An 85,872-nucleotide genomic window follows, 5' to 3' on the forward strand; every position below is an offset into this window, starting at 1 on the left:
CCCTGCAAGCGGGCCTGAACCCGCTGATCCTGGAAGCCTCCGGCGAGGCGGCCGGTTCGTGGCCGCGCTACTACGACAGCCTCACCGCGTTCTCGCCCGCCCGCTTCAGCGCCATGCCCGGCCTGGACTTCGACGGAGATCCCGACCGCTATCCGCATCGCGACGAGGTGGCCGACTATCTGCGCCGCTATGCAGCGACGCTGGACGCCGAGATCCGCACCGGCACCCGGGTCCAGAGCGTCGAGGTGGCCGATGGAGGCGACTTCTTGGTGCGCACCGATGGGGGCGAGGTGTTCACCGCTGCGGCGGTGGTGGCAGCGTCCGGTTCCTTCGCCCGCCCAATCCGCCTGGACCTGCCTGGCGCCGACACCTTCACCGGACAGGTGCTGCACGCGGCCGACTACCGCAACCCGAAGGATCTGGCCGGGCAGCGTGTGGTCGTGGTCGGCGGCGGCAACTCCGCCGTGCAGATCGCCTACGAACTCGCCGAGGCGGGGACGCGGGTGAGTATCGCCTCGCGCGCCCCGCTGGCCTTCCTGCCGCAGCGACGGGACGGCCGGGACGTGCACCACTGGCTGGTCTCCAGCGGCTTCGACGACCTGCCGCCCGCCTGGCTGATCCACCACGTGCGAGCCCGGCTGGTCATGGACGTCGGCGAGTACGCCACCGCAGTGGAGACGGGCCGCCTGGAGCGTCGGCCGATGTTCGCCGCTCTGGAAGGCGAGCACGTCGTATGGGACGACGGGGCCCGGGAGAAGGTCGACGTGGTGCTGCTGGCCACCGGCTACCTGCCCGATCTGGGCTATCTGGAGCCGCTCGGCGTCCTGGACGAACACGGTTTGCCCCTGCATCAGGCGGGACTGTCCCTGGTCCGGCCGGGTCTGGCATATCTGGGGCTGGAGTTCCAGCGCTCGTTCGCCTCCAACACCCTGCGTGGGATCGCGGCCGATGCGGCGCACATCATGGGCCCGCTGGCCGCGCACGCCCGTCGGGCCCCGACCCGGGTCGGTCTCTGATGTCGGGATTCGGCGTGGCTGCTGATTCGACATCCAGCTAATTTGACATCCCTCTAAGCAGAGATGCATCATAAGTACTACTTAGATGAGCTTCTAATTAATGTGTGCCGGGACTCCCAGCGCCCGGTATGTCACGCTATTCGCCCGCCTTCACACCGTTCGGATCTTGGGGAGAGCCCTGTCATGAGCAGTAGTTGCTGCGGCACCACCGCGTTGGAACTTGAGCAGATCGTGCACGGCCCCGAAGCCACCGCGCCGCCGGTCGTCGTGATCGGTGCGGGCCCGGCCGGTCTGGCAGCCGCCGCCCACCTGGCCGAGCGTGGCCAGCCCTTCGTGGTGCTGGAGGCGGGCGAGCGGGTGGCCGCATCCGTCGCCCGGTGGGGGCACGTGCGGGTGTTCAGCCCGTGGAAGTACAACATCGACGCCGCCGCCCGCCGTCTCCTGACAGCCGATGGCTGGACCGCACCCGACGGCGAATGGCTGCCCACGGGTGCCGAACTCATCGACGACTACCTCGCCCCGCTGGCCAAGCTGTTCGGCGAGCGGGTACGGCTCGGCGCGAAGGTGACCGCGATCAGCCGCCTCACCTACGATCGGGTTCGCACCAACGGCCGCCAGGACGTGCCGTTCCTCATCCGCCTGGAGAACGGCGAGGAACTCCAGGCCCGCGCGATCATCGACGCCTCTGGCACCTATGAGACACCGAACGTGCTCGGCGCCAGTGGCCTGCCCGCCCACGGCGAAGCCGAGGCGGTCGCGGCCGGGCTGGTCGACCACGCCCTGCCCGACGTGCTCGGCACCGACCGTGCCCGCTACGAGGGCAAGCACGTTCTGGTCGTGGGCGCCGGCCACTCGGCCGCCACCACCCTGCTCGCCCTCGCTCAGCTCTCGGCGGCCACCCGCATCACCTGGGCCATCCGCGCCGGTGGCGCGAGCCGTACCTATGGAGGTGGCGACGCCGATGCCCTCCCGGCCCGAGGCGCGCTCGGCACGCGGCTACGCGCGCACGTCGACTCCGGCCGCATCCACCTCGTCACCGCCTTCTTCGCCCACACCCTCCAGTGTGACGGCGAGCAGGTGAAGGTGGTCAGCCGCGACGCCTCCGGACACGAGCAGGCCGTCACCGCCGATCGGGTCGTCGCGGCGACCGGCTACCGCCCCGACCACACTATCGCCGGCGAACTCAGACTCGACCTCGACCCGATCCTCGGCTCCACCCGCGCCCTGGCGCCGCTCATCGACCCCAACGCCCACTCGTGTGGCACCGTTCCCGCCCACGGCGTCGATGAACTCGCCCACCCCGAGCCCGGCTTCTACGCCGTCGGCGTCAAGTCCTACGGCCGCGCCCCGACCTTCCTCATGGCCACCGGGTACGAGCAGGTCCGCTCGGTGGTCGCCGCGCTCGCGGGCGACTGGGAAGCAGCCCGTGACCTGCGGCTGGACCTGCCCGAGACCGGAGTGTGCTCCTCCAATCTGGCCGAGGCCCAGGAACAGCGGGTCGGCCTGACCACCGGCATCAGCGGTGGGTTGCTCGCCGCCCCGCTCCCGCTCGCCACCGTGCTGGCCGAGGGCGGCGGCTGCTGCGGCTGACCACCACCACCGAAGCAGGACGCACCGCCGGAAAGAGGAAAAGGAGCGTTCATGTCGGACGGGCACCCCACCGCAGCCCAGCGCGAGCCCTTGTGGCTCATCTGCGATCACGACCGGCTCACCGCCTCCGAGCTCGCCAGACACCTGGTGCCCGCCCGCCCGGCCAGCCCCCGCTACGGCCTGGCGATTGCCCGCCAGGCAGTGAAGACCCAGCGACACATCACCGACACCGGCGGGGGCTGGACGACCACAGGTTCGGGCCGAGACCTGATCGGCTGTAGCGGCGGGCCCGCGTGAGCTCGGCCGCCGAGCCGCAAGCCGAGGCCGCCGCCCTCGACAGCGCGGGCGGCGGCCGACCGCGATCGGGGCGCGGGCGGTGGATCGTCGCAGCGCTGGCCATCACCCAGACCATCGGCTACGGCGTGCTCTACTACGCCTTCTCCGTCTTCCTGGGGTCCCGGTAGCAATGAAGAAATTTCCAACGAAGTAGCACCTGACCTGCACTAACGACCGCATTTGACGGGCTGGTGATCACTGCCGCTACGTTCGTTCCGGTTTTGTCCGGTACGGCAGGTAGAGGTGGTGCGTTGTCCGAGAAGATGTTCTCCGAGGAGCAGCTGGAGCAGCTGCGCTCGTACCCGGAGATCACCGGCGATGAGCTGATCCGGTATTTCACACCGACGGCAGCTGATCTGGCGTTCGTGAGCCCTGGGGGGCGGGGGCCTGTTGATCGGCTGGGCATGCTGGTCCAGCTGTGCAGTCTGCCCTGGTTGGGGTTCGTGCCTGATGATGTGAGCGCGGCGCCGCCGGCGGCAGTGGCGCGGGTGGCCGAGCGGCTCGGAGTGACGCCGACGGCGCTGCGGTTGTACGGCAAGCGCGATCAGACCCGTTCGGATCATCTGGGCCTGGTCGCCAAGTACCTGGAGTGGCAGACCGCTCCAGCGGGCAGCCAGGCGATGAAGGAGCTGGAGCAGTTCCTGCTGGACCGGGCGATGGAGCACGACTCGCCGACGCTGCTGTTCAACCTGGCGCGCGAGTATCTGGTGGCGGCCAAGGTGATCCGGCCCGGCGTGCTCGTCTTGGCCAAGATGGTCGGCACGGCCCGAAAGGGCGCCTCCGATCTGACCTCGCAGTTGGTCGGGCACCTGCTGACGAAGGAACTCCGCGCCGATCTGGAGCGGATGCTGGCCGTGGATGCGGGGCTGGGGATGACCCGGCTGGAGTGGCTGGTCAGCCCGGCCCGGGACGCGTCGGCGACCTCGGTGAAGACCGCGATCGACAAGCTGACCTGGCTGCGCGCGATCGACGCCCACCAGATGGATGTGTCGGTGCTGCCGAACGAGCGGCGCCGGTTCCTGGCCCAGGTCGCACGTCGCTCGACCAATCAGGGGCTGGAGCGGCGCAAGGAGCGCAAGTTCCCGATCTTGCTGGCGTTCGTCGCCCAAGCCGCGGTCGACCAGCTCGATGAGGTGGTGGCCCTGTTCGACCAGGCTGTGAGCGCGCGGGAGTCGCGCGCCAAGTCCAAGACCGACGAGGCGCTGGTCGAGCGAGCCAAGAAGGGCGAGGCCCGGCAACTGGTGATGGACGTGATCCTGCCGGTGCTGGCCGACCCGGCAATCCCGGACGATGAGGTGGGCGGGATGCTGCGCGAGCGGATCGGCATGCAGCGGCTGCGGGAGATCACCTCAGATGCGTGGAATCCGCTGCCCCGGGACCATGGTCGGCTGTCAGAGCTGGAGTCCTCCTACACCTACCTGCGCCAGTTCACCCCGAACGTGCTGGCCGCGATCGACTTCCAGGGCGGGCCGGGCACGGCCGAGCTGATGGATGCGGTGGCGGTGTTGAAGGAGATGAACCGGCTCGGCGGCCGGAAGGTCCCGACCGGGGCGCCGACGTCGTTCGTGCCCGCGAAGTACGCCGACTATCTGACCAAGGCCCGCAAGTCTGGGGAGGACACCGCCTACCGCCATTTCTGGGAACTGTGCGTGATCTTGTGCCTGCGGGATGGACTGCGCAGCGGGGATGTCTTCGTGCCGGGCTCGCGTCGCTATGCCGATCCGGCCACCTACCTGTACACCCCCGAGCAGTGGGCGCCCCGGCGCGGCGAGTACTGCCGCCTGGTGGGCAAGCCGCCGCACGCGGCCCAGGCGCTGGAGCAGGGCAAGGAGGAACTGCACGCGGCCCTGCAGGAGTTGGAGACGACTTTGGCCGCCGCCGCTCCCGACGACACCGGCATGGTCCGGCTGGATGAGGACGAGCATCTGGTGGTGCCGCCGCTGTCGGCCGAGGATGTACCGGCCGAGGCCAAAGCGCTGAAGGACGAGCTGGCCGGGATGCTGCCGTTCGCGCCGATCGCCTCGCTGCTGATCGAGCTGGACGCGCGCACGCATTTCCTGGACTGCTTCACCCACGCCGGCGGGCGCAAGCTGTCCACGTCCGTGGAGACCAAGCGCAACATCTTGGCCGTGCTCATCGCGATGTCCACGAACCTGGGCCTGGCCCGGATGTCGGAGGCGTGCGGGGTGTCCTACGACGTGCTGGCCTGGACGATGGAGTGGTACGTACGGGAGGAGACGCTGCGCGAGGCCAACACGGTCATCGTCGACCACCACTACGGCCTGGAGCTGGCCAAGGTGTTCGGCGGCGGCACCATGAGCTCCTCCGACGGGCAGCGCTTCCCCGTCCGCGGCAAGACCCTGACCGGCCGGAACATGGTCATCCATGGCGGCCAGGTGCTGTCCACCTACACCCACGTCTCCGACCAGTGGTCGACCTACGGCACAAAGATCATCGTTCCGACCGCGCGGGAGGCGCACTACGTCCTGGACGACTTCCTCGGCAACGCCACCGACCTTCCGATCACCGAGCACGCAACGGATACGCACGGCGCCACGCTGATCAACTTTGCGCTGTTCGACCTGGTCGGTAAGGCCCTGACCCCGAGGATGCGGGACCTGAGCCGGGTCACCCTGGTACGCGACGACACCCGACCGAGATCGCCAAGCGCTACCCGCACGCCGGGCCGCTGCTGGGCGCCCGCTGGAATGAGGACCTCATCGCCGGCTGCTGGCCGGACCTGCTGCGGATGGCCGGGTCGCTGAAGTACGGCCAGGCCACCGCCTCGCTGATCGTCGGCAAGTGGTCGGCCGCCTCCCGGCAGAACACCCTGGCCGCCGCGCTGAAGGAGTGGGGCATGCTGCGCAGGACCGTCCACCTGGCCAAATACCTGTCGGACCCGGCCTTCAGGCGGAAGATCTCCCGGCAGTTGAACAAGGGAGAGAGCCTGCACGCGCTGCGCCGTGACCTGCACTACGCCCAGCAGGGCACCATCACCCGCCCGCATCTGGAGCAGCAGACTGAGCAGGCGTGGTGCCTGACCCTGCTGACCAACGCGGTGGTCGCCTGGACGACAGAATATTATTCTAGAGCGGTGCTGGAGCTGCGCTCCCAGGGCCGGGACGTGCCGGACGAGATCTTGTCGCACATCTCGCCCGGCCACAGCGACAACATCAACTTCTTCGGCGTCATCAACGTCGACGTCGAGGCGGAACTGGCCAAGCTCGACACCAGCGGCTGGCGGCCGCTGCGGCCCGCGCAACTGCGTGAGCTGGGGCTGACGCCCTGACCGGCGTTGTGCCCGTCAGGAAGCTGCCGTGAATGGTTGACCTGGGGGTGGTCGGTGCCGGGCGCGGACCACCCCTCTTGGTGTTCACGGCCTGTTCTTGGTGAGCGCGACGATGACTTGGAGCATGCCGTAGGCGGCCGCCATGGTCTCGGCGTCGAAGGCGACGGTGCGCCCGCTCCGGGTGACGCCGGGCATGAGCGCGGCCTGAACGTGTCGCGGGCGAGGTGTCTTCGCCGACCTGGCCGGGCTGCGCTGCGGAGGTTGGCCATGACGTTTAGACGAGAAGCGGGCCATTAGCCTTGAGCCCGCACCAAAACCTCGCCGGCTTCTGTTAGGTAATACAGCACGGATCGCCCGGCCCGGCGCCGCTGTATCAAGTGGGCTCCGAGGAGCACGTGCAGGTGGCGGCCAACCGACCCCAGGCCCTGCCCGGTCAGCGCCACGAGCTGGGTGGTGCTCTTCGGCGTGCTGAGGAGGACGAGGACTCCGGCGCGTGCGGTGCCGAGCAGCTTACCCAGCGACTCGGGCACTGGCGCGCGATCCGGTTCGGCCAGCACGCCTGAGCACGGGTAGATCACGGCATACCGATGGGGTTCGTCCCAGGCGACCCAGGCATGACCGGGCGTGACCGGGACGAACAGCAATTGGGCGCTGGAGATCTCCCGCGGCGGGTAGTCGTTGGCGTTGATCTGCAGGCGGCCGTCACCCAGCCAGCGCATCTCGGGGCGCAGGCCCCGCAGCGCCGCCGCCCAGCCGCCCTGGCTGAGCTGGGTCGTGCGGGAGACGATGTCGGCCTCGATGACGCGGCGGCGGCGCGGCCAGTCGGGCAGCACGGTGTGGGTCCACACCCATTCCAGCAGGTCGGCGATGCGTTCGGGGAGATCGTCGCGGTTGAGCTCGGCGGGAAGCCGGCCGCGCAGGGACACCGCCAGGTCCTCGCGGGCGGTTTCCGGTGGTGTGCGGCGAATGCCGTCCAGCTCCTCGGCGAATGTGCGCTCCTCCTGCGTGGGTGCGGGCACGCAGAAGTCGGCGATCCACGTGTGCCCCAGCGCGGCTCGTACGAGTAGGGCGGTGACGGGGTCGAGCCGCTTTCGGTATGCGGGCAGGTAGGCGGTGAGCCAGGAATCCTCAGCCGGATGCGCGGCCGTCCTTGACGCCAGCGCGAACAGGCTCGCGGTCGCCTCGGCCAACGGTGACACGCCGAACCTGCTGCTCGCCAGCGTGTCGGCGTTGAGTTGCCACAATCCCATTGTTTCGCCTCCCTGCGAAACTGTAACGCCCGGCAGGACGGCGGCGTGAAGATCTCGGCATGCGAACCTATGGACAGTTGTTGCGCGCGCCCGAGTACACGCCGCTCTTTCTGGCGACCTCCACGCAGGTGGCGGCCTCGACGGTGAGCGGTCTGGCGCTGGGTGTGCTCGTCTACGGCGCGACGCGGTCGCCGCTGCTGGCCGCGCTGAGCATGTTCGGCCCCTCGCTGGCGCAGGTGGCCGGCGCCACGGCGTTGCTGTCGGCCGCCGACCGGCTGCGGCCCCGAAGCGCACTGACGGGCATCGCCCTGGTCTTCGGCTTGGGCACCGCGGTGCTGGCCGTGCCGGGGCTGCCGGTGTGGGCAGTCTTCGCGGTCGTGATGGGGCTCGGACTGGTGGGCTCGCTGAGCGGCGGGGTGCGGTGGGGGCTGCTGAACGAGATCCTGCCGCAAAGCGGCTACCTGCTGGGTCGCTCGGTAGTGAACATGACGATGAGCTTGCTGCAGATCTGCGGATTCGCGGCCGGCGGTCTGCTGGTGGCCGCGCTATCCCCGCGCGGCACCCTGCTCGTCAGCGCCGCGCTCTACCTCGCTGAGGCGGCCGTCACCCGGTACGGGCTGAGCGATCGGCCGCCGCGAACCGAGGGGCGGCCGTCGGTAGCGGCGACCTGGCGCGTGAACGTGCGGTTGTGGTCGTCGATCCCTCGCCGGTACGTGTACCTGGCGCTGTGGGTGCCCAACGGGCTGATCGTCGGCTGCGAGTCGCTGTTCGTCCCGTTCGCTCCGCAGCAAGCGGGCGTGCTGTTCGCCGTGGCGGCGGCGGGAATGCTGGCGGGGGACGTGCTGGTGGGGCGCTTCGTGCCGGCCGGGTGGCGGGCACGGCTCGGCGCACCGTTGCGCCTGCTACTGGCGGCACCGTACCTGGTGTTCGCGCTGGAGCCCAGGATGCCCGTGGCGGCGGCGGCCGTGGCGCTGGCGTCGGTCGGGTACGCGGCGAGCCTGCTGCTGCAGGAGCGGCTGATGGCGCTGACACCGCAGGAGATGAGCGGTCACGCGCTGGGGCTGCACTCCTCCGGCATGCTCACCATGCAGGGCGTGGGCGCCGCGCTCGCGGGGGCAATCGCGCAGCTCACGTCGACGACAACAGCTATGGCGGTGATGGCCGCGCTGTCCGTGGCGGTCACGCTGGCCCTGGCGAAGGGGCTGCGATCTTAGCAGCGGCGCGGGTGAAGATGGTGTTCACCCAGACCGCTGCCGACAACGAGCTGTTCGCCGAACAGGCCGTCCAGACCGGCCGTGTGCAACACGCACCACACGCTGGTGGCGAGGTCCTTGCCCGCCGGAGTGGAGAATTGTCCTGTCTCGTTGAACTTGAGGCACGGGGTGACGCTGACCTGCGGTGCCTCAGATTGGATGAGACGCGCCGAACCGCTGCCGTCTCGTCGATCATGAGACGGATCCTCGTTTCGCCTCCGGCTCCTGCCGGTCGAACCCGGCCAGGGGCATGCCGTCTCACGCATATGAGGCAATCGACCGAATGCCTCATGATTGACGAGACATGCCTCGGGTCGGATGAGACCGGACAAGAATCCCATGCCGGCCACGGTAGCCGTCCCGGCGGGCTGTGACACAGAACTTGCATTATCTGTCACATAGGCTGCTGCCGGGCTGTGTCCGCCCAGCTCGGCGTTTCCCGACGCGACGGCGACTCGGCTACATTATGTGTCACATCGCCTGCCCGGAGGACGTCCGTGTCCGTCGTGTCCTTCCCCGGCCCGCCTGCCCCGGCCGCCGACCCCTCGCCCGGTACGTCGACGACGGCCGCGGTCGAGCTCTTCCTGGAGTCGGTGCAGGCGGCCACCACCCGCACCGGCTACGCCGAGACCCTCACCCGCCTGACCGCCGTGGCCGGGCCGGACCATCCGGTCGCCGCGCTGACGCCCGAGCAGTACGCCACGGTGATGAACCGCTGGACGGCCGCGGCCGCCGCCACCTGGAACCGGCACCTGTCCGCGCTGGTCTCCTTCACCACCTGGGCCCAGCGCCAGGACCTGCTGGCCACCAACCCCGCCCGGCGGCTGGAGCGGCGCAAACCCGCCCGCCGCGGCGACCGCGCCATCCCGGCCGCCCGGCTCGACAAGCTGTTCAGCGACTCCAAACACGCCCTGCGCGAACGGCTGCTGTGGCGGCTCCTGTACGACACGGCCGCCCGCGCCGAGGAAATTCTCAGCCTCGACGTCGAGGACCTCGACCTGGAGTTCCGCCGCGCCCGGGTCGTCTCCAAGGGCGGCGCCATCGAGTATGTGCACTGGGCCACCCCGACGGCCCGGCTGCTGCCCCGCCTGCTGACCGGCCGCACCGCCGGGCCGGTGTTCCTGGCCGACCGGCGCGCTCCCGCCTCCGGATCTCGCGCGCCCGCGCGCGGTGACATCTGCCCGGCCACCGGGCGGGGGCGGCTGTCCTACCCGCGCGCCGAGTACCTGTTCAAGACCGCCTCCGCCGAATTGGACCCACATCGCCAGGGATGGACGTTGCACCAGCTCCGGCACAGTGCCCTGCAGCATCTCGCGCAGGCCGGACGGACCGCCCCGGAGTTGCAGGCCAAGAGCCGCCACCAGCGCCTGGCCAGCCTCGGCCGCTACGTCCGCCTCGGCGAGGAGACCTCCGCGCGCATCACCGCCGAAGCCGACCCCGCCCAGCGCCGCCGCCCCCGCTGACCCAGCGCCCTGGTGACCGCGCCGCCCTCCGCCACAACTGGGGGCTGGTGTCGCCCACCGCCTGGCCAGTCTCCGGGTCAGGGACCGGCCAAAACCGTGATCAGCTTGCGGGCAGCGGCTCTCGTCAGGCGCCGCAGCGCCTGACCGGTCCTTTCGCCATCCCCGCGCGGCGCGATCTCCGTACCCTGGACCACGGCGTCGAAGGCGGTGTTGAACCGCTCGCGCCCGACCTTGCCCACCAACGTGGTGAGGTACTTCAGCTGCTTGTCGGTGACCGGCCCCGGTTCAGCTTCGGGGCGACGTGCACGTCGTTGGACACCGGCAACACCGGTCGCCGCGCGATCGCCGGCGATTGCCTCGCCCCGGTCGACGACCCTCACCGCCTCCACCCAGCCCGCGCTGGGTTTACCGGTGACAGCCTCCCAGAGGACATCAGCGGTCAGCGCGGACTCGTCGACGCCATCGGTCAGGCCCGGGCCGGTCAGGGCAACCCAGCCAGTACCGGAGCGCACCACCGTGAAGCCAGCTGGCTCGGCATGCTCAGTGACCCAGTTCAGGCCGCACCTGCAGTGGGTGTCGTGGTAGCGGCGCCACTTCGAGCCGAGCGCCTCGTACACGAGTTTGTCGCCGTAGCGCTTGGTGTCGCGCGTAAATCCCGACATCACAGCAGCGTTCCACGAGTTACCGACAGTTTCGCGCCGCTCGACCGATGCTGTGCCTTGCACTGGCGCTGCCTTGCCGTTCCGAGCGCCGAACTCGTGGCCCCCTCTTCCGTGATCGAACTGAGACCTCAGCCGGACAATGCTCCGTAACCGCAGGTCAGGTGCTACTTCGTTGGAAATTTCTTCATTGCTACCGGGACCCCTTCCTCACCCCGATGGCGCGCGACCTGGACGCCTCTCCCACCCAGATCGCCGCCGCCCTCACCACGGCGATCCTCATCGCCGCCGCGCTCGCCCCGGCGGCTGGCCGCTGGCTGGACGCCCGTGGCGGGCGCGGCCTCATGACGGCCGGTTCGATCCTCGCTGTGGTGGCGGTGCTGGCGTGGTCGCGGGTGGAGAGCGTGTGGCAGTTGTACGCGACCTTCGCCGCCATCGGCGTCTCCTGCGCGATGGTGTTGTACGAGGCGGCCTTCGCCGTCATCGTCGCCTGGTACGGCAGCGACCAGAAAAGCCGCGCGGGCGCCCTGCTGGCCCTGACCATCGTGGCCGGGTTCGCCTCGGCCATCTTCATCCCGCTCACCGGCCTGCTCGTCGACGCCTATGGCTGGCGGCAGGCCCTCATCGCCCTGGCCCTGCTCTACGGCCTGTCCGCGATCCCCCTGCATTTGTTCGTCCTACGCCGCCCCGCCGTCGCGCACACACCCGCTGCGGCCGAGAACCGGGCCGAGATCTTCCAGGCCGCCGTGCGCCGACGCCCGTTCTGGTTACTGGTGATCGCCTTCACCGCCAATGGTGGCGCCGTCGCCACCATTGCCGTCGTCCTCGTCACCTACCTCATCCACCTCGGCCACAGCCCAGTTCTGGCCGCCACCTTGGCCGGTCTGCTCGGTGTGCTGTCGGTCACCGGCCGCCTGATCACCACCGGCCTGCAGACCCGGCTGCCCGCCGCCCTCATCGCCGCCGCCATTTTCTCCTTGCAGGGTGTCGCCGCCCTGCTGCTTCCGGTGGTCGGGCGCAGCGCGGCCGGGGCGATCGGCTGCGTGCTGGCCTTCGGCCTCGGCTTCGGCATCGCCTCCATCACCCTGCCCCACCTGCTCGTGGCCCGGTACGGAACCGCCGCCTACGCCACCTTGTCCGGCCGTATCGCCGTCTTCTCCGTCGCCGACAAGGCCCTGGCCCCGCTCGGCGCCGTCGCACTGGCCCAAGTCGTCGGATACCCGCCGGTCATGGCCGCTGTCGCCGCCGTCTGTGCGATTGCCGCTGGAGCGCTGGTCACCTATCACCCGCATATAATTAGATTCACGTCGAACCAAGGAGTCGTGTCATGGCCGCTCCCGCAAGCACTGTCTGCTGCGCGCCGATCGCCCGCGAGCCGATCTCCGAGGCCGACGCGGCGGAGGCAGCGGTGTTGCTGAAGGCGGTCGCCGATCCGGTACGGCTGCGCCTGCTATCGATGATCGGCTCCCACGCTGGCGGCGAAGCGTGCGTCTGCGACCTGACCGGCGCCTTCGACCTCACCGCCCCCACGATCTCCCACCACCTGAAGATCCTTCGTACTGCTGGCCTGATCGACGGAGAACGCCGCGGCACCTGGGTCTACTACCGCATTGTGCCCGAGACCGTGAACAAGCTCGGCGCCCTTTTCACGCCGCTGAGTGATACGGCGCCGATCACGGCCGGCCGGCCGGAGCTGACGCTGACACCGGCTTGAGCACAGCCGCGCACAACGGGCTCGGCGGGCGCTGCGTCTTGATGTCGACGGCGTACAGCAGCACGGTCATCGGGATCAGCAGTTCCCCCTGCCATGCCGATCCCGAAGCCGGCCCGCAGGGTGGTGTGAGCGTCAGGCCAGCTCGTCGATCAGCTTCTCCACCCGGGCGCGGATCTCCCGTACGGCCGCGATGCCCTGGCCCGCGGGGTCGTCGAGCTTCCAGTCCTCATACCGTTTGCCGGGGAAGACAGGGCAGGCGTCGCCGCAGCCCATGGTGATCACGACGTCGGAGGCGCCGACGGCGTCCACGGTGAGGGACGTGGGCTGAGCGCCGGTGAGGTCGATGCCGACCTCGCGCATGGCCGCGACGGCGACGGGGTTGATCCGGTCGGCGGGCGCGGAGCCGGCCGAGCGGACCTCGATCCGGTCCCCGGCCAGGTGGGCCAGCCATCTGGGAGCGTCCGGCGTTGTGCACGCACACGAACAGCACACTGGGTCTATCGGGCATGGGCGGGCTCCTTGAACAGGCGTCGGCCCCACAGGCTGACGTAGACCAGGGCGACCAGGACGGGCACCTCGACGAGCGGGCCCACCACACCGGCCAGGGCCTGGCCGGAGGTGACGCCGAAGACGCCGACCGCGACCGCGATGGCGAGCTCGAAGTTGTTGCCCGCCGCGGTGAAGGCGAGGGTCGCGGTGCGGTCGTAGGGCAGGCCGATCGCCTGCCCGGCCAGAAAGGAGCCGTCCCACATCAGGGCGAAGTAGGCCAGCAGCGGCAGCGCGATCCTGGCCACGTCCCAGGGGCGCTGACCGATGGTGTGGCCCTGGAGGGCGAACAGGATGACAATGGTGAACAGCAGGCCGTACAGGGCGATGGGCCCGATCTTCGGCAGGAACCGCCGCTCGTACCAGTCGCGGCCGCGCCTGCGCTCGCCGAGCTTGCGGGAGGCGTACCCGGCGGCCAAGGGGATGCCGAGGAAGACCAGCGTGTAGCCGGCGATGTCCCAGGCCGAGACCGCCAGGGCCGCCTGGGACAGGCCGAGCCGGCCCGGCAGTACCTCCAGGTAGAACCAGCCCAGGGCGCCGAAAGCGATCACCTGGGAGATCGAGTTGAGGGCGACCAGGACGGCGGCGGCCTCCCGGTCGCCGCAGGCCAGGTCGTTACAGACGAGGACCATGGCGATGCAGCGGGCCAGACCGACGATGATCAGGCCGGTGCGGTACTCGGGCAGGTCCGGCAGCAGCGCCCAGGCCAGGGCGAACATCAGCGCGGGGCCGAGCACCCAGTTGAGCACGAGGGAGGCCAGGAGCAGGCGGCGGTCAGGCGTGGTGCCTGACCCTGCTGACCAACTCAGTGGTCGCCTGGACGACCGAATATTATTCCAGGGCGGTGCTGGAGCTGCGCTCCCAGGGCCGGAACGTGTCGGACGAGATCTTGTCGCACATCTCGCCCGGCCACAGTGACAACATCAACTTCTTCGGCGTCATCAACGTGGACGTCGAAGCCGAACTGGCCAAGCTCGACACCAGCGGCTGGCGGCCGCTGCGGCCCGCGCAACTGCGGGAGCTGGGGTTGACCCCATGAACGGGGAACCCTGAGACAAGACGGCTTAGAACTCCGTCGCTACGGCGAGCCGCCACGCTGTCGATCGTCAGCTACGCATCTGCCGACGCTCAGAGACGCTCGCCGGCTCTTCCTGGCGGGAGAGGAGCCCGGAGATGGTCACCTCTGCCGTCCGGCGCATCACCTCAGTGAAGTCGAGTCGCATGGCGGCCAGGGCCGGGTCGGAGGCATAGGCGGCCCGGCTCGATCATCAGCGATGATGCGTTCGCGAGTCGGGCCGCTCGCTTCAGTGGCTCCGTGACGAGCAACGGCGTGCCGTAGCTCAGCGTTACCAACACCGGATCCCGTACCGAATCTCTCTGCTGGCCTGGAAATTCTGTGCTGGCCCGGGGGCCTAGAAGGTGCGGGTGGTGAACCAGTTGGCCTGCTGCGAGGGATTGTTCAGATTGACCGTCGTGCCGGACAGGTGCCGGTCGGCGCCCAGCCAGCCGGTGTAGCGGCCCTGGGCTCCGTCGGACCAGCCGATGACGAAGGAGATGCCGGTGCCGTCCACCGCGCCTTGCTCGATCGTGCCGACGGTGCCGCCGAAGGAAGCGGACCCGAAGAGCCGTCCGCTCCCGTCCTGCGTGAGGTTAATCGTCACCGTGGGGCCGTTGCTCTGGAAGATCTGCCAGACGCCGCTGGCGTTGAACGCCGGCGCGGCCTGCGCCGTGGCGGAAGCGGCAGCCGCTGCGGCGGCGGGGGCGGCGAGGGTAACGGGGGCCAGGGCGAGAACGCCCGCCCCCACAACGACAGCGAGGGCGGTTGCGGCGAGGTTGGCACGCATGTGGAGCTCCTTTTGGTGAGGGCCTGGTCATCAGGATGCCCAGAACGGAAGATCTGTTCGGACTTCACACTGGCCCAGGGCCAGGCCCGGGCCTATCCCTTAAGTGAGGGGTTGACGCTGGTCGGGGTTGGTCCTGCCGCCTGAACTCCGGGACTTCTGCGAGGCATGTACGCGCACGCGCAGGCCGGATCTCCTTCCTCCGCTGGCCCTGTTCGCGAACATGGAATGGGCCTTCACCGCCGAACGCGCGCCCAGGGTCACATCCACGCCAGGGCTGTCGCCGAAGCAGGCAGGCCGCCAGATAGGTCAGCCGCTCGCCCGCGCAGCAGACAAGATGTCTTGGAGCTGGAGTCCGGGCCGCCGGGGTGACAGTCAGCCGAGGAGTCTGGCGATGAGTTCCTCGCGTGCGGACACACCGAGCTTGCGGTAAATCGATTTGAAGTGGTCATTGACGGTATGGGGCGACATTCTCAAACGCCGGGCGATTTGTTTGGTGGCCTGCCCCTCAAGGATCCGGTTGGTGACCGCGCGTTCCTTGGGGGTCAGGCCGTACCAGAGCGCCATCGCCGGCAGTAGTTCGGTGCCGGTGGCTGGCTGGATCGTCACGGCCACCGCGCTGTTCTCCTCGCCGGTCATCGGCTGTGCGCGCAACAGGACCCAGCCGCGCCGGGTGGGGATGCGGGTGAGCGCCGGCGTGTCCGAGCGGCGCACGGCCTGGGTGAGGCTCCAGATGGTGCTTTCCATCGGCATGTGCGGCGCAGCGAGTGCGGGGACAGGCAAGGTCTCCAGCTCGCCGATCCACTCGCGCGCCGAGGGTGTGGCCGCCACGACCGTCTCATCGGCTCCGACGATGAGCACGCCCGGCGGCTGGTCGAGCCTGCTGGACTCCGGCGGTGCGCCCGTCACGTAGCGTCTCATCGCGGCGACGACGCCCCGGCCGAGCCGCTGGGCGCCGGCCGCCTCAGCCGCTGAGAACGGCCGGGCCCCCTGGGGACGAAGCAGGACCAGCCCGCCCCAGGCTATTCCCGCCTCGACCAGCGCGACACGCAGCTCGCTACCGACACCCTGGCCGGCCATCACCGCGCGCATCGCGGCGTTGCGGCGCGGGCCGGGAGCGTCGGTGTTGAGAACACCCACCCGACCCGGACCCTCGACCAACTGCTCGAAGGCGAAGGGGTGATCGCCATCCAGGTGGTCGCCCAGAGTCAGTCGGCGGGCGGCTGCTGGGCTGTAGCCGTGCTGCCTTGCCAGGAAGCAGCCAGCGCCGGTGACCGGGTCCACCGCGGCGAGCATGTATCCCTCGTGCGGTATCGCACGCCCGATCCACCGCGAGATCACCATACCCAGCTCGGTGGTGGAGCCGACCTCCTCCGCAGCCCCGATCGCCGCAGCGAGGCAGGCGCTCTCTGCTGTGCTCACCCAACCAAGTATCAGCTACGCAACGCAGTCTTGCGGAAACAATCTGCCATCGCTCACTGCCCTGCCTTCGCTTCGCACCCTCGGCGATCTCCGATGAAACAGCGTTCGCCCTGGCCGCCTTGACCGGCGCCGCCGTCTACGCCGCCGGCATGAACACCACCGCCGACGCCCTACGGTCGGTCCGCCCCCGAGGCCGGATCATCCAGATCGGCATCGGCCGCCCCGAGGCGACGATCGACCTGTTCACCGTCCTCACCAAGAAGCCGAGTACCTCGGCTCCAACGTCGGGACTCCCGACGAGCTCACCCATCTCCTCGCCCTGATCAACGACGGACAGGTCGTTCCCACCATCGAGCCCATCGCCTTCACCGACATCGGCGGTGGTCTCGCGCGCCTGGCCGACGGACAAGTCACTGGACGCCTCGTCGCCGTCCTCTGACGACCGAACACGACCTCGGCCCTCCTCTACGCGCCAACCGAGCGCGGTCACGGGCGGTATGGCGCGGGAGCGTGCCAGCGGTGATGAGAGTGAAGTGGTCTCGTACGGCGGCCACGGCCCCGCTGGTGCGGCCCACGTACGTCACCACCCGTCGAGAACGCCGTCGCCCCCGGCGCCCGTGAAGACTTGGCCTTCAGCAACCCCATCGCTCTGCTGTGCAGTTCGTCACGCACATACGACGGACCACTGAGACCGTCAGCACGGGCGATCAGGAACCGCCCCGCCACCTGCTTTACGCGCCGTGGCCGAACTCCTGGCCAGATACTCGGAATCGGCCACCAGCTCGTCGAGCCGCTCACCGAGCGAGGCGTAGAGCGTCGCGGCCGGCTCGTCGGCCCGGTCGCACGCCGCGCGGATCGCCCGCCAGCCCACGCCGTCCGGAAGGTCCGGGGGCAGGGCGAGCCGCGCCGCCCGCTGACGCTCTCTTCCCCGCGCCGCCCGGATGTCGCGGACCTCGGTGAAGTCGTCGCCCGACGCCCACTTCGGCGCGTCGGGTGCGGTGAGACGGGCGTAACGGCGTTGGGCCCTTTCCAGCCCTCGCCTCACGCCTCGTCGCCGGCCGCTGCCGGCCGTACGCCCTCTGCCTCTGCGACAAGGGTGGTGTTGGAGACCAGGGTGCGGGCGGCGTCGGCGAAGTACCGCTCGTCGGCGTCCTGGGTGAGGCCGAGCGTGACGCCCTGGCTGAGGCCGATCAGCAGCGCCCTGAGCGCGGTGGCCAGCCGCCGCGCCTGAGCCGATGTCACGGTGGTCCCGCCGTGTGACCTGCCGGTCAGCAGCGCGATCAGATGCTCCTCCTGCGCCCGGACGGACGCGGCGAGGCGAGCGCCCAGTTCGTGATCGCGCAAGGCCATGTCTTGCAGCATGAACTGCAGCGACAGCCCGGACCGCGCGCCGGGCGCGTCACAGCCGCGCCGGTAGTGGCGGGCCAGGGCGTCGACCGCCTCGAGAAGGCCCAGCTCCGGCGGGGTCGCCTGCTCGATGTCCTCGTATTGCGGCCCCAACCGGTCGGCTACCAGGGCGATCACCAGGCCGTTCTTGCTGCCGAACAACGAGTAGACGGCGCCCGTGGTCACCTCGGCGCGCTCGGCGATCTCCTCAAGCCTGGCCTGGTACCCGTCTCTGGAGACGACTTGGAAGGCCGCTTCCAGCAGGGCCCGGCGGTTGCGCTCCTTGGCCGCGGCTCTCGTCATTCGCATAAAACTATTATTGCCGTAGTTTGGTTACGAAAGCGAATTCGAGGTGAGGGGACATACTCATGACACAGGTCGCGACAAGGCCGTCGGCCTTCCTGCTGGTGGGGGTCATCGCGGACGGCGCGTTCAAGGCGGTGCTCGGAGCCGCCTTCATCGTCGGCGCCGCCTGGATCGGTGAACTGCTCGGCGTGGCCGCCTGGTTGATGGTCGTGGCGGGCGCCGTCCTGGTGATCACCGGCACGATCGAGATGGGGTACGTGCGACGCCGCCCGATGTCGACGTACCTGCGCCTCATGATCGCCTACGACGGCGGCTGGGTGCTCACAGCCCTCGCCGGCGTACTGCTCGCCTGGCGGGGAAACGGCGCCGGGGGCGAGATGTGGATCGGATACCAGTCGATCGCCCCGATCGCGTTCACCGCGCTCCTGCTGACCGGCACTCGCCGCGCCCACGCCGACCTCGAAGACGCCGATCATTTCTGAGACATGATGCGACTTCCGCGTGATAGTCGCGCACCCGTCCCACGCCGCGGTGCGGACGCAGGCATCGTCGCCACCTTCGGCGCCGACCTGGGCAGGCCGGTGAGCCAGACGCCGATCCCGTCCGGCACGAAGGTCGCTGCTCTCCCACCTGAAGTCCCAGAGATCGGGGCCGCTGTTTTGTGCAGCGGGTTTCCGAAACGGTCAGGACCGAAAGCCTTCTGCTCCCTTGGCGCGGTAGGCCTTGTAGAGCCCGTAGCCGAACTCCAGGCCGCCGACCACCATCAGCACCACGCCGATCTTCGACGGGACGAAGATCCCGATCTCGACGTCCAGCCCCCACTGCCACAGGGCGAAGCCGCCGGCGAAGGTCGCAAGCCCGGTCAGGATCGTCTTGCGGGGAGATGTCATTTATGCCTCTTCCTCAGGCTTTCCAAGCTGATGTCCAAAACGCTAGTGAACGGCGACGGCCTGGAGTTCCTGCCCTGCGACGATATCGCCGTACATCTTTCTGCCTACGAAAGCCGTTTGCCTCGCCCGTTGCAGGTGTGCGAGGCTCGTGAGCCGATACACAGAAAGGGCAGATCGTGACGCTCGGCATGGTTCTCGGCGACGCTCGCTCCCGCGCTTCGACGCTGGAGCCGTAGCCCTTCCTGCTCGTTCCTCCTCGAAGCGCGCTTCGTGCCATCCGCACGTTCGACCACGAGGAGTCTGTGGTGCCCGCGATCCACTGGACCGAAGCCCGCACCGACCGATCCGCCCGCTGGCACTCCGAGAGCGCCGCGCCCCCGCCCCGCCGCCTCGTCGTCGCCGACGACCGCACCAGGGCCGACACCGCCTACCGGCTCGCCCGCGAGGGTACGGCGCTGCTGTGGCGCGGCGACTACCACAACGCCAGGCAGTTGCTCCGGGCACTGGGCCGCCGCGCCGACCGCAGCGCGAGCCCGCCCGCGCCCGGCCTGCCCTTCCACACCTACCGCAGCGCCAGAGGCGAACGCGCCCGCCTCCTGGGCAGGCTCGTCGTGCTCCTGGACGAGCAGCACGCCCTCGACCTGCGCCGGGCGCCCGACGTCCGCCCGGCGTGCACCGCCGCGTACGGCCCACCCACCGGCCCCACGGTGATCTCCCTCCAGGAGCTGCTGGGCGTGATCGGAGCGCACCAGTGGCGGCTCAAGGGCGTGGACGTGCCCGCCCTGGGCGCCCGCATCCACCCGCATTACGGGGTCTTCTCCCCGGTCAGAGGCGAGTACGTCGATCTGGTCGCGAAGGCCCCGGTGCCCGGCGGGTCCCGTACCGCGTTCGACCTCGGCACCGGCACCGGCGTGCTCGCCGCCGTCCTGGCCGGAAAGGGGTTCGGGCAGGTCATCGCCACCGACGTCAGCGCCCGCGCGCGGGCCTGCGCCGCCGACAACGTGCGGCGGCTCGGGCTGGCGGGGCGCGTCACCGTCGCCGGGCCCGGCCTGTTCCCCGACGGCCACGCCGACCTCGTGGTCTGCAACCCGCCCTGGCTCCCCGCCCGGCCGATCACGGCGCTCGACCACGGCGTGTACGACCCGGACGGCGCCATGCTCCGCGCCTTCCTGACCGGGCTCGGCGCGCACCTGGAACCGGGCGGAGAGGGCTGGCTCATCCTGTCCGACCTGGCCGAACGCCTCGGGCTGAGAACCCGCGCCGAACTGCTCGCGCTGATCGGGGGCGCGGGACTGGCCGTCCTGGACCGGATCGACACCAGAGCACGCCACCCGCGCGCCGCCGACGCCGCCGATCCCCTGTACGCGGCCCGCGCCGAGGAGGTCACGTCACTCTGGCGGCTGGCACCATGACTGGAAGCGGTCAGTACGTGTTGTGCCCACTGTCCAAGATCGCCTAGTCTGTGACCTCCGCCCGAGCACGAACAGGGGAAGGGGACTCCGTTACCGTGCCGAAGCGTCGCTCCGCCGCGCCCGGCGACTGGTCGGTCGCCTACACGCGGACCGTGGCCGCCAACATCCGCCGCCAGCGCGAGCAGGCCAGACTCACGGTGCAGGGGCTGGCCGACCGGTGCACGGCGCTCGGCTACCCGCTTGAGCGCACCAACCTGTACAAACTCGAATCCGGCGGGCGCGCCTCGATGTCCGTGGCCGAACTGCTCGTTCTCGCCCGCGCCCTCGACACCCCACCCATGCTGCTGCTCGTCCCACTCACCCGCGACGAGCCCCTGGAGATCCTCCCTGGGGTGGTGGCCCCCGCGACGGAGGCGGCCGCCTGGCTGGACGGCACCGCACCCGCCCCCGACGCCGAGGACACCGAGGCGGGCGCGGGCGAGCGCGCCGCCTTACGGCTGCTGCGCGACCACCACGCGGCGGTGAGCGAGTGGACCGCCCGCTCCAGCGCGGCGCGGCAGTCCCACGAACGGGCCCACGACGACCGAGACCCTCACCGGCGGGCCTGGCAGGAGGCCGCCCGCCAGCACACCGACCACGCCGCGCACGCCGCCGACCGGGTGGCGCACCTGCGTGCGGCGCTGCGGCTGCGCGGGCTGCCCACACCCGCCCTGCCTCCCGGCCTGATCCACCTGGACGGCTGACCGCGTCACAGCGAGTCGAGGTCCACCGCGTCCGCCATCGCCTGGTAGCCGGCGTCGTTCGGGTGCAGGTGGCCGCCGTCCTCGCCGGCGTCGTAAGCGGGACGGAGCCGCTCCGGATCCTGCGGGTCGGCCAGTGCACGGTCGAAGTCGGCGACCGCGTCGAACGCTCCTCCTGCCCTGATCCAGTGGTTGACGTCCTGGCGCACCTTCTCGCCGCGCTCGGTGTGGAAGCCGGTGCCGAGGGGCGGAATCGTGCCGCCGACGATCCGCAGACCGTACACGCGCGCGACCTCGACGAGCACCCGCAGGCCGTCGATCAGCTCCTCGGCACCGACCTCGGGATTGGGGACCGTGCAGGGCGGGAAGTCCTGCTCGCTCAGGCCGATGTCGTTGGTTCCGAGCTGCACGATCACCGTACGGGCCCCCGGCTGGGCGGCCACGTCCCGCCGGAAGCGGGAGACGGCCCGCTCCCCGAAGCACACCGAGTCGTTCAGCACTCGGTTGCCGCCGATCCCGGCGTTGAGCACCACCATCGGCCGCCCCGCCGCCCGTAGCCGCGCCGCCAGCAGGTCCGGGTAGCGGTGGTCGGCGTCCGGCGTGGACAGCGCCCCGTCGGTGATCGAGTCGCCCAGCGTGACGACGGCGGGCACCCGGCCGGAGACCTCCACCCCGTTGAGGTAATACCAGGAGTGGCTGGTCTCACGGAAGTCCCTCGCGCTGTGCCGGTCGCCGCATGCCCGGTAGGTGGTCGCACAGGCGATGCTGTGGCAGGTGGCCGGCCCGGTGGGCGCGTCGAAGTAGAGCGTCACCGCCAGCCGGTCCTGCGGCTCGACAGGCAGCTCGACCGGTTCGCTGGTGGCCGTGCCCCCTGCGGGGACCGCGCCGCCGAAGCGGAGGATCCGGACGGTGCCCGGCACGATCGCCGCCCCCTCACCGGCTCGCGCCACCGTCGCCCCCGCCGGGCGGAGCGGGGCGGTGCCGTACAGGTTGGAGAGCCTGACCCGGAGCTGCGCCCCGCCCGCGCCGAGCCGTACCACCTGCCGGAGGGTGTGGTCGTGGAAGCCCTCCTCCGACCAGTTGAGGTTCTCGAAGCCGCTTCTGGGCCGCTGCATCGCCGCCATCCAGGCGCCCGCCCAGCTCAATTCTCCTCCTCGAAGCCGGCGACGGTGCGGGTCTCCGGCACGCAGGCGACCGCGTCGTACGCCTCGGCGACCGGCAGGTCCATGAAGTGGTCGAGCATCCTGATCCGCCGGTACCTGCCCGGATCCGTACCGCGCAGGTCGGCGACGGACAGGGCGGCGCCGACGCCGAAGGCGGTCTCGACGCAGTCGGCGGTGAGCGGCGGCAACACGGTGTCCCTGGCCACGTAGCCGTCCGGGTGCTCGGGCGCCAGGCGTCCCGCGGCGGTACGGCCGCCGACGCTGGTGGCCGCGATGGACACGTACTCCTCGCCCAGCTCCTGAGCGAGCAGGTAGCCCTGGGGGAACAGCCCGAAGTCGCCGTCGTGGTCGATGGCGGTCTTCCTGATGTGCGTGTTGTGGGCGGCCAGCACCACTCGTTCACCGTTCTCCAGCAGCCGCATGACCGTGGCGGCCCCGGCGGCCTCGATGCACGCCGACCCAACCGCGAGCCCTCTGCCGTTGAAGTCGCGGGCGGAGTGGTCGTGGTACCAGGCGTTGCGCAGGTGGTGGAGCACCTCTGCGTGCTCACGCGCCCGCCCCTGCCGATTCTGGTGGCCCGCCATGGTCTCCATGCGGACGACGAGCCTGCTGATGAGCGCGGTCAGCTCGTCCTGCACCTCCGGAGCCAGCCGGGCGTGGTCGGTGATGAGCTTCATGGTGGTGACCTCGCGCCCGCCACCGGCGAGCCGGTGGGCCCGCTCGGCCATGGGCAGCGCGTCCGGGTCGGCCTCGCGCAGGTAGGCGACGACCTCCTCCAGCGATCCGCGCGTGCTTCCGGCCAGGCATCCGGCGAACCGCACCGGGCGCTCGGCGGCCCGGTTGTGCTCGCGCAGCCAGGCCAGGGTGTCGTACATCTCCTGGCAGTCGCCCATCCCGTGGTCGACGCCGCGCGCGGCCGCGTCCTCGACCGTGCCGGCACCGCCCTGGACCCACGCGTCGATGAGCCGTCCCTCGGCGTAGGGCGCCTCCAGGCCGTAGACGGTGAAACCGCAGCGCTCGACGAGAAAGCGCAGCATCCGGTGCCGGAACAGGTAGAACTCGCGGACGTGGTGCGCGGCCTCGCCGACGGCCACGACCCGCGCACCGGCGACGAGGTCGCGCAGCGGTTCGAGGTCGTCCAGCGGCGCCGCCGGGTCCAGTGTCGCCCAGTCGATCGTGTTCATACGTTCCTCCGGTAGGCGAAGACGGCAAGGGGGGCGAAGACCACCAGGAATCCGGCCGACCAGATCAGCGTGGTGACGGCGGAGGCCGCGACGGGGCCGCCGAGCAGCAGTCCCCGGGTGGCCTCGATGGCGTGGGTGACCGGGTTGACGTTGACCCAGACCTGGAGCCAACCGGGCAGGGTCTCGGTGGGGGCCACCATGTTCGTGCCGAACGTCAGCGGGAAGATCCCGAGGAATCCGACGCTCTGGACGACGGAGGTCTCCTTGATCAGCACCCCGACCAGGACGTTGATCCAGCTCATGCAGAACCCGAGCACGACCGCGAGGCCACTGGCCGCCAGCGCGGGCACCAGCCCGGTCTGCACCCGGAAGCCCAGCAGGTAGCCGAGCGCGAACAGCGAGACCAACGCCACGGCGTACCTCACCATGTCCGCGAGGACCGAGCCGACCAGCGGCGCCGAACGCCCGATCGGCAGGCTGCGGAACCGGTCGAAGACCCCCTTCTTCACGTCCACGTTGAGACTGACCCCGGTGGCGAGCAGCCCCGCCATGATCGTGGACATGACCAGGATGCCGGGGAAGATGTACTGCAGGTACACCTGCGTCGAACCGGCGACGGCGCCGCCGAACAGGTAGACGAACATCAGCAGGAAGACGATCGGCAGGAACAGCGCGTCGAACAGGATGCCGGGATTGCGGCGCGTCTTGCGCAGTCCCCGCCCGGCCAGCAGCAGGCTGTGCCTCAGCAGCGCGGTCACCGTACCGGCTCCTTCTCGCCGGTGAGCGCGAAGAACACCTCGTCCATGCTGGGCAGCCGCAGGGACAACTCCGCCACCTCGACCCCGGCCTCCGACAGTGCGCGAACGGTGTCGGCGAACGTGCGGTGGGCCGCCGCCGCGTCCGCGACCGGCACGGTCAGGACGCCTCCGGCGGCCGCTTCCGGCTTCCTGCCGACGGTTCCGGCGGTGATCTCGGCCACTCGGGTCAGGTCCGCCGGGTCCTTGGGGCGCACGGCGATGGTCTGCCCGCCGACGATCTGCTTCAGCTCGGCCGGGGTGCCGTGCGCGATGACCCGGCCGTGGTCGATGACAGTGATCTCGTCGGCGAGCGCGTCGGCCTCCTCCAGATACTGCGTGGTCAGCAGCACGGTGCCGCCGCCGTCGGCGATCGACCGGATCATGGCCCACAGGCTCTCGCGCTTGCCCGGGTCCAGGCCGGTGGTGGGTTCGTCGAGGAAGATGACGCCGGGCTCACCGATCAGGCTCGCCGCCAGGTCCAGCCTGCGGCGCATCCCGCCGGAGTACGTCTTGGCCCGCTGCTCTCCCGCCTCGGTCAGCTCGAAGCGGTCCAGCAGTTCGGCGGCCCGTTCGACGGCTGCCCGCTTGCCGAGGCCGAGCAGGCGGCCGAGGAGGACGAGGTTCTCCGTACCGGTCAGGTCCTCGTCGACGGAGGCGTACTGCCCGGTCAGGCCGATCAGCCTGCGGACCTGCGCCGCCTGCCGCACCACGTCCAGCCCGCCCACCTCGGCGCGGCCCGCGTCCGGGCGCAGCAGCGTGGCGAGGATCCGGATCACGGTCGTCTTCCCGGCCCCGTTGGGGCCGAGCACACCGAGGATGCTGCCCGGCCGGGCCGACAGGTCCACCCCGGCCAGCGCCGTCTTCTTCCCGAACGTCTTGACCAGGCCTTCCGCCTGGAACGCGAAGCTCATGGGGCGAGTGTGGGCGGCGGCGCTCCCAGATCACGCGCAGCGCGCTCCCACGCCCGTCACGGGGGTGTGAGCCGGGCTCTGACCAGGGCGAGGGCGACGCCGCGATCCAGGCGGCTGCCCTGGTCGTAGCCGTCGGGGAAGCCCGCGCCGAGCGCGTCGCGCAGGGCGCCGGTCAGCCGTACGACGTCGGGGTGGCGGGCCCCGGCGCCGCCCCGCAGCGCGTGGGCGGCGCCGAGCACCTTCGCCGCGCCGGACGGGTCACGCCGGAGGCCGAGTTCGGCCACCCCGACCGCGACCAGGCCCACCAGAGGCAGGTCCCGGCAGCTCGCGGCCAGCTCGAACGCCTCCGCCAGTTGCTCGCGCGCCCCGTCGAGGCGGCCCTGCGCCATGGCGAGCCGGGCGGAGGCGAGCAGGAACAGCACGGTGGACGACGGGTCGGGCGTGCTGCCCGGCCGGGCGGCCCGCTCCAGGTGCCGGGCGGCGGCGGCGAGATCGCCGTCGGCGCGGGCCAGATCGGCGAGCAGCACCTCGGCCCGGCCGGCCAGCGGCGCCGCCGGGTTTCCCGCCAGCACGCCGTGGAGCTCGGACCTGGCCCGATCCAGGTCTCCGATCTGGACGCGGAGCAACGCCAGCCAGACCCGGTCGCCGTCGCCGGTGCCGAGCCGGCGGGCCAGGCGCACCGACTCCTCCAGCGCCGCGATGCCCGCCTCGGCCTCGCCCAGCGTGCTCTGCGCGAAGGCCAGATGACTGAGCGAGACGGCCAGCCCCCACCGCTCTCCGGTCTGCCGGAACGCGGCGACCGCCGCCTCCAGGTCGTCGCGCATCGCCTCCATGTCGCCGAGGCTGCCGTCCAGCGCCGAACGCAGGAACCACAGCAGCGCCCGCCACCACGGGTCCGGGCAGGGCTCGCCCGCTTCGATCGCGGCGAGGCCGGCGGCCGCCTCCCCCGTGACGGACGCGACGCCCGCCCGGATCACGGTCGCGATGACGGGATCGGCGTCGCGTGCGAGCTCCCTGAGACGGCCGGCCTCCGCACTCGCCTGTGTCGGGTCGCCGGACAGGATCACGTTGAGCAGGTACGCGGCCGCCACCTCGGGGTCGTCGGTGACGTCCAGGACCAGGCGCAGCCACGCGGCGGCCTCCGCGTGGTCCTCGCCGATCGTCCAGAAGAAACTCAGCGCGCGGCCCAGCCGGGCGGCGGTCGAAGGGTCGCCGATGTCGCGGATGTAATGCAGCGCGGCGAGCAGGTTGTCGCGTTCGGCGCGCAGTGCCTGCAGCCCGGCGAGCTGGCCGGGGCCGCGCAGCTCGGGGGCGGCGCGCTCGGCCAGATCGAGGACGTAGGCGGCGTGCTCGGCCCGGGCCCGCGCCGGCTCGCCGGACTCGGCCAGCCGTTCGAGCGCGTACTCCCTGATCGTCTCCAGCATCCGGTACCTCGGGCCCTCGGTGAACTGGAGCAGCGACTTGTTGGCCAGCTCGTCCACCAGCGGCGCCGCGTCGGCGGCGAACGTGCCGGGGAAGACCGCGAGCCGCTGCGCCGAGCGGCGCTCGTCGTCGGTGAGCAGCTCCCAGCTCCAGGCGACGACCGCGCGCAGGGTGCGGTGGCGGGGCAACGCCGTACGGCTGCCGCCGGTCAGAACCCGGAACCGGTCGTCCAGGCGCGCGGCGAGCTGGCCCGCCGTGAGGAACCGTAGCCGGGCGGCGGCCAGCTCGATCGCCAGGGGCAGACCGTCGAGACGGCGGCAGATCTCGGCCACGGCGTGCTCGTCGTCGGGAGAGAAGTCCGGGCGGACGGCGGCGGCCCGCTCGGCGAACAGGCGCGCGCCCTCGTCCGGCGGCAGCGGCCGGACCGGGAACAGCGCCTCGCCGAGGATGCCGAGCGGTTCGCGGCTGGTCGCCAGGACGCGCAGTTGGGGGCAGCGGCCGAGCAGGTCCTCGGCGAAGCGGGCGGTCGCCTCGACCAGATGCTCGCAGTCGTCCAGCACGATCAGCGTCTCGGCGGCCGGGAGGGCGGCGGCCAGCCTGCCCAGCTGGTCGCGGGGCCGGGCCTGGGCAGGCGCCGCCGTCTCCAATGCGCCCGCCACGGCGTGCACCAGGTCGTCGGGGTCGGTCACCGGCGCCAGTTCCACCAGCCACACCCCGCCGGGTACGGCCAGCTCCCCCGCCGTCTTGGTGGCCAGCCTGCTCTTGCCGACGCCGCCGGGGCCGACCAGTGTGACCAGGCGGTTGTCCCGCAGCCGCGCGGCGATCGCGGCGCGTTCCTCTGCCCGGCCGACGAAGCTGGTCAGCGGCGCGCGCAGATTGCCGCGCGCCCCGGCCGCCTCGCCGCGCAGGACCGCGAGGTGGGTCGCCTGGAGTTCGGGGCCGGGGTCGGCGCCCAGTTCGTCGGCGAGCAGGACCCGGAAGCTCTCGTACGCCTCCAGCGCCTCGGCCTGTCGGCCCTGCCGGTGCAGCGCCTGGACCAGCAGGGCGCGCGGCCGCTCCCGCAGAGGGTGGGCGGCGGTGAGCTCTTTCAGCTCGGCCACCAGCGGGCCGGGCTCCGCACCGCGCAGCAGGTCGGCGCGTACCCGGTCCTCGACGGCGGAAAGGCGCAGCTCGGTGAGCCGTACGGCGTCGGCCACCTCGCCCCGCCACAGCGCCAGCGCCTCCCGCAGCAGTGCGGCCGCCTGGTCGGGCCTGCCCTCCTGCAGGGCGTGCCCGCCTTCGTGGGCCAGCCGTTCGAAGCGGGTCGCGTCCACGGCGTCGGGCGGCACGTCCAGGCAGTAGCCGCCCGGACCCTGCCGCAGGACGCCGCCGGGCAGCGCGCGACGCAGCCGTGAGACCAGCGACTGCAGCGCGTGCGCCCGATCGAGTGGTCCGCCGTGCGGCCACAGCGCCTCGGCCAGGGAGTCGACCGGGACGAAACGCCCCGCGTCGAGCGCGAGCAGGGTCAGCAGCGCCCGCAGGCGAGCACCGCCGATCCGCACGGGCCCACCGTCGGTGACCACCTCCAGCGGTCCGAGGACGCCTACCCGCACGACTCCCCCGTTCCCGACCTTTCGCCTGGTCGTAGCGTATCCAGTGGCGCGGCTATCCTGTCGCCATGGTGATCGCGGAGACGACCGTGCCGTGGGTGCCGGTGGCGCACCGCTTCGAGACGGTGGTGTCGCGGCGGGTGCCGCCGGTCGAGCAGGTCACCACCGCGTTCGTGCTCGCCCGCGACGGCGCCGGGCGCACACTGCTCACCTACGTGGACCGTCCCGGTCGAGGCTGGGACGTGCCCGGCGGCCACCTGGATCCCGGTGAGAGCGCCGCCGAGGCGGCCGTGCGCGAACTGGCGGAGGAGACCGGGTTCGCACTGGCGGCCGGGCAGTTGTCGGTGCTCGGCTTCCACCGGATCACGCTGGAGGCGCCGCCGCCTGCGGGCTACCGGTATCCGGCGCTGGCCCACCTGGTGTTCTTCACCGCGACGGTCGAGGGCGACGGTGCGCCGACGCGGCCGCCCGCCGGGACGGAGAGCACCCGGGCGGGCTGGCTGACTCCGGCCGAGGTGGAGCGGGTCTGCGGCGACCGCATGTGGATCGCGCTCTGGCGGGTCACTGCCTGAGCAGCGCGCCGAGCCGCCGCAGCGAGCGCCGGGCCAGCAGGACGCTGACCGCGTGGGCGAGCGGCCAGCCGGGCAGTGCCCAGCGGGGCACCTCCAGCCGCTCGGCCCAGATCACCCGGCAACCGTCCCCGCGTGGCGTCACTCTGACGGCGCCGAGGCCGCGCACCAGTGTGCCGGTGTGGCGCACCTCGACCACGTGCGGCGGCTCGAACCGGGTGATCGTCATCGGGTCGAGGAAACCGAACGGCCTGAGGCCGGTGTAAGCGGCGATCTTGCCGGGCGCGACCTGCCAGGCGTCGGTCATGAACATCCACTCGCGGTGCCTCGGCCAGTCGGTGATCAGCGCGAAGGCCGCCTCGGGCGGGGCGTCGACGTGCACCTCGGCGGCCACGTACCGGATCACGGTCGAAGTCATGCGGCCAGCGTAGAAGGATCCGGCCTTTGACTCATGACATAACTCACTGTAGTCATGACTTTACTTAGTGCTTACAGTGGTGTTTCGGCTCTCGGCGCCCGGAGGGGAAGGGGAGCGCATGACGGTACGGCCGGGCGCGGAGCTCGTCACACCGTGGCCGTTGCGCAGCAGCCCGTACGTGGATCGGGCCCGCAGCGCCGCCATCGACTGGATGCGATCCTTCGGCCTGATGCGGGACGAGCACTCCGTCCGGGAGTTCACGGACCGACGGCTGGCCGAGGCCGCGGGCTTCTTCTACCCGGACGCCGGCGCCGTCGACAGCGCGGTGGCCGCGCAGCTGATGGGCTGGTGCTTCCTGCCCTTCGACGACCGGCCCGGAGCCTCCCGCCACTCCGGGCTCAGTCCCGACGTGTGCGGACGGCTCGTCGCCGTCGTCCACGGCGAGAGCGCGGGACGGCCGGGCTCCCGAAGCGTCGTCGCCTTCGAGGACCTGTGGCGGCGGATGACCCGGGGCATGTCCGCGTCGCTGCTGGCCAGGCTGCGCCGCCACTGGTCGTCGTACTTCTCCTCGCGGCTCTCCGGGGCCGTCGACCGGCGCCCGCGCCGCACCTTCACCGACCTCGACGCCTACTTCTCGCTGCGGGCCGCCACCACCTGCGCGCTCGGCCAGAACGACCTGGCCGAGCACTGGGGCGGCACCGAGGTGCCGCCCGCGCTGTGGCACCATCCGCTGCCGGCCCGGATGCGCGGGCTCGTCGCCGACCTGGTGGCCCGCCGCGCCGACGGCACCGGCCCGCACGCCTGCGGTCGCGGCGACGCGGCCCAGCGCACGGTCGACCGCCTGGTGGTGCTGGAGGAGACGGCGCTGCCCCGGCTGGCCCGCCGGCTCGACCCCGGCCACCGTACGGCCCTGCGAGGCTACGCCGACATCCTCCACAACCGGATCGTCGGCGACCACGAATGGCGGCGGCTGGTCACGCCCGCCGATCCGTGATCAGCGGAAGTCGGCTGCGTGGTCGGCCACCCACTCGCGGAACGTGCGCGCGGGCCGCCCCGTGACCTCCTCGACGGTGGTCGTGCCCGGGCCGGGGAAGCTCACCATCTGGGCGTACCCGTCCAGGACGAGATCGACGAGCTCTGCGGGCTGCCACGCGAGCATCTCCTGCCGCGCCGTCTCCACCGGGATCTCCTCCCACCGCAGCGGACGCCCGACCACCTCGCCGATGGTGCGGACCTGCTCGACCTGGGTCAGCGGTTCCGGCCCGGTGAGGACGAGGTCACGCCCGCTGAGGCCGTCCCGGGTCAGCGCCCGTGCGGCGACGGCGGCGATGTCACGCTCGTGCAGGAGGGTCATCGCCGCCTCTCCGTACGCGCCGCGCACCACGTCACCGGCCTGGAGCTGCGGCAGCCATCTCCGGATGTTGGTCGCGAAGCCGTGCGGGCGCAGCATCGTCCACTCCACGCCGGAGTCCTTGATCGCCTGTTCCACCTCGGCATGCCAGCGGCCGATCATGTCGGTCTGTTCGGCGATGTCGTCGCGGACCGCCCCCGAGGACAGGAACACCACCCGCCGCGCGTGCTCCGCGATCAACTTCATGATCTTCGGCGCGACCTCGGTGGTGGGCAGCGGCCACAACAGGAACACCGCCTCGACCCCGTGCAGCGCCTCCCGCAGGGACTCCGGCACGCTGAAGTCGCCGCGCACGACCTCGGCCGCACCCGGCAGGGCCGCCCTGGCCGGGTCACGAGTCAACGCGCGGACGCTCACGCCGAGGTCGAGCAGTTCGGTCACCACCTGACCGCCGACATTGCCGGTCGCACCGATTACCAGAATCATCGTTCGTCACTCCTCAGTGATCTGCTCGCCCACGACAGTGCGCAGCAGGCGATATCTCGTGAATCCACCGGACCGCACGCCCGGGAACTCCTGTACGGCGCGCCAGGCAGGTCCGCTCCCCACCATGCCGCGCCCCGATCCGGCCAGGGCGTCGCGGTGGGAGTCCTCGTCGGTCCATTCGGCGTAGTTGAGCACCCGGGCGCCGTCGGTACTCACGTGGAAGTGGCCGGAGATGCCGCCCGGGTGCGGCTCCGGCTCGGCCGCCACCGCGTTCAGGACGGTGTCGATCCAGCGCCGCTGCCGCTGCGCGTCGGGACCGTCGAACTCGACGTCCACCACCACGACGCAGCCGGGGACCGGCCGGTCGGCCCGGCTGAGGCTGCGGTACACGCGGTACTCGGCCGCCACCGAGCCGGTGACGTCGGCGACGAATCCGCTGTCCAGCGGTCCGGCGCACTGGAGGTAGCCGAGCACCGCACTGCCGTCCGTGCCCACCAGGACGGTGAACGAGACGAGTTCCCTCGGCCACGGGAGCCGTTCCAGCCGTGTGAGCATCCGCTCGGCCTCGGCCGCGCCACCGCTTCCCCGGGTGACCAGGACGGTGTCCACGTCCGACCGGGACAGATCTGGCATGTTCCTCATTTCCTCTCTCTTGCCTGGGTCAAGGCCGCATACAGCGCGTTCTCCGACTGGGATCCGGTCAGCGGCGGCAGGCCCCCGACGCGGAACACCGGGACGCCGGTGACGCCGAGTCCGCGCACCCGCTGGAGTTCGGCGCGCAGCACCTCGGGCGGGTACCCGCCCGAGGTGACACCGGCCTCGGCGGCCAGCTCCGCGAGAGTGGCCGGGTCGCCGATGTGCAGCCCGTCGGTGAAGTGCGCGCGGAACAGGCGTTCCACGACCTGCTCCGCCCGGCCCTGCCGCGCGGCCGCCGCGATGAGCCGGTGGGCCTCGAAGGTGCCGGTGGCGATGGCGCTGCCGTAGTCGAGGACCACCCCCTCCAGGGCGGCGCTCTCGGCCAGGTGTGCGGTCGCGGCGACGGCGTCAGGGCCGAAACTCCGTTCCAGTACGGCCAGCAGCGGCCACCCTTCGGTGGAGGCGCCCGGCGCGAGCTCGAAGGGGAGGAAGCTCACCAGCACTTCCGCCCCCTCGCTCCGCGCACGGGCCGCCGCGCGGGCGAATCGGGTGTAGCCCAGGTAGGAGTGGGAGCAGATGACGTCCAGGACGATCTCCACTCGGACGGGTCGCCGTGTCATGGGATCCTCACGCTGCGTTGGTGACGGGCTCGGCGGGGGCGCTGTCGCGCAGCGGGACCTCGCGGATGAACCAGGTGAGTGCGAAGGCGGCCAGGCCGAGGACGGCCGCGCCGACGGCCATGGCGTGGATGCCGCTGGTGACGGCGGTGCGCACGGCCTCCCGTACCGGTGCGGCGGACTGTTCGATCGACGCGGCCGTCAGCCGGGAGGCGAGCTGCGCGCCGGTTTCGGCGCCGAGCCGCTCGATGAGCGTCTCCTGCAGCCGGCCGGTGTACAACGCGCCGAGCGCGGCCACGCCCAGGGAGGCCCCCATCGTGTGCCAGAGGTTGATGGAACCGCTGGCCGCCCCCAGATCGCGCGGTTCGGCGCTGTTCATGGTGATGATCATGGTGCCCTGCATCAGCAGGCCCACGCCGACGCCGCCGATCAGCGTGAGGCCGGAGGCGAGCGCCAGATCGGTGTCGGGCCGCAGGACGAGCAGGGCGAGCATGCCGACGGTGAGAGCGGCGCCGCCGGCGATGGGGTAGATCCGGTAACGGCCCGTCCGGCTGATGATCCGGCCGCTGCCGAGCAGCACCGCGACCATGCCGAGCATCGCGGGCAGGATCAGCATGCCGCTGGCGGTGGGCGAGGCACCCAGCACCAGCTCCATGTACTGCGGCAGGAAAGTGACGGCGACCACCATCCCGGCCCCGCTGAGGAACCGCGCGACCTGTGCGAGGGTGAAGTTGCGGTCGGCGAACAGCCGCAGCGGCACGATCGGCTCGGCGGCCCGCCGCTCCACGTACACGAGTGCGACCAGTGCCACCAGCGCGGTCACCGCAAGGGCGGCGATCGGCGCGGAGATCCAGGCGTGTCTGGTGCCGCCCCAGCTCGCGATCAGGCCCAGCGCCACCAGCGCGACGGTCAGCAGCGCCGCCCCCGCGTAGTCGATGCGGGCCGCGACGCGCCGGGGTTCGGTCCGCAGGGCGAGGCCGATGATCAGCAGGGCGGCCGCTCCGATGGGCAGGTTCACGTAGAAGGCCCAGCGCCAGCTCAGCTGCTCGGCGAACAGGCCGCCGAGCAGCGGTCCTGCGATGAAGGCGACGGGGATCATCGTCCCGAAGATCCCCATGAACCTGCCGCTCTGCCTGGGTGGCATCAACTCGGCGATGAGGGCCATGGCCCCCACCATCAGACCTCCCGCGCCGAGCCCCTGGACCGCGCGGAAGACGATGAGCTGAATCATGTCCTGCGACGCGCCGGACAGGCCGGAGCCCAGCAGGAACACCGCGATCGAGATCATGTAGACGGGCTTGCGCCCATAGAGATCGCCGAGCTTGCCCCAGATGGGGGTCGCCGCCGCCATACAGATCAGATAGGCGGTCGTGACCCAGGAGAAGTGCTCCAGGCCGCCCAGTTCACCCACGATCGTGGGGAGGGCGGGGCCGAGCATCATCCCGTCCAGCGGGGCTGTGACCATGCCGAGCATCACCCCGATCAGCCCGACTCGAAGCGAACGATCCACTGCTTCCTCCATTCGCGTACCTTGTACTCGAAATGGACCATACTCATTCGAGTACGATGTACGCAAGTGGGAGGGTGGCGGGATGTCCGACGAGGAACTCATCAGCATCTGGATGCGACCGGAGCGTACCGAGCGCTCGGGGCCGGGCCGCCGGCCCGGATTCAGCCGGGAGCAGATCACCCGGACGGCCGTCCGGATCGCCGACGCCGACTGCCTGGACGCCGTGACCATGCGCCGCATCGGCGGCGAACTGGGCACCGGTGCGATGTCCCTCTACAGGTACGTCCCACGACGCGACGACCTGTTCGACCTGATGTACGACATGGTGCTCAGTGAGATCGAACTCCCGGAGAAGCCGTCGGGCGACTGGCGCGCCGATCTGTCCCTCGTCGCCCACGGCAGCCGCGCCGTCGGCCTGCGGCACCCCTGGCTGACCGTGCTGGCCAGCCGCCGCCCGACGCTGGGGCCCAACGTCCTGCACGTGAACGAGTTCGCGCTGGGCGCCCTGGAGGGCATGGGCCTCGACATCGATGAGATGGCCGGATTCGTCGGCATGGTCAACGACTACGTGGACGGCGCGACCCGCCGCGAGATCGGCTGGCTGGAGGAGGCCCGCCGCACCGGAATGGACCCCGAGCGGTGGAAACGCGATTACGCCGGGCCGTACGTGCGTCAGATCCTCGATTCCGGCGCCTATCCCCTGTTCGGCAGAACCGTCCGGGAATCCAAAGCCGTCCACCTGCCCGCCGACGAGGCTTTCCAGATCGGGCTGGACCGCGTGCTGGCCGGAATCGGCGCACAAATACCCGATATAAAGCGGGGATAAAAAGGGTGGCTAAGGTGGTTCTCCAGCGTTGATCGCCACCCAGAGAGGACCGCCGTGCACACGACGATCCTGATCACCTCCCCGGACGGGTTCACCGCGCCGGGACTTGAGCTCTTCCAGTTCGCGCCCATCATTCCCGGCGGGGCCGGACTGGTTCACCAAAGCGGTGCTGATCGTGATTCTCAGCGCCGTCGCCGTCATCGCCTTCTCCCGGCCCGCCCTGGTACCCCGTGGAATTCAGGGGGTTCTACGTCTTCGTCCGAGACCAGGTCGCCCGGCCCGCCCTCGGCCGGTGGATGGGATTACTCCTCGCCGTCTTCCTCACCGTACTGGTGTGGAATTTCGCGAGTGGCCTGGAAGATGTGCACTGAGCCGGTATGACCGTTGAATCCTGAATGGTCACCTCCAGTCACGTGACCCTGCCACGCGCGCCCCGGTCAGGGTCCTCGAACAGGTGTTAGATGGACATCGAAGGCTCTGACCGCTGGGGACGGCCTGCGAAGATCGTCGGCCGCTCGCCGGCCTCGTGCGCCCCTCCACCCCCATGTCAGGGAGGATCTCGTGACATCCGGGCACATCATCCTCGACCCAACCGGCACCCGCACCTACTCGCAGTTCGACGAACTGCGCGACCTCGGCTCCGCCGTCCTCGTCGAACTGCCCGCCGGGGTGATCGCCTGGTCGGTCAGCCGAGGCGACGTGGTCAGGAAGCTGCTGACCGATCCCCGGGTCTCCAAGGACGCCCGTGCGTCCTGGCCCGGTTACCAGCCGTACCGGATCGCGTGGCTGACCGTCTGGGTCGACGTCATCAGCATGCTGACCTCGGACGGCCCCGACCACAAACGCCTGCGCGACCTGGTCGGCAGGGCCTTCACCCCGCGCCGCGTCGAGGCGCTGCGGCCCGCCGTCGAGGCGATCGTCACCGACCTGCTCGAAGACCTCGGCACCGAGCCTCCGGACGTCACCGTCGATCTGCGCGAGCGCTTCTCCATCCCGGTGCCCTCCGGCGTCATCTGCGACCTGTTCGGCGTCCCCGACCCGCAGCGTCCCAACATCGTGCGGCTCATGGACTCCGTACTGGACACCAGCCTGACCGACGCACAGGCCGACATCGTCAGGCGGGCGCTGTTCGCCGCGATGAACACGCTCATCGACGGCAAACTCGACACGCCCGGCGACGACATGACGAGCCTGCTGCTGACCGCCCACACCGACACCGGGGCGGCGCTCAGCCGGGACGAACTCGTCAGCACCCTGATCCTCATGATCGGCGCGGGCAGCGAGACGACGGTGTCGCTGATCAACCATGCCGTGGTCGCGCTCCTCACCCACCCGGGCCAGCTCGCCGCCGTCGCCGCCGACCCGGCACGCTGGAGCGACGTCATCGACGAGAGCCTGCGCCAGCATCCGCCCGTCGCCCATCTGCCGCTGCGCTACGCCACCGACGACATCGACCTCGGTGACGTCGTCATTCCCGCCGGGGACCCGATTCTCATCGCGTTCGGCGCACACGGCCGCGACCCTCGCACCAACCCGGACCCCGACGTCTTCGCCATCGACCGGGCCGACCGCGAGCATCTGGCCTTCGGCCACGGAATCCACTACTGCCTGGGCGCCCCCCTGGCCCGGCTGGAGGCGAGCGTCGCCCTGCCCGCCCTGTTCCGCGCGTTCCCCGGCATGCGGCTCGACTGCCCTCCGGAGGATCTCACGCCGCAACCGTCGTTCATCACCAACGACTACCGCAGGCTCCCGGTCACCCTGGGGCCGCGCCCTACGGCCCCGTTCACCTCGGCCGACGCCGATCGAGATGACATGTAGGAGATTTCCTACATATAGTGGGGTGCATGAACATCACGCATGCCACGACCGTCACGGTGCCCGTCACCGACCAGGACCGCGCGAAGGACTTCTACGTCACCGCCCTCGGCTTCGAGGTCGTCGTCGACCGGCAGATGGGGCCGGTGAGGTGGCTCCAGGTCGCCCCGAAGGGCGCCCAGACCGCGTTCACCCTGGCCACCGCCGAGCAGGGCTTCGCCCCCGGTAGCGCGACCGGGATCATCCTGGAGACCGCCGACCTGGACGCCGACTGCGCCGAACTGGTGAAGTCCGGCGCCGCCGTCCAGGGCCCGACCGATCTGCCCTGGGGCCGCCAGGCCACGCTCACCGACCCGGACGGCAACGGCTTCGTCCTCTCCGCCGGATCAGGAGCACGTCATGTCTGAGGTCGCACGCCGCTACGCGCGGCTCGCGGACGGCTTCCTCTCCCGGATCCGGGCCACCCCCGACCACCTGTGGGAGGCCAAGAGTCCCTGCCGGGGCTGGAACGCCCGCGACGTGGTCGCGCACGTCGTCAACGGCCATCGCGGCGTGCTCTCCGCCGTCCACGGGATCCCGCCGGCCGCCGCGCACGGCGTCGGCGTCTCCTCCATGGCCGACGCGCCCGCAGTCGAGCCCGGCGCCGACCTGGCGGCCGCCTTCATCGCCTGCCGCGACGGCATCCTGGAGGTGCTCCGTACCCCCGACCTGGCCGCACGGCGCATGCCCGGCGGACCCCTCGGCCCCGTCCCCGTCGAGCGGGCCATCGACGTCGTCGGGGCCCTCGAACTGCTGGGACACACCTGGGACCTGGCCCGCGCCACCGGCGGCGACGAGCGCCTCGACCCCGAGGCGGTCGCCCGCACCCACCGGGCTCTGCTCCCCTGCCACGCGGAACTCCTGGCCACGGGCGCGTTCGACGCGAGCGTCCCGGCACCCGAGGGCGCCGACGCCCAGACCGCGTTCCTCTGCTTCATCGGACGCGGCTGAAAAGCGGAACCGCTGCGAGGAGCACGGCGCCTCCGGCCACCAGGGCACCGGCCCAGGGCAGGTCGTGCAGGGCGAGGCCGACGGTGAGGGCTTGGCCGCCGAGCTGGGAGCCGCCGGCGATGCCGAGGTTGAAGGCGGAGGCGCCGATCGCCGTGACCAGGGTGGGAGCCTCGGGTGCGGCGGCCAGGGCCCGGTCCTGCAACAGCGGAGTGAGCGCCGCGGCGATCACGCCGAGGGCGAGCACGGTGGCGGCCGCCGCCCACCCGACTCCGCTGGTGCACGTGAACACGGCCAACGTGCCCGCCAGGGCCGTCAGCAGGGTGCGCAGTCCCGCCCACGGGGCGCGGTCGGCCAACTGGCCGCCGAGGACGTTGCCCCCGATCGCACCCACCCCGAACAGGGCGAGCAGGACCGTGACCGAGGCATCGGTGAAGCCGCTGACCTGCCGCAACAGCGGGGCGATGTAGGTGTAGGCGGTGAACAGTCCGGCCTGCGCCAACACGATGACCGCCAGCACCAGGGCCGCCTTGGGCCGGAGCATGCCCCGTACCTCGGCGCCGGGGCGGGCGACCTCCTGCGGTGCGGGCGGCCGTACGAGTGCGGTCCCGGCGCCGAGAACCAGCACGGCGAGGGCCGTGATCGCCCAGAAGGTGGCACGCCAGCCGAACTCGTCGCCGAGCCAGGTCCCCAAAGGCGCGCCGAAGGCGGTGGCCAGGTTCCACCCGGCCGTCACGACGGCGATGGCGCGGCCACGTTGCGTCGCGGGTGTCATCGCCACCGCGATCGTCAAGGCCACCGCGAAGGCCGTGCTGTGGGTGAGCGCGGTCAGCATCCGGGCCGCCATCAGGGCGCCGAAGCTGCCCGCCAGCGCTGCGGCGAGATTTCCGGCGACGAACACGCCCAGCAGGACCAGCAGTGCGCGGCGGCGCGCGAGACGCAGCATCCCGACCGTGACCAGCGGTCCGGCGACGGTGACCACGAGGGCGTACCAGGTCACCAGGGATCCCACGGTCGGCAGCGGGCGCCGCAGATCCTCCGCCAGTTGGGGCAGCAGCCCGACCACGACCCACTCGGCAGTGCCCACGACGAACACACACGCGGTCAGCACCGCCAAGGAGGCCACCCGGCGCGGCGCCGAGAACAGGGGTGACTGGGGCGCCGAGGGCGTTGTGTCGGTGGTCATGGACGAGACGCTAATGTCTCACATCGATGTGAAAGTCAAGGGGCTCCGGAGGGCCTGAGATCTCCGTTCGCGCGTCTTCGGACGGCGGCGCCGGGCTGGTCGGGTGTTCCCTGGTCGGGCCAGGCGACGTCGTCGACCGCCAGGAACGGCTCGTGGGCCACCGCCGCAGGGGTGACCCCGGCGAACTCCATGACGTCCCGATGCAGGTGGGACTGATCGGCGTAGCCGCCGTCGGCCGCGACCCCCGCTGCGGCATGCCCTGCGGTCAGGCGGTGGGCGGCGTGGTCGAAGCGGACCAGCTTCGCGGCGCGCTTGGGCGGCAGGCCGATCTGCGCGTGGAATCGCGACCACAGGCGCTTGCGGCTCCATCCGAGCTCGGCCGCCAGCGACTCCACCCGAACCCGGCCTCGGCCGACCACCATCCGGTGCCAGGCCCAGGCCACCTCCGGCTCGACCGGCGCCCCTGCCTCACACCGGCGGCCCAGCAACGTCTCGATCAACGCGAAGCGATCCTGCCAGGAGACCTCGCCCAACTGCTCGCTGATCCGTGACGCCTGCCTGCCCCACAGGTCGTCCAGCGTCACCACGCAGCCGTCGAGCTCGGCCGGGCCGACGCCCAGGATCGCGCGGGCCACCACAGGTGACAGACGCGCCTGCACACACGCGATGTTCTGGCCCCGCACCCACACCGCGCCGCTGAGCCCGATCCCGGCGACGAGACTGCCCCGGTGACGCCGCCCGGTGGCGTCCTCGACGACGGGCAGGCCGGCCCCCAGGTCCAGAACCAGTGTCACGGCCGGGTGCGGAATCATGCGGTGGCCCTCGGGATCCATGCCCAGGTCGCGGAAGCCGGCCATGGTGACACCCGGCACCCGGCTGCGCCGTACCGAGGACGCGGCGTCCCACGCGACGGCATCGTCACGTTCGCGCACGTTGGACCGCATGCTCCCATGCTAGGGGAGCCGCGCGAAGGGAACATTCGTCCAATCCACCGGCGTACGCCGACGGCGACAGTGGGCTCATGACCATTCCTGACGGCACCTCCGAAATCCTGACCCTGGACGACGGCGACGTCCATGTGTGCCAGGACGGCCCCCCACGATGCCCCCGCACTCGTTCTCATCCACGGGTCCGCCGCCTCGGCCCGCTCGTGGGACGCGCTGGTTCCGATGCTGACCGGATCCCATCGCGTCATCCGGATCGACCTGCTCGGGCACGGCCGATCGGCCAAACCGGACGGCCCCGGCTACGCGACCTCGGACCAGGCACGTCGGGTCGGACAGGCACTCGACCTGCTCGGCGTCAAACAGGCCGTCATCGTCGGCCATTCCAGCGGCGGCGTGGTCGCCACCGCCCTCGCCGAGCGACGACCCGAACTGGTGACCGCGCTCGTCCTCATCAACACCGGACCGAGCCTGGACGCCTTCATCGAGGCGGGGTCGGCCGCCGTCGGCCTCACGCAGTGGCCGCCGGCAGACGAGCAGATCCGCCGGTTCGCGAGCACCGGATTCAGCCGCGCCGGCGCGCGGATCCCGCAACAGCTTCTGGACGAGATGCGCGCCATGACGTACCACACGCTCACCGCGACGATGCAGGCCACAACCGACTACCTGAAGCAGCAGCCGCTCCCGGAGCGGCTGGCGGTGCTCGGCAAGCCGCTGCTGGTGATCTTCGGCGAGGACGACCGGAGGTGGCGCTCCTCGTCCGCCGCCGACTACCGCGTCGTTCCCGGCGCGAGGGTCGAACTGCTGCCCGGACTCGGGCACTCGCCCATCCTGGAGGATCCGCAGCGGACCGCCGCACCCCTGCTGGCCTTCGCCGAGATCCACGCCGCCGCCTCGACAGCACGATGACCACCACCGACCTCGCCGAGCCGATCGAGCGAAAAGATGCCGATGAGGATGCCGGTGCGGTAGCGGGACCCAGCGTGGCACGGCTGTTGCGTCCACATCTGCGGAGTTTCGCGGCCGTGGTGATCCTGCAAGTGATCGGCGCGCTCGCGGGTCTGGCACCGCTGCTGGCGGTCGTCGAGCTGGGCCGTACCCTGCTGTCGCCCGGCCCGATCGACCACGCTCACGTCCGCACCGTGGTGATCGCGGGTGCGGCCGGTCTGCTCGTCCGGCTGCTGTTCACCGCCGCTGCGGCGGGAGCCGGGCATCTTCTCGACAATCGGGTGCAGCTGGCGTTCCGCCGGCAGTTGGCCGCGTCGCTGGAACGCGTCCCGATCGGCTGGCTCTCCCGGCGCCGCACCGGCGAGCTGGCCAAGGTGGTGGGCGAGGACGTGAGCGCCGTGCACCCGTTCATCGCCCACGCCCCCGGCGAGCTCGTCGCCGCGTTCGTGGTGCCGCCGGTGTCGCTGGTCTACCTGTTCACCGTCGACTGGCGGCTCACGCTGATCACGCTGATCCCGGTGGTGCTGGCGATGGCGCTGATCCCGCTGCTGATGCTGCCCGCCAGGACGCGAGAGCAGGAGGCCTACGACGCGGCCATGGGCCGGATCGCCGGTTCCGTGGTCGAGTTCGTGCAAGGCATCTCGGTGGTCAAGGCGTTCGGTGGCGCCGAGCGCGCCCACCGCGCGTTCCTGACGGCCGCCGACGACTTCGTCGGCGTCTTCTCCCGCTGGGTGCGCGGCATGTCCGTGATCGCCGCCGGGATGCAGCTGGTGCTGTCGCCGCCGTTCGTGCTGCTCATCGTGCTGATCGGGGGCACGGCGCTGATCACCTCCGGCGGCCTGGCCTCGGCGGACCTGCTGCCGTTCCTGCTGCTCGGACTGGGACTGACCGCTCCGGTGGCGGCGCTCGGCCACGGTTTCGACGATCTGCAGAGCGCCGGTCGCGCGGTCGGCCGGATCGAAGACGTCCTCGCGGTCCGGCCGCTGCCCGAGCCCGCCCACCCGCGCGCGCCGCAGGGGCACCGGGTGGAACTGCGCGACGTCCGCTTCGCCTACGACGCCGGCCGCGAGGTGCTGCGCGGCATCGACCTGGTACTGGAGCCGGGGACGGTCACCGCGGTCGTCGGGCCGTCGGGAAGCGGCAAGTCCACGCTGGTCCAGCTGCTGCCGAGGTTCTTCGACCCCACCCACGGCTCGGTCCTGCTCGGCGGCGTCGATCTGCGCGAGATCGGCAGCCGGGAACTGTATCGGCGGGTGTCCTTCGTCTTCCAGGACGTCCGCCTGCTGCGCGCCTCGGTCGCCGACAACATCGCGTCGGCGGTGCCGCAGGCCGGTCGCGACGACGTGGTCCGCGTCGCCCGGCTGGCCGGCGTCCACGATCGCGTCCTGCGACTGCCGCGCGGGTACGACACGGTGCTCGGACAGGAGGCCAAGCTGTCCGGAGGCGAGGCGCAGCGGATCTCGATCGCCCGCGCGCTGCTGGCCGACACGCCCGTTCTGGTGCTGGACGAGGCGACCTCCTTCGCCGACCCGCAGACCGAGCAGGCGGTCCGCCGGGCCCTGGCGATGCGGGGCGGCGACCGTACGGTCGTCGTCATCGCCCACCGGCTGGAGACCATCGCCGCCGCCGACACCGTCGTGGTGCTGGAGGACGGCGCGATCGTCGAGCGCGGCAGTCCCGCCGACCTGCTGGCACACGGCGGAAGGTTCGCCGCGCTCTGGCGATCCCACCGATCGGCCGAGATCGAAACCCATGGTGGCGTACCGCGAGGAGAGGAGCCCCGATGATCCGAATGCTGCTGCGCGTGCTCGGAGACGAGTACGCGCGGGCGATGCGCCGCACCGTGATCCTGATGACGACCACCGCGGTGGTCGAAGGTCTGTCCTACGCGCTGCTGGTCCCGGTACTGCGGGCGCTGCTCGGCGGCACGCCTGCGGACGCCGTGCCCTGGCTGGTGGCGTTCGGGGCCGCGGTCGCCCTCTACGCCGTGCTGCGCTATGTCAGCGACTTGTCCGGCATGCGGGTCGGGACCACCATGTTGCGCGGCATGTATCACCGGCTCGGCGAGCACCTGGCCCGGCTCCCCCTCGGCTGGTACGACGCCGGTCGTGTCGGCGAGGTGTCCGCCCTGGCCGGCCGCGGCCTCCTGCAAGCCATGGGCGTGGCCGCACATCTGCTGGCACCGTTCATCTCCGCCCTGGTCACGCCGCTGACCATCGTGGCCGTGATGGCCGCCTTCGACTGGCGGATGGGGCTGGCCGCGTCGCTCGCCGCCCCCGTCGTGGCGGCGATCCAGTCCCGGACGGCACGCGCGACGGCCGCCGCCGACGCCGAGCGTCACGAACGCGACCGGGAGGCCGGCGGGCGCGTCATCGAATTCCTCCAGGCCCAGCCGGTGTTGCGGACCGGCGAACGCTTCCGGCTGCTCGACGACTCGCTGCTCGACGCCCAGCGGGCCTCCCGCCGTACCGTGCTGGCGACGTTGCCCGGTGTCGTGGGGCTCACGATCACCGTGCAGGTGGGCTTCACCGGGCTCCTGGTCCTGGGCGCCTACCTCGCGCTCGACGGGCACATCGGCGCGGCGGAGATCCTGGCGATCCTGGTGCTGGCCGCCCGTTGCGCCGACCCGCTGCTGTCACTGTCGGACATCGGCGGCAAACTGCGCGGCGCGCGTGCGGAACTGGCCAGACTTGAGAAGGTGCTGAGCACCGAGCCGCTGCCGGAGCCTCGCGAGCCGATCCAGCTGGCACACCACAGCCTGGAATTCGACGCCGTCACCTTCCGGCACGGCGGTCACACCGTGATCGACGAGGTGTCGCTCACCGTCCCCGAGGGCCGGCGGCTCGCGGTCGTCGGGCCGTCCGGCGCGGGCAAGAGCACACTGCTGCAGTTGCTCGCGCGCTTCTACGACGTGGACGCCGGCGCGGTGCGCGTGGGAGGCGTGGACGTGCGCGCGATCAGCACGGAGGCGTTGACGGCACGGATCGCCGTCGTCTTCCAGGACGTCTACCTCTTCGACGGCACCATCGAGGAGAACGTGCGCCTGGGCCGTCCCGACGCCGACGAGGCCGAGGTACGGGCCGCGGCGACCGCGGCACAGCTGGACGAGGTGATCGAGCGCCTGCCCGGCGGCTGGGCGACGAACGTCGGGGAGGGCGGCGCGCTGCTGTCCGGTGGTGAGCGCCAGCGGGTGTCGATCGCGCGGGCGCTGCTGAAGAACGCCGCCATCGTGCTGCTCGACGAGGTGACCTCGGCGCTGGACCCGGTCAACGAGGCGGCCGTCCACGCGGGCATCGAACGTCTGATGGCCGGTCGGACGGTGGTGATGGTGGCCCATCGCATGCGCACCGTCCGACGCGCCGACCGTGTCGTCTTCCTGGACGGCGGCCGCGTCGCGGAGGCGGGCACCCACGACGAACTGCTCGACCGGCGCGGCCGGTACGCCGACTTCTGGAACATCGCCACGGCTCCCGCTACGAGGGCCTGAGCCGGGGCGCCGCCGGCGACCTCGCGTAATCAGGCGAGCGCACCGTGACTGCGAGAGCCGCGCATGTCGCCTACAGCTTCTCGACCTGGTGGAAGGGCACCTCGATGTCTTGGTCACGTCCGAAGACCGAAAGGGCAACGGTAAGCATGCGCCCATCGACGTCGATTCCCTTGACCGTGCCAGGGAACGCGGCGAAAGGTCCGTCAGCCACCAGCACCGCATCGCCGACCACGAACGTCAAGGGTACGGCTTCCGGCGGGATCGTCGGGACGCCGTCGGGCTCGCCGAGTACAAGCATGTCGGCCATAACGCAGGCGACGCCGTCATCCTCGGTTCGGCCGATCCACACCGGATAGGCTCCGTCCCCCCAGCCGCTGGTGAAGGCGATGAGGTTGGCACCCGAGGCGGGCTCGTCCACCTCTGCCACATGATCACGCACCTCGGGAAGCCGACTGTCAGGCTCGCCGAGGTAGGCCAGGCCGTCCGCTGCGGCACGGTCGACGAAGCAGGCCATGCCGGTGTCGACGGCGAAGCAGAACGCTTCTCCGTCGGGAAGTGTGCGCACGTCCTCCCCGGGCCGGGTGGCAAGCTCCCAGGAGATCACGGGCGCATCATCGATGACCAGCCAGGCCGCAGCGACTCGGCCCTGCGCCGGAGCGCCCTCTCCGACCACCGTCAACATCACGGGGTAGTGCCCCGGTGGCACCCGCACGGCGAAGGGCTTGGCGTCCGAGACCGTGTAGGGATCGCACGCCACCAGCTCACCGGTCGGCACGCGCAGCGTCCCGGCCGGCCGGGACTCCAGACGAGCACCCGGGCTGGCGGTGCTGAATGCCGGATGGGCGATCACCAGGCGCTGATCCACTCGCAGCGGTTGCGGCGGCTGCCAGACCGGCGCGTCGAAAGGGACCACGGCCACACCGTCCGGAGGCGCCGAAGGCGCGAACGGCGTACTGGCCGGCAGGTCCAGTGGCAGCAACGGAAGAGGCAGCCAGGGCGAAGCCGCGTCCCCTTCAGCGAGCTCCACGACGATCTCGCGAAACAACGCCGCGTCGCCCATACTGCCAGCGACCTCCTCGATCTGGTCGGCGCCGAAAAAGGCCAGCCCGGCCCAGTTACCGAACCACGGCGCCGCAAGGCGCAGCCGATCGGTTGCGGCCGGGACCAGCCCCGAACTCTGCGACCGTCCCGGGCGCCCCGCCGTGACCTGCACATAGCCCTGTCGCGCCGCATGGCGCACCCTCGTTCGCCTGGCCGCCGCACCGAACTCCGCCACCGCCACCGCCGGGTATCTCCAGGAAACCTGCTCGACAAGCAGCAACTCGTCGTCCAACCGGCGGAAGTCACGCTTCACAACGCGACGTCGCTGATCATCGAACCCCCATGTCACGCACACGCCCTGACGCCAGCCCACCTCGAACAGCGCCTGCACGCGATCTCCGAGGAACAGCAGCGCGGCGTACTGCTCCCCGGTCTCATCTCTTCGTCGCGCCTCGTCGGGGGACAACGGACCGACCACCGCGTGCCGGACAGGTTCCCATCCCTCGCAGTACACCACCCCGATCGGCCCGGACTCGCTCAGCATCGCCTGCACGACCTCTCCCCGTTCACCAGGACGGTGGACGTTATCACCTAGTTGGAAAATGGTCGCGTTCAACGATCTCGTCGTCCTTCCAAGGCTTCCTCATCGCCAGGAGAGCTCGTACGGCGGTGCGGATCAGCTCGCTCGGGGAGTCGGGCACGCCGGTGGTGAGAGCGGTGAAGAGAATGCCCAGCACGCTCATCTCCAGAAGCATGGCCTCGTCCTGGCCGATGTCGATTCCGGCGGCGCGGCACTGGCGGACGATGAGATCGCTTCGGCCGTGCAGTGCGTCGGTCAGCGTGTCTCGCAGTCGAGGGTTTCTGGTGCTCTCCAGGTGCAGCTCGAACAGCGCCAGCGAATGGTGCCGGCCGTCGGTCAGCATCGCGGTCAGGACGGAGACCAGCGCTTCCTCCAGATCGGCGGGCGAGATCGGCCGGACGGTGTAGGCGTCCACACGTTCGCCGAGCCGGAGGGTGATCCGCTCGATGACCCCGTTGACCAGCGCATCGCGGGTGCGGAAGTAGCGCGAGGTGGTGCCGGCCGGTACGGCGGCGGCGCTGTCGACGGCCCGGTGGGTCAGCCCCCGTGACCCCTGCTCGGCCAGCACCGTGATGGCCGCGTCCGCCAGATGGTCGCGGCGCTGTGGGTTAGGGGGTGGCACGGTTTCCTTCCCTGCCGGTGCGGTTGGCTGGACCACACCATTTCACCAGAGCCGCTGCTGTACCGGTGCGATCCCCGGCCCAGGCCACGTAGCCGTCCGGGCGGATCAGCGTCGCCTCGGGCCCGGTGCCGCGAAGGGGCGTGGCGTGCCGTACGCGATCGTGCCAAGGGGTGGGCACGCCCTCGTCGGAGAGCAGAACGAAGGTGCCTGCCCGCAGCACCTCATAAAGACGGCCCGCGTCTGTCGGGCCGTCGGCGGCTCGGCGTCCGGCCAGCGCGTGGGCGTCCGGCTCACCGGACGGGTAGGCGAACTCCAGGCCGGACAGTCTTCCGAGAATGCGGCGGCGGCCCGGACCGGTGTGGAGCAGGGTCGCCATGACGCGCCGGCTGATCTCCAGGCGGACTCGGGAGCCGCTGAGCACCAGCCCGGTGAGGTGGTCGGTCATGGCCAGGACGGCGGAGCCGACGGGGTGCCGCTCGGTGTGGTAGGTGTCGAGCAGCCAGGGCGGGGCCCAGCCGTGCAGCGTCGCGGCGAGCTTCCAGCCCAGGTTGGCGGCGTCCTGGATGCCGGTGTTCATGCCCTGGCCGCCGATGGGCGAGTTCACGTGGGCGGCGTCCCCGGCCAGGAAGACCCGTCCCGATCGGTAGCTGCGGGCCTGGCGGCGTTCGGCGACGAAGCGGGAGAACCAGCGCGGCTCGCTCATCCCGTAGTCCGTGCCCGCGATGGTGTGGAACGCCTCGCGGATCAGGGCGAAGCGTGGGTCGTTCTGCTCCTCGCGCAGCCACGCGCCGACCCGGAACCAGCCGTCGCCGAACGGGAGGGTCACCACCACACCCTGAGTGCCGACCTGCGTGATGGGCGGCGGCTCGGAGGTGGGGATGCGGACGTCGGCCAGCAGCATGGGCAGACTGTAGGCCGCGCCGGCGAAGCCCACGCCGACCAGGTCGCGCACGGTGCTGTGTGCGCCGTCGGCACCGATGACATATCCGGCTTCCAGCTCCTGCCCGTCCTCAAGCCTCAGCCGCACGGATTCGGCGTCCTGGGTCAGGCCGACCACGTCGGCGTTGCGACGGATCTGTACTCCGAGTTCGTCGGCGCGCTGCTGAAGGATCTTCTCGGTGCCGTTCTGGGGCACGAGCAGCAACATGGGATATCTGGTGTCGAGCCGCCCGAAGTCGACCCGCGAGGCGTAGGCGGGATACACCGTCTTGATCGGGTTGCCTGCCGCGACCAGTTCGTCGCCCATGCCTCGGGCGTCGAGCAGTTCCAGGGCTCGGGCGTGCAGACCGAAAGCCCGCGTGACGTTGGACTCGCTGCCGCGCTTGTCCACGATCGTGCAGTGAACGCCCGCGAGCGCGAGCTCGCAGGCGGCCATGAGCCCGGTGGGACCGGCTCCCACGATGACGACGTCGTGCATGACGCTTCTCCGTTCGCTATTTCTGTATCGCTACATTTATAGCGCATAAATCGACTGGCTGTCCGCTCGCCGTCCGGGCAGGATTGATCCGTGCAGCATGCCCTCCTGGGACTTGCCGAGAACGCGGCGCTACCGCCCGAACTGATCGATCGGCTCATCTCGTGCGCGGATGCGGAACTCGCCGAGGCCCTCGCCGATCGTCCGGACCTCACCGACACGCAGATGGCCACGCTGATGCGCTTCGAGGCCGCCGCCGTACGGCTCGCCCGTGAGCGGCGGCTCACTGTCGACGACGTCGACCTGGTGGCTCGGCCTCATGTCGCGCTCGCCCTTCTCGAAGAGAGTTCCGGCAGACCGGAGTGGGCCAACCGGCTTGCGGCCGATCCGCTGGTGGAGATCCGGGAGAGGCTGGCGGCATGCCCGGCTCTGCCGTCCGAGGTGATGCGGACGCTTGCGGCGGATCCCGATGTCCAGGTGGTCGCGGAGCTCGCGCTCTGGGCGCCGGCCGACATCGCCGGGCAGCTCGTGGCGCATCCGCATGCCGATGTTCGTCGCTCGGCGGCGGCCAACGAAGCGACGCCGACGCCCGTGCTGGCGTCGCTGTTGACCGGTGACGGGCTGCCTCCTGCACGCTTCTGCGCGGTGTGCGACCAGGAGCCGGTGCCCTTCGTTCACGATCCGAACTGCGATCGGACCGACTGTTCGCTGCCGCCGGGCGCTTCCTGTGACGGCTCCCACGAGTCCACCGTGTTCGTGATCCAGCAGATGGCCCTTCGGAACCCGGCCACGCCGGTTGATGCCGTCGTGGGCTTTGCGGGCCATCCCTCGGTTCTGATGCGCGTCGAGCTGGCGGCGCGCGTAGATCTGTCGAGGAGCTGGCCGTGTCGGCGAACCCGAGTGTGCGGATGCTCCTCGCCCAGCGACGTGATCTCCCGCCGGAAATCCGCGACGTGCTGGCCGAAGACGTCGACGCGAAGGTGGTCAAGTCCATCGCGCCCCATCCGGGACTGTCCGACGTGCAGCTTCGCGCGATGGTCGCACGCCACGGCAGCCGGGTACTGGCGAGGGTGGCCGCCAATCCGGATGCCACGGCGAAGCTGCTGGAGGAGCTCACGCAGCACCGGCCGCCTGTGCAGAAGGTGTTCCGAGAGGTTGCCCGGCACCGCAACGCGACGGCGGCAGCGCTGGCGGCATGCCTCGCCGATCGCCGGGCCAGACCGTTGGCCGCCTGCCACGGCGCCCTGCCGTCCACGGTGATCGTCGGACTGCTCGACGACGAGGACTGGCAGGTGGTGAAAGCGGCGGCGGCCAACCCGTCGCTACCTCGTTCCGTGATGTCCCGGCTGATTCCCTGATCGAGACAGCTGCCTGCATCAGAGGCATAGAGTATTGCCTATGAAGCAAGACGATGAAGACTTGGACGGCCTTGTGCGCAAACGCATCCGCGCCCTGCGGGTCGCGCAGGGCTGGTCCCTGGAAGAGCTGGCCGGCCGTGCCCGGCTCAGTCAGTCCTCCCTGAGCCGCATCGAGAACGGCCGGCGCCGCCTCGCGCTCGATCAGCTCGTCACTCTCGCCCGTGCCCTGGACACCTCCCTCGACCAGTTGGTCGAGACCGCCACCGATGACGTCGTCACCAGCCCGATGATCGACGGCACCCATGGCGTGATGCGCTGGCCGATCAAGAGCGACCCCGGGATGACCGTGATGCGTCAGCGCATGACCGAGCCGCCGCCCGAGAACCCCGCCCGCATGCGCGCCCACCCGGGCCGGGAATGGCTGGTCGTCCTGTCCGGTACGGCGATCCTCCTGCTGGGCCACCGTCGCTTCCGCCTTGAGGCCAACCAGGCCGCCGAGTTCCCCACGATGATGCCGCACGCCATCGGCGCCGACGGCGGGCCGTGCGAGATCCTGGGCATCTTCGACCGCGACGCGCGCCGCGGGCACCAGCGCGAGGACGACTGAGAGGGGTGCGACTTGCCCGTCCGGCAGCACCGGTGGTCATTGTCTTGCGCAATGCGAAAGGTTTTGTGCCGTACGCGCATGGTCTCCGTAATGTGATGTCATGACTCGAACACGTCCGCACATCGGTCACGATCACGACGCCGACAGCCAGGAGGAGATCCTCGACCTGGATGCGGAAGTCCTCGCCGAACACCTCGCCGCCATCACCGAGTGGCTGCCCCTGGCCGCCGGCCCGCGTCGCATCGTGGATCTGGGCTGCGGCACCGGAGCGGGCACCTTCGCCCTCCTCGACCGCTTCCCCGAGGCACACGTCACAGCTGTCGACGCCTCACCCGGGCACCTGCGACGCCTGCGCGAGAAGGCGTGTGCCCGCGACCTGGCCGACCGGGTGCACACCGTGCAGGCCGACCTCGACGACGACTGGCCGGACCTCGGCGCGCCCGACCTCGTATGGGCATCGGCCTCCATGCACCACCTGGCCGACCCCGCCCGCGCCATACGCGACATCCACGACCTGCTCGCGCCCGGCGGCCTGTTCACCGTCGTCGAACTGGCCGGTTTCCCCCGTTTCCTGCCCGCCGACGCTCCCGAAGAGCGGCCCGGGCTGGAAGACCGCTGCCACGCCGCGGCCGATCGTTTCCACGCCGACCGCGTGCCTCACCGTGGCGCCGACTGGGGGCCGATGCTGACCGGCGCCGGATTCGCCCTCGACGCCGAACGCACCATCGCCGTGCACATCGAGGGCTCACGCAGCGAGGCGATCGGCCGCTACGCCCTGAGCGCCCTGCGGCGCATCCGTGGCGCGGCCGTCGGGGCCCTCTTGCCCGAAGACGCCGCCGCGCTCGACCGACTGCTCGACACCGGCGGCCCGCACAGCATCCTGCGCCGAGGTGACCTCGCGATACGCACCGAACGCACTGTCTGGGCCGCGCGCCGCGACTGACCTCGCCGACCGCGCCGATCCAGGTAGCTCAGCGCGGCGCGCACGACGTTGAGATCACGGGCCATCGCAGCGGAATTTGCCCGCCAGGCGGTCGCGGCAGCCATGTCATCACGGCCTTGGGATGTCTTGGAGGTGCAGGGCGAGCCGGGTGCGGTCACGGAGACCGTACTTGCGCAGCAGGCTGGAGACGTGGTTCTTCACCGTGCCCTCGGTGAGGAGCAGCCGGGCCGCGATCTCCCGGTTGGAGGCCCCCACGGCGATCAGCCTGGCCACCTCCGCCTCGCGGGCCGACACTCGATCCCCGTCCCGGAGCACGCTCGGTGCGGCCGGTGTGCGGCGGATCTCCGCGATCAGGCGGGCGGCCACGGGAGAGGCCAGGACCGTCTCTCCGCGACCGGCCCGGCGAACGGCGTCGATCAGCTCCTCCGGCGTGCAGTCCTTGAGGAGGTAGCCGACGGCGCCGCCGCGCAACGCGCCGAAGATGTAGTCGTCCTCGTCGAATGTGCTGAGCACGATCGCGGCCACACCGGGATGGCGGACGGACAGACGGGAGATGAGCTCGACGCCGTTCATCGCAGGCATCCTGGCGTCCACCAGCGCCACGTCCGGGTGGTGTGCGGCGGCCAGCATCAGAGCCTCCTCGCCGTCCGCGGCGTCGCCCACGACCTCGATGCCGTCCTCGACCTCCAGCATCTTGCGCAGCCCCCGCCGCATCAGCTCCTGGTCGTCGACCAGCAGTACCTTGACGATGCTCACGTCGCCGCCTTCGCCCGGACGGGGAGCTCCGCCCGCAGCTCGAAACCGCCGCCGGGCCGGTCGCCCGAGACCACCGTGCCGCCCACGGCACGGGCGCGCTCCGCGAGCGAGCGCAGGCCGAACCCGCCGTGCGAGTCGCGGTCGCGGCCGCTGCCGTCGTCGGCGACCACCAGGACGACGCGCCGCCCGTCGAAGACGAGCGTGCCGTCCACGTGGCGGGCCTCCGCGTGCCGGACGGCGTTGGTCAGCCCCTCCTGAAGTACGCGGTAGAGCACCAGCTCCACATCGGGGTCCAGGGACGGCTCGCCGCCCACCACCTCGAAGGACACCGAGAGCCCCGTGCCGTCGAACGACGCCGCCAGCCCTTCGAGCGCCGCGCTGCCGACGCGCCCTTCGAGCGCGAGCGGGCGCAGCGCGCGAACCCAGCGGCGGGCGTCGGCGAGCGCCGCCACGGTCATCTCCTTCGCCTCGCGCACCTCGTCCCATACGGCCTCGGGGCGGCGCGTGCGGAACCGCTCGGCGTTCTCCAGGTTCATCTTGATCAGCGTCAGGTGGTGGCCGACGGAGTCGTGCATCTCCGCGCCCATCCGCGCTCGCTCCTCGGCGACCGTCAGTTCCCTGACCCGAGCCAGCAGTCGCCGCGCCTCCAGCACGGCCGACACCATCCCCAGCACGAACAAGGCGAAGACGAAGACGGGGACGACCTGCACCATGGCGCGCAGGGCGTCGCCGTCGAGCACCGCCATGGTCGCGAACGCCGCAGCTGACAGGCAGCCGAGGATGACGGCGGCGGTGCGCACGCTGTGGACGAACGCCACGTTGGCGATGGCCAGGAGGGTCAGCAGGATGTGGACCTCGGCCGAGCCCGTGTATCCCAGTGCGAACGTCGCCAGCATGAACGCCGTCGGCAGGGGCCGGCGCCATCCGCCGACACGCCGCCAGGGCAGCGACAGCCACAGCGCGGCCACCAGCACCAGATTGAGGGCGAACACCGGGGCCCCACTCCCGGGCCAGGGCTCGGCCGCGAACGGGATGACCCCGGTGGCGAGGAGCACCACCCAGAAGACGATGTTGAACAGCATGGGCCGGTCGGGGTCACGCATCCAGGCCAGGCGACGCAGCATGGCTCCGACACTAATTTCCCGGGCGGGCTCTGTGATCCTTCCTGAGTACCCGTGACGAAGGTCATGGCGGGCTCCGCCGGAAGGCCGATGCCTGTCGATCGCGGACTTCCGAACGCGGCGATCGACGAAGACCACATCGTCGACGATCTCCATGCCTGGATGCGAAGCTCGGCTTGGCTCGGTCGGCTCGACGCCGTGATCCAGGTCGGCGATCTGGGCGCCTTCCCGTCGTTCGACCGGTGGGACGAGGCCAGCCGTCGTTTCGCCCGGGATCATCCTGCTCGATCCCTCACCCGCATTCGCCGAGGGGGTGCGCTCGGCTCTCAGGCGGATTCCCCCGGTGCTGTTCGTCAGCGGCAACCACGAGGATCACGACTGGCTGGCCTCCCTGCACGACGCGGCGGGCGCCGAGGTCGTGCCGGTGGACCCGCTCGGCGCCCACCGCCATGTCGCCTGCGGGAACGTGGTCGAGGCCGCCGGGCAGCGCGTGGCGTTCCTCGGGCTCATCGAGGTTCCGGGGAAGACGGACCTGGACGAGAGCGCGTACGCGCGCTTGATGGCGGTCGCACCTGCACGTCTGGAGATCAGGTGTCCCAGGTGACCGGAAGGCTCTTGACGCCGTAGATGTCCGCGGTCTCAGGGCGCAGCGCAACCTCTTCTACTGGTACGGCGAGTCGTAGCGTGGGAAGGCGGTTGACCAGGGCGGACAAGGCGACGCGCATCTCGATGCGGGCCAGCTGCCGGCCCAGGCACTGGTGGATGCCATGACCGAAGGCCACGTGACCGCTTGTTCTCCGCGAGCGCGGGGTCGGCGCGCAGCGCGGTCAGCTGCGCCGGGTTCCGCAGCAGCGCGAAGGTGCCCAGCGCCAGCATGTCGGCGGTGGTGTCGAGCCCGGCCGCCAGCAGGATCAAGGCCACACCCTTCAGCTCCTCCTCGTCCAGATCGCTGTAGGTCAGGTCGCTGAGCACGTCGTCGGTGGGGTCGGCGCGTTTGGCGGCCACCAGCTCCGCGAGGTAGGCCTGGACCGCGGTGTAGGCCGTGATCAGATCCTCGTCGCTGGTCTCGCCGCTCATGAACTTGCCGACGTTCCCCTGGAAGAGATCGCGGTCCTCGTAGGGCACTCCGAGCAGTTCACAGATCATGACGGCCGGGACGGGCTCGGCGAACGCGGTCACCAGATCGGCCGGCGGGCCGGCCTCGGCCATGGCGTCCAGGTGCTCGGCGGTGACCTGCTCCACACGCTCGGACAGCAACAGCATCCGGCGCACGGTGAACTTGCCCACCAGCGGCTTGCGGTAACGGCTGTGCCGTGGCTCGTCCATGAGCAGGAACTCTCCCGGCGGCGCCGGAGGGACCTCGAAGCCGCCGAAGTCGATTGGTCGGGTACGTCCAGGTTTTCGGCTCACCCACCCCGACCGGCAACGCGAGCGCGACACCCAGTCGGTACGGGACCTCACCGCAGCCTGCCCCGAACCGGCCGAACTCGCCCGCCGTGACTGCTTCACCGCTCAGAAATCCGCCGCCACGTCGTCAGTTCTGGTATCCCCTCGCCACCCTCGGAAGGATTGACGACCATGACAGACTCCAGACCGCTGGGCGACGACGAGGCCGCGTTCATCGCGGCGGCCCGTTCGAATGACGCGGCACAGTTCGCGCTCATCACGGAGCGCTACCGGCGGGGGCTGCAGGTGCACTGCTACCGGATGCTCGCGAACTACGAGGACGCCCAGGACATGACGCAGGAGACGTTTCTGCGGGTGTGGAACAAGCGGGAGTCGTTCAAGGGCCACGCTGCGCTGCGGACCTGGCTGTACCGGATTGCGACGAACGCCTGCCTCGATTTCCTGGAGAAGCGCAACGACCGCACACCCGTGCCCGCCGGGCTGCCGGGCGCGGGCTCGGAAGTGCATTACCTGCAGCCCTACCCGGACCGGATGCTCCCGGAGGACCCGCAGGAATCGGTGGTGGCTCGGGAGACGATCGAGCTGGCGTTCATCGTCGCCGTCCAGCACCTGCCGCCGCGGCAGCGGGCGATGTTCATCTTGCGCGACGTCCTCGGCTGGCCGGCGTCGAAGGCCGCCGACGCCCTTGAGCTGACCGTCGCGTCGGTGACCAGCGCACTGCAGCGGGCGCGCGTGACGATGCGCGAGCAGCTGCCCGACCGCCGCCTCGACTGGCGGAGCCCTGGTACGCGCGAGCTGTCGGAGGACGAGCGCAGCGTGGTGAAGTCGTACATCGACGCCCATGAGCGCAACGACGTCGACGGGCTGATGGCCCTGCTGAGAGACGACCTGAGCTTCATGATGCTGCCCGATCCTGGCACCTTGATCGTCACGGCCGAGGACGCGGTGGACGGCTGGGTCTCCAGTGGGCTCTTCCAGCGCGGCTACGACGACTGGCGCTGCATCGCCACGACGGTCAACCGCATGCCTGCCGCCGTGCTGTACCTCCGCACCCCCGACGACCCGGAGTACCGTTTGTTCAACATCGCGGTCCTGCACATCGTCGACGGGAAGATCGCCGAACTCACCGGATTCGACGCCACCGACAAACCATGGCTGAGCCTGCCCGCGACGCTGTGATCGGACAAGTCGAGCGCACAGGCCGGCCGCCACCGACGTCACCGCAGAATGAGCACCCCGACCAACTGGACACCACCGCCCCGCCGACGTTGCCGGCGGGGCGGGTCCGATGAACATCGTCACGATCGACGACATCGTCCTCCGCGTCTTCGCGACTCGGTACGCGGGGAAAGGGACCCCTCATCGCCGAGGGTCACGATGGGTACGCCAGGAAGGATTTCGACCTGGCCTTATGAGCCGGGCATTTGGCCCGTGCTCATCGCCTCGTCTCGTATCGGGTCAGCACCACGCCGCCGGGAAATGTCCGCGTCTCGACCAGTTTCAGGTATACCCAACTGTCCAGCACGGTGAAGAACGGCGTGCCGCCGCCCACCAGGACCGGTACGGTGACCAGCACGAATTCGTCGATCAGCCCGGCCCGCATGGCCGCCCCGGCGAGCGTCGCGCCGCCGATGTCCATCGGGCCACCGTCCTCGGCCCTGAGCCGGGCGATCTCTGCGACCGCGTCGCCGGTGACCAGGCGGGTGTTCCAGTCGACCTTGTCGATCGTCGATGAGAACACCACCTTCGGCATGTCCCGCCAGAGGCGCGCGAACTCGATCTCCGCCGGGGTCGCGTCGGGACGCTGGTCGCCGGTCGGCCAGTGGGAGCTCATCGACTCCCACAGCTTGCGCCCGTACAGCGACAGTTCGCTCGCGCGCATCTGGTCGTACCACCACTGGAACAGTTCGGCGCTCGGGGAGGAGTCCGGTCCCTCCCCTCCACTCCAGCCGATGTCGTCGCCGATCGCGGCGATGTAGCCGTCCAGGGTCACGTTCATGCCGAAGATCAGTTTCCGCATCGTGCCAGCCTTCCGTGAGTCGATCTCACATGTACTGACGGGCGCGGCGCGGAAACCTCATCGGTGCGCAAATGCCTGGTCACGTAGCTCACAGCGGCGGGCTCGCCCGCCGCGCTGCAGATCGCCAAGCAGTTCCCGACGCCGGGCAGTTCGCTCGGCCGCCGCGCAGGGCTGCGACCTTCGGCGCCGCGCGCGTGTCGGCCGCCGCGCGACACGCTGCTCGATGCACAGGAATCCGCAGTTCGGTAGCCAGGGTGATCGGCTGAATCGGGTTCTGATTGGCGCGCGACATCGCCAGGCCGACAGGGACCACGACCCCCGAGGTCACCAGCCCCGCCACGAACGCGACCGCGCCGACCACCACGGCCTTGGCCGCCGGCAGCCGCGCCGGATGCGGCTCGGCCGGCAGTCCGGTCCCGATCAGCCCGCGCCGGTGTTCCGCCGTGAAGAACGTGACCGCCACCACGAGCACCCGGATCATCCCCAGGGCCCCGCCGATCAGCATGAGGTCGGCGCGCACCCCGCCCTCCACCGTGGCGGGCCCGATGTCACCGACCCCGATCACGATGAGCTTGTCGCCGGACTCGACGACCCGCCCGGGTGATGCGGGGTCTTGCCGTCGGACTCCATGACGACGCCGACGTCGTCGCGGCGCCACGAACCGTTCGCGCCCCCGCAGCGTGATCTGGACGAAGGTGGCGGTGGCCTGGGCGAAGGCTTGCGCCATATCCCACAAGGCGCCTGGCGAGGTGGCGAACACCCCGATCTCGACCGTCTCCGGCAGCCCGGTCAACGCGACCGTGCCGACCTCTGTCCACGTCTTGCCGTCATCCGACTCGTAGCCGGTGATGATGTCGCCCGACCTGGTCAGCCGCAGCCACTGCGGGCCGTTGTGCGGACCGCCGGGCACGTCGTGGATGTAGTTGTGCTGCATCCGTACGCCGTGGGCTCCGGTGAGCATGACGGCGGCATACGGTGTGCCCTGTTCGAGGCTCTGCCTGACGAGGAGGCCGGCCTTCGCCCACGGCACCACGCCGCCGGGGTCTTCGTGCTCGTCCTCGTCGCAGTCCCGCTCGTCGGTATCGATGCGGCCATTCCCACGGGCCGGCCCTCAGCGAGCACGCTGACTGGAACCGGGCCCGGGATCAGCCTGCCCCAACTCCTCGTCGGTTCCGCTGTCGCCCTGGTCATTCTGATTCCCGTCGCCCTGGCTCTGGGCTGGTTCGTCGCCGGCCGGTTCCTGCGCCCGCTGCGCGCCATCGCAGGAGTATTCGATTCCCGCCGCGACCAGGCAACGGAAAGAGGCATTGACCTCGCCGAACGCCTGACGCCAGCAGTGACGGCGGGAGACCCGAGACTGATCGAAAGCCTCGTCGCCAACCTCATCGACAACGCCATTCGTCACAACCACCCAGACGGGCACATCAAGATCACCACTCAGACCTCCGGCCCGCAGGTGGCTTTCACGGTCACCAACAGCGGGCCGGTCATCCTCGACGACCAGATCCAGCGCCTCTTTCACCCCTTCCAGAAACTGGCGCCGGATCGTCACGGCAGCCGCGACGGCTACGGCCTCGGCCTCGCCATCGTCAATGCCGTCACGCAAGCTCACCGCGCCACCCTCATCACCAGGGCACGCCCCGAAGGCGGCTTGTCCATCACCGTGCGGTTCGCGCGGACATCTCAGCCGAACCATCCTTGACGTCGGTGATGCATGAGCGACCTGGGGGGCGTCAGCAGCAGCGTGCTCGCATCGCCGCCGCCGGAGGGCGCGGGTGCGTTCTGGCTGCGGCTTCGACGGCGGTCAGCATGGCCTCGCGTTCGGTATGGGAGATGAATCGGCCCTTGGTGACCACTGCGTGGATCTTCCTGGTGTTGCGGATGTCGCGCAGTGGATCGGCGTCCAGGACGACCAGGTCGGCGACCTTGCCCGCGGTGACAGTGCCCATGTCGTGCTCGCGTCCCAGGTAGCGGGCGGCCTCGACGGTCGCGCTGCGCAACGCCTGCATCGGAGTGAGCCCCGCCTCGACCAACAGGGCGAGCTCGTCGTGCAGGCCGAAACCGGGGAAGACGTATGCCTGGTTGCTGTCGGTGCCGGCCAGGACGCCGACCCCGGCGCGGCTCATCTCGCCGACGACGCGGAGCCTGGCCTGAAAGTACTCACGCTGCTGGGCGATCGCCTCGGGCGTGGCCGGGGCGCCGAGATCGCTCTGCCAGTATTCCTCCGTGCCGGGCGGAAGGTACTTCAGCCGCCAGTCCCCCCGGAAGGTGTCGGCGGGTGAGGAGCCCACGCGCAGGTTCGTCAGGGTAGGGCTCTGCCAGGTGCCGCGCCTGGCCATGCCGGCGAACAGCCGGTTCGCGCGGCGAGGGTCGTACCCGGCGACGGCCTGGCGTTCGAGCTCACGCACCCACAGGAACCACGGGTAGGCGCCGCCCTTGTCGGGGATCGCGGTGGTGTCGATCAGCCGGCGAATGGCCGCCTCGTGGCCGGACGTTGCGAAGAATGTGCCGAACAGGTGCTCCACACTGCGCTGGCCCAGTTCGGCGGCGTCCCAGAGCGACACGTGCTCGGGAAGGTGTCCGGCGAACGGCAGGCCCTGCCGCCGGGCCTCGGCGGCGATCGCACCGTACAGGGGCCGGGTCAGGAAGGAGTAGACCTTGACCAGGTCGGCACCCTCACGTCTGCTCTCGCGTACGGCTTCGCCCGCGTCGGCGGGTGAGGTGACGGTGCGGATGGGGAAGGCGCCGACGAACGACTCGGGTACGTCGATGATGTTGCCCGCCAGCACCATGCGCGGCCCCGCGACCTCGCCTGTCTCGAGTTTGCGCCGCAGTTCGAAGCGGTCCGGCGTGCCCCACATCTCGCGGATGCCGGTCACGCCGTTGGCCAGGAAGAGGGGCAGGTAAAGGTCGAGCTTGTCAAGCTCGGTATGGGCGTGCATGTCCCACAATCCCGCGATGACGTGCTTGCCCCGCAGGTCCACCGTCGTGGCATCGGCCGGGATCGGGACGCTGATCCTGTTTCCTACCCAGGCGATGCGGTCGCCCGCCAGCACGATCGTCATGTCCGGCCTGGGCGGGCCGCCCCGCCCGTCGATCACTGTCACGTTGCGCAACACGGTGATGGCAGGTCCCGGGTCGGTGGCGGCCAGGGCCGATGAGGCGGGCCAGCCTGTCGAGGCGGCGGCCGTCATTGCCAGCCATCCGATGAACCTGCGCCGCGACGTGTTCTCCCTCATATGGGCTCCTCAACTCGCAACCTGGCGAAATCGGCGAATTGCCCCACCAGTGGATGATCATTTTACGGGGCGAATCGCTTGAACTATTGCAAACCTAGACAAGGCGCCGACCTACGCATTCATGACGGCGGCACCCTGCCACCCGAGGATCTTGCCGAGGGCCCCGTTCCGCCCCACCGGAAAGGGGCCGCCTCGGTCAGTCCTGTACGGCGACCGCGTTGTACGGGGTCTCCGGCGTGGGCGGTGTGGTGAAGCGCGCGTTGGGCAGGTACAACCGGTCGCCGAACGCGGCCACGGTCGTCGGCACGTCGAACCGGGCGTCGGTCACCCGCCGCACCACCCGGCCCTCGGTGCCGTCCTCGTTCAGCCGCAGCACGGCCACGGTGTTGAGCCGGTTCTGCACCGCGAACAGCGTACGGCCGCGCAGCAGCAGGCCGTCACCGTTCGGCAGCGTCTCACCGTGCAGGTCCACGCGGCGGGTCACGCCGGACGGCTCGACCCGGAACAGCCCGCCGGTGTTCGACTGCACGACGAGCAGCCCCCGGCCGTCGGGTGCCGGGGCGATGCCGTTGGCGTTGAAGCCGGTGCCGTACACGAGGTCGCCGGTGAGCGGGACGCGCTCGGCCTCGGCGGGCAGCCGGGCGCCGCGCAGCGGCAGCTTGTACAGCACCGGGTTGGTGGAGTCGGTGAACCACGCGGCGTCCTTCGTGAGGACGACGTCGTTGACGAACGCCGGTCCCGCCGCGAGCTGGTAGGACTCCAGCACCCGGCCGGTGTGTACGTCCACGATGCGCGCGTCGCCGTTCGTGCCGCCCGCGACGAACAGCCGTCCGCGCTGGTCGCTCTTCAGCCCGACGGACGGTGTGCCGGGCCCCTTGCTGACGATCGAACCGCGTCCGGTGCGCAGGTCGGCGCGGTAGATGGAGCCGTCGGCGAGGGAGCCGAAGTAGGCGAACGGCCCGGGGCCGGTCGCGACGCCTTCGGGACGGAACCCGTTCGGTAACTGGATCGCGGTCGGGAGTTCCGGTTCGGCGGTGGCCTGAGCGGGCGCGCTCATCGCGGCGGCCAGCGCGAGCGCCAGCCCGACGGGCACTATCCGAAATTTCATGACGGGACTTTCTGGGCGATTGTCCATGAGTCAGAACCTAGTGTGCGACGGTGAACCTGGTCCGGTGATGCCGAGGATGCTCGGCCTCGTCCAGCAGGGCAACGGCGAAGTCCTCCATGGAGATGGCCGAGTGGCCCGCCGCGTCGAACAGCAACTCGTCGGCACCGACCTGATAGCGGCCGGTACGCTCACCGGGCATCAGCCGCGAGGGCGGGCTCAGGTAGGCCCAGTCCACCTCTTCCTCGCCTCGGACCACGTGGTGCTGGTCGGCGCAGGCCAGCGCGATATCGCGGATCTCAGTGGGAAAGTCCGGGTCCTCGACCACGGTACGGCCCCCCGTACCGGGCACGATCAAGGTGGCCGCCCCGCCGACCAGCAGCAGCCGCACACCGGTGCCGGACAGCCCGGCCAGCAGCGCCTTCGCGGTCGCGGCCAGTTCGCCCTCCTGCCCGGCGGGCGGCCGGGTCGCGCTGACCACCACGTCCTGGCCCGCGCCCAGCCTGGCCACGTCCTCGACGTTCCCCGCGTCGCCGACCTGCGCGTCGGCGTCGGCGGGCAGCAGGCCGAATCGCGCCCGGTCACGCACGACCGCGACCACCTCGTGGCCCCGCGACAGGGCCTCGGCCACCACGCGGCTCCCCACGTCTCCGGCCGCTCCGAACACCGTGATACGCATCGCCTGTTCTCCGTTCTCCCGAGTGAGACAAGCCTCGGGTATCGGGGATCGATGAGTCCAACACATGTTTGTCACTCCAGCGATCGTGATGCACGATAGATCGATGGAGTTGCAGCAGATGCGCTACGTGGTCGCGGTGGCGGAGACGGCGAACTTCACCCGCGCGGCCGAACGCTGCCGGGTCGTGCAGTCCGCGCTCAGCCACCAGATCGCCCGCCTGGAGCGCGAACTCGGCGCCCGGCTGTTCGAGCGCACCAGCCGCCGGGTCCGGCTGACCCCGGCCGGCGAGGCGTTCCTACCCGCTGCCAGGCAGGCCCTGGAGGCCGCCGACCGGGCACGCGCCGAGGTCGCGGCCGCCTCCGGGGAGATCCGGGGCCGGCTGGCCATCGGCACCATCCCCACCGTCACGGCGGTGGACCTGCCGGGCGCGCTGAAGGACTTCCACGTCCGCCACCCGCAGGTACGGATCACCCTGCGCGCCGGAGGCAGCGAGGACCTCGCCGAAGGCGTTCGCCAGGGCACCCTGGACATCGCCTTCCTCGGGTTGTCGCCCAGCGTGCGGCCGAAGGGCGTCAGAGGCCGGGTGCTCGCCGAGGGCGAACTGGTCGCCGTGGTCGCACCCGGCCACCCGCTGGCCGACGCCGCCGCCGTCGACCTGCGCCGGCTGGCGAACGAGGTCTTCGTCGACTTCTCGGCAGGCACGGCCGGGCGTATCCAGTCGGACGAGGCGTTCGCCGCCGCCGGGGTCGGCCGCGAGGTCGCCTTCGAGGTGACGACCCCCGACCTCATGGCCCGGCTGGTACGGCTCGGCCTGTGCGTCGGCATGCTGCCCGCCGCCTTCGTGCCCGGCCTGCCCGGCGTGCACGTCGTCGAATTCTCGGATCCCCCCACCCGGGTGGAGCACCTGGTCTGGAGCCTCCGCCCGTCACCGGCCGCCACCGCGTTCCTGGAGGCTCTGGAGATCGACGCTGTACGCTGATGACCCGATTACCGGTTCGGACACAGGTGGTTTCGTGGCTGTCGCTTTCACGGACGAGGATCGGGCGCGCATCACCGCCGACCTGCTCGACACGGCCGAGCGGCTCTACGCCTCCCAGGGGCTGAAGAAGACGTCACTTGAGGAGCTGACAACAGCGGCCGGGATCTCCAAGGCCAGCTTCTACGCCTTCTTCGACTCCAAGGAGAGCCTCTACAAGGAGGTCATGGTCCGCCGCGCCCCGCTCATCGCCCGGCGGCACGCCGAGGTGTTCAGCCTGCCGGCGAGCGCCGGATCGCTGGCGGAGGTGATGCGCACCGCGACGGAGATCCTCACCGCCGACCCCTTCTACCAGCGGCTGTTCACCCACCCCGACGAACTCCGGTCGGTGGCCAGGCGCATCGGCGCCGACGAGGTCGAACGGATCACCCCCTACGTGGTCACTCCCCTGCTGGAGTACATCGCCAGAGGTCAGGCCGAAGGCGTCATCGTCGGCGGCGTCCGGGCCGAGGTCGTGATGGGGGTGATCCGTACGGTGGGGCTGATCGTCATGAACCGCCACCTGTACGGCGACACCTACGACGACGTCCTGGAGACGACGATCAACGCGCTGGCCCGGGGCCTGACCGCCTGATCCTCACGGACTCGTGAGGATGACCAGCCGCTGGGTCGCCCGGGTCATCGCGACATAGCGGTCCACCGCCCCCTCGACGCCGTCGCCGAACCTGTCGGGGTCGATGAGCACGACCAGGTCGAACTCCAGGCCCTTCGCCAGTTCCGGGGTCAGCGACCGGACGCGGGCCGTCGCCTGGAACGCGGGGTCGCCGATGACGCAGGCGATCCCCTCGACGTGCTCGGCCTGCCAGGAGGCCAGGACCGCGTCGAGTTCCGCGACGGATCCACGGACGACGGGGACGCCGCCGGTGCGAACGGACGTCGGCACGTTGGCGTCCGGGAGCACGGCCCTGATGACCGGCTCGGCCGCCGCCATGATCTCCGCCGGCGTCCGGTAGTTGATCGTCAGGGCGGCGAGCTCGATCCGGTCGAACCCGGCCCGTTCCAGCCGTTCCCGCCACGACTCCGTGAACCCGTGCCTGGCCTGGGCGCGGTCGCCGACGATGGTGAAGCTCCTGGACGGGCAGCGCAGCAGCAGCATCTGCCACTCGGCGTCGGTCAGTTCCTGTGCCTCGTCCACGACGATGTGCGCGAACGGCCCGGCGAGCAGGTCGGGCACGGCACCGGGCAGCGCGCCGGTGTCGACCAGGCTCTCCCGCAGGTCCTCCCCGTGCAGCATGGTCACCGCGCCCTCGCCGTCGGGGTCGGCGGCGACCAGGTGGTCGACGACCTGCGACATGTACTCACGTTCTGCGGCGACGGCGGCCTCCTGTCTGCGTCTGTGGCGGGAGGCTTCCGGGTCGCCGAGCCGCTGCCGCGCGGCGTCCAGGAGCGGCAGGTCGGAGACCGTCCAGGCGTGGGGGTCGGCGCGCCGCAACCTGCGGACCTCCTCCTGGCTGAGCCAGGGGGCGCACATCCGCAGGTAGGCGGGGACCGTCCAGAGGTCTCCGACGAGGTCGGCCGCCTCGATCAGCGGCCACGCCCGGTTGAGCGCCGTGAGCAGTGCCCTGTCCTGCAGCAGTGACTTGCGGAGGAGGGCGGCGGGGACCTCGGCGTCGAGCTTGTCCTTGAGGATCGTGACCAGTTCCTCCCAGATCCGGTCGCGGGCCTCGTTGTGCGGGGTGCCGGGCTCCGGCGCGTCGAACGCCTCGGCCCAGTCCTCGGTGCTCAGCCAGAGGTCGCCCCAGTGGGTGCTGACCGACATCCCCTTGGCGGGCGGGTTCTCGTAGAACCTGACGGCGGGCTCGATCGCCCGCACCAGATCCGCCGACGACTTCAGCCGGGCGACTTCGGGGTCGGACTCCACGGCCGCGCCAGCGCCCTCGGCGACGAGGTCGCGCAGCGTGCAGGTCCGCACGCCGTCCTGCCCCAGACTCGGCAGTACGTCGGCGACGTACCCCAGGTAGGGCTGGTGCGGGCCCACGATCAGCACCCCGCCCCTGCGCCGGCCGAGCCGGGGGTCCGCGTAGAGCAGGTAGGCCGAGCGGTGCAGGGCGACGACGGTCTTGCCCGTGCCGGGGCCGCCGTCCACGACGAGGGCGCCGCCGGACCCGGCGCGGATGATGGCGTCCTGGTCGGCCTGGATGGTGCTGAGCACGTCCCGCATCCGGCCTGACCGGTGGCCGCCCAGGCTGGCGATGAACGCGGACTGGTCGTCGAGTGCGGCGTGCCCGTCGAGCCCGTCCGGTGTGAAGACCTCGTCCCAGTAGTCGCTGACGCGGCCGCGCGCCCAGCGGTACCTGCGGCGGCTGGCCAGGCCCATCGCGTTGGCGTGGGTGGCGCCGAAGAACGGCTCGGCCGCGGGCGAACGCCAGTCGAGCAGCAGGCGCCGCCCTGTGCTGTCGGCCAGGCCGAGGCGGCCGATGTACACGGGCGCACTGCCGTCGGCGCCGACGATGCGGCCGAGGCACAGGTCCAGGCCGAAGCGGCGCAGCGCGCGCAGGCGGGTGGTCAGCCGGTGGATCTCCAGGTCCCGGTCCATCGCCTTGCGGCCGAGGCCGCCCGGCGCCCTGCGTTCGGCGTCGAGGCGGTCGGTCAGCTCGGCGATCGACTGCTCCAGGCACCGCGCGATGGCCACGAAGTGCAGCTCGTCGTCGGCGATCAGTGCCGGGTCGGCTTTCGCCGCGAGGTGGACGGGCAGGTCGAACGCGCTGGCGGTCGCATGGGTCACGGCATCGGCTCCGCTCTGGGGTGGACGTCTGTGCAGGCAGTGGCCTCGGCCGACGATTGTGCAGCACGACGGGGGGCTTGCCGCAAGCCCCCCGGTGCGCTATAGCTTGAGAACGGTAGGGAGTGAACAGTCCTCCTTCCCCGGCGTCATGGAGACGCAGATCACATCCAGGCGTGTCAGATCTCGCCGCGCCACCTCGTCACAGAGGTCGAAACGGCGACTCAAGGAGCACGTATGGAAGCCCGGCTGAACTTCTACGGCAGCCGACTCGGTATCAAGATCATGAAGAACCTCGCCTCGGCGAGCCAGTCGATCAGGAACTCGGCTCTGCCGGGCTCGGTCCAGAACCTGGTGATGCTGCGCGCGAGCCAGATCAACGGTTGCGGATTCTGCACCGACATGCACAGCAAGGACGCCGCGGCGGAGGGCGAGTCCTCGGTACGGCTGAACCTGGTGGCGGCCTGGCGAGAGGCCACGGTGTTCACCGACGCCGAGCGGGCCGCGCTGGAAGTGACCGAGCAGGGCACCCGCATCGCCGATGCGGCGAGCGGCGTCACCGAGCAGGCGTGGGCCGCAGCGGCCGACCACTACGACGAGGAACAACTCGTCGCCCTGGTATCGCTCATCGCCTTCATCAACGCCGCCAACCGGCTCAACGTCGTCGTCAAGCAGCCTGCGGGCGGCTACCGGCCCGGCCAGTTCGGCTGACGCGGCGAAGGGAGCCAGATGTGACCCGGGCTGACGATTTCGAGCGGCTGAGGCCGCTGCTGTTCTCGATCGCCTACCGGATCCTGGGCAGCGTGAGCGAGGCCGAGGACGCCGTACAGGAGACATGGCTGCGCTACGAGGCGTCGCCGACCCTGCCCGAGTCGGTCAAGTCCTTCCTCTCGACGGTGGTGACCCGCGTCTCGATCGACGTGCTGCGCTCGGCCCGGGTACGCCGGGAGCAGTACGTCGGGCCGTGGTTCCCCGAGCCGCTGCTGAGCGACCCCTACCAGGATCCGGAGCGTTCGGCGGAACTGGCCGACTCGGTGTCGATGGCGGCGCTCCTGCTGCTGGAGCGGCTGAGCCCGCTGGAGCGGGCGGTCTTCGTGCTGCGGGAGGTGTTCGCCTTCAGCTTCGCCGAGATCTCCTCGGCGGTCGGCCGCTCCGAGGCCGCCTGCCATCAGCTCGCCGTACGGGCCCGCCGTCATATGAGTGCGGGCCGACCCCGGTTCGAGGCCGACCCCCGCGAGCGGGAGGAACTTGCCGGACGGTTCTTCGACGCCTTCAGGGACGGGGACATCGACGGGCTGCGCACGCTGCTGGCCGCCGACGTCGTCATAGTCGGCGACGGCGGAGGCAAGGCCCCGCAGGTGGCCATGCGATTCACCGGTGCCGACAATGTGGCCGGAGCGCTGTCCATGGTCATTCCGGCATTCCTCCGAGGCGGCGGTGTGGTGGAGCCGCACCAGGTGAACGGCGGGCCGGGGGCGGTCTTCCGCGACCGAGAGGGCAGGGTCGTCTACACCTGGGCGCTGGAGATCGTCGACGGACGGGTGCAGACGATCCGGGCGGTCCTCAACCCCGACAAGCTCCAGCATCTCGGGCCGGTAGCCGACATCTGGGCTGTTCTTCGCGAGTCTCGCCTCTGACCCCGCTACCGTTCGACCATGCGTGCGCGCCCTCGCCTCCTCGCCGTGCTCTGTGCCGTCCTCCTCCTGGGGAGGGGGTGGGGCGACCCGGCGCAGGAGGCCGCGTCAGGCGAGTTCGACGGGCCGTGGACGTTCGGCGTGCAGCCGGGAGAACTTCACCAGGCGTACGTGGCCGGTCCGGAGCCGAGCCCGGTCGCCTTGCCGAACTGCGCGGTCGACTCCGATCGGGAGTACCCGGTGCTGAGCCGGGACGGGCGCTCGATCGCCATGATCGGCTGCTGGAGTGTCGAAGACGGCGTGTACGAGACGGTCGTCATCCGGGATCGGGCCCTGGTGAAGATCCCCTCCATCACGGGCAACGCCGAATGGGTCGGCGCGACCGGCCACCTCGTGGGCGAGAGCGACGCCGGCGTGCTCCACCTGGTGGACACGGCCGAGCCCGCCGGACCCGGTCGGGTCGTGGCGAATCTCGGCGGGACGATCCACACCGTCGACGTGAACGCGGCGGGGACGACGGCCCTCGTCGCCCACGGCGGGCGCGTGGTCAACCGGGACAGCAAGGGCGTCCTGGTCGACACCCGGCTCACAGCCGTGTCGCTGTCCACCCGGGACCTGACTTCGATCGAGGCTCCCGCCGGGACGGTCAACGCCCGCTGGTCGCCGGACGGCACGCGGATCGTCGCCGAGACGGCCACCGAATGGGTCACGCTCTCCGGCCTGCCCATGGGGCCCACGAGCAGGAGACCTCGGCCGCACACCACCCTGACCTCGGCCGCGGAAGGCCGGAGCACGCTGCGGTGCCACCTCGTCGCGGTCACCGACCGCTCGTCGGTCGGCTGGTGCGCGGCGACCGGCGAGGTCATGCGGTACGAAGGGGATCGGGCGGGAGCCCGCGTGGCCCGCTTCGACCAGGAGTCCTCCCTGGGCGGCCACGTCGGCGTCGCGGCCGACCGGCTGTCCGGGACGGCCGCTGGCTAACATCGGGGCATGCCCTTGACCGCGCAGGACGTCGACCGGTTCGAAGTCTCCAGAGCGAGACTGGAGGCCATCGCCTACCGCCTTCTCGGCTCCGCCGCAGAGGCAGAGGACGTCGTGCAGGAGACGTTCCTGCGCTGGCAGGCCACCGGCACCGGCCGGATCGAGGTTCCGGAGGCATGGCTGACGAAGGTCCTCACCAATCTGTGCCGCAACCAGCTCGCCTCGGCCCGGGCCCGCCGCGAGACCTACGTGGGCCAGTGGCTGCCGGAGCCGCTGCTGGCAGGGGATCCGATGCTCGGCCCCGCCGAGACCGCCGAGCAGCGCGAATCGGTGTCGTACGCGGTCCTCGTCCTGATGGAGCGCCTGTCACCCAACGAGCGGGCGGTGTACGTGCTGCGAGAGGCGTTCGGCTACCAGCACCGGGAGATCGCCGAGATCCTCGACCTCACCGAGGCCGCCAGCCAGCAGATCCTCCACCGCGCCAAGAGGCACCTCGCGGCGGGCCGGGCCCGCGCCGAGATCGACGCGGCGGCCACGCGGCGGATCGTCGAGGAGTTCCTCGCCGCCGCGGCTGGCGGCGAGACCGAGCCCCTCGTCCGGCTGCTCACCGAGGACGCCTTCGCGATCGGCGACGGCGGCGGGATCGTCCCGGCGCGGGCGAAGCCGTTCGTCGGCGCCGTCGCTGTCGCGACGTTCGTGCGGGGGCTGTTCAAATCCGGTCCCGCCATCCGTGCCCTGATCGGCGGCCCGGTCGAGGTCCACATCTGGGACGCCAACGGCGGCCCCGCTGCCGTTGGCGTCGTCGGCGGGCGGGTCGTCGCCATCATGTGCCTGGAGATCACCGCCGACGGCGTCATCGCGGTCCGCAACCAGGTCAATCCCAACAAGCTCGAACGCGCGAGCGCGCAGTGGGCGGCCAACGACCACGGTGAGCCGCCGCTGGCCGTCCTCTGAATCCGGTGTGAGGTGCTTCACACCCGCTTTCTGTCAGGAAAACGCGGGCCGCCCGGTTCAAGGGGCGAACCCGCGCGAGACAGGAGCAACGCAATGCAGCACCGCATCATCGTCCTCGGAGCCGGATACGCCGGAGCCATGGCCGCCGGACGCCTCGCCAAGCGGCTCCACCAGGAGGACGTCGCCATCACCCTCGTCAACGCGGAGCCCGACTTCGTCGAACGCGTCCGCCTGCACCAACTGGCCACCGGCCAGGACCTGCGGCACCGGCCGTACCGGGAGATGTTCGCCGGCACCGGTGTCGAGCTGCGGATCTCGACCGTCACCGGCGTGGACGTCGATCGCAGGAGCGTCGCCGTCGTCGACGCGCAGGGCACGGAGGAACTGGCCTACGACACGCTCGTCTACGCGCTGGGCAGCGTCTGGAACACCCATGACGTCCCCGGGGTGGCCGAGCACGCGTACGAGATCGCGAGCCGTCCCGGCGCGCTGCGGCTGCGCGAGCGCCTGGCCCGGCTCGACGCGGGGCAGCGGGTGGTCGTCGTCGGGGGCGGGCTGACCGGCCTGGAGGCCGTGACCGAGATCGCCGAGAGCCGTCCCGACCTCGACGTCGCCCTCGCCGTCCGGGACGGCCTCGGTGACTGGCTCTCGGCCAGGGGCCGCGCGCACCTGCGGAAGGTCTTCGGCAGGCTCGGGATCACCGTGCACGAGCACGCGTCCGTCACCGCCGTCGGCGCCGACCACGTCGCCACCGCGAACGGCGACGTCATCCCGGCGGCGGTCACCGTCTGGACCACCGGCTTCGCGGTCCACCCGATCGCGCGGGCGAGCGCCCTGGAGGTCACCGACTCCGGCCAGATCGTGGTCGAGGCGAATCTGCGCTCCGTCTCGCACCCGGACGTGTACGCCGTCGGCGACGCCGCGCTGATGATCGGCCCCGGCGGCAAGCCGCTGCGGATGTCCTGCGCCTCGGGCGGCCCGACCGCGTGGAAGGCCGCCGAGGCGATCACCGCGCGGCTGACCGGCGGAGCGCCGCCGAAGACGCCGGTCCGCTACTTCAACCAGTGCATCTCGCTGGGGCGCGAGGAGGGCCTGATCCAGTACGTCACCGCCGACGACCGCGCCGTCCCCGCGGTCCTGACCGGGCGGGTGGCCGCCGCCTACAAGGAGGCGATCTGCAAGTCCGCCGTCTGGGCCGTCGCCAACCCGTCGTTCAGGCTCCCGACCCGACGCCGCCGCGTCACCCGGGACCGGTCGGCCGTCAGCACGACCCTGTAGGCGACGCCCGTGAAAGGAGGGGCGGGCTTCGGGCAACTAGTGGTGTCCTGAATCGATTCGACCCCAGCGGAGTCGCCTGCATGGCCGGACCAGCCGACCTCACCCACCCTCCCGACGTACGGGCCGACTGGGAGGAGGTCTTCTCGACGCACTTCGCGGGAATCCACCGCTACATCGCCCGGCGCCTGTCGGAGGACGTCGCGGACGACCTGGCCGCCGAGGTCTTCCTGGCCGCCTACCGCAAGGGCCACGACCCTTCGCGCGGCGAGGTGAAACCGTGGTTGTACGGGATCGCCACGCATCTCATCTCCCGGCACCACCGCAGCGAGTCGCGCAAGTGGCGGGCGCTCAGCCGTACGGCTGAGCGCCCGGAGCACAGCCATGAGGACGCGACCCTGACACGGGTGGCGGCGAGCGCACTGACCGGCACGCTCGCGGGGGCGCTGGCCGGACTCAAGCGCAGAGACCGCGACGTCGTCCTGCTCCACGCGCTGGGCGGCCTCAGTCACGCCGAGGTCGCGACGGCTCTGGACATCCCGGCCGGGACGGTCGCCTCCCGTCTCAGCCGCGCCCGCAAGCAGCTGCGCTCGGCGCTCGGCGACGCCAACCCTCTGGAGGACCTTCGTGGATGAGTTCGACCTGCTGTCCGACTCCCTTCCCGACTCGCGACCGCCGTCGCCCGAGGTGACCGGGCGCGCCAGGGCCCGGCTGTCGGACGCCATGAGCGAACCCGTCCGGCCCGTCGGGAGCCGCCGCAGCCTCTGGGGATGGACGGCGGCGGCGACCGTGAGCGTCGTCGCCGCCGTCATCGCCCTGGTGACGACCTTGGCGCCGGCCACCGCACCGGTGATCGCGCCGCCCGCACATCCGAACGCCGCACTCCTGCGGCTGGCCGACCAGGTCGCCCGGCTGCCGGAGGAGAGAGGTGCGTACTGGCGCAGACCGCTGCTCCACACCTCGCTGATCCGGGTGGAGGCCGCAGGCCGGGCGTTCAACGTCCTGTCCGCGTCGAGTGCCGACCTCTGGCAGCCGCGCGATACCGGAGATCCGGTCCAGGTGCGGTTGCGTGAGGAGTACGTGCGTCCGGCGACCGCCGAGGACGATCGCGCCTGGAAGGCGGCGGGCTCGCCCCTGACGGTCCAGCCGCTCTGCTCATCGGGCACGATGACCGAGAACTGCAAACCGATGCGGATCACCAGCAGGCCCTCCGCCTGCCAGTACACGCGCGCGGCCGAGCCACGTAGCCCGTTCAGCGACCGGCGGATCGGCGAGATCACGCTCGCCGAGCTGGCGGCCCTGCCCGCCGACGCCGACAAGCTGCGGGCGAAGCTGCACGACCGATGGCGGGCGACTCGGGACGGCAGGCCCTTCGCGGAGTTCCTGTCCTCGTCGTGGACGTTGCTGGAGATGCCGGTCAGCCCCGGCGTACGGGCGGCCACCCTGCGGCTGCTGGCGGAGTCGCCGACGACCAGGACGCACGGGATGACCACGGACCCGTTCGGTCGGCCGGGTCTCGCGGTCACCTTCACCAAGAGCGAAGGTTTCACCGGGCAGTTCGGCTCCGACGACGAGGTGGCCGAGCGTTACACGAACATCCTCGACCCCGGGAACGGCACCTTCCTGCTGCTGCATGCGGCCATCGCGGCCGAGAGCGCCGAAGGACTCACCAAGGGCACGTTTCTGCAGCACACGGCGTGGCTGCCCGAGAAGGGCTGGACCGACGACCGGCCCGATCGCCCGCGCGCCTGCAAGCTCAGCCGCACCACCCTTCCCTGACCCGAATTCTTTGTCCCGAGGCCCACCTGGAGCGGTTTCGCTCCAGGTGGGCCTGGTGTCAGTTCCGCCCCTCGGCCGCGCCGGCGGCCGGGCTCCCGGAGGTCAGCTTCCGTACGGTGTCCTGCGCGAGCCGCCGGTAGGTGGGGCACTGCGCGAAGTCGTCGGCCGTGCACCGCATCAGGTGCTCGATCAGCTCCTTCGACGCCGAGATCTCCTGTAGCCGCCGCTCCAGGTCCGCGTGGTGCCGCTGGAGCAGCGTCCGGCGCTCGGCCAGGTTCGCGGCGGCGAGCATCTCCCGGATCTGCTCCAGGCTCATGCCCGCCGACTTGGCGCGGACGATCGTCATCACCCGGATGAGGTGGTCGTCGGTGTAGCGACGGCGGCCGTTGACCCGGGCGGCGGGCGTCAGCACGCCCATGGCCTCCCAGTGGCGCAGGACGTGGGCGGCGAGGCCGAACCGCTCGGCCAGTTCCCCGATGCTCATGGAAGCACTTGACTTCATGTTGACATTAACTTTCAGACTTGCCTCCACGTCAAGCTCATGGAGGCACGACATGTTCGACGCCGTCATCGTCGGCGGAGGTCCCGCCGGAATGGCCGCAGCGCTCACCCTCGGCCGGGTCCACCGGCCGGTGCTGCTGATCGACGCCGGAGAGGGCCGCAACGCCACCGCCGAGAGCGTCCACAACTTCCTGACCAGGGATGGCACCCCGCCCGCCGACCTGCGTGAATTCGGCCGCGCGGAGCTGGCCGCCTATCCGAGGGTCCGGACGGCGACCGGATCGGCCACCGACGCCCGCGAACTGGCGGACGGCGGCTTCCAGGTGGTCCTGGCCGACGGCGAGAGGGTGACCGCGCGACGGCTCCTGCTCGCCACCGGTCTGGCCGACGATCTTCCCGGCCCACCGGGCGTGGAGTCGCTGTGGGGCCGTTCCGCCTTCCACTGCCCCTACTGCCACGGCCACGAATGCGCGGGCAGGCGGGTCGCGGTGCTCGGCGCCGACCCCGCCAGGGTCCGGCTGGCCCTGCACCTGGGCCGCTTCGCCGCCGACGTCGTTCTCTGCGCCGACGGCCACCCGCTCGACCCGCAGGCGCGGGCCGTCCTCGGGGCGAACGGCATCGGCGTCCGCGACGAGCCGCTCGCCCGCCTGGAAGGCGCGGACGGTCACCTGCGGCGGCTGGTGTTCGCCGACGGCCCGCCACTGGCCATGGACGCGGTGTTCGTGCTCAACGTGCCGCGCCAGCGCTCCGACCTGCCCGCCCGCCTCGGCTGCGCGAGCTTCGCCGACGGCTGCGTCGAGGTGGACGACTTCGGCAGGACCAGCGTCCCCGGCCTGTACGCCGCAGGCGACATGGCCCGTCGGGCCACCGTTCCGGTGTCCATGGCGGCCGTGGTCGTCGCGGCGGCCAGCGGGACCATCGCGGCGACCGTCATCGACCAGGACCTGCTGAGCGCCGACTTCCCATGGGGCTGACCATGCCGAAAACGGCCCGGGTACCGCTTGCCACGGCCGGGCTCCTGCTCGGCATGCTGCTGTCCGTCCTGGATCAGACGGTGGTCGCCATCGCCCTGCCCGACATCGCCGCCGATCTGGGCGGGCTGGAGGCGATCGGGTGGATCGTCACCTCCTACGTACTCGCCTCGACCGCGACCGGCGCCCTCTACGGCCGCCTCAGCGACCGGTACGGCAGGCGCGCGGTCTTCGTCACCTCGGCCGCCGTCTTCGTCGCGGGCTCGGCGCTGTCCGGGCTCGCCCAGACGCTGCCCCAGCTCATCGTCGCCAGGACCGTGCAGGGCATCGGCGCGGGCGCGCTGTTCGTCCTGCCCGCGATCGCGCTCTCGGAGTTGTACCCGGCGCGGCTGCGCAGCCGGGTCCAGGGCTTCACCGGCGGGGTCTTCGCGCTGGCCGGCGTGGGCGGCCCGCTCGCCGGTGGCGCGATCACCGACGTCTGGGGCTGGCGCTGGATCTTCTACGTCAACCTCCCGCTCGGCCTGCTCAGCATGGCGCTCACCGCGTTCGCGCTGCGGCTGCCCAGGAATGGCGAGAGCGGTCGGGTCGATCTGGCCGGGGCCGCGCTGATCGCCGGTGCGCTGGTGAGCCTGCTGCTGGTGACCGAAGGGCACGCGTTGAGCGCAGGGGTGAGCGCGGCCGTCCTCGGGGCGCTGTTCGTGTGGTGGGAACGGCGGGCGGCCGACCCGCTGCTGCCGCCTCGGCTGTTCACTCATCGCGCGCTTCGCGTCGCGCTGCCCGCCACGGCGTTGCTCGGCGCGCTGCTCGGCGGCTCGGTCGTCTACCTGCCCACGTTCCTGCAGGCCGCCTACGGCATGGGGGCGACGCAGGCGGGCCTGGGTCTCATTCCGTACGTCCTTGCGCTGATGGCGGCCTCCTCACTGGCGGGCGCCCGTATCGGGGCGAGCGGCCGGTTCAAGCCGTACCTGCTCGCCGGGTCGATCCTCGCCGTCACGGCCTTCCTGCTGCTGGGACGGATCACTCCCGGCACCCCGTACCCCCTGGTCGCGGTGGTGATCGGAGTGCTGGGGGCGGGGTTCGGGCTGCTGATGCAGAATCTCGTGGTCGTCGCGCAGAACGCCGTGCCGCCGACGGACCTGGCCGCTGCCACCTCCGCCGTGATGACCGTGCGCGGGCTCGGCCTCTCACTCGGCGTGGCCGTGTTCGGCGCGCTTCTCGCGCGCAGGCTCCAGGACGGCGTGCCGATCGCCGAGGCCGTCCCGGACGTGCTGGTCTGGGGTGCGCCGGCGGCGGCCGTACTGGCGGTGCTGCTCGCCCTGCTGCCCGGCTAAGCCGGCTCCCGCACCGGGACGAGGATCCGGCGGGTCAGGACGACGAGGGCCGGGATCGGGAACAGCAGCAGGAACAGGTTGGGCAGCCACCAGGCGAGGGTGAAGTCGCCGCGCAGCGCCCAGAAGGCGATCGCCTGGAGCCCCGCGGTGCTGGTCAGGGCGAGTGAGACCGTCATCAGGCGCCGCCACGCCGACCCGGCGCACAGGGTCGCCAGCCCGGTCAGGCTCGCGGCCAGGTCGAGCGGGACGAACGACAGGTTCCAGTCCTTCAGGATCGGGTTGGCGTAGTCCTTGTAGGCCAGTTCGGGCGGGATCAACCCGCTGAACACCACCGCCCAGTACACCAGCAGCCCGACGTCGGTGATCAGCATGGCGACCTTCGTCACGCTCAGGACGCGGCTGCCCGGCGCGGTCATCGGCCGCCGTCCTCGATCATCGCGCCGAGCCGCTCGCGTATCTCGCGGTGCAGGTCGTCGCGGGGTGGCGCCAGGTCCAGCAACCGCGCCATCCACCAGCCGTCGACGGCCAGCCGGACGAGGTAGGCCGTGCTCGCGTCGAGGCCGTCGTCGGCGAGCCGCTCCTGCCAGTCCTCGTAGCGGCGCCGGAACACGGCGAGCACCTCGGGCCCGCCGGACAACGCGGCGAGCATGGCCACCGCCACCTGGTCGGCGTGCGCCCGCGCGGGGACGTCGGTGTCGGGGATGGTGGCCTCCAGCCAGGCCCGCGTGAACGCGCCGGGCGGCGACCCCGGTGGCGGCAGTTCGGCCTGGAAGCGTCCCACCTGCCGGGCGAGCACCCCCTCCAGCAGCGCCTGCTTGGACCTGAAGTGGTGCAGCAGTCCGCCCTTGCTGACTCCGGCCTGCGCCGCGACCGCGTCCAGCCGGATCGCGTCGGCGCCTCTGGAGACCAGCATCTCCTCGACGGCGTCCAGGATTCGTTCCCTCATCGTCCTCCCCTCGTCGCTACCGACCGTCCAGACGGTCGGTAGCGTATCGCAGAGGGGGCTACGGGGCGAGGCCGCCGTGGGCCTCGCGGGCGAGGCCCCGCCAGTCGGACCACGTCTTGAGCCGATCGGCGTACACCTGCTGGAGCATCTCGTAGAAGCCCTCGCCGAACAGCACCCGCAGGGGCGGAGCCTCGGAATCCACGATCTTGAGCAGCGCCTGGGCCGCCGCGGCCGGGTCACCGGCGGGCTGCTTGCCCATCATCGCGGCGATCCGCTGCCGGAGCCCGTCGTAGGCCGGGTCGGGCAGGGCCATATGGCCGTTGGCGAGCGGATCGGGGTTCTTGCCCGACCTGGTGGCGAAGCCACCGGGCTCGATCACCGTCACCTTGACGCCGAAGCCGGAGACCTCCTGGGCGAGGGACTCGTTCAACGCCTCCAACGCCCACTTGGAGGCGTGGTACGCGGCGCCGAGCGGGAACGCCATGAGCCCGGCCGCCGACGAGAGCTGGACGATATGCCCCGACGCCTGCTCTCGCAGGTACGGCAGCGCGGCCTGGATCACCCACACCGCGCCGAACAGGTTGGTCTCGAACTGGTCGCGCAGTTCCTGCTCGGTCAGTTCCTCGACCGCGCCGATCTGGGCGTGACCGGCGTTGTTGACGACGACGTCGAGGCCGCCGAAGTGCTCATGGGCGCGCTTCACAGCGGCGAGCACGGCGGGTCTGTCGGTGACGTCCAGGGCGAGCGGGAGCACCGCGTCGCCGTACGCGGAGACGAGTTCGTCGAGGGTCGCCGCGTTCCTGGCGGTCGCCGCCACCTTGTCGCCACGGGACAGGGCCGCTTCGACGAAGCAGCGGCCCAGACCGCGTGAGGAACCGGTGACGAACCAGATCTTGCTCATGATGGCTCTCCGTTTCTCTGTCTTCTCCCCCCAAGACGCACGATTCTGTGCGGATGTGACACCTGACTCCGTGAAAGACTGCGGGTGTGACGGAGATCGTGCGAACCGCCAGGTTCGTCCTGACCATTGAGGTGGCCTTCAGCCTCGTGGGCGTGGCCATCCTGACCAGCGCCGCGTTCGCCACCTTCAACGGCTCGCTGTTCCTGCTGCTGCTGCTTTACACCGCCTCGATCACCGCCGTCATGGGCTGGCTGGTGTCCCGGTGGGCGTCGCGCAAGGCGTGGGTGCGCTGGGGCGCGATCGCCGCCGCGGTGGCCTCGGCCGGTGGTTCCCTCGTCATGGTGGAACCCGGTCTGGTCCTCGCGCCGCGTTTGCTCCTGCCGCTGGTGGCCGTGATCGCGCTGCTCACTCCCCCTGCGGGCCGCTGGTTCGACCGCTGACCTCAGGCACCGCGGATCGGCAGGCGGTGGCGAAAGACGTCCATCGGATCGTAGGCGGCCTTCACCCGCTGCAGACGCGGATAGTTGTCCGTGTATCCGGGTCGTCGAGATCGACGTCCGGCATGTTGATGTACGATCCGCCGCTCGCCCCGCCCGTGTCGGCGTGGACGTCCCTGAAGAACTCGCGGACCCACGGGCCTCGTCGTCGGCGTCCTCCCAAGCGACCACGGTGGCGTCCGGGGCGACGGTGTTGACCTGCCGCCGTAGGAGTGCAGCACCACCACTCCGGGGGTGGGGGTAGTCGTCGCGGTGAGGTGGCGGTACACGACCTCGACCTGCCTGTCGGACAGCCGCCGCCTGGCGTCGGGGCCCGCAGGCAGCAGGCCGTCCAGGGTGAGGGTCCCCGTGGGTTTGCGCCACAGGTAGAACTCGCTGTACATGCCCGCGTACGGCGAATCCGCGTGGGCGTCGGACTCGAACCACGCGCCGTGGTTGCGCACCAGGGTCGTGAACGCGTGCCGGTCGAGCGCCGCCCAGTCCTGTTCGAAGGAGAAGCCGAGCACCCGCTCGGGCGGGTGCGGCAGCAGGTCGGACGGCGTGCGCCCGGTGCGCGGAACCGAAGTTGCCGCCTCCGCGGCCGGTGTGCGCCCACCACAGGTCGAGATGCGGGTCGCCGGTGGCGACGACGGCCCGCGCCCGCCCGTCGCGGTCCACGACCACGACCTCCACCGCATGCAGGTGGTCGACCGTTAGGCCGTGCCGACGGCACAGGTACCCGTTCCGCGCCGCCGAGCAGGTGGCCGCCCGCCCCGACGCCCGGGAACTGCCCTGCCGGGACGGTCGCGCGCCACCCCAGTCAGAGCTTGCGACAGACCTCGCCGAGCGTCGCCCCGGCCTCGGCCATGAAGGCGTCCCGTTACGGGTCGTACTCGACGCGATCCATGAGCACCATGTCGATCAGCGGCCGGGTCGTCGACGAACTCTTCGAAGCAGTGCCCCCGCTGCGCACCGCGATCCGCCTCCTGGCGGCCATGGCGCCGCCGACCGCGCGCACCACGTGGGCGGTCGAGGTCGCCACGATCACCTTCTCGGGTGTGCCGGTTGCCGCGTCCGACCAGGTCGGCGTCTCGCGGATCGCCATGGCCGAGCTGCCCTCGTCATCTCCTGATCCGGTGCGGGCCGGGCGGGCTGATCGATAACCACTACCTCGTAGCTACGAGGGTGTGCGGAAACCGTCCAGGCCGAAGGCCAACAGCCGTTCCCCCTGAGGCGCCGAGCCCTGCTCGCCCGCCCACGCCGCCGCGTTGATCAGCGCGTACAGGTCGGGCGCGGTGACGTCCTGGCGGACGGCACCGGCCGCCCGCCCCCGTGCCACCAGGTCCTCGGCGACCGAGAGCACCGCTTGGCAGGCCGTGTGCAACTCCGCGGTCTCGTCCTGGACCGCCTGCATGAACGCGGTCCCCAGCCCTCGGTACGTCGCGGCGTGGCTCATCGCCGTCCGCGCCCAGACGGCCAGGCCGTCGAAGGGCGACGGGTGGTCGAGCAGGTCGGCGCCGTTCGCGGCAAGGGCGCGCATCCGGTCGCCCAGCAGGGCCTCCAGGAGGGCGCGGCGAGTGGGGAAATGTCCGTAGAGCGTGCCGTTGGCCACTCCGGCGCGGCGCGCGATCTCCTCCAGGGAGAAGTCGGCACCGTGCTCGGCGAAGGCGGTCGCCGCCTCGGCCAGGAGTCGTTCGTAGTTGCGGCGCGCGTCCGCGCGCATGCGCCGCCGAGGGGCCGGTGTGTCCATGGAACCTTCGCATTGAAAAGTCGAGACTGTCTCGATATGTTTTCTCGGGACAGTCTCATCTTAGTGTCTTCCGCTCGTCTCTGGAGGTCGACGTATGAAGCGCCAGCCCATCCTCGTCACCGGCGCCACCGGCAAGCAGGGCGGCGCCACCGCCAGGCGCCTGCTCGCCGCCGGCTGGCCGGTCCGTGTCCTGGTCAGGGATCCCGCTGCCGAGGCCGTCCGCTCTCTCGTGTCGGCGGGCGCCGAGCCCCTGCCCGGGGACCTGGACGACCCCGGCAGCCTCAAAAAGGCCATGGCCGGAGCCCACGGCGTCTTCGCCGTCACGCCCGACGACCTGGACGCCGAACGCGAGATCAGGCGCGGGCGCCACCTGGCGGACGCCGCGGCGGCAGCCGACGTCGCCCACCTGGTCTTCGCCTCCGTCGGGGCCGCCGAGAGGGGCACCGGTATCCCCTTCTGGGAGAGCAAATGGGCGATCGAGCAGTACATCGCCGGCCTCGGGCTGCCGGTCACCGTACTGCGGCCGGTGCGGTTCATGGAGAACCACGCCGTCCCCATGCTGGGCGGCATCACCGCCGACGGGGTCCTGCGCCACCTGTTCGACCCCGAGGTCCCTGTGCAACTGATCGCCGTGACCGACATCGGGGCGTTCGCCGCCCTGGCCTTCGGCGACCCCGAGGCGTACGTGGGGCAGGCTCTGGAACTGGCGGGCGACGAGCTGACGTCGGCGGCCGCCGTCCGCCTGATCAGCCGGTACGTCGGCAGAGAGATCACCTACCAGCAGGTGACGGGAGAGGAGATGAGCCTGAACACGGAGGTCTTCACCGGCCAGCACGGACTGTGGCGCGCAGACATCCCGGACCTGCGCCACCGCCACCCCGACCTGCTGGACTTCCCCACCTGGCTCGACCGAGGCGGCGCCGACGCCATCGCCGCGACCCTCCTCAGGGCCGACGCCGTTCGGCAGTGACCGCCTACTCCAGCTCGGCCCGCAGGGTCGCCTGCTCAGGCATGACGCAGTTCGGCGGTCACCGCCCGCTCCAGCAGCCGCCCCGTCTCCAGCTCGGCCCGCAGGTCCGCCTGTTCAGGTACGACGCAGTTCGGCGGTGACCGCCCGCTCCAGCAGCCGGGCCGCCTCGACCCGGACCGTCTCCAGCTCGGCCCGCAGGTCCGCCAGCCGGACGCGGTCCACCTGCAGCTCTCCTCGCAACAGATCCCGCTCCCCCACGACCTCCGCCAACCGCTCCCGCACCCGTGCCACCTCCCGCGACGCCTGCTGTTCCGCTGCGATCAGCCGCGCCCCGAACTCCTGTTCCACCTGCGCAACCCGACCCGCCAGCTCTTGCTCCGCCCGCTCGGCCTGAGCCATCAGCTCTTGTTCCGCCCGTTCGACCCGGCCCACAAGCTCCTCTTGTGCCTGCTCGGCCCGGCCCGTCAACTCCGCCAGCGCCTCCTCCGCACCCACCCGGCCGGCAACCGCCTGCGCAAGCTCCCCCTGGGCGAGCCCGCGCTCCCGCTCGGCCCGCGCCTGCGCCTTCTCCGCCTCCTGAGCGCGCCGAACGGCCCGATCCCGTTCCTGCGCCACCGCCTCCGCGCGCGCACCGGCTGCGGCCTCGGCCCGTTCCGCCTGCTCACGGGCGCGTGTCTCGGTCTCGGCGCGCGTCCGCGCCCGCTGCGCCTCGTCCTCCGCCCGTACGGCCCGCGTCCCGGCCTCCCGCTCCCGCGCCACGGCCGTGTCCCGCTCCCGCTCCGCGCTCTCACGGGCGGCCTCGACCTCCTCGACCCGCGCGCCGAGCTCTCGGATCGCCTCGTCCCGCTCCTGCTCCGCCTCCTCGACCTGCCGGATCGCCTCCCGCGCCACCTGCTCGGCCCTTCGGGTGGCCGCCTCCACCTGCTGCTTGGCGCGCCGCTCCGTCGAGGACGCCTCCCGCAGCGCCGCCAGCGCCTGTTCCCTGGCCTGCTCGGCGTCTCCCAGCGCGGTCTCCCGCTCGGTCTGGGCCTCGGTCACGCGTTCCCGCATGCGCTCGACTTCGGACTTCGCCTCTTCGGTGGCTTCGCGGGCCAGCCGTACCTGCTCAAGGGCCTGCTCGCGCTCCGTTCGCGCGATCGCCACCCGCGTGTGGGCCTCGGCCTGCACGGCGCTCAGCTTGGCCTCCACCCCGGCGGGGCTCAGCTCGTCGGCCAGGGCCCTGGCCAGCGGCTCCATCGCCGCCGCCAGACCGGTTTCCATGCGCTCGTACAACTGCTCGGCCCGGGCGAGCGCACCCTCCAGTCCGGGCGTGGCCCGCCGCAACTCCCGTTCCCGCTTGGCGGCGGCCTGACAGTCCCCTTCGGGACAGTACGCTCTCGGCCTCCCTCGCCCCGGCCGCTGCTCGATCGCAGCCCCACAGTGCTTACACGGCGTCACAACCCCGGATTCCACACTCACACTGACACTCTAACATTATTTATTTTCCAGAAAATTAAAATCAGAAAATCAGATCTGTTGCGTCACGATCCAGCCGAACTACTTGCGAGAATGCAGAATTCCCGCAAGTAACCGACCGTGGCGAGGGTGTGTGACTCTGCAGATGTCCCGTTGAGACTGGTGTCGTGTCCCGCTTGATCTGAGGCAGTCCCACCCAACGCGAGGCATCCAGGTGGAAGTCCCGCCGTACCTGAGGCATCCGGTCTGGAGTCCCATTTAAGTTGAGGTGTTCGGGGCTTTATCCCACCTATCTGAGGCACGCGGTCTATGGTCGGGGTGTCCCCCTGTACCCCAGGCTGCGGATGGTGCCGGATGAGCGCATCGTCAAGTACGGCTTCTGCCGTACATCCGGCGGTGACGCGTGACGCTGTTGAGCTGATCTACCGCGCGATCGACGGTGAGGTGGTACGCGTTCCGCTCCTTGTCGGGTGGCGGGAGCGGTTTGAAGCTGTTGCTCCGGTACGGGGATTTCCCTCTTGGCGCGGCCAGCGCAACTTCCCTGGCCTGTGGTGGTCGGCGACCAGCGGCGAGCACGTGGGGTTCGAATCCTGGCTGGAACGTGATCACGCGATGATGCTCGATTTCGATCCTCACGTGATCGGGTTCTCATCCCAGCCGTTCTGGTTGTGCTGGTCTACTGATCAGGGGCCTAGACGGCACGCACCGGACTTCTTCGCGCGTTTGCATGACGACTCGGCCTGTGTTGTGGACGTTCGCCCGGACCAGCGGATCAGACCCTCTGACGCCGAGGCCTTCGCGATGACGGCACAGGCGTGCGCGAGCGTGGGGTGGGATTACAGGCGTGTCGGTGAGAGGGACCCGATCCTGGTCGCGAACATTCGCTGGCTGTCCGGCTACCGGCACAGCCGTTGCGAGCCGGGATCCGCGCTCGTTCGCGCGCTCCGAGAGGTTTTCGCCGAGCCCGCAGGCTTGTTGCGCGGCGCGCGGCAGCTCGGAGATCCGCTGGCGATTCTGCCGGCGCTGTTTCATCTGCTTTGGATGGGTGACCTGGTGACAGACCTGACGACGACACCGCTGAGTCTGGCTTCCACGGTGTGGTCTCGACGGGACGGTGGTCGCGGATGAGCGTGTCACGACCGTCGGCGGTGCAGGTCGGGAACCAGATTCGATGGCGCGACGGCCTGCACATCATCGTCGGGATCTTTGGTGGGCTGGTCCGGCTACGCGACGTTGTCGGCCAGGATGTTGAGGTTCTGGTGGGGACGCTGCTGTCCGACCCCACCTTCCAGGTCGTGACGGGCGGCGATCCCCGAATTCCGCTGGCACCGGCGGGCCTGATCGATGACCTGCCGGAGGAGGCTGTCACGCGGGCCCGCTGGTGGGAGGAACACATCGTCGAGGTGTTGCGAGGCTATGGCATCGACGCCGAACCCGAGCAGGAACCACGCCCCGAGTACGACCCGCACACCACCTCGCTTCGTCAGCGGGAATTGGCCAAGGTCGCCGAACTGGCGGAACTGGGGCAGCCGGTGGCGCTGAGTACCTTCCAGCGGCTTCGGCATAAATACGCCGCTCGTGGGCTCTGAGGCCTGGTCGATGGCCGCTACACCCGGTCCAACATGCCGACGGGCCGTGTCGATCCCCGAGTCGTGGTTGCCGTTCACCAGGCAGTGCGCGAGCAGACCGGGCAATCCAGCGGCACCCGCAGCCGGATGCGTCGCCGGGTGCAGCAGCTGCTGGTGGCCGAGCACGGCGTCGAGGCACCGGCGTTGCCGGCGAGGTCGACCTTCTATCGGCTGGTGGATCGCGTCGCCCGCGGACGGCACACCTTCGGGTCAGCCCGCACCCGGCGTTCGCTGGCCAAACAGCCTGATCGCATGCACGGCACGGTCATTGCCCTTCGGCCGGGTGAACTGGTGGAGATCGACTCCACCCCGCTGGACGTCCGGGTGGTGCTGGACAACGGCACGGTCGACCGGGTCGAGCTGACCGGCATGGTGGACATCGCCACCCGGACGCTCGCCGCGGCGGTGTTGCGGCCGACGACCAAGGCGGTCGACGCGGCGCTTCTGCTGGCCCGTGCGCTCACCCCTGAACCAATGCGGCCTGGCTGGAGCGACGCGCTGCGCATGGCCCGCTCGGTGCTGCCGCACCATCGTCTGGTCCCCCTCGATCAACGACTGGAGCAGGCCGCTGCCCGTCCGGTGATCGTTCCCGAGACGATCGTGTGTGACCACGGCAAGGCCTTCATGTCCAGGACCTTCCGCTCTGCCTGCCGCGCACTGGGGACCAACGTCCAGCCCACGCATCCGGGAACCCCCACCGACAACGCCGTGGCGGAGCGGACGCTGCAGTCGGTGGGCACCCTGTTCGCCCAGCATGTCGCGGGCTACGTCGGCTCCAGCGTCGAACGCCGCGGTGAGAAGGCCGAACGAGCCGCCGTCTGGTCGATGGCCGAGCTGCAGGATCTGCTGGACGAGTGGGTGGTGGGCTGCTGGCAGAACCGTCCTCACGACGGTCTTCGGCATCCGCTCACTCCCGGCCAGAGGCTGACGCCGAATGAGCAGTACGCGGCGCTCGTCGAGATCGCCGGATATGTCCCGGTGGCACTGGCCAGCGACGATTACATCGAACTGCTACCCGTGGAGTGGCGGGCGATCACCCCCGCCGGGATCAAGATCAACCACCGCGTCTATGACTGCCCCGAACTGGTGCCCTACCGACGGCAGCACTCCGGCGTCGACCGGCACAAGGGCTTATGGGAAGTGCACCACGACCCCTACGACGTCACCCGCATCTGGGTGCGCAACCATCACGACAGCGGCTGGATCACCGTTCCCTGGAAACATCTCCGCACTGCACCGGCCCCGTTCGGCGAGGCGGCCTGGTCGCACGGGCGCCGGCTCGCCGCGCGCCGCGGCACCGATCCCGTCACCGAGCGGCAGATCGCGGAGGCCGTCGACACTCTGCTCGACACTGCCGGGCGCGGCCCGGACAACAGGCAGCCCAGGGCCCGGCGCGATGCGCGGATCGCCGGGCGCACCCGTGCGAGCGCCCCGATCTGGCCCGCACCCGCCCCAACCGGCAGCTCCCCGACCGAGACTCCGGCTAATGCCGAAGGCGACGTCGAGCGGCAGGGGAACGACTCGGAGCGGGTGGCCAAGGTCGTTCCGCTGGGCATCTATGACGCACGTGAGGAGGCCAAGAAGTGGTGGTGACCAGCTTCGCCGACGGCCAGGACGACGATCGGCGTGAGCCCACGATGTCCCTCACCGGCTGGCGCCGTTTCGTCGACTCCCCGCCGGCCACCTTCGACCTGCTGTCCGACGAGGCCTGGCAGCAGCTGTCGGGGGCCGATCGCGAGTCCTACGATGAGGCCCGGATCAACCACCATTCGGAGCTGGTGGTGGTGCGCACCTCGACGGTCTTGGAGGTCGCCAAGCAGGGACGCCTGTTGACCTTGCTGAATCGGCGAGAGATCAGTGCCCGCCGCGGGCTGATCGTGTCTGGGGCGTGGACAACGGGCAAGAGCACGGCACTCAAACAGCTCGGCCGCACCCACGAACTTCTGGTCCGCCAGCGCTTCCCCGGCCAGGACCGTATCCCGGTCGTTTATGTCACCACCCCGCCCAAGGGCTCGCCACGCAAGCTCGCCCTGGAGTTCGCCCGGTTTCTCGGGCTGCCGACGGTCAAACGCGGATACAACACCACTGATATCGCCGACGCTGTCTGCCAGATCCTCATCGACGCGCGCTGCGATCTCGTCCTGGTGGACGAGATCCACAATCTCAACCTGGCTACGGCTGCCGGCGAAGACATGTCCGACCATCTGAAGTACTTCACCGAGCATCTGCCCGCGACTTTCGTCTATGCCGGGATCAACGTCGAACGCTCTGGCCTGTTCACCGGGGTCCGAGGCAAGCAAATCGCCGGTCGCTGTGTGCTCATCAACACCGGCCCCTTTCCCTACCAGGAAGAATGGCAGGGCCTGGTGGCCACCATGGAGGCCGCACTTCGCTTGCACCAACACCGGCCCGGCACCTTGATCGAGCTCGACAGATACTTACACCGTCGCACCGGTGGCATGATCGGCAGCCTGTCTCATCTGATCCGGGCCGCCGCGCTCACCGCCATCCTGGATGGCACCGAGGCCATCACTCGCAGCCTGCTCGACAGCATCCCTGTCGATCATGCTGCTCAGGGTGACGCCGGTCAGGCCACCGCATGACCAGAGGAGCAGCCTTCGACGATCTGCTGGTCCGGCTGCGACGGCCGCCGCTTCCCGTCACGGTTCCATTGATCCGTGACGAGACCCTCAACTCCTATGTCGCCCGGCTGGCTCGGGCCAACTGCCTTAAGGAGAGCGCGCTCCGCCAGCATCTGACCGGCAGTCGTCTGCCGAGTGTTCCGATCTCACTTGAGGTGTTGGCCCAAGCCACGGGTCACTCTGCGACGGCCTTGAGTTACGCCATGCCCGAGCTCGCTCCCGAGAGCGAAAGGGCGGCCGTTCTTCGCCTTGGCGACCGTCCTTCGGACAAGGAACATCTCAGCCGCAACGTCTGTCGCGCATGCCTGATCAGGCACGGGGTGAATCCTCGTCGGAGCCCTGACATCTCGATACGGCGCCATCCAGAAGACTTCATCTGCCGACGACATCGACGCTGGGTCGCTCCCGACGGCTTCCCTACCGATCGCCAACCTGATCTCCGCGATCAGCCTGAGATCATGCGTGCTCACGGGCTTCACGGGCGCTTGATCCGGCGGCACGGGCGCTTCCCGGTTTCTGTCGCCTTTGGGGAAGCCGAGAACATCATGCACATCTGGGAGCGCAACGGACTCTGCCAAGAGCGAGCTGACCAGCGCATGATCGCCTGGACCGGCTGGTCGGATTGGCGCGCCTATGTTCGTCGAGGAGACCCACGGCGGGCAGCGGCTCAATATCCCGAGGTGATCGCTTTGGCTCGTCTGCTGGCTTCTCCCTACTGGCGAGGCCTGGCCTTGAACGGCACGAGGGGGACCGAGATCAACCTGCGATTCCTGGCCGAAGTCCGCCGCACGATCAGCCAGAACTACGTCTGGCTAACCGATGGCTACCATCGCGCGATGGATGGGCTCGCCCACAGGATTCTGGATGAGCGAGAGCGTCGTGACCGTGTCGACCGCTTCTCCTACACCGAGGAACGCGACGAAGGGATGATTCCACTTCACTGGGACTGACTCTGCCGAACAGTCGCGACCATAAGGGGTGTTGCCTCATGATCAATGGGACTCGATGCACTTACATAGTCCCACTTAACTTGAGTGAGGTGCCCAGCAGATTCCGGACAGTCGGCTAC

Annotated in this window: 90 protein-coding genes and 2 pseudogenes; 49 read left to right on the forward strand and 43 right to left on the reverse strand. The window is 70.6% G+C overall.

The genetic code is table 11. The features are described 5' to 3' along the window. From ABD120_RS17305 to ABD120_RS17330, 6 genes are all read left to right on the forward strand, one after another. Positions 1-1,016 (forward strand): flavin-containing monooxygenase (locus tag ABD120_RS17305; RefSeq protein WP_343950930.1); only part of this gene is annotated, 1,016 nt, incomplete at its 5' end. A 183-nt stretch (positions 1,017-1,199) separates the two neighbouring features. Beyond that, a complete protein-coding gene (locus tag ABD120_RS17310; RefSeq protein WP_343950931.1) occupies positions 1,200-2,606 on the forward strand; it encodes an FAD-dependent oxidoreductase in 1,407 nt (468 codons plus the stop codon). A 51-nt stretch (positions 2,607-2,657) separates the two neighbouring features. Further along, on the forward strand, positions 2,658-2,903 hold the full coding sequence (locus ABD120_RS17315) for a hypothetical protein (protein WP_343950932.1): 246 nt from the start codon (positions 2,658-2,660) through the stop codon (positions 2,901-2,903). After that, positions 2,900-3,070: a hypothetical protein gene (locus tag ABD120_RS17320; RefSeq protein ID WP_343950933.1), complete on the forward strand. Its 171-nt coding sequence runs from the start codon at positions 2,900-2,902 to the stop codon at positions 3,068-3,070. Before ABD120_RS17315 ends, ABD120_RS17320 begins: the two co-directional genes overlap by 4 nt. A 123-nt stretch (positions 3,071-3,193) precedes the next feature. After that, positions 3,194-5,707 carry a Tn3 family transposase gene (locus tag ABD120_RS17325; protein ID WP_343950934.1) on the forward strand — a complete coding sequence of 838 codons (2,514 nt, stop codon included), beginning with the start codon at positions 3,194-3,196 and terminating at the stop codon, positions 5,705-5,707. Next, entirely contained in the window at positions 5,662-6,231 is a 570-nt protein-coding gene (locus tag ABD120_RS17330; protein ID WP_343951019.1) for a Tn3 family transposase, read from the forward strand. Before ABD120_RS17325 ends, ABD120_RS17330 begins: the two co-directional genes overlap by 46 nt. Before the next feature lie 293 nt (positions 6,232-6,524). Here ABD120_RS17330 and ABD120_RS17335 read toward each other — a convergent pair whose 3' ends face one another. Further along, the gene (locus ABD120_RS17335; protein WP_343950935.1) at positions 6,525-7,481 is read right to left on the reverse strand and encodes an ArsR/SmtB family transcription factor; all 957 of its coding nucleotides are present in this window, start codon (positions 7,479-7,481) and stop codon (positions 6,525-6,527) included. Between the two features lie 59 nt (positions 7,482-7,540). Between ABD120_RS17335 and ABD120_RS17340 the strand changes: the two genes are divergently transcribed. Further along, positions 7,541-8,695: an MFS transporter gene (locus tag ABD120_RS17340; protein WP_343950936.1), complete on the forward strand. Its 1,155-nt coding sequence runs from the start codon at positions 7,541-7,543 to the stop codon at positions 8,693-8,695. Here ABD120_RS17340 and ABD120_RS17345 read toward each other — a convergent pair. After that, positions 8,692-9,075, reverse strand: coding sequence for a hypothetical protein (locus ABD120_RS17345; RefSeq protein WP_343950937.1), 384 nt, complete (start codon positions 9,073-9,075; stop codon positions 8,692-8,694). The genes ABD120_RS17340 and ABD120_RS17345 overlap by 4 nt on opposite strands. A 156-nt stretch (positions 9,076-9,231) precedes the next feature. Between ABD120_RS17345 and ABD120_RS17350 the strand changes: the two genes are divergently transcribed. Further along, a complete protein-coding gene (locus ABD120_RS17350; RefSeq protein WP_343950938.1) occupies positions 9,232-10,197 on the forward strand; it encodes a site-specific integrase in 966 nt (321 codons plus the stop codon). Between the two features lie 77 nt (positions 10,198-10,274). On the opposite strand, the gene ABD120_RS17355 is transcribed toward ABD120_RS17350, so the two are convergent. Continuing rightward, positions 10,275-10,922 (reverse strand): hypothetical protein, encoded by a 648-nt coding sequence (locus ABD120_RS17355; protein ID WP_343950939.1) that lies wholly within the window; start codon positions 10,920-10,922, stop codon positions 10,275-10,277. 98 nt (positions 10,923-11,020) lie between these two features. Here ABD120_RS17355 and ABD120_RS17360 point away from each other — a divergent pair, with 98 nt between their 5' ends. Continuing rightward, positions 11,021-12,274, forward strand: coding sequence for an MFS transporter (locus ABD120_RS17360; protein WP_425563990.1), 1,254 nt, complete (start codon positions 11,021-11,023; stop codon positions 12,272-12,274). Next, a complete protein-coding gene (locus ABD120_RS17365; RefSeq protein ID WP_343950941.1) occupies positions 12,184-12,570 on the forward strand; it encodes a metalloregulator ArsR/SmtB family transcription factor in 387 nt (128 codons plus the stop codon). Before ABD120_RS17360 ends, ABD120_RS17365 begins: the two co-directional genes overlap by 91 nt. 132 nt (positions 12,571-12,702) lie before the next feature. Here ABD120_RS17365 and ABD120_RS17370 read toward each other — a convergent pair. After that, positions 12,703-13,078, reverse strand: a pseudogene (locus ABD120_RS17370) (arsenate reductase ArsC). Continuing rightward, positions 13,068-13,946, reverse strand: a complete 879-nt coding sequence (gene arsB, locus ABD120_RS17375; protein WP_343951020.1) for an ACR3 family arsenite efflux transporter — start codon at positions 13,944-13,946, stop codon at positions 13,068-13,070. Before arsB ends, ABD120_RS17370 begins: the two are co-directional and overlap by 11 nt. On the opposite strand from arsB, the gene ABD120_RS17380 reads away from it, so the two are divergent. Next, on the forward strand, positions 13,925-14,155 hold the full coding sequence (locus ABD120_RS17380) for a Tn3 family transposase (protein ID WP_343950942.1): 231 nt from the start codon (positions 13,925-13,927) through the stop codon (positions 14,153-14,155). The two genes, arsB and ABD120_RS17380, sit on opposite strands and share 22 nt — an antisense overlap. A 373-nt stretch (positions 14,156-14,528) precedes the next feature. Here the strand turns inward: ABD120_RS17380 and ABD120_RS17385 are convergent, their stop codons facing one another. Next, positions 14,529-14,960: a hypothetical protein gene (locus tag ABD120_RS17385; protein ID WP_343950943.1), complete on the reverse strand. Its 432-nt coding sequence runs from the start codon at positions 14,958-14,960 to the stop codon at positions 14,529-14,531. Positions 14,961-15,332: 372 nt separating this feature from the next. Then, a complete protein-coding gene (locus tag ABD120_RS17390) occupies positions 15,333-16,379 on the reverse strand; it encodes a helix-turn-helix transcriptional regulator (protein ID WP_343950944.1) in 1,047 nt (348 codons plus the stop codon). A 119-nt stretch (positions 16,380-16,498) separates the two neighbouring features. On the opposite strand from ABD120_RS17390, the gene ABD120_RS17395 reads away from it, so the two are divergent. After that, the gene (locus ABD120_RS17395) at positions 16,499-16,702 is read left to right on the forward strand and encodes a hypothetical protein (RefSeq protein ID WP_343950945.1); all 204 of its coding nucleotides are present in this window, start codon (positions 16,499-16,501) and stop codon (positions 16,700-16,702) included. Between the two features lie 371 nt (positions 16,703-17,073). Here the strand turns inward: ABD120_RS17395 and ABD120_RS17400 are convergent, their stop codons facing one another. Both ABD120_RS17400 and ABD120_RS17405 read right to left on the reverse strand, forming a co-directional pair. Continuing rightward, positions 17,074-17,424 carry a hypothetical protein gene (locus tag ABD120_RS17400; RefSeq protein WP_343950946.1) on the reverse strand — a complete coding sequence of 117 codons (351 nt, stop codon included), beginning with the start codon at positions 17,422-17,424 and terminating at the stop codon, positions 17,074-17,076. Further along, entirely contained in the window at positions 17,421-18,068 is a 648-nt protein-coding gene (locus ABD120_RS17405; protein ID WP_343950947.1) for a TetR/AcrR family transcriptional regulator, read from the reverse strand. The genes ABD120_RS17400 and ABD120_RS17405 overlap by 4 nt, the downstream gene beginning before the upstream one ends. 65 nt (positions 18,069-18,133) lie before the next feature. Here ABD120_RS17405 and ABD120_RS17410 point away from each other — a divergent pair, with 65 nt between their 5' ends. Then, positions 18,134-18,553 carry a hypothetical protein gene (locus ABD120_RS17410; protein ID WP_343950948.1) on the forward strand — a complete coding sequence of 140 codons (420 nt, stop codon included), beginning with the start codon at positions 18,134-18,136 and terminating at the stop codon, positions 18,551-18,553. A gap of 201 nt (positions 18,554-18,754) precedes the next feature. On the opposite strand, the gene ABD120_RS17415 is transcribed toward ABD120_RS17410, so the two are convergent. Beyond that, positions 18,755-18,961, reverse strand: a complete 207-nt coding sequence (locus tag ABD120_RS17415) for a DUF5708 family protein (protein ID WP_343950949.1) — start codon at positions 18,959-18,961, stop codon at positions 18,755-18,757. Positions 18,962-19,266: 305 nt separating this feature from the next. Here ABD120_RS17415 and ABD120_RS17420 point away from each other — a divergent pair, with 305 nt between their 5' ends. After that, positions 19,267-20,373 carry a methyltransferase gene (locus ABD120_RS17420; RefSeq protein WP_343950950.1) on the forward strand — a complete coding sequence of 369 codons (1,107 nt, stop codon included), beginning with the start codon at positions 19,267-19,269 and terminating at the stop codon, positions 20,371-20,373. 95 nt (positions 20,374-20,468) lie between these two features. Further along, positions 20,469-21,116, forward strand: coding sequence for a helix-turn-helix domain-containing protein (locus ABD120_RS17425; RefSeq protein ID WP_343950951.1), 648 nt, complete (start codon positions 20,469-20,471; stop codon positions 21,114-21,116). A 5-nt stretch (positions 21,117-21,121) separates the two neighbouring features. Here the strand turns inward: ABD120_RS17425 and ABD120_RS17430 are convergent, their stop codons facing one another. The 5 genes from ABD120_RS17430 to ABD120_RS17450 are packed head-to-tail and all read right to left on the reverse strand — an operon-like array spanning position 21,122 to position 28,182. Further along, positions 21,122-22,258: an SGNH/GDSL hydrolase family protein gene (locus tag ABD120_RS17430; protein ID WP_343950952.1), complete on the reverse strand. Its 1,137-nt coding sequence runs from the start codon at positions 22,256-22,258 to the stop codon at positions 21,122-21,124. Further along, positions 22,255-23,460: an erythromycin esterase family protein gene (locus ABD120_RS17435; RefSeq protein WP_343950953.1), complete on the reverse strand. Its 1,206-nt coding sequence runs from the start codon at positions 23,458-23,460 to the stop codon at positions 22,255-22,257. Before ABD120_RS17435 ends, ABD120_RS17430 begins: the two co-directional genes overlap by 4 nt. Continuing rightward, positions 23,457-24,218: an ABC transporter permease gene (locus ABD120_RS17440; RefSeq protein WP_343950954.1), complete on the reverse strand. Its 762-nt coding sequence runs from the start codon at positions 24,216-24,218 to the stop codon at positions 23,457-23,459. Before ABD120_RS17440 ends, ABD120_RS17435 begins: the two co-directional genes overlap by 4 nt. Continuing rightward, positions 24,215-25,168, reverse strand: a complete 954-nt coding sequence (locus ABD120_RS17445) for an ATP-binding cassette domain-containing protein (RefSeq protein WP_343950955.1) — start codon at positions 25,166-25,168, stop codon at positions 24,215-24,217. The genes ABD120_RS17440 and ABD120_RS17445 overlap by 4 nt, the downstream gene beginning before the upstream one ends. A gap of 56 nt (positions 25,169-25,224) precedes the next feature. Then, positions 25,225-28,182 carry an ATP-binding protein gene (locus tag ABD120_RS17450; protein ID WP_343950956.1) on the reverse strand — a complete coding sequence of 986 codons (2,958 nt, stop codon included), beginning with the start codon at positions 28,180-28,182 and terminating at the stop codon, positions 25,225-25,227. Positions 28,183-28,247: 65 nt separating this feature from the next. Between ABD120_RS17450 and ABD120_RS17455 the strand changes: the two genes are divergently transcribed. Next, positions 28,248-28,751 (forward strand): NUDIX hydrolase, encoded by a 504-nt coding sequence (locus tag ABD120_RS17455; RefSeq protein ID WP_343950957.1) that lies wholly within the window; start codon positions 28,248-28,250, stop codon positions 28,749-28,751. Here ABD120_RS17455 and ABD120_RS17460 read toward each other — a convergent pair. Further along, positions 28,741-29,166, reverse strand: coding sequence for an SRPBCC family protein (locus tag ABD120_RS17460; protein WP_343950958.1), 426 nt, complete (start codon positions 29,164-29,166; stop codon positions 28,741-28,743). The genes ABD120_RS17455 and ABD120_RS17460 overlap by 11 nt on opposite strands. Before the next feature lie 118 nt (positions 29,167-29,284). Between ABD120_RS17460 and ABD120_RS17465 the strand changes: the two genes are divergently transcribed. Continuing rightward, positions 29,285-30,160, forward strand: a complete 876-nt coding sequence (locus ABD120_RS17465) for a terpene synthase family protein (RefSeq protein ID WP_343950959.1) — start codon at positions 29,285-29,287, stop codon at positions 30,158-30,160. On the opposite strand, the gene ABD120_RS17470 is transcribed toward ABD120_RS17465, so the two are convergent. Genes ABD120_RS17470 through ABD120_RS17485 form a run of 4 tightly spaced genes read right to left on the reverse strand, consistent with a single transcriptional unit; the run spans position 30,161 to position 33,766 of the window. Next, complete coding sequence (locus ABD120_RS17470; protein ID WP_343950960.1) at positions 30,161-31,003, reverse strand: SDR family oxidoreductase; 843 nt, start codon at positions 31,001-31,003, stop codon at positions 30,161-30,163. A gap of 6 nt (positions 31,004-31,009) precedes the next feature. Further along, entirely contained in the window at positions 31,010-31,636 is a 627-nt protein-coding gene (locus ABD120_RS17475; RefSeq protein WP_343950961.1) for a hypothetical protein, read from the reverse strand. Between the two features lie 5 nt (positions 31,637-31,641). Next, entirely contained in the window at positions 31,642-32,259 is a 618-nt protein-coding gene (locus ABD120_RS17480) for a DsbA family oxidoreductase (protein WP_343950962.1), read from the reverse strand. A gap of 7 nt (positions 32,260-32,266) precedes the next feature. After that, positions 32,267-33,766, reverse strand: coding sequence for an MDR family MFS transporter (locus tag ABD120_RS17485; protein ID WP_343950963.1), 1,500 nt, complete (start codon positions 33,764-33,766; stop codon positions 32,267-32,269). Between the two features lie 82 nt (positions 33,767-33,848). On the opposite strand from ABD120_RS17485, the gene ABD120_RS17490 reads away from it, so the two are divergent. The 5 genes from ABD120_RS17490 (at position 33,849) to ABD120_RS17510 (ending at position 37,397) form a co-directional block, all read left to right on the forward strand. Beyond that, the gene (locus tag ABD120_RS17490) at positions 33,849-34,592 is read left to right on the forward strand and encodes a TetR/AcrR family transcriptional regulator C-terminal domain-containing protein (protein ID WP_343950964.1); all 744 of its coding nucleotides are present in this window, start codon (positions 33,849-33,851) and stop codon (positions 34,590-34,592) included. A 230-nt stretch (positions 34,593-34,822) separates the two neighbouring features. After that, entirely contained in the window at positions 34,823-34,963 is a 141-nt protein-coding gene (locus ABD120_RS17495; RefSeq protein ID WP_343950965.1) for a hypothetical protein, read from the forward strand. 190 nt (positions 34,964-35,153) lie between these two features. After that, positions 35,154-36,410: a cytochrome P450 family protein gene (locus ABD120_RS17500; protein WP_343950966.1), complete on the forward strand. Its 1,257-nt coding sequence runs from the start codon at positions 35,154-35,156 to the stop codon at positions 36,408-36,410. 26 nt (positions 36,411-36,436) lie between these two features. Further along, on the forward strand, positions 36,437-36,814 hold the full coding sequence (locus ABD120_RS17505; protein WP_343950967.1) for a VOC family protein: 378 nt from the start codon (positions 36,437-36,439) through the stop codon (positions 36,812-36,814). Beyond that, positions 36,807-37,397 carry a maleylpyruvate isomerase family mycothiol-dependent enzyme gene (locus ABD120_RS17510; protein ID WP_343950969.1) on the forward strand — a complete coding sequence of 197 codons (591 nt, stop codon included), beginning with the start codon at positions 36,807-36,809 and terminating at the stop codon, positions 37,395-37,397. The genes ABD120_RS17505 and ABD120_RS17510 overlap by 8 nt, the downstream gene beginning before the upstream one ends. Here ABD120_RS17510 and ABD120_RS17515 read toward each other — a convergent pair. Both ABD120_RS17515 and ABD120_RS17520 read right to left on the reverse strand, forming a co-directional pair. Then, entirely contained in the window at positions 37,381-38,580 is a 1,200-nt protein-coding gene (locus ABD120_RS17515; RefSeq protein ID WP_343950970.1) for an MFS transporter, read from the reverse strand. The two genes, ABD120_RS17510 and ABD120_RS17515, sit on opposite strands and share 17 nt — an antisense overlap. Before the next feature lie 35 nt (positions 38,581-38,615). Next, positions 38,616-39,524, reverse strand: coding sequence for a helix-turn-helix domain-containing protein (locus tag ABD120_RS17520; RefSeq protein ID WP_343950971.1), 909 nt, complete (start codon positions 39,522-39,524; stop codon positions 38,616-38,618). Between the two features lie 132 nt (positions 39,525-39,656). On the opposite strand from ABD120_RS17520, the gene ABD120_RS17525 reads away from it, so the two are divergent. The 3 genes from ABD120_RS17525 (at position 39,657) to ABD120_RS17535 (ending at position 43,959) form a co-directional block, all read left to right on the forward strand. Further along, positions 39,657-40,433, forward strand: coding sequence for an alpha/beta fold hydrolase (locus tag ABD120_RS17525; RefSeq protein ID WP_343950972.1), 777 nt, complete (start codon positions 39,657-39,659; stop codon positions 40,431-40,433). Positions 40,434-40,549: 116 nt separating this feature from the next. Continuing rightward, the gene (locus tag ABD120_RS17530; RefSeq protein WP_343950973.1) at positions 40,550-42,259 is read left to right on the forward strand and encodes an ABC transporter ATP-binding protein; all 1,710 of its coding nucleotides are present in this window, start codon (positions 40,550-40,552) and stop codon (positions 42,257-42,259) included. After that, positions 42,256-43,959, forward strand: a complete 1,704-nt coding sequence (locus tag ABD120_RS17535; protein WP_343950974.1) for an ABC transporter ATP-binding protein — start codon at positions 42,256-42,258, stop codon at positions 43,957-43,959. Before ABD120_RS17530 ends, ABD120_RS17535 begins: the two co-directional genes overlap by 4 nt. A gap of 70 nt (positions 43,960-44,029) precedes the next feature. Here ABD120_RS17535 and ABD120_RS17540 read toward each other — a convergent pair whose 3' ends face one another. The 4 genes from ABD120_RS17540 to ABD120_RS17555 form a co-directional block, all read right to left on the reverse strand. Then, the gene (locus tag ABD120_RS17540; RefSeq protein ID WP_343951021.1) at positions 44,030-45,544 is read right to left on the reverse strand and encodes a DUF4241 domain-containing protein; all 1,515 of its coding nucleotides are present in this window, start codon (positions 45,542-45,544) and stop codon (positions 44,030-44,032) included. A gap of 43 nt (positions 45,545-45,587) precedes the next feature. Continuing rightward, the gene (locus tag ABD120_RS17545) at positions 45,588-46,202 is read right to left on the reverse strand and encodes a TetR/AcrR family transcriptional regulator (RefSeq protein ID WP_343950975.1); all 615 of its coding nucleotides are present in this window, start codon (positions 46,200-46,202) and stop codon (positions 45,588-45,590) included. Further along, the gene (locus ABD120_RS17550; protein WP_343950976.1) at positions 46,189-47,619 is read right to left on the reverse strand and encodes an FAD-dependent monooxygenase; all 1,431 of its coding nucleotides are present in this window, start codon (positions 47,617-47,619) and stop codon (positions 46,189-46,191) included. The genes ABD120_RS17545 and ABD120_RS17550 overlap by 14 nt, the downstream gene beginning before the upstream one ends. 129 nt (positions 47,620-47,748) lie before the next feature. Continuing rightward, a complete protein-coding gene (locus ABD120_RS17555; protein ID WP_343950977.1) occupies positions 47,749-48,153 on the reverse strand; it encodes a hypothetical protein in 405 nt (134 codons plus the stop codon). 347 nt (positions 48,154-48,500) lie between these two features. On the opposite strand from ABD120_RS17555, the gene ABD120_RS17560 reads away from it, so the two are divergent. The 3 genes from ABD120_RS17560 to ABD120_RS17570 all read left to right on the forward strand — a co-directional run bounded on the left by ABD120_RS17560 (position 48,501) and on the right by ABD120_RS17570 (position 50,524). Beyond that, entirely contained in the window at positions 48,501-48,974 is a 474-nt protein-coding gene (locus ABD120_RS17560) for a hypothetical protein (RefSeq protein WP_343950978.1), read from the forward strand. A 40-nt stretch (positions 48,975-49,014) separates the two neighbouring features. After that, positions 49,015-49,581, forward strand: a complete 567-nt coding sequence (locus ABD120_RS17565; protein WP_343950979.1) for a helix-turn-helix domain-containing protein — start codon at positions 49,015-49,017, stop codon at positions 49,579-49,581. Between the two features lie 100 nt (positions 49,582-49,681). Further along, positions 49,682-50,524, forward strand: coding sequence for a class I SAM-dependent methyltransferase (locus tag ABD120_RS17570; protein WP_343950980.1), 843 nt, complete (start codon positions 49,682-49,684; stop codon positions 50,522-50,524). 108 nt (positions 50,525-50,632) lie between these two features. On the opposite strand, the gene ABD120_RS17575 is transcribed toward ABD120_RS17570, so the two are convergent. Together ABD120_RS17575 and ABD120_RS17580 are read right to left on the reverse strand one after the other, a co-directional pair. Then, a complete protein-coding gene (locus tag ABD120_RS17575; RefSeq protein WP_343950981.1) occupies positions 50,633-51,280 on the reverse strand; it encodes a response regulator in 648 nt (215 codons plus the stop codon). Beyond that, positions 51,277-52,404, reverse strand: a complete 1,128-nt coding sequence (locus ABD120_RS17580; RefSeq protein ID WP_343950982.1) for a sensor histidine kinase — start codon at positions 52,402-52,404, stop codon at positions 51,277-51,279. Before ABD120_RS17580 ends, ABD120_RS17575 begins: the two co-directional genes overlap by 4 nt. Positions 52,405-52,744: 340 nt before the next feature. Between ABD120_RS17580 and ABD120_RS17585 the strand changes: the two genes are divergently transcribed. Further along, on the forward strand, positions 52,745-53,005 hold the full coding sequence (locus tag ABD120_RS17585) for a hypothetical protein (RefSeq protein WP_343950983.1): 261 nt from the start codon (positions 52,745-52,747) through the stop codon (positions 53,003-53,005). Here ABD120_RS17585 and ABD120_RS17590 read toward each other — a convergent pair. Continuing rightward, a pseudogene (locus ABD120_RS17590) lies at positions 52,989-53,781 on the reverse strand (cytochrome P450); the annotation flags it as partial. The gene ABD120_RS17585 and the pseudogene ABD120_RS17590 sit on opposite strands and share 17 nt — an antisense overlap. Positions 53,782-53,979: 198 nt before the next feature. Between ABD120_RS17590 and ABD120_RS17595 the strand changes: the two are divergent. Further along, entirely contained in the window at positions 53,980-54,987 is a 1,008-nt protein-coding gene (locus tag ABD120_RS17595; protein WP_343950984.1) for an RNA polymerase subunit sigma-70, read from the forward strand. 256 nt (positions 54,988-55,243) lie between these two features. On the opposite strand, the gene ABD120_RS17600 is transcribed toward ABD120_RS17595, so the two are convergent. Both ABD120_RS17600 and ABD120_RS17605 read right to left on the reverse strand, forming a co-directional pair. Further along, complete coding sequence (locus ABD120_RS17600; RefSeq protein WP_343950985.1) at positions 55,244-55,828, reverse strand: dihydrofolate reductase family protein; 585 nt, start codon at positions 55,826-55,828, stop codon at positions 55,244-55,246. Positions 55,829-55,916: 88 nt separating this feature from the next. After that, positions 55,917-56,861, reverse strand: a complete 945-nt coding sequence (locus ABD120_RS17605) for a DUF1349 domain-containing protein (protein ID WP_343950986.1) — start codon at positions 56,859-56,861, stop codon at positions 55,917-55,919. Positions 56,862-56,876: 15 nt separating this feature from the next. Here ABD120_RS17605 and ABD120_RS17610 point away from each other — a divergent pair, with 15 nt between their 5' ends. After that, positions 56,877-57,530 (forward strand): sensor histidine kinase, encoded by a 654-nt coding sequence (locus tag ABD120_RS17610; protein WP_343950987.1) that lies wholly within the window; start codon positions 56,877-56,879, stop codon positions 57,528-57,530. A 31-nt stretch (positions 57,531-57,561) separates the two neighbouring features. Here the strand turns inward: ABD120_RS17610 and ABD120_RS17615 are convergent, their stop codons facing one another. From ABD120_RS17615 to ABD120_RS17625, 3 genes are all read right to left on the reverse strand, one after another. Beyond that, positions 57,562-59,067 carry an amidohydrolase family protein gene (locus ABD120_RS17615; RefSeq protein WP_343950988.1) on the reverse strand — a complete coding sequence of 502 codons (1,506 nt, stop codon included), beginning with the start codon at positions 59,065-59,067 and terminating at the stop codon, positions 57,562-57,564. A 196-nt stretch (positions 59,068-59,263) separates the two neighbouring features. Beyond that, complete coding sequence (locus ABD120_RS17620; protein WP_343950989.1) at positions 59,264-60,175, reverse strand: SMP-30/gluconolactonase/LRE family protein; 912 nt, start codon at positions 60,173-60,175, stop codon at positions 59,264-59,266. Positions 60,176-60,212: 37 nt separating this feature from the next. Further along, complete coding sequence (locus tag ABD120_RS17625) at positions 60,213-60,851, reverse strand: NAD(P)-dependent oxidoreductase (RefSeq protein WP_343950990.1); 639 nt, start codon at positions 60,849-60,851, stop codon at positions 60,213-60,215. 103 nt (positions 60,852-60,954) lie between these two features. Here ABD120_RS17625 and ABD120_RS17630 point away from each other — a divergent pair, with 103 nt between their 5' ends. Together ABD120_RS17630 and ABD120_RS17635 are read left to right on the forward strand one after the other, a co-directional pair. Beyond that, complete coding sequence (locus tag ABD120_RS17630) at positions 60,955-61,830, forward strand: LysR family transcriptional regulator (RefSeq protein ID WP_343950991.1); 876 nt, start codon at positions 60,955-60,957, stop codon at positions 61,828-61,830. A 34-nt stretch (positions 61,831-61,864) separates the two neighbouring features. After that, positions 61,865-62,461, forward strand: a complete 597-nt coding sequence (locus ABD120_RS17635) for a TetR/AcrR family transcriptional regulator (RefSeq protein WP_343950992.1) — start codon at positions 61,865-61,867, stop codon at positions 62,459-62,461. A 3-nt stretch (positions 62,462-62,464) separates the two neighbouring features. Here ABD120_RS17635 and helR read toward each other — a convergent pair whose 3' ends face one another. After that, positions 62,465-64,612, reverse strand: coding sequence for an RNA polymerase recycling motor ATPase HelR (gene helR / locus ABD120_RS17640; protein WP_343950993.1), 2,148 nt, complete (start codon positions 64,610-64,612; stop codon positions 62,465-62,467). 234 nt (positions 64,613-64,846) lie between these two features. Between helR and ABD120_RS17645 the strand changes: the two genes are divergently transcribed. The 7 genes from ABD120_RS17645 (at position 64,847) to ABD120_RS17675 (ending at position 71,232) form a co-directional block, all read left to right on the forward strand. Next, the gene (locus ABD120_RS17645) at positions 64,847-65,320 is read left to right on the forward strand and encodes a carboxymuconolactone decarboxylase family protein (protein ID WP_343950994.1); all 474 of its coding nucleotides are present in this window, start codon (positions 64,847-64,849) and stop codon (positions 65,318-65,320) included. A 20-nt stretch (positions 65,321-65,340) separates the two neighbouring features. After that, entirely contained in the window at positions 65,341-66,246 is a 906-nt protein-coding gene (locus tag ABD120_RS17650; protein ID WP_343950995.1) for an RNA polymerase sigma-70 factor, read from the forward strand. Between the two features lie 18 nt (positions 66,247-66,264). Continuing rightward, positions 66,265-67,224 (forward strand): hypothetical protein, encoded by a 960-nt coding sequence (locus tag ABD120_RS17655; protein WP_343950996.1) that lies wholly within the window; start codon positions 66,265-66,267, stop codon positions 67,222-67,224. A gap of 9 nt (positions 67,225-67,233) precedes the next feature. Then, on the forward strand, positions 67,234-68,178 hold the full coding sequence (locus tag ABD120_RS17660) for a sigma-70 family RNA polymerase sigma factor (protein WP_343950997.1): 945 nt from the start codon (positions 67,234-67,236) through the stop codon (positions 68,176-68,178). A gap of 93 nt (positions 68,179-68,271) precedes the next feature. After that, positions 68,272-69,456 carry an NAD(P)/FAD-dependent oxidoreductase gene (locus tag ABD120_RS17665; protein ID WP_343950998.1) on the forward strand — a complete coding sequence of 395 codons (1,185 nt, stop codon included), beginning with the start codon at positions 68,272-68,274 and terminating at the stop codon, positions 69,454-69,456. A gap of 80 nt (positions 69,457-69,536) precedes the next feature. Further along, a complete protein-coding gene (locus ABD120_RS17670; protein ID WP_343950999.1) occupies positions 69,537-70,088 on the forward strand; it encodes an RNA polymerase sigma factor in 552 nt (183 codons plus the stop codon). Beyond that, positions 70,081-71,232 (forward strand): hypothetical protein, encoded by a 1,152-nt coding sequence (locus ABD120_RS17675; RefSeq protein ID WP_343951000.1) that lies wholly within the window; start codon positions 70,081-70,083, stop codon positions 71,230-71,232. The genes ABD120_RS17670 and ABD120_RS17675 overlap by 8 nt, the downstream gene beginning before the upstream one ends. A gap of 58 nt (positions 71,233-71,290) precedes the next feature. Here the strand turns inward: ABD120_RS17675 and ABD120_RS17680 are convergent, their stop codons facing one another. Then, entirely contained in the window at positions 71,291-71,716 is a 426-nt protein-coding gene (locus ABD120_RS17680; protein ID WP_343951001.1) for a MerR family transcriptional regulator, read from the reverse strand. 70 nt (positions 71,717-71,786) lie between these two features. Here ABD120_RS17680 and ABD120_RS17685 point away from each other — a divergent pair, with 70 nt between their 5' ends. After that, positions 71,787-72,707, forward strand: coding sequence for an NAD(P)/FAD-dependent oxidoreductase (locus ABD120_RS17685; protein ID WP_343951002.1), 921 nt, complete (start codon positions 71,787-71,789; stop codon positions 72,705-72,707). Between the two features lie 2 nt (positions 72,708-72,709). Beyond that, on the forward strand, positions 72,710-74,035 hold the full coding sequence (locus ABD120_RS17690; RefSeq protein WP_343951003.1) for an MDR family MFS transporter: 1,326 nt from the start codon (positions 72,710-72,712) through the stop codon (positions 74,033-74,035). On the opposite strand, the gene ABD120_RS17695 is transcribed toward ABD120_RS17690, so the two are convergent. Genes ABD120_RS17695 through ABD120_RS17705 form a run of 3 tightly spaced genes read right to left on the reverse strand, consistent with a single transcriptional unit; the run spans position 74,032 to position 75,882 of the window. Further along, complete coding sequence (locus ABD120_RS17695) at positions 74,032-74,451, reverse strand: DUF5360 family protein (protein ID WP_343951004.1); 420 nt, start codon at positions 74,449-74,451, stop codon at positions 74,032-74,034. The genes ABD120_RS17690 and ABD120_RS17695 overlap by 4 nt on opposite strands. Beyond that, positions 74,448-74,981: a TetR/AcrR family transcriptional regulator gene (locus ABD120_RS17700; protein ID WP_343951005.1), complete on the reverse strand. Its 534-nt coding sequence runs from the start codon at positions 74,979-74,981 to the stop codon at positions 74,448-74,450. The genes ABD120_RS17695 and ABD120_RS17700 overlap by 4 nt, the downstream gene beginning before the upstream one ends. Before the next feature lie 58 nt (positions 74,982-75,039). After that, entirely contained in the window at positions 75,040-75,882 is an 843-nt protein-coding gene (locus tag ABD120_RS17705) for an SDR family NAD(P)-dependent oxidoreductase (protein ID WP_343951006.1), read from the reverse strand. 86 nt (positions 75,883-75,968) lie between these two features. Here ABD120_RS17705 and ABD120_RS17710 point away from each other — a divergent pair, with 86 nt between their 5' ends. Further along, complete coding sequence (locus tag ABD120_RS17710) at positions 75,969-76,322, forward strand: hypothetical protein (protein WP_343951007.1); 354 nt, start codon at positions 75,969-75,971, stop codon at positions 76,320-76,322. 2 nt (positions 76,323-76,324) lie between these two features. On the opposite strand, the gene ABD120_RS17715 is transcribed toward ABD120_RS17710, so the two are convergent. The 3 genes from ABD120_RS17715 to ABD120_RS17725 form a co-directional block, all read right to left on the reverse strand. Beyond that, on the reverse strand, positions 76,325-77,056 hold the full coding sequence (locus ABD120_RS17715; protein ID WP_343951008.1) for a BBE domain-containing protein: 732 nt from the start codon (positions 77,054-77,056) through the stop codon (positions 76,325-76,327). Between the two features lie 182 nt (positions 77,057-77,238). Beyond that, positions 77,239-77,463: a hypothetical protein gene (locus ABD120_RS17720; protein ID WP_343951010.1), complete on the reverse strand. Its 225-nt coding sequence runs from the start codon at positions 77,461-77,463 to the stop codon at positions 77,239-77,241. 72 nt (positions 77,464-77,535) lie between these two features. Further along, positions 77,536-78,108: a TetR/AcrR family transcriptional regulator gene (locus ABD120_RS17725; protein WP_343951011.1), complete on the reverse strand. Its 573-nt coding sequence runs from the start codon at positions 78,106-78,108 to the stop codon at positions 77,536-77,538. 94 nt (positions 78,109-78,202) lie between these two features. Between ABD120_RS17725 and ABD120_RS17730 the strand changes: the two genes are divergently transcribed. Beyond that, positions 78,203-79,078, forward strand: coding sequence for an NmrA/HSCARG family protein (locus tag ABD120_RS17730; RefSeq protein ID WP_343951012.1), 876 nt, complete (start codon positions 78,203-78,205; stop codon positions 79,076-79,078). Positions 79,079-79,192: 114 nt separating this feature from the next. Here the strand turns inward: ABD120_RS17730 and ABD120_RS17735 are convergent, their stop codons facing one another. Beyond that, positions 79,193-80,401 carry a coiled-coil domain-containing protein gene (locus ABD120_RS17735; protein ID WP_343951013.1) on the reverse strand — a complete coding sequence of 403 codons (1,209 nt, stop codon included), beginning with the start codon at positions 80,399-80,401 and terminating at the stop codon, positions 79,193-79,195. Between the two features lie 486 nt (positions 80,402-80,887). Here ABD120_RS17735 and ABD120_RS17740 point away from each other — a divergent pair, with 486 nt between their 5' ends. From ABD120_RS17740 to ABD120_RS17760, 5 genes are all read left to right on the forward strand, one after another. After that, positions 80,888-81,661 carry a TnsA-like heteromeric transposase endonuclease subunit gene (locus ABD120_RS17740; protein ID WP_343951014.1) on the forward strand — a complete coding sequence of 258 codons (774 nt, stop codon included), beginning with the start codon at positions 80,888-80,890 and terminating at the stop codon, positions 81,659-81,661. Next, positions 81,658-82,122 (forward strand): hypothetical protein, encoded by a 465-nt coding sequence (locus ABD120_RS17745; RefSeq protein WP_343951015.1) that lies wholly within the window; start codon positions 81,658-81,660, stop codon positions 82,120-82,122. The genes ABD120_RS17740 and ABD120_RS17745 overlap by 4 nt, the downstream gene beginning before the upstream one ends. 84 nt (positions 82,123-82,206) lie before the next feature. After that, complete coding sequence (locus tag ABD120_RS17750; protein WP_343951016.1) at positions 82,207-83,754, forward strand: Mu transposase C-terminal domain-containing protein; 1,548 nt, start codon at positions 82,207-82,209, stop codon at positions 83,752-83,754. Continuing rightward, positions 83,751-84,764 carry an ATP-binding protein gene (locus ABD120_RS17755; RefSeq protein ID WP_343951017.1) on the forward strand — a complete coding sequence of 338 codons (1,014 nt, stop codon included), beginning with the start codon at positions 83,751-83,753 and terminating at the stop codon, positions 84,762-84,764. The genes ABD120_RS17750 and ABD120_RS17755 overlap by 4 nt, the downstream gene beginning before the upstream one ends. Continuing rightward, positions 84,761-85,753, forward strand: a complete 993-nt coding sequence (locus ABD120_RS17760; protein WP_343951018.1) for a TniQ family protein — start codon at positions 84,761-84,763, stop codon at positions 85,751-85,753. Before ABD120_RS17755 ends, ABD120_RS17760 begins: the two co-directional genes overlap by 4 nt. Positions 85,754-85,872: the final 119 nt, after the last annotated feature.

Origin of the sequence: Nonomuraea longicatena (genome assembly GCF_039525605.1) — a bacterium.
Classification (GTDB): Bacteria; Actinomycetota; Actinomycetes; order Streptosporangiales; family Streptosporangiaceae; genus Nonomuraea; species Nonomuraea longicatena.

Coding starts and splice junctions, on each gene's coding strand:
- ABD120_RS17310 (WP_343950931.1), top strand. CDS start 1,200: ATGAGCAGTAGTTGCTGCGGCACCACCGCGTTGGAACTTGAGCAGATC.
- ABD120_RS17315 (WP_343950932.1), top strand. CDS start 2,658: ATGTCGGACGGGCACCCCACCGCAGCCCAGCGCGAGCCCTTGTGGCTC.
- ABD120_RS17335 (WP_343950935.1), bottom strand. CDS start 7,481: ATGGGATTGTGGCAACTCAACGCCGACACGCTGGCGAGCAGCAGGTTC.
- ABD120_RS17340 (WP_343950936.1), top strand. CDS start 7,541: ATGCGAACCTATGGACAGTTGTTGCGCGCGCCCGAGTACACGCCGCTC.
- ABD120_RS17345 (WP_343950937.1), bottom strand. CDS start 9,075: ATGGGATTCTTGTCCGGTCTCATCCGACCCGAGGCATGTCTCGTCAAT.
- ABD120_RS17365 (WP_343950941.1), top strand. CDS start 12,184: ATGGCCGCTCCCGCAAGCACTGTCTGCTGCGCGCCGATCGCCCGCGAG.
- ABD120_RS17385 (WP_343950943.1), bottom strand. CDS start 14,960: ATGCGTGCCAACCTCGCCGCAACCGCCCTCGCTGTCGTTGTGGGGGCG.
- ABD120_RS17405 (WP_343950947.1), bottom strand. CDS start 18,068: ATGACGAGAGCCGCGGCCAAGGAGCGCAACCGCCGGGCCCTGCTGGAA.
- ABD120_RS17410 (WP_343950948.1), top strand. CDS start 18,134: ATGACACAGGTCGCGACAAGGCCGTCGGCCTTCCTGCTGGTGGGGGTC.
- ABD120_RS17415 (WP_343950949.1), bottom strand. CDS start 18,961: ATGACATCTCCCCGCAAGACGATCCTGACCGGGCTTGCGACCTTCGCC.
- ABD120_RS17435 (WP_343950953.1), bottom strand. CDS start 23,460: ATGAACACGATCGACTGGGCGACACTGGACCCGGCGGCGCCGCTGGAC.
- ABD120_RS17445 (WP_343950955.1), bottom strand. CDS start 25,168: ATGAGCTTCGCGTTCCAGGCGGAAGGCCTGGTCAAGACGTTCGGGAAG.
- ABD120_RS17455 (WP_343950957.1), top strand. CDS start 28,248: ATGGTGATCGCGGAGACGACCGTGCCGTGGGTGCCGGTGGCGCACCGC.
- ABD120_RS17460 (WP_343950958.1), bottom strand. CDS start 29,166: ATGACTTCGACCGTGATCCGGTACGTGGCCGCCGAGGTGCACGTCGAC.
- ABD120_RS17465 (WP_343950959.1), top strand. CDS start 29,285: ATGACGGTACGGCCGGGCGCGGAGCTCGTCACACCGTGGCCGTTGCGC.
- ABD120_RS17470 (WP_343950960.1), bottom strand. CDS start 31,003: ATGATTCTGGTAATCGGTGCGACCGGCAATGTCGGCGGTCAGGTGGTG.
- ABD120_RS17475 (WP_343950961.1), bottom strand. CDS start 31,636: ATGCCAGATCTGTCCCGGTCGGACGTGGACACCGTCCTGGTCACCCGG.
- ABD120_RS17480 (WP_343950962.1), bottom strand. CDS start 32,259: ATGACACGGCGACCCGTCCGAGTGGAGATCGTCCTGGACGTCATCTGC.
- ABD120_RS17490 (WP_343950964.1), top strand. CDS start 33,849: ATGTCCGACGAGGAACTCATCAGCATCTGGATGCGACCGGAGCGTACC.
- ABD120_RS17505 (WP_343950967.1), top strand. CDS start 36,437: ATGAACATCACGCATGCCACGACCGTCACGGTGCCCGTCACCGACCAG.
- ABD120_RS17510 (WP_343950969.1), top strand. CDS start 36,807: ATGTCTGAGGTCGCACGCCGCTACGCGCGGCTCGCGGACGGCTTCCTC.
- ABD120_RS17515 (WP_343950970.1), bottom strand. CDS start 38,580: ATGACCACCGACACAACGCCCTCGGCGCCCCAGTCACCCCTGTTCTCG.
- ABD120_RS17520 (WP_343950971.1), bottom strand. CDS start 39,524: ATGCGGTCCAACGTGCGCGAACGTGACGATGCCGTCGCGTGGGACGCC.
- ABD120_RS17525 (WP_343950972.1), top strand. CDS start 39,657: ATGTGTGCCAGGACGGCCCCCCACGATGCCCCCGCACTCGTTCTCATC.
- ABD120_RS17535 (WP_343950974.1), top strand. CDS start 42,256: ATGATCCGAATGCTGCTGCGCGTGCTCGGAGACGAGTACGCGCGGGCG.
- ABD120_RS17540 (WP_343951021.1), bottom strand. CDS start 45,544: ATGCTGAGCGAGTCCGGGCCGATCGGGGTGGTGTACTGCGAGGGATGG.
- ABD120_RS17550 (WP_343950976.1), bottom strand. CDS start 47,619: ATGCACGACGTCGTCATCGTGGGAGCCGGTCCCACCGGGCTCATGGCC.
- ABD120_RS17555 (WP_343950977.1), bottom strand. CDS start 48,153: ATGCGCCACGAGCTGCCCGGCGATGTCGGCCGGCGCCCAGAGCGCGAG.
- ABD120_RS17565 (WP_343950979.1), top strand. CDS start 49,015: ATGAAGCAAGACGATGAAGACTTGGACGGCCTTGTGCGCAAACGCATC.
- ABD120_RS17570 (WP_343950980.1), top strand. CDS start 49,682: ATGACTCGAACACGTCCGCACATCGGTCACGATCACGACGCCGACAGC.
- ABD120_RS17580 (WP_343950982.1), bottom strand. CDS start 52,404: ATGCTGCGTCGCCTGGCCTGGATGCGTGACCCCGACCGGCCCATGCTG.
- ABD120_RS17595 (WP_343950984.1), top strand. CDS start 53,980: ATGACAGACTCCAGACCGCTGGGCGACGACGAGGCCGCGTTCATCGCG.
- ABD120_RS17600 (WP_343950985.1), bottom strand. CDS start 55,828: ATGCGGAAACTGATCTTCGGCATGAACGTGACCCTGGACGGCTACATC.
- ABD120_RS17615 (WP_343950988.1), bottom strand. CDS start 59,067: ATGAGGGAGAACACGTCGCGGCGCAGGTTCATCGGATGGCTGGCAATG.
- ABD120_RS17620 (WP_343950989.1), bottom strand. CDS start 60,175: ATGAAATTTCGGATAGTGCCCGTCGGGCTGGCGCTCGCGCTGGCCGCC.
- ABD120_RS17625 (WP_343950990.1), bottom strand. CDS start 60,851: ATGCGTATCACGGTGTTCGGAGCGGCCGGAGACGTGGGGAGCCGCGTG.
- ABD120_RS17630 (WP_343950991.1), top strand. CDS start 60,955: ATGGAGTTGCAGCAGATGCGCTACGTGGTCGCGGTGGCGGAGACGGCG.
- ABD120_RS17645 (WP_343950994.1), top strand. CDS start 64,847: ATGGAAGCCCGGCTGAACTTCTACGGCAGCCGACTCGGTATCAAGATC.
- ABD120_RS17655 (WP_343950996.1), top strand. CDS start 66,265: ATGCGTGCGCGCCCTCGCCTCCTCGCCGTGCTCTGTGCCGTCCTCCTC.
- ABD120_RS17660 (WP_343950997.1), top strand. CDS start 67,234: ATGCCCTTGACCGCGCAGGACGTCGACCGGTTCGAAGTCTCCAGAGCG.
- ABD120_RS17665 (WP_343950998.1), top strand. CDS start 68,272: ATGCAGCACCGCATCATCGTCCTCGGAGCCGGATACGCCGGAGCCATG.
- ABD120_RS17670 (WP_343950999.1), top strand. CDS start 69,537: ATGGCCGGACCAGCCGACCTCACCCACCCTCCCGACGTACGGGCCGAC.
- ABD120_RS17680 (WP_343951001.1), bottom strand. CDS start 71,716: ATGAGCATCGGGGAACTGGCCGAGCGGTTCGGCCTCGCCGCCCACGTC.
- ABD120_RS17685 (WP_343951002.1), top strand. CDS start 71,787: ATGTTCGACGCCGTCATCGTCGGCGGAGGTCCCGCCGGAATGGCCGCA.
- ABD120_RS17690 (WP_343951003.1), top strand. CDS start 72,710: ATGCCGAAAACGGCCCGGGTACCGCTTGCCACGGCCGGGCTCCTGCTC.
- ABD120_RS17695 (WP_343951004.1), bottom strand. CDS start 74,451: ATGACCGCGCCGGGCAGCCGCGTCCTGAGCGTGACGAAGGTCGCCATG.
- ABD120_RS17700 (WP_343951005.1), bottom strand. CDS start 74,981: ATGAGGGAACGAATCCTGGACGCCGTCGAGGAGATGCTGGTCTCCAGA.
- ABD120_RS17705 (WP_343951006.1), bottom strand. CDS start 75,882: ATGAGCAAGATCTGGTTCGTCACCGGTTCCTCACGCGGTCTGGGCCGC.
- ABD120_RS17715 (WP_343951008.1), bottom strand. CDS start 77,056: ATGCGGTGGAGGTCGTGGTCGTGGACCGCGACGGGCGGGCGCGGGCCG.
- ABD120_RS17720 (WP_343951010.1), bottom strand. CDS start 77,463: ATGGCGATCCGCGAGACGCCGACCTGGTCGGACGCGGCAACCGGCACA.
- ABD120_RS17725 (WP_343951011.1), bottom strand. CDS start 78,108: ATGGACACACCGGCCCCTCGGCGGCGCATGCGCGCGGACGCGCGCCGC.
- ABD120_RS17730 (WP_343951012.1), top strand. CDS start 78,203: ATGAAGCGCCAGCCCATCCTCGTCACCGGCGCCACCGGCAAGCAGGGC.
- ABD120_RS17740 (WP_343951014.1), top strand. CDS start 80,888: ATGAGCGCATCGTCAAGTACGGCTTCTGCCGTACATCCGGCGGTGACG.
- ABD120_RS17745 (WP_343951015.1), top strand. CDS start 81,658: ATGAGCGTGTCACGACCGTCGGCGGTGCAGGTCGGGAACCAGATTCGA.
- ABD120_RS17760 (WP_343951018.1), top strand. CDS start 84,761: ATGACCAGAGGAGCAGCCTTCGACGATCTGCTGGTCCGGCTGCGACGG.